The 110,739-nt window shown below is 66.7% G+C and carries 110 protein-coding genes, 1 tRNA gene, 1 other RNA gene and 1 riboswitch (1 of these 113 only partly in view); of the genes, 53 read left to right on the forward strand and 59 right to left on the reverse strand.

What is annotated here, in order from left to right:
* Positions 1–125: 125 nt before the first annotated feature.
* The 4 genes from BCEP18194_RS19055 to BCEP18194_RS19065 form a co-directional block, all read right to left on the reverse strand.
* Positions 126–794 (reverse strand): ParA family protein, encoded by a 669-nt coding sequence (locus BCEP18194_RS19055; protein ID WP_011352893.1) that lies wholly within the window; start codon positions 792–794, stop codon positions 126–128.
* Positions 795–930: 136 nt separating this feature from the next.
* A complete protein-coding gene (locus tag BCEP18194_RS19060) occupies positions 931–1,344 on the reverse strand; it encodes a DoxX family protein (RefSeq protein WP_011352894.1) in 414 nt (137 codons plus the stop codon).
* A 149-nt stretch (positions 1,345–1,493) separates the two neighbouring features.
* Positions 1,494–1,634, reverse strand: a complete 141-nt coding sequence (locus tag BCEP18194_RS41690; protein ID WP_167316019.1) for a hypothetical protein — start codon at positions 1,632–1,634, stop codon at positions 1,494–1,496.
* Positions 1,635–1,715: 81 nt separating this feature from the next.
* Positions 1,716–3,218: a cobyric acid synthase gene (locus BCEP18194_RS19065; protein ID WP_041492926.1), complete on the reverse strand. Its 1,503-nt coding sequence runs from the start codon at positions 3,216–3,218 to the stop codon at positions 1,716–1,718.
* A 74-nt stretch (positions 3,219–3,292) separates the two neighbouring features.
* Here BCEP18194_RS19065 and cobU point away from each other — a divergent pair, with 74 nt between their 5' ends.
* Genes cobU through BCEP18194_RS19085 form a run of 4 tightly spaced genes read left to right on the forward strand, consistent with a single transcriptional unit; the run spans position 3,293 to position 6,708 of the window.
* On the forward strand, positions 3,293–3,847 hold the full coding sequence (gene cobU / locus BCEP18194_RS19070; protein ID WP_011352896.1) for a bifunctional adenosylcobinamide kinase/adenosylcobinamide-phosphate guanylyltransferase: 555 nt from the start codon (positions 3,293–3,295) through the stop codon (positions 3,845–3,847).
* Positions 3,841–4,785, forward strand: coding sequence for an adenosylcobinamide-phosphate synthase CbiB (gene cbiB / locus BCEP18194_RS19075; RefSeq protein ID WP_011352897.1), 945 nt, complete (start codon positions 3,841–3,843; stop codon positions 4,783–4,785). Before cobU ends, cbiB begins: the two co-directional genes overlap by 7 nt.
* Complete coding sequence (gene cobD / locus BCEP18194_RS19080) at positions 4,778–5,797, forward strand: threonine-phosphate decarboxylase CobD (RefSeq protein ID WP_011352898.1); 1,020 nt, start codon at positions 4,778–4,780, stop codon at positions 5,795–5,797. Before cbiB ends, cobD begins: the two co-directional genes overlap by 8 nt.
* Positions 5,794–6,708: a cobalamin-binding protein gene (locus tag BCEP18194_RS19085; RefSeq protein ID WP_011352899.1), complete on the forward strand. Its 915-nt coding sequence runs from the start codon at positions 5,794–5,796 to the stop codon at positions 6,706–6,708. The genes cobD and BCEP18194_RS19085 overlap by 4 nt, the downstream gene beginning before the upstream one ends.
* 89 nt (positions 6,709–6,797) lie before the next feature.
* On the opposite strand, the gene cobC is transcribed toward BCEP18194_RS19085, so the two are convergent.
* Genes cobC through BCEP18194_RS19110 form a run of 5 tightly spaced genes read right to left on the reverse strand, consistent with a single transcriptional unit; the run spans position 6,798 to position 11,168 of the window.
* Complete coding sequence (gene cobC / locus BCEP18194_RS19090; RefSeq protein ID WP_011352900.1) at positions 6,798–7,382, reverse strand: alpha-ribazole phosphatase; 585 nt, start codon at positions 7,380–7,382, stop codon at positions 6,798–6,800.
* Positions 7,367–8,143: an adenosylcobinamide-GDP ribazoletransferase gene (locus BCEP18194_RS19095; RefSeq protein ID WP_041492927.1), complete on the reverse strand. Its 777-nt coding sequence runs from the start codon at positions 8,141–8,143 to the stop codon at positions 7,367–7,369. The genes cobC and BCEP18194_RS19095 overlap by 16 nt, the downstream gene beginning before the upstream one ends.
* Positions 8,133–9,188: a nicotinate-nucleotide--dimethylbenzimidazole phosphoribosyltransferase gene (gene cobT, locus BCEP18194_RS19100; protein WP_011352902.1), complete on the reverse strand. Its 1,056-nt coding sequence runs from the start codon at positions 9,186–9,188 to the stop codon at positions 8,133–8,135. Before cobT ends, BCEP18194_RS19095 begins: the two co-directional genes overlap by 11 nt.
* A 52-nt stretch (positions 9,189–9,240) precedes the next feature.
* Entirely contained in the window at positions 9,241–10,056 is an 816-nt protein-coding gene (locus BCEP18194_RS19105; protein WP_011352903.1) for an ABC transporter ATP-binding protein, read from the reverse strand.
* A complete protein-coding gene (locus BCEP18194_RS19110) occupies positions 10,053–11,168 on the reverse strand; it encodes a FecCD family ABC transporter permease (protein ID WP_041492928.1) in 1,116 nt (371 codons plus the stop codon). Before BCEP18194_RS19110 ends, BCEP18194_RS19105 begins: the two co-directional genes overlap by 4 nt.
* Positions 11,169–11,210: 42 nt before the next feature.
* A riboswitch (cobalamin riboswitch) is annotated at positions 11,211–11,461 on the reverse strand.
* A gap of 154 nt (positions 11,462–11,615) precedes the next feature.
* Between BCEP18194_RS19110 and BCEP18194_RS19115 the strand changes: the two genes are divergently transcribed.
* The 5 genes from BCEP18194_RS19115 to BCEP18194_RS19130 all read left to right on the forward strand — a co-directional run bounded on the left by BCEP18194_RS19115 (position 11,616) and on the right by BCEP18194_RS19130 (position 13,995).
* Positions 11,616–11,966: an ATPase gene (locus tag BCEP18194_RS19115; RefSeq protein WP_011352905.1), complete on the forward strand. Its 351-nt coding sequence runs from the start codon at positions 11,616–11,618 to the stop codon at positions 11,964–11,966.
* Complete coding sequence (locus BCEP18194_RS19120; RefSeq protein WP_011352906.1) at positions 11,963–12,277, forward strand: cell division protein ZapA; 315 nt, start codon at positions 11,963–11,965, stop codon at positions 12,275–12,277. Before BCEP18194_RS19115 ends, BCEP18194_RS19120 begins: the two co-directional genes overlap by 4 nt.
* Positions 12,278–12,358: 81 nt before the next feature.
* A non-coding RNA gene (gene ssrS / locus BCEP18194_RS38960) (6S RNA) lies at positions 12,359–12,540 on the forward strand.
* A 71-nt stretch (positions 12,541–12,611) separates the two neighbouring features.
* Complete coding sequence (locus BCEP18194_RS19125; protein ID WP_011352907.1) at positions 12,612–13,073, forward strand: EVE domain-containing protein; 462 nt, start codon at positions 12,612–12,614, stop codon at positions 13,071–13,073.
* Positions 13,074–13,254: 181 nt separating this feature from the next.
* Entirely contained in the window at positions 13,255–13,995 is a 741-nt protein-coding gene (locus tag BCEP18194_RS19130) for an SIMPL domain-containing protein (RefSeq protein WP_011352908.1), read from the forward strand.
* A 111-nt stretch (positions 13,996–14,106) separates the two neighbouring features.
* Here BCEP18194_RS19130 and lgt read toward each other — a convergent pair whose 3' ends face one another.
* Both lgt and BCEP18194_RS19140 read right to left on the reverse strand, forming a co-directional pair.
* Positions 14,107–14,997 (reverse strand): prolipoprotein diacylglyceryl transferase, encoded by an 891-nt coding sequence (lgt, locus tag BCEP18194_RS19135; protein WP_011352909.1) that lies wholly within the window; start codon positions 14,995–14,997, stop codon positions 14,107–14,109.
* Between the two features lie 89 nt (positions 14,998–15,086).
* Complete coding sequence (locus tag BCEP18194_RS19140; RefSeq protein ID WP_011352910.1) at positions 15,087–16,001, reverse strand: LysR substrate-binding domain-containing protein; 915 nt, start codon at positions 15,999–16,001, stop codon at positions 15,087–15,089.
* Between the two features lie 135 nt (positions 16,002–16,136).
* Here BCEP18194_RS19140 and ilvD point away from each other — a divergent pair, with 135 nt between their 5' ends.
* Together ilvD and BCEP18194_RS19150 are read left to right on the forward strand one after the other, a co-directional pair.
* The gene (gene ilvD / locus BCEP18194_RS19145) at positions 16,137–17,810 is read left to right on the forward strand and encodes a dihydroxy-acid dehydratase (protein ID WP_011352911.1); all 1,674 of its coding nucleotides are present in this window, start codon (positions 16,137–16,139) and stop codon (positions 17,808–17,810) included.
* Positions 17,811–17,937: 127 nt separating this feature from the next.
* The gene (locus BCEP18194_RS19150) at positions 17,938–18,264 is read left to right on the forward strand and encodes a c-type cytochrome (protein WP_011352912.1); all 327 of its coding nucleotides are present in this window, start codon (positions 17,938–17,940) and stop codon (positions 18,262–18,264) included.
* A 140-nt stretch (positions 18,265–18,404) separates the two neighbouring features.
* On the opposite strand, the gene BCEP18194_RS19155 is transcribed toward BCEP18194_RS19150, so the two are convergent.
* From BCEP18194_RS19155 to BCEP18194_RS19165, 3 genes are read right to left on the reverse strand one after another with little or no spacing between them, the layout of a single operon-like run.
* Positions 18,405–19,166, reverse strand: a complete 762-nt coding sequence (locus BCEP18194_RS19155; protein WP_011352913.1) for a DUF2486 family protein — start codon at positions 19,164–19,166, stop codon at positions 18,405–18,407.
* A gap of 25 nt (positions 19,167–19,191) precedes the next feature.
* Positions 19,192–19,608 carry a DNA polymerase III subunit chi gene (locus tag BCEP18194_RS19160; protein WP_011352914.1) on the reverse strand — a complete coding sequence of 139 codons (417 nt, stop codon included), beginning with the start codon at positions 19,606–19,608 and terminating at the stop codon, positions 19,192–19,194.
* Positions 19,609–19,642: 34 nt separating this feature from the next.
* Positions 19,643–21,154, reverse strand: a complete 1,512-nt coding sequence (locus BCEP18194_RS19165) for a leucyl aminopeptidase (protein ID WP_011352915.1) — start codon at positions 21,152–21,154, stop codon at positions 19,643–19,645.
* 122 nt (positions 21,155–21,276) lie between these two features.
* Here BCEP18194_RS19165 and lptF point away from each other — a divergent pair, with 122 nt between their 5' ends.
* From lptF to BCEP18194_RS19180, 3 genes are read left to right on the forward strand one after another with little or no spacing between them, the layout of a single operon-like run.
* The gene (gene lptF, locus BCEP18194_RS19170; protein ID WP_011352916.1) at positions 21,277–22,368 is read left to right on the forward strand and encodes an LPS export ABC transporter permease LptF; all 1,092 of its coding nucleotides are present in this window, start codon (positions 21,277–21,279) and stop codon (positions 22,366–22,368) included.
* A gap of 3 nt (positions 22,369–22,371) precedes the next feature.
* Positions 22,372–23,520 (forward strand): LPS export ABC transporter permease LptG, encoded by a 1,149-nt coding sequence (lptG, locus tag BCEP18194_RS19175; RefSeq protein ID WP_011352917.1) that lies wholly within the window; start codon positions 22,372–22,374, stop codon positions 23,518–23,520.
* Positions 23,521–23,547: 27 nt separating this feature from the next.
* On the forward strand, positions 23,548–23,931 hold the full coding sequence (locus tag BCEP18194_RS19180; protein WP_011352918.1) for a sirohydrochlorin chelatase: 384 nt from the start codon (positions 23,548–23,550) through the stop codon (positions 23,929–23,931).
* An 82-nt stretch (positions 23,932–24,013) separates the two neighbouring features.
* Here the strand turns inward: BCEP18194_RS19180 and cobA are convergent, their stop codons facing one another.
* The 6 genes from cobA to BCEP18194_RS19210 form a co-directional block, all read right to left on the reverse strand.
* Positions 24,014–24,763 (reverse strand): uroporphyrinogen-III C-methyltransferase, encoded by a 750-nt coding sequence (gene cobA, locus BCEP18194_RS19185; protein ID WP_011352919.1) that lies wholly within the window; start codon positions 24,761–24,763, stop codon positions 24,014–24,016.
* Positions 24,764–24,833: 70 nt separating this feature from the next.
* The gene (locus BCEP18194_RS19190; RefSeq protein ID WP_011352920.1) at positions 24,834–26,150 is read right to left on the reverse strand and encodes a sulfate adenylyltransferase subunit 1; all 1,317 of its coding nucleotides are present in this window, start codon (positions 26,148–26,150) and stop codon (positions 24,834–24,836) included.
* Positions 26,151–26,172: 22 nt separating this feature from the next.
* A complete protein-coding gene (gene cysD / locus BCEP18194_RS19195) occupies positions 26,173–27,135 on the reverse strand; it encodes a sulfate adenylyltransferase subunit CysD (protein ID WP_011352921.1) in 963 nt (320 codons plus the stop codon).
* A 76-nt stretch (positions 27,136–27,211) separates the two neighbouring features.
* Positions 27,212–27,964: a phosphoadenylyl-sulfate reductase gene (locus BCEP18194_RS19200; protein WP_011352922.1), complete on the reverse strand. Its 753-nt coding sequence runs from the start codon at positions 27,962–27,964 to the stop codon at positions 27,212–27,214.
* Positions 27,961–28,503 (reverse strand): DUF934 domain-containing protein, encoded by a 543-nt coding sequence (locus BCEP18194_RS19205; protein WP_011352923.1) that lies wholly within the window; start codon positions 28,501–28,503, stop codon positions 27,961–27,963. The genes BCEP18194_RS19200 and BCEP18194_RS19205 overlap by 4 nt, the downstream gene beginning before the upstream one ends.
* 25 nt (positions 28,504–28,528) lie before the next feature.
* A complete protein-coding gene (locus tag BCEP18194_RS19210; protein WP_011352924.1) occupies positions 28,529–30,208 on the reverse strand; it encodes a nitrite/sulfite reductase in 1,680 nt (559 codons plus the stop codon).
* Positions 30,209–30,422: 214 nt separating this feature from the next.
* Between BCEP18194_RS19210 and BCEP18194_RS19215 the strand changes: the two genes are divergently transcribed.
* The 3 genes from BCEP18194_RS19215 (at position 30,423) to BCEP18194_RS19225 (ending at position 32,767) form a co-directional block, all read left to right on the forward strand.
* Complete coding sequence (locus BCEP18194_RS19215) at positions 30,423–31,364, forward strand: CysB family HTH-type transcriptional regulator (RefSeq protein ID WP_011352925.1); 942 nt, start codon at positions 30,423–30,425, stop codon at positions 31,362–31,364.
* 64 nt (positions 31,365–31,428) lie between these two features.
* Positions 31,429–32,586, forward strand: a complete 1,158-nt coding sequence (locus BCEP18194_RS19220) for an ABC transporter substrate-binding protein (protein ID WP_011352926.1) — start codon at positions 31,429–31,431, stop codon at positions 32,584–32,586.
* A 96-nt stretch (positions 32,587–32,682) separates the two neighbouring features.
* A tRNA-Leu gene (locus tag BCEP18194_RS19225) sits at positions 32,683–32,767 on the forward strand.
* A 155-nt stretch (positions 32,768–32,922) separates the two neighbouring features.
* On the opposite strand, the gene BCEP18194_RS19230 is transcribed toward BCEP18194_RS19225, so the two are convergent.
* On the reverse strand, positions 32,923–33,171 hold the full coding sequence (locus BCEP18194_RS19230; RefSeq protein WP_041492929.1) for a hypothetical protein: 249 nt from the start codon (positions 33,169–33,171) through the stop codon (positions 32,923–32,925).
* Between the two features lie 532 nt (positions 33,172–33,703).
* Between BCEP18194_RS19230 and BCEP18194_RS39915 the strand changes: the two genes are divergently transcribed.
* Together BCEP18194_RS39915 and BCEP18194_RS41695 are read left to right on the forward strand one after the other, a co-directional pair.
* Entirely contained in the window at positions 33,704–35,344 is a 1,641-nt protein-coding gene (locus BCEP18194_RS39915; RefSeq protein ID WP_011352927.1) for a tetratricopeptide repeat protein, read from the forward strand.
* Between the two features lie 348 nt (positions 35,345–35,692).
* Positions 35,693–35,860 carry a hypothetical protein gene (locus BCEP18194_RS41695; protein WP_167316020.1) on the forward strand — a complete coding sequence of 56 codons (168 nt, stop codon included), beginning with the start codon at positions 35,693–35,695 and terminating at the stop codon, positions 35,858–35,860.
* A gap of 43 nt (positions 35,861–35,903) precedes the next feature.
* Here BCEP18194_RS41695 and BCEP18194_RS19235 read toward each other — a convergent pair whose 3' ends face one another.
* A complete protein-coding gene (locus BCEP18194_RS19235; protein ID WP_011352928.1) occupies positions 35,904–36,806 on the reverse strand; it encodes a LysR family transcriptional regulator in 903 nt (300 codons plus the stop codon).
* Between the two features lie 117 nt (positions 36,807–36,923).
* Here BCEP18194_RS19235 and BCEP18194_RS19240 point away from each other — a divergent pair, with 117 nt between their 5' ends.
* Both BCEP18194_RS19240 and BCEP18194_RS19245 read left to right on the forward strand, forming a co-directional pair.
* Positions 36,924–37,661, forward strand: coding sequence for an SDR family oxidoreductase (locus tag BCEP18194_RS19240; RefSeq protein ID WP_011352929.1), 738 nt, complete (start codon positions 36,924–36,926; stop codon positions 37,659–37,661).
* A gap of 40 nt (positions 37,662–37,701) precedes the next feature.
* Positions 37,702–38,601 carry an SDR family oxidoreductase gene (locus tag BCEP18194_RS19245; RefSeq protein ID WP_011352930.1) on the forward strand — a complete coding sequence of 300 codons (900 nt, stop codon included), beginning with the start codon at positions 37,702–37,704 and terminating at the stop codon, positions 38,599–38,601.
* Positions 38,602–38,637: 36 nt separating this feature from the next.
* Here BCEP18194_RS19245 and BCEP18194_RS19250 read toward each other — a convergent pair whose 3' ends face one another.
* Positions 38,638–39,522: an alpha/beta fold hydrolase gene (locus BCEP18194_RS19250; RefSeq protein WP_011352931.1), complete on the reverse strand. Its 885-nt coding sequence runs from the start codon at positions 39,520–39,522 to the stop codon at positions 38,638–38,640.
* Positions 39,523–39,628: 106 nt separating this feature from the next.
* Here BCEP18194_RS19250 and BCEP18194_RS19255 point away from each other — a divergent pair, with 106 nt between their 5' ends.
* Positions 39,629–40,525 carry a LysR family transcriptional regulator gene (locus tag BCEP18194_RS19255; RefSeq protein WP_011352932.1) on the forward strand — a complete coding sequence of 299 codons (897 nt, stop codon included), beginning with the start codon at positions 39,629–39,631 and terminating at the stop codon, positions 40,523–40,525.
* Between the two features lie 40 nt (positions 40,526–40,565).
* Here BCEP18194_RS19255 and BCEP18194_RS19260 read toward each other — a convergent pair whose 3' ends face one another.
* From BCEP18194_RS19260 to copC, 4 genes are all read right to left on the reverse strand, one after another.
* On the reverse strand, positions 40,566–41,501 hold the full coding sequence (locus BCEP18194_RS19260) for a LysR family transcriptional regulator (protein ID WP_011352933.1): 936 nt from the start codon (positions 41,499–41,501) through the stop codon (positions 40,566–40,568).
* Between the two features lie 167 nt (positions 41,502–41,668).
* Positions 41,669–42,442 carry an SDR family oxidoreductase gene (locus BCEP18194_RS19265; protein ID WP_011352934.1) on the reverse strand — a complete coding sequence of 258 codons (774 nt, stop codon included), beginning with the start codon at positions 42,440–42,442 and terminating at the stop codon, positions 41,669–41,671.
* A gap of 183 nt (positions 42,443–42,625) precedes the next feature.
* On the reverse strand, positions 42,626–43,126 hold the full coding sequence (locus BCEP18194_RS19270; protein ID WP_011352935.1) for a DinB family protein: 501 nt from the start codon (positions 43,124–43,126) through the stop codon (positions 42,626–42,628).
* Between the two features lie 65 nt (positions 43,127–43,191).
* Positions 43,192–43,566 carry a copper homeostasis periplasmic binding protein CopC gene (gene copC / locus BCEP18194_RS19275; protein WP_011352936.1) on the reverse strand — a complete coding sequence of 125 codons (375 nt, stop codon included), beginning with the start codon at positions 43,564–43,566 and terminating at the stop codon, positions 43,192–43,194.
* Positions 43,567–43,680: 114 nt separating this feature from the next.
* On the opposite strand from copC, the gene BCEP18194_RS19280 reads away from it, so the two are divergent.
* Together BCEP18194_RS19280 and BCEP18194_RS19285 are read left to right on the forward strand one after the other, a co-directional pair.
* On the forward strand, positions 43,681–44,397 hold the full coding sequence (locus BCEP18194_RS19280) for a pseudouridine synthase (protein ID WP_011352937.1): 717 nt from the start codon (positions 43,681–43,683) through the stop codon (positions 44,395–44,397).
* Positions 44,398–44,505: 108 nt separating this feature from the next.
* Complete coding sequence (locus tag BCEP18194_RS19285) at positions 44,506–44,691, forward strand: hypothetical protein (RefSeq protein ID WP_011352938.1); 186 nt, start codon at positions 44,506–44,508, stop codon at positions 44,689–44,691.
* Here the strand turns inward: BCEP18194_RS19285 and BCEP18194_RS19290 are convergent.
* Positions 44,674–45,711, reverse strand: coding sequence for an NAD-dependent epimerase/dehydratase family protein (locus BCEP18194_RS19290; RefSeq protein WP_011352939.1), 1,038 nt, complete (start codon positions 45,709–45,711; stop codon positions 44,674–44,676). The genes BCEP18194_RS19285 and BCEP18194_RS19290 overlap by 18 nt on opposite strands.
* Positions 45,712–45,818: 107 nt before the next feature.
* Between BCEP18194_RS19290 and BCEP18194_RS19295 the strand changes: the two genes are divergently transcribed.
* From BCEP18194_RS19295 to BCEP18194_RS19305, 3 genes are all read left to right on the forward strand, one after another.
* On the forward strand, positions 45,819–46,850 hold the full coding sequence (locus BCEP18194_RS19295) for a CDP-6-deoxy-delta-3,4-glucoseen reductase (RefSeq protein WP_011352940.1): 1,032 nt from the start codon (positions 45,819–45,821) through the stop codon (positions 46,848–46,850).
* Between the two features lie 293 nt (positions 46,851–47,143).
* A complete protein-coding gene (locus BCEP18194_RS19300; RefSeq protein ID WP_011352941.1) occupies positions 47,144–48,328 on the forward strand; it encodes an acetylornithine transaminase in 1,185 nt (394 codons plus the stop codon).
* A 13-nt stretch (positions 48,329–48,341) separates the two neighbouring features.
* Positions 48,342–48,797 carry a GNAT family acetyltransferase gene (locus BCEP18194_RS19305; protein ID WP_011352942.1) on the forward strand — a complete coding sequence of 152 codons (456 nt, stop codon included), beginning with the start codon at positions 48,342–48,344 and terminating at the stop codon, positions 48,795–48,797.
* A 24-nt stretch (positions 48,798–48,821) separates the two neighbouring features.
* On the opposite strand, the gene BCEP18194_RS19310 is transcribed toward BCEP18194_RS19305, so the two are convergent.
* The 9 genes from BCEP18194_RS19310 to BCEP18194_RS42270 all read right to left on the reverse strand — a co-directional run bounded on the left by BCEP18194_RS19310 (position 48,822) and on the right by BCEP18194_RS42270 (position 56,178).
* Positions 48,822–49,493 carry a DUF2278 family protein gene (locus BCEP18194_RS19310; protein ID WP_011352943.1) on the reverse strand — a complete coding sequence of 224 codons (672 nt, stop codon included), beginning with the start codon at positions 49,491–49,493 and terminating at the stop codon, positions 48,822–48,824.
* Positions 49,494–49,788: 295 nt separating this feature from the next.
* Positions 49,789–50,505, reverse strand: coding sequence for an ABC transporter ATP-binding protein (locus BCEP18194_RS19315; protein WP_011352944.1), 717 nt, complete (start codon positions 50,503–50,505; stop codon positions 49,789–49,791).
* Positions 50,505–51,281, reverse strand: a complete 777-nt coding sequence (locus BCEP18194_RS19320; RefSeq protein ID WP_011352945.1) for an ABC transporter ATP-binding protein — start codon at positions 51,279–51,281, stop codon at positions 50,505–50,507. Before BCEP18194_RS19320 ends, BCEP18194_RS19315 begins: the two co-directional genes overlap by 1 nt.
* A 24-nt stretch (positions 51,282–51,305) precedes the next feature.
* Positions 51,306–52,475 (reverse strand): ABC transporter permease subunit, encoded by a 1,170-nt coding sequence (locus BCEP18194_RS19325; RefSeq protein WP_011352946.1) that lies wholly within the window; start codon positions 52,473–52,475, stop codon positions 51,306–51,308.
* An 18-nt stretch (positions 52,476–52,493) separates the two neighbouring features.
* Positions 52,494–53,444 (reverse strand): branched-chain amino acid ABC transporter permease, encoded by a 951-nt coding sequence (locus BCEP18194_RS19330; RefSeq protein WP_011352947.1) that lies wholly within the window; start codon positions 53,442–53,444, stop codon positions 52,494–52,496.
* Between the two features lie 211 nt (positions 53,445–53,655).
* Positions 53,656–54,399 carry an amino acid-binding protein gene (locus BCEP18194_RS19335; protein ID WP_011352948.1) on the reverse strand — a complete coding sequence of 248 codons (744 nt, stop codon included), beginning with the start codon at positions 54,397–54,399 and terminating at the stop codon, positions 53,656–53,658.
* 203 nt (positions 54,400–54,602) lie between these two features.
* Entirely contained in the window at positions 54,603–55,583 is a 981-nt protein-coding gene (gene ispH, locus BCEP18194_RS19340; protein WP_011352949.1) for a 4-hydroxy-3-methylbut-2-enyl diphosphate reductase, read from the reverse strand.
* A 2-nt stretch (positions 55,584–55,585) separates the two neighbouring features.
* Entirely contained in the window at positions 55,586–56,041 is a 456-nt protein-coding gene (locus BCEP18194_RS19345; RefSeq protein ID WP_011352950.1) for an FKBP-type peptidyl-prolyl cis-trans isomerase, read from the reverse strand.
* Positions 56,042–56,052: 11 nt separating this feature from the next.
* Complete coding sequence (locus BCEP18194_RS42270) at positions 56,053–56,178, reverse strand: hypothetical protein (protein WP_256989988.1); 126 nt, start codon at positions 56,176–56,178, stop codon at positions 56,053–56,055.
* Here BCEP18194_RS42270 and radC point away from each other — a divergent pair.
* From radC to nadB, 4 genes are all read left to right on the forward strand, one after another.
* Entirely contained in the window at positions 56,177–56,950 is a 774-nt protein-coding gene (radC, locus tag BCEP18194_RS19350; protein ID WP_011352951.1) for a RadC family protein, read from the forward strand. The genes BCEP18194_RS42270 and radC overlap by 2 nt on opposite strands.
* A 239-nt stretch (positions 56,951–57,189) precedes the next feature.
* Entirely contained in the window at positions 57,190–57,423 is a 234-nt protein-coding gene (rpmB, locus tag BCEP18194_RS19355; RefSeq protein WP_004186391.1) for a 50S ribosomal protein L28, read from the forward strand.
* Positions 57,424–57,440: 17 nt separating this feature from the next.
* Positions 57,441–57,608: a 50S ribosomal protein L33 gene (gene rpmG / locus BCEP18194_RS19360; RefSeq protein WP_006478046.1), complete on the forward strand. Its 168-nt coding sequence runs from the start codon at positions 57,441–57,443 to the stop codon at positions 57,606–57,608.
* Between the two features lie 160 nt (positions 57,609–57,768).
* Positions 57,769–59,355, forward strand: coding sequence for an L-aspartate oxidase (gene nadB / locus BCEP18194_RS19365; protein WP_011352952.1), 1,587 nt, complete (start codon positions 57,769–57,771; stop codon positions 59,353–59,355).
* Between the two features lie 91 nt (positions 59,356–59,446).
* Here nadB and nadC read toward each other — a convergent pair whose 3' ends face one another.
* From nadC to purN, 6 genes are all read right to left on the reverse strand, one after another.
* On the reverse strand, positions 59,447–60,331 hold the full coding sequence (gene nadC, locus BCEP18194_RS19370; RefSeq protein ID WP_011352953.1) for a carboxylating nicotinate-nucleotide diphosphorylase: 885 nt from the start codon (positions 60,329–60,331) through the stop codon (positions 59,447–59,449).
* A complete protein-coding gene (gene nadA, locus BCEP18194_RS19375; RefSeq protein WP_011352954.1) occupies positions 60,328–61,464 on the reverse strand; it encodes a quinolinate synthase NadA in 1,137 nt (378 codons plus the stop codon). The genes nadC and nadA overlap by 4 nt, the downstream gene beginning before the upstream one ends.
* A 255-nt stretch (positions 61,465–61,719) precedes the next feature.
* On the reverse strand, positions 61,720–62,913 hold the full coding sequence (locus BCEP18194_RS19380; protein WP_011352955.1) for a DesA family fatty acid desaturase: 1,194 nt from the start codon (positions 62,911–62,913) through the stop codon (positions 61,720–61,722).
* 221 nt (positions 62,914–63,134) lie between these two features.
* Positions 63,135–64,499: a mechanosensitive ion channel family protein gene (locus BCEP18194_RS19385; protein ID WP_011352956.1), complete on the reverse strand. Its 1,365-nt coding sequence runs from the start codon at positions 64,497–64,499 to the stop codon at positions 63,135–63,137.
* 18 nt (positions 64,500–64,517) lie between these two features.
* Positions 64,518–65,783 carry an RsmB/NOP family class I SAM-dependent RNA methyltransferase gene (locus BCEP18194_RS19390; protein WP_011352957.1) on the reverse strand — a complete coding sequence of 422 codons (1,266 nt, stop codon included), beginning with the start codon at positions 65,781–65,783 and terminating at the stop codon, positions 64,518–64,520.
* Positions 65,780–66,442, reverse strand: coding sequence for a phosphoribosylglycinamide formyltransferase (purN, locus tag BCEP18194_RS19395; RefSeq protein ID WP_011352958.1), 663 nt, complete (start codon positions 66,440–66,442; stop codon positions 65,780–65,782). The genes BCEP18194_RS19390 and purN overlap by 4 nt, the downstream gene beginning before the upstream one ends.
* A gap of 122 nt (positions 66,443–66,564) precedes the next feature.
* On the opposite strand from purN, the gene BCEP18194_RS19400 reads away from it, so the two are divergent.
* From BCEP18194_RS19400 to dut, 5 genes are all read left to right on the forward strand, one after another.
* Entirely contained in the window at positions 66,565–67,557 is a 993-nt protein-coding gene (locus tag BCEP18194_RS19400) for a bifunctional riboflavin kinase/FAD synthetase (RefSeq protein ID WP_011352959.1), read from the forward strand.
* A gap of 104 nt (positions 67,558–67,661) precedes the next feature.
* Positions 67,662–70,499, forward strand: coding sequence for an isoleucine--tRNA ligase (gene ileS, locus BCEP18194_RS19405; RefSeq protein ID WP_011352960.1), 2,838 nt, complete (start codon positions 67,662–67,664; stop codon positions 70,497–70,499).
* 2 nt (positions 70,500–70,501) lie between these two features.
* Entirely contained in the window at positions 70,502–71,002 is a 501-nt protein-coding gene (gene lspA, locus BCEP18194_RS19410; protein ID WP_011352961.1) for a signal peptidase II, read from the forward strand.
* 67 nt (positions 71,003–71,069) lie between these two features.
* Positions 71,070–72,281 carry a bifunctional phosphopantothenoylcysteine decarboxylase/phosphopantothenate--cysteine ligase CoaBC gene (gene coaBC, locus BCEP18194_RS19415; RefSeq protein WP_011352962.1) on the forward strand — a complete coding sequence of 404 codons (1,212 nt, stop codon included), beginning with the start codon at positions 71,070–71,072 and terminating at the stop codon, positions 72,279–72,281.
* 54 nt (positions 72,282–72,335) lie between these two features.
* Complete coding sequence (dut, locus tag BCEP18194_RS19420) at positions 72,336–72,782, forward strand: dUTP diphosphatase (protein WP_011352963.1); 447 nt, start codon at positions 72,336–72,338, stop codon at positions 72,780–72,782.
* Positions 72,783–72,833: 51 nt separating this feature from the next.
* On the opposite strand, the gene BCEP18194_RS19425 is transcribed toward dut, so the two are convergent.
* The 4 genes from BCEP18194_RS19425 to clpS all read right to left on the reverse strand — a co-directional run bounded on the left by BCEP18194_RS19425 (position 72,834) and on the right by clpS (position 77,839).
* The gene (locus BCEP18194_RS19425; RefSeq protein WP_011352964.1) at positions 72,834–73,604 is read right to left on the reverse strand and encodes a COG4705 family protein; all 771 of its coding nucleotides are present in this window, start codon (positions 73,602–73,604) and stop codon (positions 72,834–72,836) included.
* Positions 73,605–73,744: 140 nt separating this feature from the next.
* Entirely contained in the window at positions 73,745–75,124 is a 1,380-nt protein-coding gene (locus BCEP18194_RS19430; RefSeq protein WP_041493120.1) for an amino acid permease, read from the reverse strand.
* 103 nt (positions 75,125–75,227) lie between these two features.
* Entirely contained in the window at positions 75,228–77,528 is a 2,301-nt protein-coding gene (gene clpA / locus BCEP18194_RS19435) for an ATP-dependent Clp protease ATP-binding subunit ClpA (protein ID WP_011352966.1), read from the reverse strand.
* The gene (gene clpS, locus BCEP18194_RS19440) at positions 77,525–77,839 is read right to left on the reverse strand and encodes an ATP-dependent Clp protease adapter ClpS (RefSeq protein ID WP_006398529.1); all 315 of its coding nucleotides are present in this window, start codon (positions 77,837–77,839) and stop codon (positions 77,525–77,527) included. The genes clpA and clpS overlap by 4 nt, the downstream gene beginning before the upstream one ends.
* Before the next feature lie 545 nt (positions 77,840–78,384).
* On the opposite strand from clpS, the gene BCEP18194_RS19445 reads away from it, so the two are divergent.
* The gene (locus BCEP18194_RS19445) at positions 78,385–78,588 is read left to right on the forward strand and encodes a cold-shock protein (protein WP_006478030.1); all 204 of its coding nucleotides are present in this window, start codon (positions 78,385–78,387) and stop codon (positions 78,586–78,588) included.
* A gap of 184 nt (positions 78,589–78,772) precedes the next feature.
* Here the strand turns inward: BCEP18194_RS19445 and BCEP18194_RS19450 are convergent, their stop codons facing one another.
* The gene (locus BCEP18194_RS19450; protein WP_011352967.1) at positions 78,773–80,380 is read right to left on the reverse strand and encodes a multicopper oxidase family protein; all 1,608 of its coding nucleotides are present in this window, start codon (positions 80,378–80,380) and stop codon (positions 78,773–78,775) included.
* A 670-nt stretch (positions 80,381–81,050) separates the two neighbouring features.
* Between BCEP18194_RS19450 and BCEP18194_RS19455 the strand changes: the two genes are divergently transcribed.
* Positions 81,051–81,275, forward strand: a complete 225-nt coding sequence (locus BCEP18194_RS19455) for a hypothetical protein (protein ID WP_006490888.1) — start codon at positions 81,051–81,053, stop codon at positions 81,273–81,275.
* A 123-nt stretch (positions 81,276–81,398) separates the two neighbouring features.
* Here the strand turns inward: BCEP18194_RS19455 and BCEP18194_RS19460 are convergent, their stop codons facing one another.
* On the reverse strand, positions 81,399–83,627 hold the full coding sequence (locus tag BCEP18194_RS19460; protein ID WP_011352968.1) for an NADP-dependent isocitrate dehydrogenase: 2,229 nt from the start codon (positions 83,625–83,627) through the stop codon (positions 81,399–81,401).
* Positions 83,628–83,906: 279 nt separating this feature from the next.
* Complete coding sequence (gene icd / locus BCEP18194_RS19465) at positions 83,907–85,163, reverse strand: NADP-dependent isocitrate dehydrogenase (protein ID WP_006478026.1); 1,257 nt, start codon at positions 85,161–85,163, stop codon at positions 83,907–83,909.
* Between the two features lie 277 nt (positions 85,164–85,440).
* Here icd and BCEP18194_RS19475 point away from each other — a divergent pair, with 277 nt between their 5' ends.
* The 5 genes from BCEP18194_RS19475 to BCEP18194_RS19490 all read left to right on the forward strand — a co-directional run bounded on the left by BCEP18194_RS19475 (position 85,441) and on the right by BCEP18194_RS19490 (position 90,674).
* Positions 85,441–86,019, forward strand: a complete 579-nt coding sequence (locus BCEP18194_RS19475) for a pseudouridine synthase (RefSeq protein WP_011352969.1) — start codon at positions 85,441–85,443, stop codon at positions 86,017–86,019.
* Between the two features lie 281 nt (positions 86,020–86,300).
* Positions 86,301–86,516, forward strand: a complete 216-nt coding sequence (locus tag BCEP18194_RS39925; RefSeq protein ID WP_011352970.1) for a hypothetical protein — start codon at positions 86,301–86,303, stop codon at positions 86,514–86,516.
* A gap of 160 nt (positions 86,517–86,676) precedes the next feature.
* Positions 86,677–87,177, forward strand: coding sequence for a DUF192 domain-containing protein (locus BCEP18194_RS19480; RefSeq protein ID WP_011352971.1), 501 nt, complete (start codon positions 86,677–86,679; stop codon positions 87,175–87,177).
* 217 nt (positions 87,178–87,394) lie between these two features.
* Positions 87,395–89,500, forward strand: a complete 2,106-nt coding sequence (gene fusA / locus BCEP18194_RS19485) for an elongation factor G (protein ID WP_011352972.1) — start codon at positions 87,395–87,397, stop codon at positions 89,498–89,500.
* A 163-nt stretch (positions 89,501–89,663) separates the two neighbouring features.
* Positions 89,664–90,674, forward strand: a complete 1,011-nt coding sequence (locus BCEP18194_RS19490; RefSeq protein WP_041493121.1) for a HoxN/HupN/NixA family nickel/cobalt transporter — start codon at positions 89,664–89,666, stop codon at positions 90,672–90,674.
* Between the two features lie 1,117 nt (positions 90,675–91,791).
* On the opposite strand, the gene BCEP18194_RS42455 is transcribed toward BCEP18194_RS19490, so the two are convergent.
* The gene (locus tag BCEP18194_RS42455) at positions 91,792–92,622 is read right to left on the reverse strand and encodes a hypothetical protein (protein ID WP_157687195.1); all 831 of its coding nucleotides are present in this window, start codon (positions 92,620–92,622) and stop codon (positions 91,792–91,794) included.
* Positions 92,623–92,682: 60 nt separating this feature from the next.
* On the reverse strand, positions 92,683–93,528 hold the full coding sequence (locus tag BCEP18194_RS19500) for an aldo/keto reductase (protein ID WP_011352975.1): 846 nt from the start codon (positions 93,526–93,528) through the stop codon (positions 92,683–92,685).
* 166 nt (positions 93,529–93,694) lie between these two features.
* Between BCEP18194_RS19500 and BCEP18194_RS19505 the strand changes: the two genes are divergently transcribed.
* Positions 93,695–94,441, forward strand: a complete 747-nt coding sequence (locus tag BCEP18194_RS19505) for a GntR family transcriptional regulator (RefSeq protein WP_011352976.1) — start codon at positions 93,695–93,697, stop codon at positions 94,439–94,441.
* Between the two features lie 21 nt (positions 94,442–94,462).
* Here BCEP18194_RS19505 and BCEP18194_RS19510 read toward each other — a convergent pair whose 3' ends face one another.
* Both BCEP18194_RS19510 and BCEP18194_RS19515 read right to left on the reverse strand, forming a co-directional pair.
* Positions 94,463–95,854, reverse strand: a complete 1,392-nt coding sequence (locus BCEP18194_RS19510) for a CoA transferase (protein WP_011352977.1) — start codon at positions 95,852–95,854, stop codon at positions 94,463–94,465.
* A gap of 449 nt (positions 95,855–96,303) precedes the next feature.
* On the reverse strand, positions 96,304–96,627 hold the full coding sequence (locus tag BCEP18194_RS19515) for a DUF2917 domain-containing protein (RefSeq protein WP_011352978.1): 324 nt from the start codon (positions 96,625–96,627) through the stop codon (positions 96,304–96,306).
* A gap of 218 nt (positions 96,628–96,845) precedes the next feature.
* On the opposite strand from BCEP18194_RS19515, the gene mdtD reads away from it, so the two are divergent.
* Together mdtD and BCEP18194_RS19525 are read left to right on the forward strand one after the other, a co-directional pair.
* Entirely contained in the window at positions 96,846–98,282 is a 1,437-nt protein-coding gene (mdtD, locus tag BCEP18194_RS19520; RefSeq protein ID WP_041492932.1) for a multidrug transporter subunit MdtD, read from the forward strand.
* A 189-nt stretch (positions 98,283–98,471) separates the two neighbouring features.
* Positions 98,472–99,746 carry an EAL domain-containing protein gene (locus BCEP18194_RS19525; RefSeq protein WP_011352980.1) on the forward strand — a complete coding sequence of 425 codons (1,275 nt, stop codon included), beginning with the start codon at positions 98,472–98,474 and terminating at the stop codon, positions 99,744–99,746.
* Between the two features lie 22 nt (positions 99,747–99,768).
* On the opposite strand, the gene BCEP18194_RS19530 is transcribed toward BCEP18194_RS19525, so the two are convergent.
* The 3 genes from BCEP18194_RS19530 to BCEP18194_RS19540 all read right to left on the reverse strand — a co-directional run bounded on the left by BCEP18194_RS19530 (position 99,769) and on the right by BCEP18194_RS19540 (position 102,027).
* Complete coding sequence (locus BCEP18194_RS19530; protein WP_011352981.1) at positions 99,769–100,371, reverse strand: class I SAM-dependent methyltransferase; 603 nt, start codon at positions 100,369–100,371, stop codon at positions 99,769–99,771.
* Positions 100,372–100,463: 92 nt separating this feature from the next.
* Positions 100,464–101,510 carry a 2-dehydropantoate 2-reductase gene (locus tag BCEP18194_RS19535; RefSeq protein ID WP_011352982.1) on the reverse strand — a complete coding sequence of 349 codons (1,047 nt, stop codon included), beginning with the start codon at positions 101,508–101,510 and terminating at the stop codon, positions 100,464–100,466.
* Positions 101,503–102,027, reverse strand: coding sequence for a DUF962 domain-containing protein (locus BCEP18194_RS19540; RefSeq protein ID WP_011352983.1), 525 nt, complete (start codon positions 102,025–102,027; stop codon positions 101,503–101,505). Before BCEP18194_RS19540 ends, BCEP18194_RS19535 begins: the two co-directional genes overlap by 8 nt.
* Positions 102,028–102,108: 81 nt before the next feature.
* Here BCEP18194_RS19540 and BCEP18194_RS19545 point away from each other — a divergent pair, with 81 nt between their 5' ends.
* Both BCEP18194_RS19545 and chrA read left to right on the forward strand, forming a co-directional pair.
* Complete coding sequence (locus BCEP18194_RS19545) at positions 102,109–102,816, forward strand: Crp/Fnr family transcriptional regulator (RefSeq protein ID WP_011352984.1); 708 nt, start codon at positions 102,109–102,111, stop codon at positions 102,814–102,816.
* A gap of 86 nt (positions 102,817–102,902) precedes the next feature.
* Entirely contained in the window at positions 102,903–104,114 is a 1,212-nt protein-coding gene (chrA, locus tag BCEP18194_RS19550) for a chromate efflux transporter (protein WP_011352985.1), read from the forward strand.
* Between the two features lie 108 nt (positions 104,115–104,222).
* On the opposite strand, the gene sodB is transcribed toward chrA, so the two are convergent.
* Positions 104,223–104,801 (reverse strand): superoxide dismutase [Fe], encoded by a 579-nt coding sequence (gene sodB, locus BCEP18194_RS19555; RefSeq protein ID WP_011352986.1) that lies wholly within the window; start codon positions 104,799–104,801, stop codon positions 104,223–104,225.
* 227 nt (positions 104,802–105,028) lie between these two features.
* The gene (xseA, locus tag BCEP18194_RS19560; protein ID WP_011352987.1) at positions 105,029–106,411 is read right to left on the reverse strand and encodes an exodeoxyribonuclease VII large subunit; all 1,383 of its coding nucleotides are present in this window, start codon (positions 106,409–106,411) and stop codon (positions 105,029–105,031) included.
* A 450-nt stretch (positions 106,412–106,861) separates the two neighbouring features.
* Between xseA and lpxK the strand changes: the two genes are divergently transcribed.
* The 5 genes from lpxK to BCEP18194_RS19585 form a co-directional block, all read left to right on the forward strand.
* A complete protein-coding gene (gene lpxK, locus BCEP18194_RS19565; protein WP_011352988.1) occupies positions 106,862–107,890 on the forward strand; it encodes a tetraacyldisaccharide 4'-kinase in 1,029 nt (342 codons plus the stop codon).
* Entirely contained in the window at positions 107,871–108,065 is a 195-nt protein-coding gene (locus tag BCEP18194_RS19570) for a Trm112 family protein (protein ID WP_010090898.1), read from the forward strand. The genes lpxK and BCEP18194_RS19570 overlap by 20 nt, the downstream gene beginning before the upstream one ends.
* Before the next feature lie 111 nt (positions 108,066–108,176).
* Complete coding sequence (kdsB, locus tag BCEP18194_RS19575; protein ID WP_011352989.1) at positions 108,177–108,962, forward strand: 3-deoxy-manno-octulosonate cytidylyltransferase; 786 nt, start codon at positions 108,177–108,179, stop codon at positions 108,960–108,962.
* Between the two features lie 208 nt (positions 108,963–109,170).
* Positions 109,171–109,833 carry an adenylate kinase gene (adk, locus tag BCEP18194_RS19580; RefSeq protein WP_011352990.1) on the forward strand — a complete coding sequence of 221 codons (663 nt, stop codon included), beginning with the start codon at positions 109,171–109,173 and terminating at the stop codon, positions 109,831–109,833.
* Between the two features lie 345 nt (positions 109,834–110,178).
* Positions 110,179–110,739, forward strand: partial view of an SDR family NAD(P)-dependent oxidoreductase gene (locus tag BCEP18194_RS19585; protein ID WP_011352991.1) — the 5' portion only. It continues 198 nt past the right edge of the window; only the first 561 of its 759 coding nucleotides appear in the window; it begins with the start codon at positions 110,179–110,181; its stop codon lies off the right edge, out of view.

Genomic DNA, 110,739 nt, shown 5'->3' on the forward strand with positions numbered 1-110,739 from the left:
CAGCGATCCGCGTGCCCTGGCGCGCGGGAGTAGCCGCGCCGCTCGTAGTCAAAGGGCCGGATTCCGCACTCGACGGAATCCGGCCCTTTCTCATTTCATCGTGCGCCGGCCCGGCGGCCGCGCGATCAGGACGCCTTGGCGGCCTTCTCCGTCTTCTCTGCCTTCGGCGCCCGACGTTCGGCCCATTCGACGATCGGCCGCCACTGCTCGAGATCCTTCTCGACGCGGCTTTTCGCGACGTCCCACAGCGTGAGGCCGTGCGCGGCGATCTGCACGTAGTTCTGCGTGTCGCGCACGTAGCCGAGCACCGGCAGGCCGAGCCCTTCCACGAACCGGTGCAGCTGGTCGGACGAGCGCGTGCGCGCATCGACCCGCATCCCGACGATCCCGACCTCGACATTGCCCTTGCGCACGGCCTTCTCGCCGGCGAGGCGCTCCAGAAACTGCTGCGTGGCCAGAATATCGAACATCGACGGCTGCAGCGGCACGATCACCTTGTCGGCCAGTTGCAGCGCGACGTTGAGCCGGTTGCCGTGCAGGCCGGCCGGCGTATCGATCACGGCGTACTCGAGGCCGCGCGGCGGCTTCGTCGGCGCGTCCGGATCGAGCTCCCATGCCTCGATCGCCGGCAATCCGGCCGGCCGCAGGTCGAGCCACGCGTGCGCGGACTGCTGCCGGTCCAGGTCCGCGAGCGCGACCCACGCGCCCTGCGCCGCGAAATAGCCGGCAAGATTGGTGGACAGCGTGCTCTTCCCAACGCCGCCCTTCGGATTCGCCACCACGATCACCGTCATGAATTCCCCCGAAAAAGCCGCGCGGCGCCCACCGCATGGCAGGCGCCGCTCGAATGCGGATACAGGGAGCGATGATATCGGCAAACGGGGTGTCACCGGAACGGGTTGCGCCGCTCCGGGTGCGCTTACTTACCCGTTACGCACGCTGAACCGCGGCCTCCCGTGCGCCGAGCGCGAACGCGCCGCCGCCCAGCAGCGCTTGCACGGCAAGCGTGACCGCCCAGAACGCCGGATATTCCCAACCGCCGTTCGGTGACGCGAAGCTCCAGCCGTTCGGCAGATGCGCGGCGGTCGCGCCGAGCATGAACGGCAGCAGCACGAGCGCGGCGATGCGCACGCGCAAACCTGCGAGCAGCGCCAGGCCGCCGGCCAGTTCGACGAACGTCGTCAGGTACGCGAGCCAGCCCGGCAGACCGATCGACGCAAAGAACTGCGCGGTGCCCGGCAGCGTGAAGACGAACACCTTCTGCGCGACGTGCGCGAGGTACAGCACGCCGAGCGCAACGCGTAGCAGGGTCGCGGCGAAATCGTTGAGGCGATTGGGGTTCATGGCGAATTCCTTCGTGAGTGGTGTGAATGGATTGCACTCTATTCGAATCAATTCGACCGATAAACGCACCAATTCGCTTTAACTGATTCCCACGTGGAGTTAATCGGGACGTAAAAAGGGGCATGACCGATCATGCCCCGCAACCTGCTTCAGTAACCGCTCTTGCCTTGTGTGGCGTCGCCGGAACCGGACTGGCTGCCGCCCGGTGCGTACGAATCGCACGCGTGCGCAACCGCCGACGCGCCCAGCAGCGCCGCGAGCAGCACGCTCCACCACCATCGAGCCTTCATCGTCGCACTCCTCCAGGCGGACATCCGCCCTCCTGTGTTGTACGCGATCCGGCGGAAAAAGCGAGCACGGCCCAACCCGCGTCAACGAAACTCGGCGTACAGCGCGTCGAGGTCGAGATGGTCGGCGAAGGTGTCGGCCAGCCGCTCGAGCGATGCCTCGCGCAGCGCCGGATAGTCGATTCGTTCCGCGCCGTCGAGCCCGGCCCACGCGAGCAGCGCCGCGCAGGCGTCGGGCGAGTCGAACAGCCCGTGCACGTAGGTCGCGAGGATCTGGCCATCGTCGGACACCGCGCCGTCGGGGCGCGTGCCGTCCTGCGCGGCGTCGGCTGCCAACGCGAGCGCGGGAGAAGCAAGCGCAGGCCCGTGCGTATCGCCCATGTGGATCTCGTAGCCGTGTACCGCGGCCCCGCCCGGCAGCGCGAGATGTCCCGTCACGTTCTTCAGTGTCTTGTCGGGCTGCAGCGTCGTGCCGAAATCGAGCAGCCCGAGCCCCGGCACGCTACCGGGCGCGCCTTCGAGGCCGAGCGGATCGTCGAGCGTGCGGCCAAGCATCTGCATCCCGCCGCAGATCCCGATCACCTTGCCGCCGTAGCGCAGGTGGCGACGGATCAGCGTGTCCCAGCCTGCGTCGCGCAGCCATGCGAGGTCGCGCTGCACGCTCTTCGACCCGGGCAGGATCAGCAGGTCGGCGTCCGGCACGGGGCCGCTCTTCCAGTACGTGAATTCGACCTGCGGATGCGCGCGCAGCGGATCGAAATCGGTGTGGTTGCTGATGCGCGGCAGCGCCGGCACGACGACGCGCAGCACGCCGGCGTCGCCGCGTGCGGCGGCGCTGCGCGCCTGTGCGGGCAGCATGTCCTCGGCGTCGAGCAGCAGGCCGTGCAGGTACGGCAGCACGCCGAACACGGGCTTGCCCGTCTGCGCGCGCAGCCAGTCGAGCCCCGGTTCGAGCAGCTTGAAATCGCCGCGGAAGCGGTTAATCACGAAGCCGCGCACGCGCGCGCGCTCGCTGTCCGACAGGCACGCGAGCGTGCCGACCAGGTGTGCGAACACGCCGCCGCGGTCGATGTCGGCGACCAGCACGACCGGGCAGTCGACGCGTTCGGCAAATCCCATGTTCGCGATGTCGCCCTCGCGCAGGTTGATCTCCGCCGGGCTGCCCGCGCCTTCGACGATCACCGTGTCGTAGTCGGCGCGCAGGCGCGCGTACGACTCGAGCACCGCGTCGAACGCGACCGGCTTGTAGTCGTGATACGCACGCGCATTGAGGTTCATGCGCGCCTTGCCGTGAATGATCACCTGCGCGCCGCGGTCGCTCGTCGGCTTCAGCAGCACGGGGTTGAAATCCGTGTGCGGCGCGACGCCCGCGGCCAGTGCCTGCAGCGCCTGCGCGCGGCCGATCTCGCCGCCGTCGGCCGTCACCGCGCTGTTGAGCGCCATGTTCTGCGGCTTGAACGGCGCAACGCGCGCGCCGGCGCGGCGGGCCAGCCGGCACAGGCCCGCAACCAGCGTGCTCTTGCCCGCGTCGGACGTGGTGCCCTGGATCATCAGCGTGCCGCGCGGCCGCGGCTCGGGTGCATTCATCGTGTAAAGGTCGTCGCGAAGCAAAGGCCGCATTATCCCCCGCGTCGGTATGCCCGCGCCGTTACAATCACGCGATGATTCCGCACGACCTCACCTTCGTCCTCGGCGGCGCGCGTTCGGGCAAGAGCGCGCATGCCGAGCGGCTCGCCGCCGACAGCGGCCTCCCCGTCACCTACATCGCGACCGCAACCGCCGCCGATGACGAATTCGCGCAGCGCATCGCGCACCATCGCGCGCGCCGGCCGGCCGACTGGGGTTTCGCCGATGCGCCCGTCGATCTCGCCGGCACGCTCGCGCGGCTCGACGATCCGCACGCGTGCCTGCTCGTCGATTGCCTGACGCTGTGGCTCACGAACCTGCTGTGCCCGGCCGACGGCGAACCGCTCGACGATGCGCAGTACGCGGCACAGGTCGACCGGCTCGAGCATGCGTTGCGCGGCGCGCGCGCGAAGGTCATCGTCGTCAGCAACGAGATCGGGCTCGGCGTCGTGCCGCTCGGGTCAGTCACGCGGCGCTACGTCGACGAACTCGGGCGCCTGAACCAGCGCGTCGCCGCACTCGCGACGCGCGTGACGCTGCTCGTCGCCGGACTGCCGCTCGACCTCAAGACCGGAGCGCCGTCATGCTGATGCTGTCGCTGCCCGTCGTCGCGATGTTCGCGGTCGCGGCTGCGATCATCGACCGCGCGATCGGCGAGCCGGCCGGCTGGCACCCGCTCGTCGCGTTCGGCCGCCTCGCCGCGCGCATCGAAGGCGCGCTGAACACCGGCCGGCGCGGCCGCGTGGTTGGCGTCGCCGCGTGGATCGCGGCGGTCGTGCCGCCGGTCGCCATCGCGGCATGGCTCGCAGCCGTGCTGCCGTGGCCGCTCGCGGCCGCGCTGCACATCGCGCTGCTGTGGTTCGCACTCGGCGCGAAAAGCCTCACCGACCACGTCGCGCCGATCGCGGCGGCCTTGCTGCGGCATGACCTCGGCGCCGCCCGCGCGCTGACCGCGCGCATCGTGTCGCGCGACACGAGCGATGCGGACGAAGGCGCGCTGTCGCGCGCGGCCGTCGAATCGGCACTCGAGAACGGCAACGACGCGATCTTCGGTGCGCTGTTCTGGTTCGTCGTCGCGGGCGGCCCCGGCGCGCTGCTGTTCCGGCTCGCGAACACGCTCGACGCGATGTGGGGCTACCGCACGCCGCGCTTCCTGACTTTCGGCTGGGCCGCCGCGCGCCTCGACGACGCACTGAACTGGGTGCCCGCGCGCCTCACGGCCGCGAGCTACGCGCTGCTCGGCGACACGGCCGCCGCATGGCGCTGCTGGCGCACGCAGGCGCACCACTGGGACAGCCCGAACGCGGGCCCGGTGATGGCTGCCGGCGCCGGCAGTTTGAACGTGCAGCTCGGCGGCCCGGCCGTCTATCACGGCGAGATCGAGGACCGTCCCGCGCTCGGCACCGGCGCCGCGGCGACCGCCGTCCACATCGTCGCCGCGCTGTCGCTCGTCACGCGCACGCTTGCCCTGTGGCTCGCGCTGCTGGTCGCAAGCGGCGCACTCGCCATGGCCACTCATCATGTCTGACACACACATCGCGCACGGCGGCAACCTGCATGAAGCCGCACGCCGCCACGGCATTCCGTACGACGCGTGGCTTGACCTGTCGACCGGCATCAATCCGGTCGGCTATCCGGTCCCGCCCGTCCCGACCGACGCATGGCGCCGGCTGCCTGACGACGGCGACGGCCTCGCGGCCTGCGCCGCGCAGTACTACCACGCCCCCGATTCCGCACACGTGCTGCCGGTTGCCGGCAGCCAGGCCGCGATCCGTGCGTTGCCCGCGTTGCTGCCGCCCGGCGACGCCGGTGTCGCGGCGCTCGCGTATGGCGAATACGCGCCGGCCTTCGCGCGCCACGGCCATCGCGTCGTCGCGCTCGACATCGACGCGGATACGCTGCCTGCGACGCTGCGTCACGTCATCGTCGGGAATCCGAATAATCCGACTGCCGAGTTCGTGCCGGCCGAGCGCCTGCTCGATTGGCACGCGCAGCTGGCGGCGCGCGGCGGCACGCTGATCGTCGACGAGGCATTCGCCGATACGGGCGCGACGCGGTCGCTCGCGCCGCACGTCGATCGCCCGGGCCTCGTCGTGCTGCGTTCGGTCGGCAAGTTCTTCGGGCTTGCCGGCATCCGCGCAGGCTTCGTGCTCGCGTGCCCTGACCGGATCGTCGCGCTGCGCGACATGCTCGGTGCATGGACGGTGAGCGGCCCCGCGCGCCATGCGGTCGCCGAGGCGTTCGCCGACCGCGCATGGCAGGCCGCCGCCCGCGAACGGCTCGCGGCCGACGGCGAGCGGCTGGCCGCCTTGCTGCGCGCGCACGGCTTCGCGGTTCGCGCGACACCGCTCTTCAGCTGGACCGACGATCCGCGCGCCGCGGCGCTGCATGCGACACTCGCGGCACGCGGAATCTGGACGCGGCACTTCCCGACACCATCGAGCGTACGCGTCGGTCTGCCGGGCAGCGAAGCCGAATGGCAGCGCCTCGGCGACGCGCTCGCGCACTGCGTGCCGACGCTGCAACAGGAATCCGCATGAATCCGCTCATGGTTCGCCGGCTCGCGCCAGTCGCGTTACTGGCCGCACTCGCGTACGCACCACTCGTCCGCGCCGATGTCACAACGCGCGACGACGCCGGCAATACGGTCACACTGCCGGCGCCCGCGCAGCGCGTGATCAGCCTCGCGCCGCACGCGACCGAGCTGGTCTACGCGGCCGGCGGCGGAGCAAAGCTGGTCGGCACCGTCACGTACAGCGACTATCCGCCCGCCGTGCAGGCCGTACCGCGCGTCGGCGACAACAAGGCGCTCGATCTCGAGCGGATCGCCGCACTGAAGCCCGACCTGATCGTCGTCTGGCGCCACGGCAATGCCGAGCGGCAAACGGACGCGCTGCGTGCGTTGCACATCCCGCTGTTCCTCAGCGAACCGAAACATCTCGACGACGTATCGTCGTCACTGCGCCGGCTCGGCACGCTGCTCGGCACGCAACCGGCTGCCGATACGGCCGCGGCCGCCTACACGCGCGACATCGCGGCGCTGCGCACGCGTTACGCGGCGCGAGCGCCGGTCACGATGTTCTTCCAGGTCTGGGATCGGCCGCTGATGACGCTCAACGGTGCGCACCTGATCAACGACGTGATCGAGCTGTGCGGCGGGCGCAACGTGTTCGCCTCGCTCAAGCCGCTCGTGCCGACCGTCACCGACGAGGCCGTGCTCGCGGCGAATCCGGAGGCGATCGTGACGACCAGCGCGGGTACGACGCGCTCCGACGAACCGCTGCCGAGCCTGGCGCGCTGGCGCGCGTGGCCCGCCCTGACGGCCGTGGCCCGCAACAACCTGTTCGCGATCGATGGCGATCTGCTGACACGGCCATCGCCGCGGATCGCGCAGGGTGCGGCTGCGCTTTGCGAGGATCTCGATGCCGCGCGTGCGCGGCGGCCGCGCTGATTTCCGGCGGCTTACGCGTTCATCGCGTGTTGGATGCCTGAGACGAATCGACCGCGCGCTGCATTGTTCACACGTCGTGGCCAGCGCGCCTATTCGTCCCAGTGCACCACTTCCCAAGTTTGCGTAGCGGCATCGGCGCGCAGCCAGACGACACCGCCTGTCGGTACGGGTCGAGACAGCACCGTATCGAGCGGCACGCGCAGTACATGCGATGCGAATGCGCGGATCACGCCCGCATGCGTCACCGCCCACTGCGGGCCATCGAACTGCGCTACCGCATCGGCCCGCCGGGCCACGCGCGCAGCAAACCGCGCAACGCTTTCGCCGCCATGCGCACACGCGTGCATCAGATCGGCCGCCCACGCATCGAGCGCCGCGCGATCGATATCGTCCCAGCGCTGCATTTCCCACGCGCCGAAATCCATCTCCTGCCAGTCCGCGTCGCGCCGCAGCGGCACGTCGCATGCGTGTGCGAGCCGTTCGGCAACCGATACGCAGCGCGTCAGCGGGCTCGTCCAGACCTGTTCGGGAAGCGGTGCGCAGAGTGCCGACAGATGCGCGCGCACGGCCTGCGCACCGGTGTCGGCCGATGCAGCGAGCGGCACGTCGCTGCGTCCGTAGCAGATGCCCGGCTCGACGCCGACAGCCGGATGACGGATCAGGACGACGTCCATCCGAGCACCACGAGATAGATCACCAGTTCGCACAGTTGCTGCGTGAAGCCGAGACAGTCGCCCGTATAGCCACCGATCCGCTTCACGAAATAGCGGGCGGCCCACGCGCGCACGAGCACGACCGCAATGCATGTGGCGACGCCCATGCGCCAGTCGGGCCAGAACAGCCAGGGCAATCCGAATAGCGCCGCGACGCACGCCGCGCGTGCGCCCATCCGTTGCGCGACCGGTTTCGCCTTGCCTTCGGGCCGCACGTAGTCGAGCGTCATCAGCAAGCTCACGGCCACCGCGCGGCTCGCCGCGTGCGCGCCGATCATCGTCCACGCGGCACGCAACGGCAGCATGGACGCCAGCGCCTGCCATTTCACGCCGAGCGAGATCACGAGCGCGACCGCGCCGAACGTGCCGATCCGCGAGTCGTGCATGATGCGCAGCACGTCGTCGCGCGTATAGCCGCCGCCGAACGCATCGCAGCTGTCGGCCAGGCCATCCTCGTGAAAGGCGCCCGTTGCGAGCAGCGTCGCGGCCATCGACAACCCGACCGCGATCGACGGCGGCAACACGCGCAGCGCGGCGAGATAGACAAGCGCGCCCCACGCGCCGACACATGCGCCGACGAGCGGGAAATATCGCGCGGCCTGGTCGAGATCGCCGGCTGCGTAGCCGATCGAGCGCGGCACGGGCACGCGTGTGAAATAGCCGAGCGCGACAAAGAAGTAGCGCAGTTCGGCCTGCACGCCGCGCGCGCGATCAGGCGTCACGATTGTCGACGCCGGCGGATTCGAAGCTCGCCATCTCCGTGAGGAACGCAGCCGCCGCACGCACGAGCGGCAGCGCAAGCGCGGCGCCCGTGCCTTCGCCGAGCCGCAGGTCGAGCGCGAGCAGCGTCTTCGCGCCGAAATGCTCGAGCATGCGCCGGTGTCCGGCCTCGTGCGACGTATGTGAGAACACGCAGTAGTCGCGCACGCCGGGCGCGATGCGCTCGGCAACCAGCAGCGCGGCCGTCGCGATGAAGCCGTCGACGAGGATCGTCATCCGCTCGCTCGCGGCCGCGAGATACGCGCCCGTCATCATCGCGATCTCGAAGCCGCCGAACGTCGCGAGCACATCGAGCGGTGCAATGGCGTGCGAGTGCTTGACGAGCGCACGGCCGAGCACCGCACGCTTGTGCGCGAGGCCCTGGTCGTCGAGGCCGGTGCCGCGCCCGACGCACGCGTCGATCGGCACGCTGAGCAGGCGGCTCATCAGGCACGCGGCCGACGACGTGTTCGCGATCCCCATCTCGCCGAAGCCGATCACGTTCGTGCCGAGCGACGCGTGCAGGCGCACGCGCGCCGCGCCGGCCGCGAGTGCCGTCATCGCCTCGTCGCGCGTCATCGCCGGCTCCGCCGCGAAGTTGCGCGTCCCGCGCGCGACCGGCAGCGACACCAGCCGGTCGGACAGCGGCAGCGGCGACGCAACACCCGCATCGACGATCTCGAGCGTGCTCTGCGCGACGCCCGAGAACGCGTTGATTGCCGCTCCGCCGGCGAGGAAGTTCGCGACCATCTGCGCGGTCACCGCTTGCGGATAAGGACTCACGCCCTCGACGGCAATCCCGTGATCACCGGCAAACACGATCATCACCGGACGCTGCACGACCGGCCGCTCGGTGTGCTGGATCAGGCCGATCTGCAGCGCGATCGCCTCGAGCTGGCCAAGGCTGCCGGGCGGCTTGGTCTTGTGGTCGATCACGTGCTGCAGGCGCTTGCGCAGCACATCGTCGAGCGGCGCGATCGCGGGCGGGAAGTGGGTCGAGGTCGTCATCGAAAAGCCGTGTCGTTGGCGCGGTGTGCGCCGCGCATCGGAAAAGAAAGGGTCATTGTCGCTCGGGCCACGCCGGCAGCAGCGCATCGCGGCCATTCTCGCGGATCAGCACGAGCGGATAACCGAACGCATCGCTCGCGCGCTCGGGCGTCAGCACGTCGTGCACGGGGCCGGCCCACGCGTGGCCGCGGCCGTCGAGCAACAGCGCATGCGTCGCGAAACGCCGCGCGAGATTCAGATCATGGCACGAGAACAGCACCGTGCGCGGGCCCGCGTCGAGCCATGCGGCCAGCGCGGTCAGGCAATCGATCTGGTGATGCAGGTCGAGATGCGCGAGCGGCTCGTCGAGCAGCATCAGCGGCGCATCCTGACACAGCGTCGCGGCCAGCGCGACGCGCTGGCGCTCGCCGCCCGACAGCGACAGCACGTCGCGCGACGCCAGAGCCGTGAGATCGAACGTCGCCAGCGCGTCGCGCGCGGCCGCGCGATCGCCGTCACGCTCCCAGCCCCAACCCCCGAGATACGGAAAGCGGTTGAGCAACACCGTGTCGAATACGGTCGCGCTGAATGCGTCGTGCAGTTGCTGCGGCATCAGCGCACGGCGCTGCGCGAGTTGCTCGGGCGGCCATGCGGCAAGCGGCCGGCCGTCGATCTCGACGTGTCCGCCGGCCGGCGGCTGCAGCCCCGCGAGTGTCGCGAGCAGCGTCGTCTTGCCCGCGCCGTTCGGCCCGGCGACGCACCAGATTTCGCCGGGACGAAACACCTGGGTGAAGCCGTCGAGCAGCGTGCGCGCGCCGGCCTTCAGCGTCAGGCCGACGGCCGCGTAGTTCATGTCACCGGCCGTGGCGTGCAGTGCGGCCCCCGTCATCGCATCGGCCTCCTCAACAACATCCACAGGAACACCGGCACGCCGATCAATGCGGTCATCACGCCGACCGGCAGTTGCGCGGGCGCGATCGCAGTGCGTGCGAGCAGGTCGGCCGCCATCACGCCGCCGCCGCCCGCGAGCATCGCGGCCGGCAGCAGCATCCGCTGGTCGTTGCCGAAAGCGAGCCGCAGCGCATGCGGCACGACGAGGCCGACGAAACCGATCGTGCCGGCCGTCGTCACCGCGGCCGCGGCGGCCAGCGATGCGACGAGATAGATCCGCACGCGCAGGCGCGCAACGGGCACGCCGAGCGCGAGCGCGGTCGCATCGCCGCGCAGCAGCACGTTCAGTTGCGGCGCGGCCGGCAACGCGACGCATGCGGCCAGCAACAGCGCACCGCACGCGAACCACGGCGTGGTCACGCCGTTCAGGTCGCCGGTCAGCCAGAAGATGATCCCGCGCAATCGTGCATCGGGCGCGAGCGACAGCAGCAGCGTGACGAGCGCGCCCCACCCCGCCGCGATCACGACGCCCGTGAGCAGCAGCCGCGGCGAAGCATCGCGCGATTCGCCGCGCCACAGCTCGCGGCGCGCAAGACCGAGCACGAGCGCGACCGACACGAGCGAGCCGGCAAACGCCGACGCATCGACGAGCCACCACGCGCCGCCCGCGATCATCGCGACGAGCGCAAAGCCGGCTGCGCCACCCGACACGCCGAGCACGTACGGCTCCGCGAGCGGATTGCGCAGCAGCACCTGCAGCAGTGCACCGGCCAGCGCGAGCAGCGCGCCGCATGCGAAGCCCGCGAGCGCGCGCGGCAGGCGCAGCGTGCGGACGATATCGGCGAACAGCGCGTCGCCGCCATGCGGCACGAGCGACGCGAGCGCCTGCCATGGCGACATCGGCACGCTGCCGATCGACAGTGACGCGACGAACAGCAACGCGACCGCTGCAGCCAGCAGGGCCCAGATCGCGGTGGCGCGCGCGGCGCTCATGCCGCGTACGGCGCCGCACACGACGTGCGGCGCACCCGCTTGCGGGTGCCGGCCGGTCGTGACTTGAGCGCCGCGCGGACGATTGGGGTCAGCATCGAAGAAGATTCCGTGAAGCATTGCGCGCCCCGCCTCCCCGCAGGCCGCGCGTCACGAAGCCCGTGCGGGCTCCCCGTCTCGGCCGGTATCCGGGCTGGCGGCGGTCCGGCTCGCCTTCCCGCGCGATGACGCGCAGTGGCCCGCGTCCGCATGCAGAACCTGCACGTGAAACGCGCCCGAGCCGGCCTGCGTCATCGGACGCGGCCGCTTACCGTTGCGGGGGCAGCGCAGGTTGGCGGGCTTCCGGCGCCCGCGCCCTGCTTCCCGTTTAACCGCGCGTTCCACGCGCGAGCACCGAGGCGGCGCCAGTTTAGGAGCGGGTCGCGCGAGCGTCAAGGAAGCGTCCGGACACGCACAGGAAGCGCTGATTCGCCGCAAGAAGCAGGGGTGTTACGACTGGAAACGTTACAGATGTCGGATTGCGCGTTATTCCGCGCTAAAATGCTGGGTCTTTAGAGGACGCAGCAAATGCTCAACGAACTCGAAACCCTATCTCAAAATATTGGCCGTCTGATTTCGCTGAACAAGCGCTATCACTCGGAACGGCTCGCGCTCGAGGAGCAGGTCGCGCAATTGCGCGCGGATGCGGACGCTGTCCGCGCGGAACTCGCGCAACTGCGCGACGAACGCAATGCACTTGCGGCCGAGCGTGACACGCTGTCGGCAAAGATCGACGACGCCCAGGTGAAACTGAACGCGATTCTCGAAAAGCTGCCGCGCTCGAAAAGTGCGGAGCAAGCCGACAACCAGCTCGACCTGCTGGATGGGCAGGCGCGTGCGGATGGCGATGACGCGGCCAGCCACGGAGAACATGCATGAGCACCAAGCAGATCGAAGTCTCGATTCTCGGTCAGGCCTATCGGCTCGCCTGCTCGGCCGAGACCGAAGCGGCACTGCTCGAAGCGGTCGCGCGTGTCGACGCCGAAATGTCGAAAATCCGCTCGAACAGCTCGGTACGCGGCACCGATCGCATCGCCGTGATGGCGGCGCTGTCGCTCGCGTCCGAATTGCTGCGGCTGCAAACGAGCGTGCGGCACGGTGAAGCATTTCCCGCGGAGGAAATCCGTCGTACAATGCACCAGATGAACGAACAGCTCGGCGCGGTGCTCGCACAGCACGAGACGCAGTAACGTTTTAATCGATGCGTCGATTCCGCTTGATCTCGGCGATCAACGGTGGTCAAATTGGCGCATCGAATCACAGTTCAGTCAGCTTCCCTGCCTGGTTCGCCAAGGTCATATATTCCTTGAACCAATGCCATGTGCACGGTTGCGGAAATTTGTAGCACGGGCGCGCGCGTCACTCTGTCTGATGTACCCGAAGTGCTGCTAACTGCGACCAATTCTGAACCTCAGGTTCAGGATGCCGGCCTAGCGGCCAAGGCGGGGGCCTATCCAACGGCATCGGGCGAAGCCCGGTGCCGTTTTCTTTTGTAGCAGCCTCTTTCTGCGTCGATCACGATCCATGCAATACTGGCTGATGAAGTCCGAACCGGACGAAGCAAGCATCGACGATCTCGCCAACGCACCGCAGCGCTCGCTGCCGTGGACCGGCGTGCGCAACTATCAGGCGCGCAATTTCATGCGCGACACGATGAAGATCGGCGACGGCGTGCTGTTCTATCACTCGAGCTGCCCCGAGCCGGGCATCGCGGGCCTCGCCGAAGTGTCGTCGACGCCCTACCCCGACCCCACGCAGTTCGATCCGAAAAGCCCCTATTACGACCCGAAGTCGACTCAGGAAGCACCGCGCTGGCTGCTCGTCGACGTGTGCTACGTGAAAAAATCGCCACTCGTGCCGCTTGCGGCGCTGCGCGAACACGACGAACTCGCCGACATGCGCGTGCTCGCACGCGGCAACCGGCTGTCGATCACGCCGGTCACGCGCGCCGAATGGCGCTTCATCACCGAAAAGCTGATGAAGTAGGCGCACGCCAAAGGTCAAATCTGGTCAGTACGCACCGCCGCCACGGAACTCGCGGCACTTTCGCGCGGCCTAAGCAACCGCTGTCGGCCGATCAGGCCGGCTGTCGTTTTTTTCGTCGCGCGGTACGCCCGCGTCGTGCACGCGCGATCCGCGTGTACGCCCTCGCACAAGGAGTCCAACAATGACCAAGAAATCCGCACTCGCGCTGTCGCTCGCCCTTGCCGCCGCCGTTCCCGTCGCGCTGACGCTCGCGTCGACCACCGCGCACGCGCAAACCGCGAACCCGCACTTTCCGGAGCCGGCAGGCGTGCTGTCGCTGTCGTCGCAGGCCAGCGCCGACGTGCCGCAGGACATCATCCACATCACGCTGTTCTACGAGCAGCAAGCCAAGGATCCGGGCAGCCTCACCGCTCAGTTGAACCAGCGCGCCGACGCAGCGCTGTCGCAGGCGAAGGGTGTATCGGGCGTCACCGCACACACGGGCGCATTCTCCGTGTACCCGAGCACCGATCGCGACGGCAAGATCTCCGCATGGCGCGGCCGCACCGAGGTCGCGCTCGAATCGCGCGATTTCGCGGCGGCGTCGAAGCTTGCCGGCCAGTTGTCGAACCTGATGCAGGTCGCGAACGTCGAGTTCTCGCTGTCGCCCGAAGCACAGCGTGCCGCCGAGCAGAAGCTCACGACCGAAGCGATCAAGTCGTTCCGCGCCCGCGCGGACGAAGCCGCGAAGGCATTCGGCTACGGCAGCTACACGATCCGCGACGTGAACGTCGGCGGCGGCCGCAACGTGCAGCCGTACCCGCGCATGATGGCGATGGCCGCGGCGCCGATGGACAGCGCGAAGATGAGCGCACCGATCGCAGTCGAAGGCGGCAAGGCCACCGTGTCGGTCACCGTCAACGGCTCCGTGCAGATGAAGTAACGCACAGCGCACGGCAGTCCGAAATGAAAAACGCCGGCCCTCGGGCCGGCGTTTTTCATTGACCTGCATGTTGCCGATGCACACGCCGATCGCGCGTGCATCGGCGCCGCATCACGCAGCGGCATTCGCCGCGCGGCGGCGATACGCCCAGACCATCAGCGCGACGCCCGCGAGGATCATCGGCAGCGACAGCCACTGCCCCATCGACAGGCCGAGCGCGAGCAGGCCGAGGAAGTCGTCGGGCTCGCGCGCGAACTCGACCGTGAAGCGTGCGAGACCATAGCCGATCAGGAACAGCGCGGACACGGCGCCCATCGGCCGCGACTTGCGCGCGAAGAGGAACAGCGCGAAGAACAGCACGATGCCTTCGAGCGCGATTTCATAGAGCTGTGACGGATGGCGCGGCAGCATCTGGTATTGCATGAACACGTCGGCGAGATGCCACTTCTCGACGAGTTCCGGATGCTTCGGCAACCATGCCGCATCGTCGCGCATCGCGCCCGGGAACAGCATCGCCCACGGTGCGGACGGGTCGGTCACGCGGCCCCACAGTTCACCGTTGATGAAGTTGCCGAGCCGCCCGGCCGCGAGCCCCGTCGGCACCATCGGCGCGACGAAATCGGTGACCTGCAGCCAGTGGCGCTTGCGCTGCCACGCGAACAGCATCATCGCGAGCGTCACGCCGAGGAAGCCGCCATGAAACGACATGCCGCCTTCCCACACCTTGAACACGTCGAGCGGATGCGAGAAATAGAAGTCGGCCTTGTAGAACAGCACATAGCCGAGCCGGCCGCCGAGCACGGTGCCGAGCACGCCGTAGAACATCATGTCGTCGATGTCCTTCGCGGTCCAGCCCTGCGCCGCGACGTGCGGCAACTTCAGGCGGATCCGGCCGACGACGATCGCCGCGATGAAGCCGACGAGATACATGAGCCCGTACCAGCGCACGGCCAGCGGCCCGAGATGGATCGCAACGGGGTCGAAATTCGGGTGAATGATCATGGGTTAGCGAAGAAGTTTTCGAATGCGGTACGGCCGTCGCAAACGCGCAGCACCGCGCGTTGGACGGCACCGGTGCGTCATCGTTCACGTCACGTGGCGAGGCCCTGCGCGCGCACGACGTCGATGAAGCCGGCCAGCACGGGGCTCACGTCGCCGGTGCGCCACACGAGGCCTGTCTCGACGACCGGCGCGTGATCGGCAAGCGGCCGGTAGACCACGCCGGTGCGCCGCAGGTTACGCAGCGATTGCGGCACCAGTGCGACGCCCATGCCGGCCGACACGAGGCTGACGATCGTCTGCATCTGGATCGCCTCCTGGCCGATGTGCGGAGTTTCCCCCGCCGCGCCGTAGCAGCCCGTAATGATGTCATAAAAGCCGGGCGCCAAACGACGCGGAAAGATCACGAGCGGTAACGCGGCAACCTCGGCGAGATGCACGGGCTCGTCTTCAGGCGCGTCGCTCGCCGCCGCCGGCATCGCGACCACCAGCGGCTCGCGCACGACGGGCAGGTACGACAGCCCGGCCGCGTGGCGCGGCGGCACGGGCGGAATGACGAGCCCCGCGTCGATGCGGCCCGCGACGAGTTCGTCGATCTGCACGTCGCTCGTCGCCTCCGCGAGTTGCAGCCGCACCTGCGGATAGCGCGTGCCGAACGCACGCAGCAGCGCAGGCAGCAGCCCGTAATCGGCGGTCGACACGAACGCGAGCGACAGCGAGCCGGCCTCGCCGCGCGCAAGCCGTCGCGCGAGCGGCGGCAGCGCATCGGCCGATGCAAGCAGCCGGCGCACGTCGGGCAGCAGCGCCGCGCCGACCGCAGTCAGCGCGACCGAGCGCTTGGTGCGCGCGAACAGCGCGACGCCAAGCGCATCCTCCAGCGCACGGATCGCCTGTGACAGCGGCGGCTGTGTCATCGACAGGCGTTCGGCCGCGCGGCCGAAATGTCGCTCGTCGGCGACGGTCACGAAATAGCGCCACTGGCGCAGGTCGGGAGTCGGATCGGCCATGCCTTTTTCATTCAGTAAACGACTTAATACGCGACAAATAATATATTGGACATCCCAATCCGGAAACTCCATTCTTGATTGATCCGAACCTGCACGCCGTTCACCGGCGTTGCCCAGACAACGATGGAGTCCCCCATGGCTTACAACCGTCGCTCGAAGCACATCACGCAAGGTGTGGCCCGCTCGCCGAACCGCTCGATGTATTACGCACTCGGCTACCAGAAGGACGATTTCGACAAGCCGATGGTCGGCATCGCGAACGGCCATTCGACGATCACGCCGTGCAATTCCGGCCTGCAGCGCCTGTCGGACGCGGCCGTCGCGGCCGTGAAGGCGGCCGATGCGAACCCGCAGATCTTCGGCACGCCGACGATTTCGGACGGCATGTCGATGGGCACCGAAGGCATGAAGTACTCGCTCGTGTCGCGCGAGGTGATCGCCGACTGCATCGAAACCTGCGTGCAGGGGCAATGGATGGACGGCGTGGTCGTCGTTGGCGGCTGCGACAAGAACATGCCGGGCGGGATGATCGCGCTCGCACGCCTGAACGTGCCGGGCATCTACGTGTACGGCGGCACGATCCGCCCCGGCAACTGGAAAGGCCGGGACCTGACGATCGTGTCGTCGTTCGAGGCCGTCGGCGAATTCACGGCGGGCCGGATGTCGCAGGAGGATTTCGAAGGCGTCGAGCGGAACGCATGCCCGACGTCGGGCTCCTGCGGCGGGATGTACACCGCGAACACGATGAGCTCGTCGTTCGAGGCGCTCGGGATGTCGCTGCTGTACTCGTCGACGATGGCGAACCCCGACCAGGAGAAGGTCGATTCGGCCGCCGAATCGGCACGCGTGCTCGTCGAGGCCGTGAAGCGCGACCTGAAGCCGCGCGACATCATCACGAAGGAGTCGATCGAGAACGCGGTGTCGGTGATCATGGCGACGGGCGGCTCGACCAATGCGGTGCTGCACTACCTCGCGATCGCGCACGCGGCCGAGGTCGACTGGACGATCGAGGACTTCGAGCGCATCCGCAAGCGCGTGCCCGTGATCTGCGACCTGAAGCCGTCGGGGAAGTACGTCGCCACCGACCTGCACCGGGCCGGCGGGATCCCGCAGGTGTTGAAGATCCTGCTCGACGCGGGGCTGCTGCACGGCGACTGCATGACGATCACCGGCCGCACGATTGCCGACGAACTGAAGGACGTGCCGAGCGTGCCGCGCGCCGACCAGGACGTGATCTTCCCGATCGACCGCGCGCTGTACAAGGAAGGCCACCTTGCCATCCTGAAAGGCAATCTCGCGGAAGACGGCGCGGTCGCGAAGATCACCGGCCTGAAGAACCCGGTGATCACGGGCCCGGCACGCGTGTTCGACGACGAGCAGAGTGCGATGGATGCGATTCTCGGCGACCGGATCCGCGCAGGCGACATCCTCGTGCTGCGCTACCTCGGCCCGAAGGGCGGCCCCGGCATGCCGGAAATGCTCGCGCCGACGTCCGCGATCATCGGCAAGGGGCTCGGCGAATCGGTCGGCTTCATCACCGACGGCCGCTTCTCGGGCGGGACCTGGGGGATGGTGGTCGGCCACGTCGCGCCCGAGGCGTTCGTCGGCGGCACGATCGCGCTCGTGCAGGAAGGCGACTCGATCACGATCGACGCGCACCGGCTGCTGCTGCAGCTGAACGTCGACGATGCGGAACTCGCGCGCCGCCGCGCCGCATGGCAACAGCCGGCGCCACGCTACACCCGCGGCGTGCTCGCGAAATTCGCCGCGCTCGCCCGCCCGGCGAACCAGGGCGCCGTCACGGGTTGATACGCGCCCGTCAAAAAATGCGACCCCAATAAACATGGCCGCCGGGGGAACGCGCAAAACGCGCTTTCCCTTTGCTTTTATAATGCGCGGACCATGTAGCCGGCCGTCCCCGCCGGCGGAGAACCGCATGAAACACTCGATATTGCGCGTCCTGCTCGCCACGCTGCTGATCGGCAGTGCGGCGGCGGCGCGCGCCGACCAGGCCGACGGGCTCGCGCTTGCCCAGCGCAAGAACTGCATGGCCTGCCACGCGATCAGCAAGCCGCTGATGGGCCCGTCGTTTCGCGACATCGCCGGCAAGTATGCGGCGCGCAGCGACGCCGTCGATTACCTCGCTCAGTCGATCGTGAAAGGCAGCGTCGGCGTATGGGGCAGCGTGCCGATGCCCGCCAATACGCAACTGACGAGCAGCGAAGCCCATACGCTCGCGCAATGGGTGCTGTCGGTGCGCTGAACCGGACCGGAGGAATAGCCACCCTGCCGGATTCCGCCGACTGGCAGACATGCCCCGGCTGACCCGTGCCGTGCCTCGCCGGCAGCTTCGCCGGCTTCTACTCGAATCGCACCCCGTTTTTCACCGGGACGTCCGCGCGCTTAGCCGGAATGACCGGCGCGGCGGCGTGCGATCTCTTCGTCGACCGCGTCGCGGACCCAGCCCATCACCTCGGTTTCCAGCGCGAGGGCCACTTCACGCGTGATCTGGCCGACCAGCCAGGCCGAATGCTCATGCAGCGCGTCGCGACAGCGGGCTTCGATCGCGTCGCGCCCTTCCCCCGTCAGATAGTTCGTCAGGCGATTGCGCAGGCGCTCGGCGATGTGCTGGGCATCTTCCGGCGTCAGTCCGGCTGCAGCCTGCGCATCCGGCTGCGGCGCGGCGGCCGGCACGACGGCTTCCGGCAGGTGCGCTTCATGCACGTGCCCCACCGCCTCGTGTGCCACCGCGGCGAACGCGGGTTGCGGCACGTCGTCGTCGGTCAGCGACGACGGCAGCGGCGCACTCATTGCCGCCGAATCTTCGGCGACCACATGCTCCGTGGCGCCGGGTTCGGCCGGCGCGTCGGTCTCGCCCATCGCCGCCGCAGCGGCCGTCGCCACGTCGCCCGGCAGTTCGACCGCCGGCACGTGCGGCGTCGGCACGGGTTCGACCACGACGGAATCGGGGTCAAGTGCACTTTGTGCGGAATCGACCGGTGCCGCACCTGCGGCGTGCGGCGCGACCACGTCGGTGAGCACCGGAATCGCCGCGCTGACAGGCGGCTGCGGTGCATCGGGCGCGGGCGTGCGCGCCGGCACCGGCTTGCCCGGCACCAGCACGTCGGTCAGTGTCGGGATCGAGGATGAATCGGCTTCTGTCACGGGAACACTCCGTTGACGGTTGCGGCTAGCTGCCCTGCTTGTAGTTGTTCAGCGCGTAGCCGCGGTCGCGGTAGAACCGGTAGCGGTCGCGGCCCGCGGCCAGCTCGTCCGGCGCGTTTCCGACCACTTCGAGCAGGCGCTCGAAGCGGGCGAACTGCGCGGGTACGGCTGCGCCGAGGTTCAGCAGCACGTGATGATGCGGTGTGCGGTCGAGATCCGCGGCCAGCACGATCGGCGTGCCGGCTGCGTGCTCGCTGTCGACACCGCAATGCGGGATGAAATCGAGCGGCGAGAACGTCCAGAGCCGCTCGTCGAGCGCGCGCAGTCGCGCGGGCTCGGCGAGCACGACGACCGGCTGCCCGGCCAGGTAGGCCTTGCGCAGCAGCCGGCACGCGTACGCGAGCGAATCGCCGACGTTCGAGTGGAAATCGATTCGCGTCATTGCCCGCGTACCCGCAGCGTCGTCAACACCGCCATCACTGGCCGGCGCGGTCGATCAGGAACTGCGCGAGCAGCGGCACCGGACGGCCCGTCGCACCCTTCGCCGCCCCACCCTTCCAGGCGGTGCCCGCGATGTCGAGGTGGGCCCACGGATAGCTCTCGGTGAAGCGCGACAGGAAGCACGCGGCCGTCACGGCGCCGGCCGGGCGCCCGCCGATGTTCGCGAGATCCGCGAAATTCGACTTCAGCTGATCCTGGTACTCGTCGTCGAGCGGCATGCGCCATGCCGGGTCGTTCGCTTCGCGCGACGCGTCGAGCAGTTCGCCCGCGAGCGCGTCGTCCGTCGAGAACAGGCCGCTGTTGTGGCCGCCCAGCGCGATCACGCACGCGCCCGTCAGCGTGGCCACGTCGATCACGGCGGCCGGCTTGAAGCGTTCGGCATACGTGAGCGCGTCGCACAGGATCAGACGGCCTTCGGCGTCGGTGTTCAGCACCTCGATCGTCAGGCCCTTCATGCTGGTGACGATGTCGCCCGGCTTCGTCGCGTTGCCGCCCGGCATGTTCTCGCAGGTCGGCACGATCGCGACGACGTTGATCTTCAGGCCCATCTCGGCGACCGCACGCATCGTGCCGAGCACGGAACCCGCGCCGCACATGTCGTACTTCATCTCGTCCATGCCCTCGCCCGGCTTCAGCGAGATGCCGCCCGTGTCGAACGTGATGCCCTTGCCGACCAGCACGACCGGCGCGGCCTTCGCGGCGGCGCCCTGGTAGTGCAGCACGATGAACTGCGGCGGCTCGACCGACGCGCGCGCGACCGACAGGAACGAGCCCATCTTCAGCGCCTGGATCTGCTTGAGGCCGAGCACTTCCGCCTTCAGGCCCCAATCCTTCGCGATCTTCTTCGCGGTGTTGCCGAGGTAGGTCGGCGTGCAGACGTTGCCCGGCAGGTTGCCGAGGTCGCGGGTGAGATCCATCCCGTTCGCGAGCGCGACGGCCTGCTTGACCGCGACCTTCGCGGCCTTTTCGTCGGACGGATCGACGCTGAACACGACGCGCTTGAGCGTGTGCGACGCCGGTTCCGGCTTGCTCTTCATCTGCGTGAAGCGGTACGTCTCGTTGCGCAGCGCGAGAATCGCGGCGCGCACGCCCCAGTCGGAGCTGCGCTCGTCGACCGGCAGTTGCGCGAGCGTGAACGTGACCTGGACGACCTTGGTCGCCAGCAGCGCGCGCCATGCGGCCGTCACGGCATCGTTATAGGCTTTCTGATTGAAAGCATCCTGCTTGCCGAGGCCGACGAGCAGCACGCGCGACGCGCCGATGCCCGACACTTCGTGCAGGAACAGCGTCTTGCCGCGCTTGCCGTCCATGTCGCCGGCCTTGATCACGCGCGAAATCAGCCCCTTGGTGGCCGTGTCGATGTCGAGCGCCGCGCCCGACAGGGTCTGCGCCTCGAAGATGCCGAGCACGATGCAGTCGGACTTCCCGGTCAGGAACCCCTTCGCCTCGCCTTTGCTCCAATCACAGCCTTTTATGCTAAAGTCCATCGCGCTTGTCCTCGGATAAAATCTGGGCTAAGGATGAAAGCCGCAATTATCCGCTATTTTTCCCGTGGCGGCGCGAGCGCTCCACCACGCGTGCGCAGCCTCCCGCCCTCTTCTCATCAAGAATGATCTTCGAACGCTCCCTCCAGCGCGAGCTTGCGTATACGGCTGGCGCCGTGTTCATGGTGCTGCTCACGATCATGCTCACGACGATGATGATCCGCATCGTCGGCTACGCCGCGTCCGGTGAAATCGATCCGCGGGACGTCCTCGTGCTGATCGGCCTCACCGTGATCGGCTACCTCGCCGTGATGCTCGTCGTCACGCTGTTCGTGTCGATCCTGTTCGTGCTGACCCGGTGGTACCGGGACTCCGAAATGGTCGTGTGGCTCGCGTCGGGCGTGAGCCTCACGCGCCTCATCAAGCCGATCGGCGTGTTTGCCACGCCGATCATCCTGCTGATCGCCTTCTTCGCATTCGTCGGCTGGCCGTGGTCGAACCAGCAAAGCAAGATGATCAAGGCACGCTTCCAGCAGCGCGACGAGATCTCGCTGCTCGCGCCGGGCCAGTTCCGCGAGTCGGCCACGAACCACCGCGTGTTCTTCATCGAGAAGATGACGCCCGACCAGAGCAAGGTGCAGAACGTGTTCGTGACCTCGACCGAGAACGGCAAGGTCAACGTGGTCGTGTCGCAGACAGGCCATACGGAAACGCGCGACGGCAGCCGCTTCGTCGTCCTGGAGGACGGCCGCCGCTACGACGGCACGCCCGGCCAGCCGAACTTCAAGATCATGGAGTTCGAGCGCTACGGCGTGAAGATCACGAGCACCCCGGTCACCAACGTGCCGACCACCAACAGCACGCCGACGCCGGACCTGCTGCGCAACCCGACGAACGACAACCTCGCGGAATTCGCGTGGCGCGCGGGACTGCCGCTGATCGCGATCAACCTGATGGTGCTCGGCATTCCGCTGTCGTACCAGAACCCGCGCCGCAGCCGCACGATCAACCTCGTGATGGCCGTGCTGATCTACCTCACGTACTCGAACCTGCTGAACGTGGTGCAGTCGCAGATCGAACAGGGCAAGATGTCGTTCGGTGTCGGGCTCGTTGGCCTGCATCTGGTCGTCGCGGTGATCGTCGCGTTCATCTTCTGGTTGCGCGTGCGCAATCGTCCGCTGTTTACACGCGCGCTGTTCGGCCGCTCGGGAGCATGATCGATGCGGCTCTATGAAAAGTACTTCGCGCGGCAGATCTACGTCACGTTCGTCTTCATCCTGTTCGCGTTCTCGGGCCTGTTCTTCTTCTTCGACCTGATCAGCGAACTGAACTCGGTCGGGCACGGCAACTACAAGTTCGGCTACGCGGTATTGCGCGTCGCGCTGCAGACCCCGTCGCGCTTCTACGAAATCATCCCGGTCGCCGCGCTGATCAGTGCGATCTATGTGTTCGCGCAGATGGCCGCGAACTCGGAATTCACGATCTTCCGCGTGTCGGGCCTCGCGACCAACCAGGCGCTGCGCTCGCTCCTGAAGATCGGCGTGCCGCTCGTGATCATCACCTACCTGATCGGTGAATTCGTCGGCCCGTATGCCGACCAGCTGTCCGAACGCGTGCGGCTGCAGGCGCTCGGCGCGTCGGTGTCGTCGAACTTCCAGTCGGGCGTGTGGGTGAAGGACACGCTCGCGGCCCGTGAAAACGGCGAGCAGGTCACGCGCTTCGTCAACGTCGGCAGCCTGTCGCCCGACTCGACGATCAGCAACGTGCGCATCTACGAATTCGATTCGAAATTCCAGCTGCGCAACGTGCGAATCGCGCAGACGGGCCGCTACGAGCCGCCCGGCCACTGGCTGCTGAAGGGCGTCACCGAAACCGAGCTGACGCCGATCAAGCCGATCAGCGGCCAGCCGGCCGACGCGCTGAACCCCGTGTACCGGTCGCAACAGGTATCGCTGCCCGAATACCGGCTGCGCTCGGACCTGACGCCGCAGATCCTGTCGGTGCTGCTCGTGTCGCCGGAGCGCATGTCGATCATCAACCTGTTCCGCTACATCCAGCACTTGCGCGAAAATCAGCAGGACACGCAGCGCTACGACATCGCGCTGTGGCGCAAGCTGCTGTATCCGTTCGCCGTGTTCGTGATGCTCGTGCTGTCGCTGCCGTTCGCGTACCTGCACACGCGTGCGGGCGTGGTCGGCGTGAAGGTGTTCGGCGGCATCATGCTCGGCATGAGCTTCCAGCTCCTCAATACGCTGTTCTCGCACATCGGCACGCTGAACACGTGGCCCGCGCCGCTCACCGCGGCCACGCCGGGCCTGATCTATCTCGCGCTCGGCCTGTTCGCGCTCAAGTGGGTCGACCGGCACTGAGCGCCGCGTCACGACGGAGGCTTCGACATGAGTTCGCACGGCATCGTCCTGTTCGGCCACGGCGCCCGCGACCCGCGCTGGGCTGAGCCGTTCGAGCGGCTCGCCGCACGGCTGCGCGGCGCCCCCTCCCCCGCTGCACACGTGTCGCTCGCGTTCCTCGAGCTGATGACGCCGTCGCTCGGTGATGCGATCGCCGCGCAGGTCGCGGCCGGCTGCTCGCACATCACCGTGGTGCCCGTGTTCTTCGGCCAGGGCGGCCATGTCCGCCGCGACCTGCCGCAGCTCGTCGACGCATGCCGCGCCGCGCATCCCGGTGTCGAGATCCGCTGCGCGACGGCCGTTGGCGAAGACGACGGCGTGCTCGACGCGATCGCGCTCTACTGCATCGACCAGATCGGCGACGGCGCGTAACTCACGCCGTCACGGCCCACAAAGAAAAAGCGCTGGCTTCCGCCAGCGCTTTTTTTCGTTCGGGACTCCAGCCGGATTCCGCTCAGGCCGCATTTCGCAGCGCATCACCCGCCTTTGCCTGCCCGGCGCGCTCGGCGAACGCATCGCCGATCATCAGCAGGCTCGGTTCCGCAGGATCGAGCCACGCCTGCGCGTCGCCCGCCGCCATCTGCGCGAGCGTCAGCGTCAACGTGCGTTCGCGCGCGGTGCTGCACGCCTCGACGATCGCCACGGGCGTCGCCGGCGCACGGCCCGCGTCGATCAGTTCCTGCGCGATGCCGGGTGCGCTGTCGCGGCCCATGTAATAGACCATCGAATCGGCGCGCGCGGCTTCGCGAATCTCGTCGCTGCCCGGCGCACGGCTGTGCGTCGCGAACGCGACGCTGCGCGACACGCCGCGCAACGTCAGCGAACGCTTCAGCGTCGCGGCCCCGGCCAGCGCCGCGGTGATGCCCGGCACGACCTCGTAGTCGATGCCGGCTGCTTCCAGCGCGCGCATCTCCTCTTCGGCACGACCGAACAGCATCGGGTCGCCGCCCTTCAGCCGCACGACATGCGCATGCTCGCGTGCCGCATCGACGATCTGCTTGTTGATGAAGTGCTGCGCGGTCGAGCGCTGCCCGCAGCGCTTGCCGACCGCGATCCGGCGCGCATTCGGCGCGTAATCGAGCATCGCGGGCTCGACGAGCGCGTCGTGCAGCACGACGTCCGCCTGTGCGAGCAGCCGCGCGCCGCGCACCGTGATGAGGTCGGCCGCGCCCGGCCCTGCTCCGATCAGATACACCTTGCCCATGTTTGTCGCTTCGCCTTCCAGCGGGCGTCGGCTCCGGTCCGCGCCGCTGCAAAGCGGCGCGGCTTCCCGGTTACGCCGAGAACGCCCGGATCATCCCTGCGGCGACCGTGTGGTGCGTCGCCTCGTCGATCAGCACGAACGCACCGGTACCCGGATGCGCGTCGTACGTGTCGCAGACGATCGGCTTCTGCAGCGTCAGCGCGACGCGGCCGATGTCGTTCATCTTCAGATCGTGACGGTCGGTCGCGTGCGACAGCGTGTGCACGTCGAGCACCTGCTTGACGCCACCGATCTTCGCGAACACCGTGCTGGTGGTCTGCTTCAGCAGGTACTTGCGCTGCGGCGACAGCGGCGTCTCGTCGAACCAGCACAGATCCGCTTCAAGCTTCTTCGCCGGCTCGACCGGCTCGCCGGACGTGACGAACATGTCGCCGCGCGAAACGTCGACGTCTTCCGCGAGGCGGATCGTCACGGCCTGGCCCGCGAACGCATGCGGGACGGACGCAGTGCCGCCCGGCACCGGCGCGACGATCTCGGCGATCGTTGCCGTGCGGTTCGACGGCAGCACGACGATCTCGTCGCCGACCTTCACTTCACCCGACTCGATACGGCCCATGTAGCCGCGGAAATCGTCGGCCGAGCTGCCGTCCTGGCGCGCGACCCACTGCACCGGGAAGCGCAGCGCGTCATGCGCCTGCGTCTCGACCGGCAGCGACTCGAGCACGTCGAGGAGCGGCTCGCCCGCGTACCACGGCATGCGCTCGCTCGCGCCGACGATGTTGTCGCCCTTCAGCGCCGACACCGGCACGAAGCGCACGTCGGTGAGGCCGAGCTGCTTCGCGAGCGTGACGTACGCATCGCGGATCTCGTTGAAGCGCGCTTCGCTGTAGTCGACGAGGTCCATCTTGTTGATCGCGACGATCACGTGCTGCAGCGCGAGCAGCTTGACGATCGCGCTGTGGCGCTTGGTCTGCGGCAGCAGGTCGGCCACGCCGTTCTCGATCGTCACGCGCGTCGCGTCGATCAGGATGATCGCCGCGTGCGCGGTCGATGCGCCCGTCACCATGTTGCGCGTGTACTGCTCATGGCCCGGCGTATCGGCGATGATGAACTTGCGCTTCGCGGTCGCGAAGTAGCGGTACGCGACGTCGATCGTGATGCCCTGCTCGCGCTCGGCTTCGAGGCCGTCGGTCAGCAGCGCGAGGTCGAGCTCGTCGCCGACCGTGCGCTTGTTCTTCGCACGCGACAGCGCGGACAGCTGGTCGGACAGCACGGCCTTGCTGTCGTACAGCAGGCGGCCGATCAGCGTGCTCTTGCCGTCGTCGACGCTGCCTGCGGTAATGAAGCGCAGCACGCCGAGGTCTTCGGTGTTCTCGATGATGCTCATGATGTGAATGTCCTCGTGTGCTTCAGAAATAACCTTGCTTCTTGCGCTGTTCCATCGCGGCTTCGGAGGCCTGGTCGTCCATCCGGGTCGCGCCGCGCTCGGTGATCTCGGTCACCGTCGTCTCGGCGATGATCTTCTCGACGTCGTCCGCGTCGCTCTCGACCGGGCACGTGCAGGAAATGTCGCCGACCGTGCGGAACCGCACCTGCGCGAGCTCGCTCGTCTCGCCGTCACGCATCGGCGTGAGCGGCGTGACGGGCACGAGCAGCCCGTTGCGGCGCACGATCTCGCGCTCGTGCGCGTAATAGATCGACGGCAGTTCGAGGTTCTCGCGCGCGATGTACTGCCACACGTCGAGCTCGGTCCAGTTCGAGATCGGGAACACACGCAGGTGCTCGCCCTTGTGCAGGCGGGCGTTGTACAGGCTCCACAGTTCTGGGCGCTGCGCCTTCGGATCCCATTGGCCGAATTCGTCGCGGAACGAGAAGATGCGTTCCTTCGCACGCGCCTTCTCTTCGTCGCGGCGCGCGCCGCCGATCAGCGCCGTGTAGCCGTGCTGCTCGATCGTCTCGAGCAGCGTGACGGCCTGCGCGGCATTGCGCGAATCGGTTTCGCGGCGCAGCACGACCGTGCCACGCTTGATCGAATCCTCGACGTGGCCGACGACCAGCTCGGCGCCGAGCTCTTGCGCGCGGCGATCGCGGAAGTCGATCACTTCTTCGTAGTTGTGGCCCGTATCGATATGTACGAGCGGGAACGGCAGCGTCGTCTTGCGGTTCGCGCCGAGGCCGAATGCTTTCAGTGCCAGATGCAGCACGACGACCGAATCCTTGCCGCCCGAGAACAACAGCGCCGGCTTGCTGCATTCGGCGACCAGTTCGCGCAGGATGTGGATCGACTCGGCTTCGAGCCAGTCGAGGTGGCCCATGCGGCTGTCGGCACCGGCGGGCGGGGCAAAGGCGGATTGCTCGAGCGTCGTGCTCATGATTTCAGTCCTTCTCTTCTGGGTTCGTGCCGCCCGCTGTCGCAGGCGGCGCAATATTCAGTTTCTTGTCAGGCTTTCAGTGCGTGGCGCCGGCAACGGCATCCGCGGGAATCGGCGTGATCGTCGTGATGTGCAGCCCGCATTCCTTCGTATCGCGCGACTCCCACCACCAGCGGCCCGCGCGGCTGTCCTCGCCGGGACGGATCGCCCGCGTACACGGCTCGCAGCCGATGCTCGGGTAGCCGCGCGCATGCAGCGGGTTCACCGGCACGTCAAACGCATTAAGGTACGCCCACACGTCGCTTTCCGTCCAGTCGGCGAGCGGATTGTACTTCGCGATCCCGCGCGCTTCGTCCTGTTCTTCCTCGTGCAACTCGGCACGCGTGACCGACTGCTCGCGGCGCTGGCCCGTGACCCATGCGCCGACGTCCGCGAGCGCGCGATTCAGCGGCTCGACCTTGCGGATGTGACAGCACGACTTGCGCAGCTCGACGCTCTCGTAGAACGCGTTCAGGCCGTGCTCGGCGACGTACTGGTCGACCGCGTCCTGCAGCGGATGGAACTGCTCGATCTCGTAGCCGTAACGCTCGCACACACGGTCGATCATGCCGAGCGTTTCCGCGTGCAGGCGGCCGGTGTTCAGCGAGAAGATGCCGATTCGCGCGCCCTTCGACAGGATTGCATGCGTCAGCAGCATGTCTTCCGCCGCAAGGCTGCTCGCGAACTTCACCTTCTCGTGACGGGCGCCGATCTGCGCGAGCAGCGCGTCGAGGCGCTCGACCTTCGCGGCGAGCTCCGGCGTCAGCGCAGTGGCGGTCGCGGTGCTCATGCGTTCACCTTGGCGTCGGGCGCCGCGGCGCGGCGACGGAACAGCGGTTCGGGCTGGTCGAACGCGCCCTGGTAACGCTGCGTGAATTCCGTGAACGCATTCAGCGCGTCGTGGATGTCCTTGTCGGCGCGCACCGCGTATGCGTCGAAACCGCAACGCGACATGTACAGCAACTGGTCGCGCAGCACGTCGCCGATCGCGCGCAGTTCGCCCGTCCAGCCGTGACGCTCGCGCAGCAGGCGCCCGATGCTGTAGCCGCGGCCGTCCGCGAAGCGCGGGAACTCGACGCCGATCAGCGAAATCGCGCCGAAGTCGGCCACGAGATCGGTCGGCTCGCTGTCCGGTGCGAGCCACACGCCGAGCTCGTCCTTCGTCTTCGCGGCGACGAGCGCCGCGCGCTCGGCCTGCCACAACGCGAACGGCACCAGCACCTTGCCGGCCGGCAACGCGTCGACCGCGGGCAGTGCACCGTCTTCTGCCGCGCGCACGACCTGCCATGCATCGTCGATCACTGCGCGGTTCTTGATAATCGAAGCCATCTGCTAATTCCTTCTACCCGGTTGGTTACGCGTTCACTGCCTGGCGCGCCGCATACACGCGCTCCTTGAACGGCGCGATGCCGATGCGATCGTACGTTTCGACGAAGCGCTCGCCGTCGACGCGCGACTCGACGAACGTGTCGATCAGCTTCGCGATCACGTCGGGCACTTCTTCCGCCGAGAACGACGGCCCGATCACGCGGCCGAGGCGCGCGCCGTTCTGGCCCGTGCCCTGCTCGCCGCCGAGCGACACCTGGTACCACTCGGCGCCGTCCTTGTCGACGCCGAGGATGCCGATGTTGCCGACGTGGTGGTGACCGCACGAGTTCATGCAACCGGAAATGTTCAGCGACAGGTCGCCGAGGTCGTACACATAGTCGAGATCGTCGAAACGCTGCTGGATTGCCAGCGCGATCGGGATCGACTTCGCGTTCGCGAGCGAGCAGAAGTCGCCGCCCGGGCACGCGATGATGTCGGTCAGCAGGCCGATGTTCGGCGTCGCGAAACCGGCTGCCTTCGCCTTTTCCCACACCGCGAACAGGTCGCGCTTCTTCACGTTCGCGAGAATCAGGTTCTGCTCGTGCGACACGCGCAGCTCGCCGAACGAGTACGCGTCGGCCCAGTCGGCCACCAGCTCCATCTGCTGGTCGGTCGCATCGCCCGGCGCGACCCGGTGATCCTTCAGCGACAGCGTGACGGCTGCATAGCCGGCCACCTTGTGCGGTGCAACGTTACGCTCGACCCAGCGCGCGAACGCCTTGTTCTCGAGCAGGTGCTGTTCGAACGATGCGTCGGTGTCGGCCAGCTTCTCGTAGACGGGCGGCTGGAAGTATTGCGACACGCGATCGACTTCCGCCTGCGTGAGCGTCGACGGGCCGTCCTTCAGGTGCTGCCACTCTTCCTCGACCTGCTGCGCGAACTTCGCGGGCGACAGCGCCTTCACGAGGATCTTGATACGCGCCTTGTACAGGTTGTCGCGGCGGCCGTAACGGTTGTACACGCGCAGCACGGCTTCGCAGTAGGTGAGCAGGTGCTGCCACGGCAGGTCTTCCTTGATCACCGCGCCGATGATCGGCGTACGGCCGAGGCCGCCGCCCGCGAGGATGCTCGCGACCACTTCGCCCTGCGCGTTCTTCTTCAGGTACACGCCGAGGTCGTGGATCTGCACGGCCGCGCGGTCGTCCTTCGAGCCCGACACCGCGATCTTGAACTTGCGCGGCAGCCATGCGAATTCGGGATGGAACGTCGACCACTGACGCAGGATTTCCGACCACGGACGCGGATCGATCTCTTCGTCCTGCGCGACACCGGCGAACTGGTCGGCCGTGATGTTGCGGATGCAGTTGCCCGACGTCTGGATGCCGTGCATCTGCACCGACGCGAGCTTCGCGAGGATCTCGGGCGTATCTTCCAGCTCGATCCAGTTGAACTGGATGTTCGAGCGGGTCGAGAAGTGACCGTAGCCGCGGTCGTGTTCGCGGGCGATGCGCGCCAGCATCCGGAGCTGGTCGCTCCGCAGGTTGCCGTAAGGAATCGCGATGCGGTGCATGTACGCGTGGCGCTGCATGTACAGGCCGTTCTGCAGGCGCAGCGGACGGAACTCTTCTTCGCTCAACTCGCCCGACAGCCGGCGGCGCACCTGATCGCGGTACTGCGCGACACGCTCATCGACGATCGTCTGGTCGTATTGGTCGTACTGATACATTCGGGGACCCCAGGGTTTTCGTGGTGACCGCGCGACGTCCTAGCCACGTCGCGCCCGAATCTCCGTTCCGCCGTCACCGCCCCCATCCGCTGCCGGGTGGATTGCTAATGACGAAAACAGATATCCATATTTGAAAAACTCCGGTGAATCGTAATAAACTCGCCTTATATTTCAAACGACTAAAAAATTCTGTTGATATGCGGAAGGGTTATAAATGAACCTGCACCAATTTCGCTTCGTGCGCGAGGCCGTCCGGCAGAATTTCAACCTCACCGAGGCCGCCAAGGCGCTCTACACGTCGCAACCGGGGGTATCGAAGGCGATCATCGAGCTCGAGGACGAGCTCGGCGTGGAGATCTTCACGCGGCACGGCAAGCGCGTGCGCTCGCTCACCGAGCCGGGCCGGATCATCCTCGCGTCGGTCGAGCGGATTCTCCAGGAGGTTGAAAGCCTTAAAAGGGTCGGGAAAGATTATGCAGCGCAGGATCAGGGCAACCTGACCATCGCCGCGACCCACACGCAGGCCCGCTACTCGCTGCCGGCCGCGATCGCAGAGTTCAAGAAGCGCTTCCCGAAGGTCCACCTGTCGATCCTGCAGGGCAGCCCGACGCAGGTGGCCGAGATGGTGATCCACGACCAGGCCGATCTCGCGATCGCGACCGAGGCGATCTCCGACTACAAGGAGCTCGTGTCGCTGCCCTGCTTCCAGTGGCACCACGCGGCCGTCGTGCCGGCCGACCATCCGCTGCTCGAACGCAAGCCGGTCACGCTCGACGATCTCGCGCAGTACCCGCTGATCACGTACGAAGGCGCGTTCGCAGGCCGCAAGAAGATCAACCATGCATTCGCGCTGCGCGGGCTGTCGCCGGACATCGTGCTCGAGGCGATCGACGCCGACGTGATCAAGACCTACGTTGAACTCGGCCTCGGCGTCGGCATCATGGCCGACATCGCGTTCAATCCCGAGCGCGACCGCGGCCTGCGGCTGATCCCGGTCGGCCACCTGTTCGGCAGCAACGTGACACGTGTCGCGCTCAAGCAGGGCGCCTACCTGCGCAGCTATGTGTATACGCTCGTCGAACTGCTGTCGCCGACACTGAACCGCAAGCTGATCGAGCAGGCGCTCAAGGGCGAATCCGAATCGTACGAACTCTGAGCGGCGTGTATAAACACGGGGGCGCACATCGCGCCCCTTTTTGCTGTCCGACGGAGAATTCCGCATGACGCTTCCCGCCCTGTTGCGCCGCGCCGCCGCCGGCGCCCTCGTACTGGCCTGCGCCACCGCGCATGCCGACCTGAAGGTCGGCGTCGACCTGTCGTCGACCGGCCCGGCCGCCGCGATCGGCATCACGAGCAAGAACGCGATCCTGATGTGGCCGAAGACGATCGCCGGGCAGCCCGTCCAGGTGACGGTGCTCGACGACGCATCCGACCCGGGCACCGCGGTGCGCAACATCCGCAAGCTGGTGGACGAGGATCACGTCGACGTCGTGGTCGGGCCGAACATCACGCCGGCCGCGCTCGCGGCGCTCGATGCGGTGGCCGCCGGGCAGACGCCGATGATCACGCTGGTCGGCTCCGGCGCGATCGTCGAGCCGCAGGAAGGCGCGCGGACCTGGGCGTTCAAGATGGCGCAGAGCGACAGCGCGATGGCCGACGTGATGACGCGCTATGTGGCGAACCACGGCGTGAAGACGGTCGGCTTCATCGGCTTCGCGGACAGCTACGGCGACAGCTGGCTGAACGAGTTCACGCGCTTCGCGGACCTGCGCAAGATCCGCGTGGTCGCGACCGAGCGCTTCAACCGCACCGATGCGAGCGTCACGGGCCAGGCGCTGAAGCTGATCGCGGCGAAGCCCGACGCGATCCTGATCGCGGGCTCCGGCACGCCGGCCGTACTGCCGCAACGCACGCTGATCGAACGCGGCTACAAGGGCTCGATCTACCAGACGCACGGGATCGCGACGCCGGAATTCATCAAGCTCGGTGGCAAGGACGTCGACGGGACGCTGTTCCCGACCCAGCCGGTGGTCGTCGCGCGCACGCTGCCGGCCGATCACCCGGCCCGCAAGGCCGCGCTCGCGTTCGTCGACGCGTACGAAGCGAAGTACGGCGCCGGCACGGTCACGCAGTTCGCGGGCGACGCGGCCGGTGTCTACCCGCGCCTCGCCGACGCGGTCGGCCGCGCGCTGAAGGCCGCGCAGCCCGGCACGCCCGCGTTCCGCGCGGCGCTGCGGCGCGAGCTGGAACGCGCGCACGAGCTCGTCGTGCCGAACGGCGTCGTCAACACCAGCGACAAGGATCACGTGGGACTCGACCAGCGTGCGAGCGTGATGGGGATCGTCAAACAGGGCCGGTTCGTCTACCTGAGCCAGTGACGCGCGCGGGCGGCAACCGGGCAGCTTGCCCGGCGCCGGGATTTCGGACATAATCCGCGTTTCGCCGCGCACAATCGCATGCGCGGCCAGGATCAAGCCCAGGTGGTGAAATTGGTAGACGCAGGGGACTCAAAATCCCCCGCCGCAAGGCGTGCCGGTTCGATTCCGGCCCTGGGCACCAGCATGAAAGACGTAAGCAGATCAAAGACTTGCGTTCGGTCTTCATCAAAAAGACCACAAATGACTGAAGCAGTAGACACCTTGATGTGCCAAAAGGTGTGCCAAACAAGAGCCCCGTGTCAGCAATGACCGGGGCTTTTTCTTTGACCCTTCGCGTCAGATCGACTCGCAGTACACGCGCAGTTCGAGAACAAGGTTCCGGAGGTCCTCCTCGAACGGGCCTGCCCCCGTCTTGGCCACAGCCACGTCCAAGAACTTCACCATCGAAGCCAGCCCCGCGCGGAACGCCTGTCCCAAGCCTTCGTCCGAGGGGTTGAAGATGAGCTGGTGCACAACTCCGCCGTCTTTGGCTTGTACGTGCCGATTCAACGACTCCAGCGTTGCATGAGCGGCGTCCCCTGACATGACCCGATGGGCGGCTTCATGAATGGTACCGACGCCGACCTCATACGCCAGTGCCGACCACTTAATGTACCGAGGCTTTTCGCCATACTCGGCCGTGACTTCGGCTACTGTTTGCCCGAAGCGGAATGGGTCCGCGCCGGTTGCTCATCTTAAAGAGCGTGGGGAGCTTCGAGACGAGAAAGGTTACTTCCTTTGGACGCTCAAAAGCGCTATCCCGCGCTGACCGATATGGCGTGCTGTCGCCGCGCACGTTCTGACGGGCTGGTTCGCGACTCACAGGCGGCGGAACGATAGTCAGTAGTTCATGCCCTTCTGGCCCGCTTCGGCAAGCCATGGTACAAGGACTGGAAAAGTCGATCATATGCTAACGGTAGTGGCCCACAACCTGACGGGCCCGAGAACATTGGAGGTGTTGCGTTCCGATAATGTCTGATGAGGTCGCAAATCGCTGATAAGAAACACCTATTCATCTAAAAATTCGCTGCCGAATAAAAATCACGCACATCACAATTGCTGTTGCGAATCGCGAGAGATGAAATTGCGTCCGACCACTTGGCAACCCAACGCATTGAAACCCATGCACCCACCTCACCCAGACACCCTCGAACTAGCCACACTCTTATATCACGAGCAAAAATTCTCCGACGCCTATCACATCGCCAGGAATTTACTAAAATCAGAACCGCACAATGCTTTTGTCTTGAATTTTGCCGGCGCGTGCTGTTATGCCACCGACAACGTCAAAGATGCCGAAAGATATTGGAAAACGGCCATCGATATTCAACCCACCTGGATCGACTCTCACAACAACTTAGGAACGCTGTACTGGAAGAAGATGCGTCAACCAGATAGCGCCGAAAAATTTTTCAGAACAGCGCTGTCGATCGACAACCATCGAAAAGATGTTCAAGATAATTTGATCGAATGCTTTATAGACTTTGGAAAATTCCCGGATGCCATAGAATTATGTAGATCCGCAATGATCGATCGACCTACAGACTCCGGACTTGCTCACAATCTTGGCATGGCGCTACATCAACTTGATCGATTGGAGGAGGCGGAATATTTTTACAAACTTGCAATAGAGAACAATCCGCGCCATCACTTTGCAAGCTCCAATCTCGGAGTCATCTTTAGAGAATTACGTCGCTACGATGAAGCTGAGCAAGCTTATCGCAATGCCATCGCAATATGCCCTGATGAACCGCTTCATCACATCAATCTTGGCGCACTACTAATTGAAACCGGTCGATGGAAGGAGGGCTGGGAGTGCGTAGAATGGCGGCATCGTCGAATCTCCGACGAATTTATACACAACCTCATTTCGACAAAAATTAAAAGGTGGCATGGGGAGGCATTGCAACACAAATCATTGTTGATTATTCCAGAACAAGGATTTGGCGATCAAATTCAAATGGTTAGATATATCGCAGCCGTGAAAAAACTCGGTGCAGCGCATATCACTCTGGCTTGCAGCCCCGAGTTACGCACGCTCTTTAGATCAGTTTCCGGCGCCGACGACGTAACCACACCGACGAAGGCCATCAAGCGAAGGCATTATGATTTCTGGATTTCCATTTTCAGCCTTCCACATTTGATCAGTGCGACATCCGACGCCGTACCGAATACGATTCCCTATATCTTCGCTCCAAAAAAATCAATCGGCAAATGGAAGAAAATAGTCCCAAGGGACACCATGCAGATTGGTTTGGTTTGGAGGGGTTCTCCACATCACGAATCCGACGCTTTTCGATCCTTGCCGAGCCTCTCAACACTGGCACCTTTATGGGAGATCAAAGGAATTAGCTATATCAGCCTCCAAAGAGGGACTGCCAGAGAAGAAATAACACGCCTCCGTGAAAAACAGCCTTTACGTGATCTCGGAGAAGAAATAGAGGATTTTGGCGATACCGCAGCAATTGTAACGCAACTTGATTTGGTAATTACGGTTGACACGTCGATGGCGCACCTCTGCGGCGCACTTGGCGTGCCGTGCTGGATGTTGCTTTCAGCTATCCGAACAGACTGGAGATGGACCGGATTTTCAGAGACATCAATCTGGTATCCACATAAGCTAAAGATATATAGACAAATTCAACGCGGCGATTGGCGAGCAGTCGTCAATAATGTCACACGGGATTTGGAAATATTAAAAAAGTCCCGCGACACATAACCCGATTTTTGAACCAATCTTTTTAGACACAAAAGTATTTTCCGATCAATGCCAACCGCATTATTCACATGTACTGGATGCGTTCGAGCAACCGACTAGCCGTAGGGGTACAGACAGGAGTATCAGCGTTACCGGCACATCACGAACTCCCTAATTATCAAGGAATTAGCAAGGTTATTTCGTTCGGGCCCTGACTCCAGCATTCTCGCAGCGTGATGCACTGCGCCTCCCGAAACCCGCGCAAGCTCGCTGCTTCGCAGATTTTTTGTTTTTGCCGAACCCACGCGCAACGCATGCCCCCGCGCAACAGTCCAAGCATCATGAGGATGCGCGGCACGGAGGCATGCCATGTCAATGCGCACGATTCGATCTCCGCTCTGCCGCCGCGTGCTCGCCGCGGTGCTGTCGCTCATGGTGGCCGGATGCGACGTACTGACCGCGCCGCCGGTGCCGGACTGGCCGGGCCCGCACGCGCCCTACCCGTTCCCGGACAATATTCCGCATCGCACCGAATGAACGCGCGGGAAAGCCGTCGTCGGCACGTCAACTCAGCTCAGGCTCAGGCCATCAACGCCCGAACGAAGTCGAGAAACACGCGTACCTTCGCCGAAACGAGATTGGACGCGTGGTGATACGCGTAAAGCGGAAACTTCTCGTCCGCCCACTCCGGCAGCAGCAGCATCAGCCGCCCGTCGGCGAGGATGTCGCGCGCATAGAGCTCCAGCAACTGCGCGATCCCCGCGCCACCCAGGCACGCGCCGAGCAGCATGCCCGTGTCGTTGACCATCAGCCGGCCGGCGGCATCGAACGGCACCACCTCCTTGCCGCGATGGAATTCCCATTCGAACGGCCGCCCCGTCACTGGATCGCGGATCAGCACGCAACGATGCCCGTCCGCAAGATCCCGCGGGTGCCGCGGTTCGCCGTGACGCGCGACATAGGCCGCCGACGCGCAAGTGAGCACGCGCGTTTCCAGCAGCAGCCGCGCACGGTATGACGACGGCTCCGGAATACCGAACCGCACCGCCACGTCGAACCCGTCGGCGACGAGATCGCCCATCCGGTCGCGCACGCTGATTTCGACCGACAGGTCGGGAAAGCGGTCGAGAAACTCCGCCATCTTCGGCGCCAGCACGTAGTGGCCGAAGGTCGCGTCGACGTTGACGCGCAGCCGCCCCCTGACACGCGCCTTCGACTGGCCGGCGTCGATCGCCGCATCTTCGATGCCGGCCAGCAGCGGCGCGACCGCTTCATAGAAGCGCCGCCCTTCGTCGGTCAGCGTGATCGCGCGCGCCGTGCGGTTGAAGATCCGGATGCCGACGCGCTCTTCCAGCCGGGCGACGGCACGGCTCACCGCCGGCTGCGTCAGCCCCATCGCCTCACCGGCGCGCGCGAAGGTGCCGGCCTCGATCACCGCCGAGAGCACGCCGATGCCGCTCAAAAGCCTGCTGTCGAATGCCATGAGACATACTTTTAGTCATTCTTGATCTGATCATTATTCATTATTTTTATTGACTGAGGAAGCCTACATTAGTCCTGTCGCCGGATCACACGGCACTCACGAATCAAGGAGCAGGACATGAGCACATCGGAACAGGTCGCCCTCGTGACGGGCTCGTCGCGCGGCATCGGCGCGGAAATCGCCCGCCGTCTCGCCCGTGACGGTTTCAGGGTCGTCGTGAACTATGCCGGCGGCGCCGGCCCGGCCCGGGAAGTGGTCGACGCGATCGTCACCGACGGCGGCACGGCCGTCGCGGTGCAGGCGGACGTCGCCGACCCGGTGGCGGTGGCCGCGCTGTTCGACGCGGCCGAGCAGGCATTCGGCCGGATCGACGTCGTCGTCAACAGTGCGGGCGTGATGAAGCTCGCGCCCCTCGCCGAGTTCGACGACGCAGCGTTCGACCAGACCGTCGCAATCAACCTGAAGGGCGCGTTCAACGTCAGCCGCGAGGCAGCGAAGCGCGTGCGCGACGGCGGCCGCATCGTCAACCTGACCTCGAGCGTGATCGGCATGCGCCTGCCGACCTACGGCGTGTACATCGCGACCAAGGCCGCTGTCGAGGGCATGACGCAGGTGCTCGCGCAGGAGATGCGCGGTCGCGGCATCAGCGTGAACGCCGTCGCACCGGGCCCGGTGGCGACCGAGCTGTTCCTGCAAGGCAAGAGCGCCGAACTCGTCGACCGGATGGCGAAGATGAACCCGCTGGAGCGGCTCGGCCAGCCGGCCGACATCGCCAGCGTCGTCGCGTTCCTCGCCGGCCCCGACGGCGCGTGGGTCAACGGTCAGATCCTGCGCGCCAACGGCGGCATGTGCTGACCGGCCGCCCGTCACGCCCCCCTCTTACCGGAGATCGATCATGAAGGAAGTCATTCTCGTCACGGGCGCGTCCAGCGGCTTCGGCCTGCTGTCGGCCCAGGCGCTCGCCCGCGCCGGCCATACCGTCTACGCGTCGATGCGCGAAAGCGCCGGCCGCAACGCGCCGCGCGTCGCCGCCATCGCCGCCTACGCGCAGGAACACGGCGTCGACCTGCGCACCGTCGAACTCGACGTCGGCGACGACGCGTCCGTCGGCGCCGCCATCGATCGCGTGATCGCGGACAACGGCCGCCTCGACGTCATCGTCCACAACGCCGGCCACATGGTGTTCGGCCCGGCCGAAGCGTTCACGGCCGAGCAGATCGCCCAGCTCTACGACATCAACGTCGTGTCGACCCAGCGCGTGAACCGCGCGGCGCTGCCGCACCTGCGCCGCCAGGGCCGCGGCCTGCTCGTGTGGGTGTCGTCGTCGTCCGCGCGCGGCGGTACGCCGCCGTTCCTCGCCCCCTACTTCGCCGCGAAGGCCGCGATGGATTCGCTCGCGGTGTCCTATGCGGCCGAACTCGCCCGCTGGGGGATCGAGACGTCGATCGTCGTGCCGGGCGCCTTCACCCAGGGCACGAATCACTTTGCCCACGCAGGCAAGCCGGCCGACGCGGCCGTTCAGGCTGCCTACGTCGACGGCCCCTATGCGGGCGTCGCCGAGCAGGCGCTTCAAGGCCTCGCCGCGCTCGAACCGGCGGACGCCGATGCCGGCACCGTCGCGACCGCGATCGCCGACATCGTCGCCGCCCCCGCCGGCAAGCGCCCGTACCGCGTGTTCGTCGATCCGTCGCAGGACGGCGCGGAGGAAGTGTTCCGCGTCGGCGATCGCATCCGCCGCGAGATGTTCAGGAACATCGGCCTCGCCGACCTGCTCGCGGCCCGCGTCGGCGGCTGATCCACCGTGCGCCGGCCACGCCGGCGCGCATCAGCCTTACGCGCAGAATCCGAGGATCGCGTCGGCGACCGCCGCGGGCGCCTCGCGCTGCGGAAAGTGGCCGACGCCGTCCAGCACCTGCCGCGCGTAGCGCCCCGCAAAGAACCGCTCGCGCCCGGCCGAACTGTCCGGATGATTGCAGGTGTCCGCGCCGCCGTGCAGCACCAGCGTCGGCAGCGCCAGCACCGGCGCGGGATTCAGCCGCGCATCGTCGTCGGCACCGGCCGGCGTGCCCGGGGTGAATCCCCACCGATGCCGGTACGAATGCAGTACGACGTCGGTCCAGTCCGGCCCGTCGAACGCGGTGGCGGCCGCCTCGAAATCGCTGTCGCGATACCAACCCGGCGGCGACCACGTGTCCCACATCAAGCGGGCAAACGCGCGGCGATCGTCGCGCAACGCCTGCTCGCCGCGCGGCGTCGCCATGAACCAGTGATACCAATAATTGCGCGCCTGCAGCAGCGACAGCGGCTGCCCTGGATCGTTGGTGCCGTACCCCACCGACAGCATCACGAGATGCGATGCGACGCCGTCGCGCAGCCCGCACGCGTTCGCGACCGCCCGGGCGCCCCAGTCGTGCCCGACCAGCACGGGCCGCTCGATGCCAAGCGCATCGACGAAGTCGAGCAGGTCGCGCCCGAGCGCCGCAAGCTGGCCGCTACGCGGCACGGACGCGTCGCGAAAGCGGGTCGGCGCAAAGCCGCGCAGCGCGGGCGCGAGCACGCGGTAGCCGCGCGCGGCGAGCGCGGCCGCCACGGCGTCCCAGCCAACCGGGCTATCCGGCCAACCGTGCAGCAGCACGGCCACGCGCTCACCGCGCGGGTTCCATTCGAGATAGGCAATGTCGAGCGACGCGGTCGTCGCATGCGCATAGGTCGTCATCGTGCACTCCGTTGGGTCGATCCGAGTGCACGATGGTAGGCCGGCCTTTCATCACGATTCACGGAGTATCATTGTTCATTCTTCGAGTATTGCGTTGAATTGATCCATGGACCCGCTGACCGATCCCGCATCGACCTCGCTCGACATCACGCTGCTGCGCACCTTCCTCGAAGTCGTCGACAGCCGCGGGTTCGCGCCGGCCGCGGAACGGCTCGCGCTGACGCCGTCCGCCGTCAGCGGCCACATCAAGCGGCTCGAACAGGCGGCCGGCACGGTGCTGCTCGCGCGCACGACCCGCCGCATCGCGCTTACGCCAGCCGGCGACACGCTGTACGCGTACGCGCGCAACATCGTCGACATGGAGCGCGAAGTGCGCGCGAGGCTGCGCGGCGCGCCGGCGCACGGGCCGCTACGGGTCGGCGCGTCGGAGGATTTCGCGGGCGCGTGGCTGCCGCAGGTGCTGCGCACGTTTCGCGACCGTCACCCGCGCACGTCGATCGAGCTGAAGGTCGGCATCACCGCGTCGCTGCTGCGCGAGCAGACGCTCGGCCGGCTCGACGTCGTGTTCGGCAAGCAGTGCCGGCAGGTCGACACCCCGGGCGAACTGCTGTGGGAAGAACCGCTCGTGTGGGCGTTCGCGTCGGATCGCGCGCTCGACGCCGGCGACGACGTGCCGCTCGCGCTGTTTCCGCAGCCATGCGTCTATCGGGAAGCCGCCGTCGCGGCACTTGCCGCTGCACTGCGGTCGTTCCGCGTGCTGTTCGAGAGCAGCAGCATGGCCGGCTGCGTGTCGGCCGCGCTCGCGGGCTTCGCGGTCACCGCGTTGGCGCGCAGCCAGCTGCGCGACGGCCTGCGCGAATGCGGGCCGCAGGACGGTCTGCCGGCGCTGCCGGCCGCGCGCTTTTACGCATTCGCCGCGAAACCGGACGGCGCCGGCGCGGCATTGATCGATGCGGTGCGGGAAACCGGGCGCAGCCGGCAGTTCGCGGCGCTGCCCGACTGAAACACGCACGACGGCGCGTGACGGCAACCGGCCGTGCCGGTCAGTCGCCCTCCGCGCCCGCGCCCTCCCCGCCGCTCGTCAGCGCGTTCGCCATCAGTTCCCCGAACCATTCGATGAACGCATTGAGCCGGCGCGAACGATGGCGCCGATGCGGATAGACGGCCGACACGTCCATCGGTGCGGCACGGTGGTCGGGCATCACGTCGACCAGTGCGCCGCTGTCGAGCAGATGTTGGACGTCGAAGCGCGGAATCTGGATCAGCCCCATTCCGGCGATGCAGCTGGCGATATAGGTTTCGGCGTTGTTGACGATCACGCGGCTCGGCAGCCCGAGTGTGTGCCGCTCCCCGTCCGCACAATATTCCCAGTCGAGTTCGCGCCCGGTCGTCGGCGACACATAGCCGATCGCCCAGTGTCCGTGCGCAAGCGCATCCGGATGCTCGGGCACGCCGCATTCGCGCAGGTAGTCGGGGCTCGCGCAGTTGATCAGCGTGAACTGCCCGAGCGGCCGCACGACGAGGCTGCTTTCCGCGAGCCGCCCCACGCGAATCGCGCAGTCGACGCCCTCCTGTACCAGGTCGATCGAACGATCGGTCGAGCCGAGCGACAGTTGCAGCTTCGGGTAACGGTGAAACAGCGACGGCAGCGCGGGCGCCACCATGCGGCGCGCGATCCGGCTCGGCACATCGACGGTCAGCCGGCCGATCACGTCGCGGTCGCGGCCGCGGAACAGGCGGTCGAGTTCGTCGGCCTCCGACAGCAGGCGCCGGCCGCGTTCGAGCAGCAGCGTGCCATCGGCGGTCAGCTGCACCTGGCGTGTCGTGCGGTGCAGGAGGCGTGTGCCGAGCCCCGTCTCGAGCTGCTGCACGGCCGCCGACACGGTCGCGCGCGGCACGTCGAGCGCATGGGCGGCCTTGATGAAGCTGCCCATCTCGGCAACCTGCAGGAAGATTCTGACCTGATCCAGCTTGTCCATCGGCAGAGAACCCAGGTTCGGACGAACGCCGCCGCCAGCCGTCACGCATCGCGGCGAGGTCCGGCGGCACAGAGAAAACGGGCACGCAGCCGCGAGGCCACGCGCCCGTCCATTGTCCACGCAAACGCGCCATTGCGGTGCGCCCGCGCGGCCCGTTGCCGGGTCGGTTACTTGGTCGTATAGCCGCCGTTGATCAGGATCGTCTGGCCCGTGATCCACCAGCCGTCGGTGACGAGATGGCGGATGAACGGCACGACGTCCTCGATGTCGGTCAGGCCCGTCTTGCTGAACGGCGACAGCGCGGCCGCCGTCTTGTGATAAGCGACCGCATCGGCGCCTTCGGCCGGGTAGAAGAACGGCGTGTCCATCGGGCCCGGACCGACGGCCGTCACCGAGATCCCGCGCGCGCCGTATTCCTTCGACGCCGCGCGCGTGAAATGCTCGACCGGCGCCTTCGACCCTTCGTACGCCGCATAGAACGGCGTGAACGCGCCGAGCAGCGACGTCACGAGCGTGACGAGCTTGCCGTGATCCTCGAGGTGCCGCCCCGCTTCCTTGATGAAGAAGAACGCCGACTTGCTGTTCACCGCGAACATCTCGTCGTACTCGGCCTCGCTGATCTCGGTGAACGGCTTCTTCAGCACCTTGCCGACCGTGTTGATCGCGATATCGATCTTACCGAAGTGCTGCTTCGCGTCGTCGAACAGCTTCTCGACCGCGGCGGCCGTCGTCAGGTCGCCCTGGAACGTTGCCGCTTCCGCGCCGGCGGCACGCACCGCGGCAGCCGTTTCCTCGGCCTGCGCCTGCGATGCGGCACTGTTGTAATGAATCGCCACGGCCTTCGCGCCGTGGCTCGCCAGATCCCGCGCGATCAGGCCGCCGAGATTCTTTGCGCCGCCTGCGATCAGGACGACCTTGTCTGCGAGCGTATGAGTTGCCACGGTTGACTCCTTTTCTCGTTGAACGAAGCTTGGAGTGTAGGCACGCGCGACGCACCGGTCAGCCAGTCGCGGCTGGATGGATTATCCAGAAAAACGATCCAATCGAAGCGCGGCAGTGCAGCCTGCCGTACCGACAACCGCGCCGGAATCTGCGCTCGATTGATTGCGCGAATGCCGGCCGGCTCAGTGCGCGTACAGCGTCGCGTCGATCTTGCCGAGCAGCCACTGCATGCCGGCCAGATGCTGCTGGTCGTGGCTGCACAGGTAGTGAACGAGCCCGCGCACGGTCAGCGAACCGTAGCCGTCGAACGCCCCGGTGCGCGCGAACTGTTCGGGCGTGAGGCGCGACACGAGGTCGAGCGTCTCGCGCCGCGCTTCGCGGATCGCCGCGAGCACGTCGGACGCATACGCATCGTTGTAGCGACGCTCGATCGCGAGCGCGTCGCCATCGATCGACACGAGCAGCGGCCGGTCTTCGTCGAGCATCCGCCGCAGCCGCACGTGATAACCGTCGATCTCGATGTCGCGCACGTGGCAGAGCTGCCCGAGCGGCGAGAAATGCTCGCTCGGGATCCCGGCCCAGTCGTCGGGCGTCCAGCGCGCGTAGCCATCGGGTACGGCCGCGAAATGCGCTTCGAGCTGACGGGGGAAATCGGCGAGTGCGTCGAGCGTCGTCGGGTTCATGCGGGAAACTCCCTGTCGGATGAGGGCGACGGCAACCCTGGCACGGGCCTGCCGCCGCCGTTGCGTCACTTCACGCTGAAGCCGTACGCGCCCTGCGTGCGGTGCCCGTCGGTCGCGACGGCCACCCATTTCACCGTATAGGCACCAGTGCCGACCGCCGTGAGCGGCACCGTCATCTGCTTGCGGTTCGACGCGTCGATGCGCGCACGGCCGTCCGACACCGTCTTGCCGTCGCCGTCGACGACGACGATCGAGCTGAACGCCGGCTCCAGCGGCTCGGTGAAGTCGATCGTGACGGCGGCCGGTGCGGCAGCCACCGCCGCGCCCGCCGCCGGATCGCTCTTCGCAAGGTGCGCGTGCGCGAACGCGGCCGACGAGACGGTGGCGGCCACGACGACGGCAGCGGCCTTGCGGCCGAACGGGAACGAAGCAAAAGACATGGGCTTTCCGTGAAGAATGAACGGGCGCCGCGCCCCGCGCGGCGTACCGGCAGCTTACCAGCGCATGCACGTTCATGCCGGTCGCGCGCCATCGCTTGATAGAATGCGCGCGCTATGGATCTCGAAAGCATTCTCTACACCCAGGGCTTCGGCTCGCGCCGCCAGTGCCGCGGCCTGATCGAAGCAGGCCGCGTCACCGTGGCGGGCGCCAGCGCGACCGACCCCGACGCCACGTTCGATACCGACGGCCTCGTGTTCTCGGTCGACGATACGGCGTGGCCGTTCCACGCGCATGCATATCTCGCGCTCAACAAGCCGGCCGGCTACGAGTGTTCGCGCGATCCGCAACACCACGCGAGCGTGTTCAGCCTGCTGCCCGCACCGCTCGTCGCGCGCGGCGTGCAGTGCGTCGGACGTCTCGACCAGGACACGACGGGCTTGCTGCTGCTGTCCGACGACGGCCAGTTCGTGCACGCGTACACGTCGCCGAAGCGCAAGGTACCGAAGACCTACGTGGCGACCGTGCGCCACCCGCTCGACGACACGCAGTTGAACACGCTGCGCACCGGCGTGCAGCTCCACGGCGAGCCGAAGCCGATCGCGGCGGTCGCCGCCGACGCGCGCGACACGCACGCGCTCGCGCTGACCGTCCTCGAAGGCAAGTATCACCAGGTCAAGCGCATGGTCGCGGCGGCGAGCAATCGCGTCGAAGCGCTGCATCGCGAAAGCATCGGCGGCTTCACACTGCCGGGCGATCTCGCACCGGGTGCGTGGCGCTGGCTCGATGACGCCGACCTTTCAGCACTGCGCAATCCCGTCGAAACCCTGTAAGGGAAAATCCGCACGACCGTTCGACGTCCAGCCGCATCTCGGCCGCATGTTCCCCCGCTATACTGAAATCACAAGCTGTAAGAGAACAGCGACGTAGGGGGAGGCATCATGAACAACCATACTTTTGAACTGTCGTACGTAATGATCGCGTTCGCGGTCATCGGTGTCATCGTGATCGGCGGGCTGCTGGCCGCGATGCACATGAAGCACAAATATCATCCGAACCTGATTGGCGCGCTGATCGGCGCGCTGCTGTGCTTCCTGCTGATCGAGGCGCTACCGGCGCTCACCTGATGCGCTGCCCGGCGCGAGCGTTTGAAGGAAATCATCTACGGTCGGATAGCGCAACGTCACGCACAATTCGGCCTTGAGCCGTGCGTTGGACAGGCGCCGCGACTCGCGCATGAACGACAGCAGTGTCGGTTCGAGCTGACGCTCGGCGTCCGCGCGGCTGACGCGTGGCGGCCTCGGCAGGCCGAGCACCTGCGCGACCCGGTCGAAATACTCCCCCATCCGCAGTTCGCTGTCGTCCGACGCGTGCACGGCGCGCGCCGGCTTGCCGCGCTCGGCCGTGCGGCGCAGGATCACGGCGAGATCGTCCGCGTGGATGTGGTTCGTGTAGACGTCGTCGGCCGGTTCGAGCGCCGGCGTGCCGCGCTCGAGCCGTGCGATCGGCAGGCGGTTCGCCGCGTAGATGCCCGGAATGCGCACGATGCGCGCGGACAGCACGCCGCGCACCGTCGCCGCACGCAGCTGCCGCTCGGCCGACACGCGCCGGAACGCGCGTGGATTCGCGGGACGCAGCGGGTGCGTTTCGTCGATGCGCGCACCGCCGCAGTCGCCGTAAACGCCCGTCGTACTGGCGTAGACGAGCCTCGGCGCACGAAGGCCGTCGGGTACAATACGCGCTGCCCGAATGGGCGCGCCGGCCTGTCGGATCGCGGTGCGCAGCGTTCGGAGCCGGCCGACCGCCGGTGCCGGCGGCACCGGTGGACGTCGTGCAGGCACGGTCGTTGCGGCGATGAGCGCACGCGTGCGCCGGTCGTCGCGGCCATCGGACTGCGGCGGCGCGAGATGCAGGATCGTGCGGGCCAGGCCCGCGAGGCGGCCGAGCGTCGCCCGGCGATCGAGGTCGCCGACGATCGGCGTCGCGCCTGCGGCGCGCAGTTCGTCGCGGCGGGCCGGATGGCTCGTCAGCGCGAAGATCCGCAGGTTGCGGCGCGTGTCGCGCCATTGCGCGACGCAGCGCATGCCGACGTCGCCGCAGCCGACGATCAGTGCGCGCGGCCGGCGCAGGATTCGAGTCGCGATCATGTTGGTTGCGAAATCAGTAGCCACCGCTGCGCGACGCGCAACGGGTTTGCATTGTAGCTGCCGTGCTCGACATGCACGGTCCCCACATTTTGTTCTAGTTTGGTTCTATGGCATTCAACGTCACTCTCAAGCAAAGCGGCCGGCAATTCCAGGTCGAGTCGGACGAAACCGTGCTGGCGGCTGCGCTGCGCCAGAACGTCCATCTGCCGTACGGCTGCAAGAACGGCGCGTGCGGCTCCTGCAAGGGCCAGATCGTGTCGGGCCAGATCGAACAGGGCCCGCACGCCGCGTCGGCACTGTCCAACGACGAACGCACGCGCGGCCTCGCGCTGCTGTGCTGCTCGAAGGCGCAGTGCGATCTCGAAATCGACGTGCGTGAAATCGCCGGCGTCGACGGCGTGCAGGTCAAGAAGCTGCCGTGCCGGATCGCCGCACTCGAGCGCAAGGCCGACGACGTGATGGTCGTGAAGCTCCAGTTGCCCGCCAACGAACGCCTGCAGTATCTCGCGGGCCAGTACGTCGAGTTCATCCTGAAGGACGGCTCGCGCCGCAGCTACTCGATGGCGAACGCGCCGCACGAGGAAGGCCCGGTTGAGCTGCACATCCGCCACATGCCGGGCGGCAAGTTCACCGACCACGTGTTCGGTGCGATGAAGGAGCGCGACATCCTGCGCTTCGAAGGCCCGCTCGGCACATTCTTCCTGCGTGAAGATTCCGACAAGCCGATCGTGCTGCTCGCATCGGGCACGGGCTTCGCGCCGATCAAGGCGATCATCGAGCACGTGAAGCACACGGGCATCACGCGCCCGATGACGCTCTACTGGGGCGCGCGCCGCAAGAAGGACATCTATCTCGGCGAGCTCGCCGAACAATGGGCGCGCGAGATCCCGAACTTCAAGTACGTGCCGGTGCTCTCCGAGCCGGACGCCGGCGACCAGTGGACGGGCCGCACCGGTTTCGTCCATCGTGCGGTGATCGAGGACCTGCCCGATCTGTCGGGCCACCAGGTGTATGCATGCGGCGCGCCGGTGATGGTCGAATCCGCACAGCGCGACTTCACGCAGCACCACGCACTGCCCGCCGACGAGTTCTACGCGGACTCGTTCACGAGCGCCGCCGATCTCGCGCATCCGGTCTAACGCCTGCGCACCCGCGTACCGCACTGCGCCCCGCGATGTCACATCCGTGGCATCGCGGCGGTTTACAGTGAGGCGCGGGATGCCTTATGCTTGCGCACATGAACTGCTTCCTGTCCGCCCTTCGACGTCGCCGCTCGCCGCTCCGCCCGGATGCCGCAGGCTCGTCACGGACTCGCGCGTAACCCCCACACTGCTTCACCGGTTACGCACAAGCTGTTCGACCCACCAGCCACGGCCTTCCGTGGCTTTTTTATTGCCTGTTTCCCTTTCAACGTCCGCTGGAGTCTGCTGCCATGCCCCTGAACGATTACCCGATCGACTCGCTGATGTACATCACGAACCGCCCCGACATCGTGTTTACGCACGGCAAGGGTTCGTGGCTCTACGATCACACGGGCAAGCGCTATCTGGACTTCATCCAGGGCTGGGCCGTCAACAGCCTCGGCCATTGCAACGAAGGCATCGTCGAAGCGCTGAAGACGCAGGCGGAAAAGCTGCTGAACCCGTCGCCCGCGTTCTACAACGAACCGATGGCGAAGCTTGCCGGCCTGCTCACGCAGCACAGCGTGTTCGACAAGGTGTTCTTCACGAACAGCGGCGCGGAAGCGAACGAAGGCGCGATCAAGCTCGCGCGCAAGTGGGGCCGCAAGTTCAAGAACGGCGCGTACGAGATCATCACGTTCGACCACAGCTTCCACGGCCGCACGCTCGCGACGATGTCGGCCAGCGGCAAGCCGGGCTGGGACACGATCTACGCGCCGCAGGTGCCGGGCTTCCCGAAGGCCGAGCTGAACGACATCAACTCCGTCGAGAAGCTGATCACCGACAAGACCGTCGCGGTGATGCTCGAGCCGATCCAGGGTGAAGGCGGCGTGATTCCGGCCACGCGTGAATTCATGCAGGCGCTGCGCGCGCTGACGAAGCAGCACAACCTGCTGCTGATCGTCGACGAAGTGCAAAGCGGCTGCGGCCGTGCGGGCACGCTGTTCGCGTACGAGCTGTCCGGCATCGAGCCGGACGTCATGACGCTCGCGAAAGGCATCGGCGGCGGCGCCCCGCTCGGCGCGCTGCTGTCGAAGGCCGAGTTCGCGGTGTTCGAGGCCGGCGACCAGGGCGGCACGTACAACGGCAACCCGCTGATGACCGCGGTCGGCTATTCGGTGATCTCGCAGCTTGTCGCGCCGGGCTTCCTCGAAGGCGTGCGTGCGCGCAGCGAATACCTGAAGCGCAAGCTGCTCGAGCTGTCGGAAGAGCGCGGCTTCGAAGGCGAACGCGGCGAAGGCCTGCTGCGCGCGCTGCTGCTGGGCAAGGACATCGGCCCGCAGATCGTCGAGAAGGCGCGCGACATGCAACCCGATGGCCTGCTGCTGAACGCCGCGCGGCCGAACCTGCTGCGCTTCATGCCCGCACTGAACGTGACGACCGAAGAAATCGACCAGATGATGGCGATGCTGCGGTCGATTCTCGACACGCTCTAAGGAGACCGCCGCGATGGATGCCGCCGCCGATGCTGTTGCAATCCGCCCGTTCGAACGCGCCGACACCGATGCCGTGCTCACGGTATGGCGCGACGCGTTCCCGCAGTACGACGACTCGGACGCGCCGCCGCACCGCAATCCGCTGCGATCGATCGAACTGAAGCTCGCGACGCAGCCGGAACTGTTCTTCGTCGCGACCAGCGGCGCACGCGTGGTCGGCACGCTGATGGCGGGTTTCGACGGACATCGCGGCTGGCTCTACTCGTTCGGCGTATCGAACGACGCGCGGCGGCTCGGCATCGGCCGCGCATTGATCGCGCATGCGGAACGCGCGCTCGCCGCGCGCGGCTGCCTGAAGATCAACCTGCAGGTGCTGCCCGGCAACGACGATGCGTGCCGCTTCTACGCGGCGCTCGGCTATCGCGTCGAGGAACGCATCTCGTTCGGCAAGACGCTGCCGGCCGCATGACGCGAAGGCCGGCAGCCCGCGATCTCAACGCGTGATCGGCCCCGCGCCCGGCAGCGGATTGCCGAGCGCGTCGGTCGGCACGGCCTGCTGCTCGAACGCGGCGAAATACGCGGCCCACTGCGTGTCGCTCACGCGCACGATCAGCGCACCGTCCTGCCAGATGTCGTTGTGGTCGTTGTGGTCGTCGCCGGCGCGATGCAGGTAGTTCGAGCCGGTCGACCCCTGGTTCATGTGCGTGTCGTGGATGCCGTTGCCTTCGGTATACGAGCGGCCGAACACGACGACGTCGAGCCCCTGCGACTGCGCGGCGTTCACCAGCCGCAGCAGCGACGGGATCGGCTCCTGATTCTCCGTGCCGTCCATCACGGCGCTCGGGCGCCATGTGCCCGTGTCGTTCAGGATGTCGCTGCGCATGTAGTCTAGCGCGGGCAGCGCGGCCTGCCCCGTCAGGTCCGTATAGCCTTCGGCCGCGGCTGCAAGCGTCTGCGTGATCGGGTGGTGGAAATCGTAGACGAGCTTGTAGTTCAGCAGGTCGTCCGCGTCGTTGGTGCCGACGTTGATCGCGACGTCCCAGTCGCCTCCGGGCAACGCCAGCGTCAGGTGAATGTGATACTGGATCTCGCTGCCGTGCGGCGAGCCCTTCAGCTTCGCCACCGATGTCACCTTCGCCTTCACGAAACCGTAGTCCAGACTCATGCGTGTTCTCCGTGTGCCGATGGGCCGCCGATGCTACAGGGCCCGTGTGTCGGTTTGCGGGCGACCAGCTGCGGGCGACCGGCAACCAGCAACCAGCAACCGCCCTCCTCGTTCCCGCGCCGCATGCGCGGCGCAACAGTCGAATGGAGTCGCGCCCGCCCGCACAAGTTCGACCGGAATCGCATCACACGAAAAAAAAGGCTGTCACGGCATCCCGTGACAGCCTTTCGAAAGCCCGTGTGCGACGCGCCCGGCATCTGCCGTCGCGCGCCGCCGGGCCCGCTCATTCACTCACTCATTCACCCAGGTACGCGGCACGCACCTTCGGATCGTCGAGCATCTGCTTCGCATCGCCTTCCATCGTGACCGTGCCCGAATCCATCACGTAGCCGCGGTCGGCCGCCTGCAGCGCGAGGCGCGCGTTCTGCTCGACGAGCAGCACCGTGATGCCCTCCTTCGAGATTTCACGCACCACTTCGAAGATCTTCTCGACCATGATCGGCGACAGGCCCATCGACGGCTCGTCGAGCAGCAGCAGCTTCGGCTTCGAGAGGATCGCGCGCGACATCGCCAGCATCTGCTGCTCGCCGCCCGACAGCGTGCCCGCGAGTTGCGTCGCCCGCTCCTTCAGGCGCGGGAAGAAGCCGAACATGCGGTCGACGTCCTTCTTGATCTGCTCGGTGTCGTTGCGCAGGTACGCGCCCATCTGCATGTTCTCGATGATCGACATCCGCGCGAAGATCCCGCGGCCTTCCGGCACCATCGCGAGGCCGCGCTTGAGCAGCTCGTGTGTCGGCATGCCCTTGATCGACTTGCCGTCGTACTCGATGTCGCCTGCCGAATACGCCTTGAGACCCGTGATCGCCTTCATCGTCGTGGTCTTGCCTGCGCCGTTCGCGCCGATCAGCGTCACGAGCTCGCCCTGACGAACTTCCATGTCAACGCCCTTGACGGCCTGGATGCCGCCATAGTTGACCTGCAAGCCCTTGATTTTCAACATTGCCGCTGCCATCAGTGCACCCCTGCGCCGAGATATGCCTCAATCACCTTCGGATTCTTCTGCACGTCCTGCGGCAGACCCTCGGCGATCACCTTGCCGTAATCGAGCACCGTCATCCGGTTGCACAGCCCCATCACGAGCTTCACGTCGTGCTCGATCAGGAGAATCGTGCGGCCGTCCGAGCGGATCTTGTCGAGCAGGCGCGTGAGTTCGACCTTCTCGGTCGCGTTCATCCCGGCCGCCGGCTCGTCGAGCGCGAGCAGCTTCGGGTCGGTGGCCAGTGCGCGCGCGATCTCGAGACGGCGCTGGTGGCCGTACGACAGGTTGCGCGACGTGTAGTCCGCGTACTGCAGCACGCCAACGTATTCGAGCAGCTCGATCGCGCGTTCCTTGATCTCGCGCTCTTCCTGGCGTTCGGCCGGCGTCTGGAACACCGCGCCGAGCAGCCCGTGCTTGGTGCGCACGTGGCGGCCCACCATCACGTTCTCGAGGGCCGTCATCCCGCCGAACAGGCGGATGTTCTGGAACGTGCGCGCGATACCCGTCTTCGCGACCTGATGCACCGCGGTCGGCTTGTATTCCGTGCCGTCGAGCTTGAATTCGCCGGAGTCCGGCGTGTACAGGCCCGTGATCACGTTGAAGAACGTCGTCTTGCCGGCTCCGTTCGGGCCGATCAGGCCGTAGATCTCGCCTTCCTTGATCTCGAGGCCGACGTCGGACAGCGCCTGCAGGCCACCGAAGCGCTTGTTCACGCCTTTGACGGACAGTCGGATTTGTTTGTCGCTCATGTGTATATCCCCTGTGTCCGTCGATTAAGCACGAACCGGCTTCTTGCTGTTGCGCTTCGCCAGTTTCGCGATCTTGTCCTCATGCTTCGGTGCGGGCCACAGGCCTTCCGAGCGGTACAGCATGATGACCACCATCGCGAGGCCGTACAGCGCCTGACGGATCACTTCGGTATCGACGACGTCATGGCCGAAGATCGCGTGCTGCAGCGGGCTCATCGTCGAGCGCAGGAATTCCGGGAAGATCGCGAGCAGCACCGCACCCAGGATCACGCCCGGGATGTGGCCCATGCCGCCGAGCACCACGCAGGCGAGCACGACGATCGACTCCCAGAACGTGAACGATTCCGGCGACACGAAGCCCTGGAACGAACCGAACATCGCACCCGACAGGCCGCCGAACGACGCGCCCATCGCGAATGCGAGCAGCTTCACGTTACGGGTGTTGATGCCCATCGCCTTCGCCGCGATTTCGTCTTCGCGGATCGCCGCCCATGCGCGGCCGATACGCGAGTGCTGCAGGCGCGTACACACCCAAATCACCAGCAGCGAGCACAGCACGAACAGGTAGTAATACATGTAGACCGACGGCAGCTGGATCCCGAACAGCGAATGGGTCTGCGCGAGGCTGAAGTCGCCGATGTGCACCGGATCGATGCCCGTGATCCCCTTCGGGCCGTTGGTGATGTTCACCGGACGGTCGAGGTTGTTCATGAAGATCCGGACGATTTCACCGAAGCCGAGCGTCACGATCGCCAGGTAGTCGCCGCGCAGGCGCAACGTCGGCGCGCCGAGCAGGATCCCGAAGGTCGCCGCCAGTGCCATCGCGATCGGCACGATGACGAAGAACGGAAAATGCAATCCGTTCGGCGCCAGCGCCGCGATCCACTCGAATTGCGAGCTCAGGTGCGGCGAGCTCAACAACGCCGCCGTGTACGCGCCCACCGCGTAGAACGCGATGTAGCCCAGGTCGAGCAGGCCGGCGAAGCCGACCACCACGTTAAGACCCAGCGCGAGCATCACGTACAGCATCGCGAAGTCGAGCACACGGACCCAGTAGTTGCCGCCGGCCGAGCCGATGATGATCGGCGCCGCGATCACGAAGACCGCGGTCAGGACACCGATGATGATGGTCTTGGTGGTGTTGCGCTCTTCGACGAGCGACGTCGAGGATTCGATCGGTTGAATGGATGTCATGTTGTTTGCTCCCTTCCGTTACGCGCGATCCGCGACACGTTCGCCCAGCAGGCCGGACGGACGGAACACCAGCACGATGATCAGCACGATGAAGGCGAACACGTCCTGGTAGTTACTGCCGAATACGCCGCCCGTGAGGTTGCCGATGTAGCCGGCCCCGAGCTGTTCGATCAGGCCGAGCAGCACGCCGCCGACCATCGCACCGCCGAGGTTGCCGATCCCGCCCAGCACCGCGGCCGTGAATGCCTTCATGCCGGGGATGAAGCCCATGTAGAAGTGCACGTTGCCGTATTCGGATGCGATCATCACGCCGGCCAGCGCGGCGAGCGCGGAGCCGATCATGAACGTCGCGGAGATCACGAAGTTCGGGTTCACGCCCATCAGGCTCGCGGTGTTCGGGCTTTCGGCGATCGCGCGCATCGCACGGCCGAGCTTGGTCTTGTGCACGAGCAGCAGCAGGCCGGCCATCACGATGAACGCCACCGCGATGATCACGATTTCAGTCACCGAGATCACGGCGCCGGGCGTCGTGTCGGTTGCCTTGATCACGTTGATCGGATCGGTCGGCAGCAATTGCGGGAACGGCAGCGGGTTGCGCGACCAGATGATCATCGCGGCGGTCTGCAGCAGGATCGACACGCCGATCGCGGTGATCAGCGGGGCGAGGCGCGGTGCGCGACGCAGCGGCCGGTATGCGACCCGTTCGATCGTGAATCCGACGAACGCACAGACGACCGCGGCGATGCCCAGGCCGATCGTCAGCGTCGCGACGTTGCCGAGTCCGGGGAAATGGTTCTGCAGCACGGTGATGGCCGACAGGGCGACCATCGCGCCGATCATCAGCACGTCGCCATGCGCGAAGTTGATGATGCCGAGAATGCCGTACACCATCGTGTAGCCCAACGCGATGATGGCGTAGACACTGCCGAGCACCAGCCCGTTGAGAACCTGCTGGACGAAAATATCCATTTAAAGCTCCTTGGCCCGTGCTGCCGGAGGACGTTGCGCCCCGCGGGTAAGCGAGGAATCGCGCCTTCTCGGCGACACTGCGGGTACTAGTCGATACCGGTAAGGGTGGATCGTCCCGGCGCGCGCCGCCCGGCCTGTACGGCCGGACCTGCCGCCGGAGCGGATACAAAAACGGCACCGCACTGTTCCGGTGCCGTCATGAGTCCCGTCGCTAAATCGTCACGACATCGAGGACGGTGTTCGTGGCCTCCTTGAAGTCGTAGGGCAGCATGCCGAGACGGCCATCGTCCGGTTGCCCGGCATCCGTGCCTTTTCCTGTCCGGCGCGAGGCAAGCCCCGCACCCGGGCAGATCGGATTCCGTGCCGCGCGACCTCGCAAGGCATCGCGAACGCCGCGCCCGACATTCGTCAGGACTGCGTCGGAATCCATCGTACGAACCAGGCCGCGCGCCGCGACACCATTGCTCGCGGCAACGCGCTGTTTCGTCGAATCGAATTGAAAGGGGACTGGCGACATCGGCACGCTGCCCGCATCGCCGGGCACCCTGGCCGGCCTGCGTCGATCGGCGCGCACGGTCGCTGTCACGCCACGACCGGCGGCTTGCGGTGCTGCAACCTGCGTGCCCGCTGCCTGGCCGTTCGCCAGGCCAAGCGCGTTGATTTCCTCGATCGCCAAACGTGCCCCGTTTTCCTTGTCCTTGCCCAATTGCGCGATGCGGCACGCGAACGATGCCGCACGACCGGTTCCGGCGACGCGCACGCCGCTGGCCGGCGGTGCCGCGAACACCGCAGCCTCCCTCCCCGCCCCGTCGTCGCTCTTTTTGCTGCAGCCGGCAAGCATTGCAACCGGTGCGGCGACGGACACGGCGTAAGCCAACTTCACGTGCATTGAGTGGTCTCCCGCGCCTTGCCAAAATCCGATTTCAAAGCCATTCAGGCCTGAAAACGGGCGCATTGTAACTCCATTTATAGGACGCCAATAATCCTGATTCGATGGGGTTTTCCTGCATTGCAACCAATTTTGAGAGACGCTTGGAAGCGTTCAGAGCAACCCGGTTGCACCATTAATCCGAATAATGGTTGCGATTGCAATTTCGACAGGCAAAAAAAAGCGCGCCGTAAGGCGCGCTTCGGTGTTCCGCAGGTGCGATGCGTCAATCAGGCAGCGGGCGGCAGGTTCAACCCGCGCGGCAGCGGAAACGACACGTTTTCCTCGATGCCGTCGAGCGCGCGCACATTGCGCACGCCGAGCTCGCGCAGTCGCGCGATCACGGCCTGGGCGAGCACCTCGGGCGCCGACGCGCCGGCTGTCACGCCGATGCGACGCTTGCCTGCGACCCATGCCGGATCGATCTGGTCGGGCGCATCGACCATGTACGCGTCGACGCCGCGCTTCTCGGCCACTTCGCGCAGGCGGCTCGAATTCGAGCTGTTCGGGCTGCCGACGACGATCACGACATCGCACTGCGGCGCCATGAACTTCACCGCGTCCTGGCGGTTCTGCGTCGCGTAGCAGATGTCCTGCTTCTTCGGCTCGCGGATCTTCGGGTACTTGGCCTTCAACGCGCCGATGATCTCGGCTGCGTCGTCGACGGACAGCGTGGTCTGCGTGACGAGCGCGATGCGCTCGGGATCGGCGAGCTCGAGCTTCTGCACGTCCTCGACGCTCTCGACGAGATGCATGCCGCGCTCGACCTGCCCCATCGTGCCTTCGACTTCCGGATGGCCCTTGTGCCCGATCATGACGATGTCGACGCCGTCCTGGCGCATCTTCGCCACTTCGACGTGCACCTTCGTGACGAGCGGGCAGGTTGCGTCGTAAATGCGCAACCCGCGCACGTCGGCCTCGTCGCGCACGGCCTTCGACACGCCGTGCGCACTGAAGATCACGGTATTGCCGGCCGGCACTTCCTCGAGTTCCTCGACGAAGATCGCGCCTTTCTTCTTCAGATCCTCGACCACGTACTTGTTGTGGACGATCTCGTGACGAACGTAGATCGGCGCACCGTGCATCGCGATGGCGCGCTCGACGATCTCGATCGCGCGGTCGACGCCCGCGCAGAAACCGCGCGGCTGGGCCAGCAGGATTTCGGCATCGGCGGCGACGGTCTGCCCGGACAGCGTATCGGTGGTGCTCATGATTACAGGATTCCGATGATTTTCACTTCGAACGTGAGCGCTTGGCCCGCGAGCGGATGATTGAAGTCGAACAGTGCCGAGGTTTCGCTGACTTCCTTCAGCACCCCCGCATATCGGCCACCGTCCGGCGCGTTGAACTCGATCAGTTCGCCCGGCGTGAAATCGTCGCCGACCATCCCGTTCTCGCGCAGCGTCGACAGCGTCACGCGCTGGAGCATGTCGGGATTACGGGGGCCGAACGCCTGTTCGGGCGTTAGCTGAAAAGTCGAATGGTCGCCGACCCTGAGGCCGATCAGAATCTGTTCCAGCGACGGCGCCAGTTGCCCCGCGCCGAGCAGCAGCGTGGCCGGCTTGTCGGTGAAGGTGTTGACGATATCGGCGCCGTCGGCCAATGCCAGCCGGTAATGCAACGTGACGTGGGAACCGGGCTTCACTTCGGATAGATCGATGAGGCTCATGAATTACTCGTTCAGTCGGCGCCCGATACGGCCGAAAGGCCCGGCGCAAAGCCAATATTGTAAGTCACCTGAGCGCGCAAGGCGGAAAGTGCGACGACGTCGCGCACACCGCCCGCCGCCAATGGAGTTTCGAGCATGCTGTCACCCTGCCCAGCCTTGCCGCCCGCCGAATGCCGCGACAGCACCGATCTGCCGGCCGATCCGCCCGGTCGCGTCCTCCCGCTCCACCGGCTCAAGCGCCGCCCGCGCGGCTGGCGGCCCGAGCGGCCGCGCGAGCGATTGCTGGAGCGCGGGCCGGCCGCGCTGACCGACGACGAACTGATCGCCCTGCTGCTCGGCACGGGCAAGCCCGGGCACGACGTGTTCGCCACCGCCCGCGTGCTGGTCACGCAGTTCAAGTCGTTGCACGGGCTGCTCGAGGCGACCGCCGACGATTTCGAGGCGCACCCCGGCATCGGCCCCGCGCGCTCCGCACGGCTGGTTGCGGTCACCGAGATCGCGCGTCGCATGCTGAAGGAGAAAGCGCACGAGAAGCAGCCGATCGATTCGCCCGGCGCGGTCGAGGACTATCTGCGGCTGAAGATCGGCGCACGCCCGTACGAGGTGTTCGCCGCGGTCTACCTCGACGCGCGCCACCGCCTGATCGACATGGAGGAAATCACGCGCGGCTCGCTGACGCGCATGGCCGTCTACCCGCGCGAGATCGTGCGCCGCGCGATGGTGCACAACGCCGCGGCACTGATCGTCGCGCACAACCATCCGTCGGGCGCGGTGCAGCCGAGCGCGGAAGATCGCCGCCTGACCCGCGTGCTGCACGACGCGCTCGCGCTCGTCGACGTACGACTGCTCGATCACGTCGTAATCGGCATCAGCGATACTTTTTCGTTCGCACGGGCCGGCTGGCTGTAGACTGTGCGGTTGCGGCCCGCCCAAGGGCGCCGCAACGGCGATGCGAAATTAGGTTTGATTTTCCTGAGCTTTTTCTGCTAGAATCGCCGTCTGTATTTTTTCCAACCACAGTTCTAGCCATCGAAGGGCCTTGTCTGTAAGGGCTTCGGCGTTCTGAGTGCAGCCATGGATCACGTGGCGGTGCGATGGAACCTTCACCGGCGATCGAACCCCGAATTTAGCGTATTAGGAGTGCTCTCATGGCACGCGTATGCCAAGTAACTGGGAAAGCGCCGATGAGCGGCAACAACGTTTCCCACGCCAACAACAAGACGAAGCGCCGCTTCCTGCCGAACCTGCAAAACCGCCGGTTCTGGGTGGAGAGCGAAAACCGCTGGGTGCGCCTGCGCGTCTCGAACGCCGGCCTGCGCCTGATCGACAAGAACGGCATCGATTCCGTGCTCGCTGACCTGCGCGCACGCGGCGAAGCCTAAGCCCAAGGAGCACAATCATGGCAAAAGGCGCACGCGACAAGATCAAGCTTGAGTCGACCGCTGGTACGGGTCATTTCTACACGACCACGAAGAACAAGCGCAACATGCCGGAAAAGATGGCGATCAAGAAGTTCGATCCCGTCGTCCGCAAGCATGTGGAATACAAAGAAACCAAGATCAAGTAATCTCCGGTTTCTGCTAGCCTGACGGCGACCGAAAAGCCCCGCACATGCGGGGCTTTTTGTTTTGCGCGCACGCTCCGGCGCGACGCGGTATGCTCTCCCCTTTCCGCGGCCACGGCCGCCGGAACGCACAAGATCAAAAGCGTAACGATGGAGATGCAGCATGAAATTCGACGTGGCGATCGTCGGCAGCGGCCTGGCAGGGCTGTCGGTCGCACTCAACCTGGCCAGCACGCGACGTGTCGCGCTGATCGCGAAACGGTCGATGATGGAGGGCGCGAGCGATAACGCGCAAGGCGGCATCGCGGCTGTCCTCGATTCGGCGGACAGCATCGAGAACCACGTCGACGACACGCTGGTCGCCGGTGGCGGCTTGTGCGACGAAGGCGCGACGCGCTATATCGTCGAGCACGGCCGCGAAGCGATCGAATGGCTGATCTCGCAGGGCGTGCCGTTCACGAAGGACGACGCGGCCGAACTCGGCTTCCACCTCACGCGCGAAGGCGGCCACAGCCACCGCCGGATCATCCATGCGGCCGATGCGACCGGCCATGCGGTGCTCGCCACGCTGTCGGCGCGTGCGCGCCAGCATCCGAACATCACGTTCTTCGAAAACCACCACGCGATCGACCTGATCACGTCGGACCGGCTCGGCCTGCCCGGCCGCCGCTGTCACGGCCTGTACGCGCTCGACGTCGACAACGATCGCACGATCACGATCGAGGCGCCGCATACGGTGCTCGCAACGGGCGGCGCCGGCAAGGTGTACCTGTACACGACGAACCCCGACACCGCGACCGGCGACGGCATCGCGATGGCGTGGCGTGCGGGCTGCCGCGTGTCGAACATGGAGTTCATCCAGTTCCACCCGACCTGCCTGTTCCATCCGTATGCGAAGTCGTTCCTGATTTCCGAAGCCGTACGCGGCGAAGGCGGCCTGTTGAAGCTGCCCGACGGCACGCGCTTCATGCCCGCGCACGATCCGCGAGCCGAACTCGCGCCGCGCGACATCGTCGCGCGCGCGATCGACTTCGAGATCAAGAAGCGCGGGATCGACTGCGTGTATCTCGACATCAGCCACCAGCCGGAAGCGTTCCTGCGCGAACACTTCCCGACGATCCACGCGCGCTGCCTCGAATTCGGCATCGACATCGCGAAAGAGCCGATTCCCGTCGTGCCGGCCGCGCACTACACGTGCGGCGGCGTCGTCACCGACCTCGCCGGGCGCACCGATCTCGCGGGCCTGTATGCGGTCGGCGAAACGTCGTACACGGGGCTCCACGGCGCGAACCGGCTCGCGAGCAACTCGCTGCTCGAATGTCTGGTGATCGGCCGCGCGGCGGCCGAGGCGATCGAGGCATCCGGCTTCGATGCCGAAACGCCGGCCACGCTGCCCGCGTGGGACGAAAGCCGCGTGTCGGATGCGGACGAGGAAGTCGTCGTCGCGCACAACTGGGACGAGCTGCGCCGCCTGATGTGGAACTACGTCGGCATCGTGCGCACCGACAAGCGCCTCGAACGCGCGAAGCACCGGCTGTCGCTGCTGCGCGACGAGATCCACGAGTACTACGCGAACTTCCGCGTGACGCGCGACCTGCTCGAGCTGCGCAACCTCGTCGACGTGGCAACGCTGATCGTGAAGAGCGCACACTCGCGCCGCGAAAGCCGCGGGCTGCACTACAGCCGCGACTGGCCGAACTCGCTGCCGAAAGCGCTGCCGAGCGTGCTCACGCCGCGCGCGCGCCGCTGACCGGCACGCCCTTCCTGGCTGCGGCCGCACAAGAAAAAAGCCGTTGGCGTTTGCGCGCCAACGGCTTTTTTGTCTGATCGACGGCGTTCGGTCAGTCGACGATCCGCATCGAATAGTCCGTCGCGCGCACGTCCTTCGTCAGCGCGCCGATCGAGATGCGGTCGACACCCGTCTCCGCGAACGCACGCACCGTATCGAAATTGACGCCGCCCGACACTTCGAGCACGGCCTTGTCCGCAGCCACACGCACCGCTTCACGCATCATGTCGAGCGTGAAGTTGTCGAGCAGCACCGACTGCGCGCGGTGCGCGAGCGCCGTATCGAGTTGCGCAAGCGTCTCGACTTCGACCTGCACGGGCACGCCCGACTCCAGCGCGAACGCCGCGTCGAGTGCCTCGCCGACACCGCCTGCCGCCGCGATGTGGTTTTCCTTGATCAGGATGCCGTCATACAGCGCGAGACGCTGGTTCTCGCCGCCGCCGACGCGCACCGCGTACTTCTGCGCGAGCCGCAGGCCCGGCAGCGTCTTGCGCGTATCGAGGATCTTCGCGCGCGTGCCTTCGACACGATCGACGTAACGACGCGTCGCGGTCGCGACGCCCGACAGCAGCTGCAGGAAGTTCAGCCCGTTGCGCTCGGCCGTCAGCAGCGCGCGCGCCGGCCCTTCGAGTTCGCAAACGGTCGAATCGGGCGTCATCCGGTCGCCTTCGCGATAGTGCCATTGCACGACGATCTCCGGATCGATCCGTGCAATCACGGCCTCGAACCACGGCACGCCACACAACACGGCTTCCTCGCGCACGATGATGCGAGCACGGCGACGCCCGCCGGCCGGTACGAGCCGCCCGGTCTGGTCGCCGGCACCGACGTCTTCCGCGATTGCATCGGCCACGTTGCGTGCGATCGCATCGTCGAATGCCGCGCCGTATTGCTCGCGGACGCTGCTGAACAGCGGGGATACTGCGGAGTTCGTCATGCAGCCCCCACGTTCGCAAACAATTGCTGATCGCGTTGCAGATCACCGCTCGCCTGCACGCGCTTCTTGTGCGCGGCTGCGAAATCGAGCATCCGGTCGATCGGCAGGCGTGCGCGCTCGCCGATCGCGGGATCGACGAAGATCTCGTTGTGACCGCGTTCGAGCACGTCAGCGAGGTTCGCGAGGCCGTTCATCGCCATCCACGGGCAGTGCGCGCAGCTCTTGCAGGTGGCGCTGTTGCCGGCCGTCGGCGCGGCAATGAAGGTCTTGCCCGGTGCCGCAAGCTGCATCTTGTGCAGGATGCCGAGATCGGTCGCGACGATGAAGTGCGTCGCGTTGAACTTGACCGCCGCGTCGATCAGTTGCGTGGTCGAGCCGACCACATCGGCCTGCGCGACGACGTTTTCCGGCGATTCGGGGTGGACGAGCACCTTCGCGTCCGGATACTCGGCGCGCAGCAGGTCGAGCTCGATGCCCTTGAATTCGTCGTGGACGAGACACGAGCCTTGCCACAGCAGCATGTCCGCGCCGGTTTTCTTCTGGATGTAGCTACCGAGATGGCGATCCGGTGCCCAGATGATCTTCTCGCCGCGCGCATGCAGGTCGGCCACGATCTCGAGGCCGATCGACGACGTGACCATCCAGTCCGCACGCGCCTTCACGGCAGCGCTGGTATTCGCGTAGACGACGACGGTGCGGTCCGGATGCGCATCGCAGAACGCCGAGAATTCGTCGACCGGGCAGCCGAGGTCGAGCGAGCAGGTCGCGTCGAGATCGGGCATCAGGATTCGTTTGTTCGGGCTCAGGATCTTCGCGGTTTCGCCCATGAAGCGCACGCCGGCGACGATCAGCGTCTGCGCGTCGTGGTCACGGCCGAAGCGGGCCATTTCGAGCGAATCGGCGACACAGCCGCCGGTTTCGTCGGCGAGTTCCTGCAATTCGGCATCGACGTAGTAGTGTGCGACCAGTACGGCCTTTTCACGCACGAGCAATGCCTTGATGCGCTCCTTCAGCGCGGCCCGCTCTTCGGCGGACGGTGCATCGGGCACCTTGGCCCAGGCCTGCCCCACGCCGCACACGGTCCCTGCTGCAACGGGCCGGTCGTACTCGACGGGTTTGATCGTCGATTGCATCTCCATATCTCCTGTCGGCGGGAGTGAGTGCTTTAGCACTTACTCCCACCCCATGCTTCGCGGTCGATCAGCGCCAGCGCTTTAGCGCCAACCCCGATCCCATCACCTGATCTCGCCTCGGAACAACACTTCCACGCTGCCCCAAGCCTCATACGAATCCAGCCCTGCCGATCACCCTTCGAAAACCGGCGAACCAAATAAAAAACCCCGCCAACGCGGGGTTTTTGACGTCCTTAGATTCTAATCGATTTCGAATCAGGCGTAGCGGCGCAGGCGCGTCGCGAATTCCTGCAGCGCCTTGATGCCGCTTTGTTCTGCGCGATGGCACCAATCCTGCAATTGCGCGAGAAGCTGTTCGCGCGATGCGGTCGAACGATCCCAGATCGCGGCGAGATCCTGGCGCAACTGGAAGTAGGTTTGCAGCTTCTGGCTGTTCGCGAAGATTTCCGGCAACAGCTTCTTCTGCGGCTCGTCGAGGCCGTCGGCATCCTTGTGGAACCACTTGCGTGCGCCGCGCATCATCTGGTACTTCTCGCCGCCGATTTCCTTCAGGTGCGCGAGCTCCTGGCGGTACGCACGCTTCACGGCCTTGCCGTAGCGCGCCATCACTTCGTAGCGGTTCGACAGCACGGCCTGCAGCGTTTCCTGGTCGAGCACCGTCTTCGGCTTGTTCAGGCGCGGCGTCGGCGCGACCTTCTTCACCTTCGCGAGACCGAATGCCGACATGATGCGGATGTACATCCAGCCGATGTCGAACTCGTACCACTTGTTCGACAGCTTCGCCGACGTCGCGAACGTGTGGTGGTTGTTGTGCAGCTCTTCGCCGCCGATCACGATGCCCCACGGGAACAGGTTCGTGCTCGCGTCGGTCGAGTTGAAGTTGCGATAGCCCCAGAAGTGACCGAAGCCGTTGACGACGCCAGCCGCCCAGAACGGAATCCAGACCATCTGCACGGCCCACACGGTCAGGCCGATCACGCCGAACAGCGCGACGTCGATCACCATCATCAGGCTGATGCCGAGAATCGGGTACTTCGAATAGACATTGCGTTCGACCCAGTCGCTCGGCGTGCCATGGCCGAACTTGCGCATCGTCTCTTCGTTCTTCGCTTCCGCGCGATACAGCTCGGCGCCTTCGAGGAACACCTTCCAGATGCCGCGCGTCTGCGGGCTGTGCGGATCTTCCTCGGTCTCGCACTTCGCGTGGTGCTTGCGGTGAATCGCGGCCCACTGGCCGGTCAGCATGCCGGTCGTCATCCACAGCCAGAGGCGGAAGAAGTGGCTCGCGATCGGATGCAGCTCAAGCGCGCGGTGCGCCTGGCAGCGGTGCAGGTAGACCGTCACGCCGATGATCGTGACGTGCGTGACGGCGAGCGCGAACAGCGCGACCTGCCACCACGAAAAATGCAGGAGCCCGTGGGAAAGAAAATCGAGCAGGGAATTCAACAAGGCAGTTACCTGTGATGAGAGCGACGCCGGCCCGCGCCAAGCGTCAGAAAAATGAAAGCATACCGCGTGTAGACCAGAATTTTACTTCAACCGTTCCAAGTCTTTGTAAAAAATGAATATTTTCTTGCCCTGACGCAACAAACCCAGTCCATGGGCGGACTTGGAAAGGCCCGCGATCCGGTTCCGACCGCGGGGTCGATACGATTGGCGACCGGCGCGCGTCATGCAGCCGGTACGTGCCCGTCCACGGCGCCGTTGCCGGCCGCCGCGCCCGCTGCGGGGAAGCCGTCGGGCAACCCGACGACGCGCACTTCGCGCTGCGGGAACGGAATCGAAATCCCGTGCTCGCTGAACAGGCGCCAGATGTTGCGGTTCACGGTCGAACGCACGCCGGACGTGCCTTTCGCGGAATCCTCGATCCAGAAACCGAGCTCCAGGTCGATCCCGTCGGCCCCGAAACTCACCAGATACGGGGTCGGAGCGGGCTCCGCCAGCACACGCGGGACGCCCTTGGCCGCATCGGCGAGCAGCGTGAGCGCGTACTCGACATCGCTCGTGTACGCGACCTGCACCGCGACCTTCGCGTAGCCGCGTGTCAGGTACGACGACTGGTTCTGCACGACGTCGGTGATCAGCTTTTCGTTCGGGATCAGCGTCTCGTTGCCGTCGAGGCCGCGCACGACCGTGTAGCGCGTGCGGATCTGCGTGACGACGCCCTGCAGCCCGCCGACGCTGATCGCGTCGCCGAGCCGCAGCGAGCGGTCGAGAAGGATGATGAAGCCCGACACGTAGTTGCTGGCGATCTTCTGCAGCCCGAAACCGAGGCCGACACCCACCGCGCCGCCGAACACGCCGAGCACCGTCACGTCGATGCCGACCAGCGACAGCCCGATCAGGATCGCCGCGAACACGAGCAGCGCTCGGCCGACCCGCGACAGCACGACCTTCAGGTTCGCGTCGAGCGTGGTCGCGCGCGTGAGGCGATCCTCGAGCACCGAGCCGAGCCACATCGCGACCATCAGCGTCACGCAGACCCACAACGCGCCGGAAATCACCGACAGCAGCGTGAGGTGCGCATTGGCGACACGGAACTGCACGCTGTCGAGCCAGCCGAGCACGTCACGCTGGATGCCGAGCACGGTCAGCACCATCGCGGCCCACACGACAGTCGACACGATCTTCTCGACGATCGACAGCCACGCATGCGTGTGGCCATCGCGCGCAAACACGCGTCGCGCAAAGAAGAACAGCACGTAGATCAGCCCGATGCCGAACAGCGGCACGAGCGCGAGCGACAGCAGCGACGTCGACATGAACGGGTCGAACGCGAGCTGCGCGCCGCCCACGAACACGCTGCCGAACAGCGGGAACAACGCGCGCTTCAGGCTTTGCGCACCCGCGCCGGGCGCACGTCCGGCCGCCCGGCGGCGCGCGTCGATCCGGCCGTGCACGAAGCGCGCGGCCACCCAGGCGAAGCACAGCGCACCGATGAGGATCGCCGCCTGCCAGATCATCACCGGCTGGTGGAAATCGCGGATGACCGACGCCAGCCGGTGCGACAGCAGACGACTCTGCAGATTCTCCATCGTCCGTCCGGCCCGCCGTTACTGCGCAGCGCGCCGTTCGAGCACCGCGGCGAAGAAGCCGTCGGTCGCGTGGCGGTGCGGCCATAGCGACAGGTAGTCGCCCGTCTCGAGCTCGATGCGCTGGTCGTCCAGCACCTTCTGCGCCGGCACCAGCACGAACTCGGGATGGTCAGCCAGGAACTGTTCGACGATGCGTTCGTTCTCGGCGTCGAGCACGCTGCAGGTCGCGTAGACGAGCCGGCCGCCCTTCTTCACCAGGCGCGCGGCGCTCGCGAGAATCGACGCCTGCTTCGGCGTCAGCTCGTCGATCGCCGTGCGCGTCTGGCGCCACTTCAGGTCCGGGTTGCGGCGCAGCGTGCCGAGGCCGCTGCACGGCGCATCGACCAGCACGCGGTCGATCTTGCCGGCGAGCCGCTTGATCTTCGCGTCGTGCTCGCTGTCGATCAGCACGGGGTTCACGTTCGACAGCCCGCTGCGCGCAAGGCGCGGCTTCAGCTTCGCCAGGCGCTTCTCCGACACGTCGAACGCGTAGAGTCGCCCGGTCGAGCGCATCATCGCGCCCAGCGCGAGCGTCTTGCCGCCCGCGCCCGCGCAGAAATCGACGACCATCTCGCCGCGGCGCGGCGCGACCAGCGAGCACAGCAGCTGGCTGCCTTCGTCCTGCACCTCGATCGCGCCTTCCTCGAACAGCCTCAGGCGCGTCAGCGCCGGCTTGCCGACCACGCGCACGCCGAACGGCGAAAACGGCGTCGCGCCCGCATCGATGCCTTCCGCGCGCAACCCGTCGATGACCTGATCACGGCTGGCCTTCTGCACATTGGCACGCAGGTCGAGCGGCGCCGGGTAGTTCAGCGCGGCCGCGAGTTGCGCGAGCTCGTCGGCGTCGAAACGGGCCGACAATGCCTGGTGGATCCAGTCGGGCAGGTTCGTACGGATGCGCACCGGCAGGCTCGCCGGGTCGATCTTCGACACGTGCTCGAGCCATGCGGACTCGGTGTCGGACAGGAACGGCTTCAGCGCATTACGGCCAGCCGTCTGCATCAGGCCGAGCAGCGTGAGGCGCCGCGCAGGCGTGCCCGTGCCGCTCTCGGCGAGGTGCGAAAACTCCATTTTCCGGCGCAGCACCGCGAACACCGCCTCGGCGATCACGCCGCGCTCGGCATGCCCGAGCTTCGGGTGCGCGCGGAAGAACCGGCTCGTCGTCGCATCGGCAGGGCCGGCGAACTTCAGCACCTCGGCCAACAAAGTCTCGGTCTGGCCGATCAGGAATCCGTGCAGTTTCATACGCCCTCACTCGTTTCGGTATGCGGTTGATCCGCGAAAATCCAGCGCGCCTCTTCCGGCGCCACCACTGCACGGCCGTTCTCGAGGCGCAGACGCCCCTCGATGAACCAGCGCACCGCGCGCGGATACAGCACATGCTCGACCGTCAGCACACGCTGCGCGAGCGCGGCCGCGTCGTCGCCCGCGCGCACGGGCACTGCGCCCTGCGCGACGATCGCGCCGCTGTCGAGCTCGGGAATCACGAAATGCACGCTTGCGCCATGCAGCGCGACACCCGCGTCGAGCGCCTGCTGGTGCGTATGAATGCCCTTGAAGCTCGGCAGCAGCGACGGATGGATGTTCAGCAGCCGGCCTTCGTATCGTCTGACGAATGCGGGCGTGAGAATGCGCATGAAGCCGGCGAGGACCACGAGATCGGGCGCGAACCGGTCGATCTCGGCGGCGAGTGCCGCGTCGAAGCTGTCGCGGCCATCGAACGACCGGTGGTCGACCACCGCCGTCGCCACCCCGTGCGACGCGGCAAATGCCAACCCGGCCGCATCGGGCCGGTTGGCGATCACGGCGGCAATCTCGGCCGGCCAGCGTTCCTGCGCGCACGCGCGGACGATGGCCTCCATGTTGCTGCCGCGACCGGAAATCAGGATCACGAGTTTTTTCATCCGCGAATTTTACCATTCGCCCCCGCGTTTCCCCCCTTCTCGGCCGCCGGCCCGCCCGAACGTTTATAATCTTCTGCTTTGCGGCACCCCACCGCCCATTCCCCGACGCTGCATCCGCTATCGTGAAAGTCTTCCGCGGCCTGCCCAACGCCGAGAGCCGCGCCCCGTGCGCGCTGACGATCGGCAACTTCGACGGTGTCCATCGCGGCCACCAGGCCCTGCTCGCGCGCGTGCGCGCAGCAGCGGACGCGCGCGGCCTGCCCGTGTGCGTGATGACGTTCGAGCCGCACCCGCGCGAATTCTTCAACCCGGCCGGCGCGCCGCCGCGCATCGCGATGCTGCGCGACAAGCTCGAGGCGCTGCGCGATCACGGTGTCGACCGCGTGGTCGTCGAGCACTTCAACCACACGTTCGCGAGCCAGTCGCCGCAGGCGTTCGTCGAACGCACGCTGGTGAACGGGCTGCACACGCGCTGGATGATGGTCGGCGACGATTTCTGCTACGGCGCGAAACGCGCAGGCACCTTCGACACGCTGCAGGCGGCCGGCGCGCAGTACGGCTTCGAGGTCGAGCAGATGGGGACGGTGGCCGGCAGCGACGGCACGCGCATCTCGAGCTCGGGCGTGCGCGCCGCGCTCGCGGCGGGCGATCTCGATGCGGCCGCGCAGGCGCTCGGCCATGGCTATGCGATCAGCGGCCACGTCGCGCACGGGCTGAAGCTCGGCCGCGACCTCGGCTTCCCGACGCTGAACCTGCCGATCGCCCACAAGCGGCCGGCGCTCGCGGGCATCTTCGTCGTGCAGGTGCACGGCCTCGGCCCCGCCCCGTTGCCGGGCGTCGCGAGCCTCGGCCTGCGCCCGACCGTCGACGATTCGGGCCGCGTGCTGCTCGAAGTCCACCTGCTCGACTGGCACGGCGACGCATACGGCAAGCTCATCCGCGTCGAATTCCTGAAAAAGCTGCGCGACGAGGCGAAATTCGACGATCTCGAGGCACTGTCGCGCGCGATCGCGCTGGACGTCGCGAATGCGCGTGCGTACTTCATCGAGCGCGACCGTGCGCCGGGCAGCCGCGCCACGGGTTTCTCGACGTCGGCCACCGACCGAATTAGCTGATCCGGACGGCGGCGCCCCGCGCCGCACCCTCGCGCCGCCCAGTCGCGCGCATTCCCGATTCACGACGCTCGCGCGTCCCCCGAGATTTAGATAGCGATCCCATCATGAGCAACAAGAAAGCCGATTCGAAACCGCAGGCCAAGTATCCGGTCAACCTGCTCGACACGCCGTTCCCGATGCGCGGCGACCTGCCCAAGCGCGAGCCGCAGTGGGTCAAGGAATGGGAAGAGCGCGGCATCTACGAGAAGATCCGCGCGGCCAGCGCCGGCCGTCCGAAGTTCATCCTGCACGACGGCCCGCCGTATGCGAACGGTGACATCCACCTCGGCCACGCCGTCAACAAGATCCTGAAGGACATCGTCGTCAAGTCGCGCAACATGGCCGGCTTCGACGCACCGTACGTGCCGGGCTGGGATTGCCACGGGATGCCGATCGAAATCCAGATCGAGAAGCAGTTCGGCAAGTCGCTGCCGGCGGCCGAAGTGATGAGCAAGGCGCGCGCGTACGCGACCGAGCAGATCGAAAAGCAGAAGGTCGGCTTCAAGCGCCTGGGCGTGCTCGGCGACTGGGCCAACCCGTACAAGACGATGAACTTCGTCAACGAGGCGGAAGAGCTCCGCGCGCTCGGCAAGATCATCGAGAAGGGCTACGTGTATCGCGGGCTGAAGCCGGTGAACTGGTGCTTCGACTGCGGCTCGGCGCTCGCGGAAGCGGAAGTCGAGTACAAGGACCGCACCGACCCGACGATCGACGTGATGTTCGCATTCGCGGAACCGGAAAAGACCGCGCAGGCGTTCGGCCTGCCGGCCCTGCCGCGCGCCGAAGGCGGCATCGTGATCTGGACCACCACGCCGTGGACGATCCCCGCGAACCAGGCGCTGAACCTCCATCCGGAAATCGTCTACGCGCTGGTCGACACCGAGCGCGGACTGCTGATCATCGCGGAAGAGCGCGTCGAAGCCTGCATGACCGACTTCAAGCTGACCGGCCGCGTCGTCGCAACCGCGCCGGGCGTGAAGCTCGCGGGCCTGCGCTTCCACCACCCGCTCGCGTCGGCTCACCCCGGCTACAAGCGCACCGCGCCCGTCTACCTCGGCGACTACGTGACGACCGACACGGGTACCGGCGTCGTGCACTCGTCGCCCGCGTACGGTATCGAGGACTTCGTGTCCTGCAAGGCGCACGGGATGACCGACTCGGACTTCATCAACCCGGTGATGGGCGACGGCCGCTATATCGAATCGCTGCCGCTGTTCGGCGGCCTGTCGATCTGGGACGCGAACCCGAAGATCGTCGAGGCGCTGAACGCGGCCGGCTCGCTGCTGCGCAGCGAGAAGTACACGCACAGCTACATGCACTGCTGGCGCCACAAGACCCCGATCATCTACCGCGCGACGTCGCAGTGGTTCGCGGGCATGGACGTCACGCCGCGCGACGGCGGCAAGACGCTGCGCGAAACGGCGCTCGAAGGCGTCGACGCGACCGCGTTCTACCCGTCGTGGGGCAAGCAGCGCCTGTTCAGCATGATCGCGAACCGTCCTGACTGGACGCTGTCGCGCCAACGCCAGTGGGGCGTGCCGATGGCGTTCTTCGTGCACAAGGAAACCGGCGAGCTGCATCCGCGCACGCTCGAGCTGCTCGAGGAAGTCGCGAAGCGCGTCGAGCAGTCGGGCATCGAGGCGTGGCAGACGCTCGACCCGCGCGAGCTGATCGGCGACGACGCGAACCTGTACGAAAAGAACCGCGACACGCTCGACGTGTGGTTCGATTCGGGCACGACGCACTGGCACGTGCTGCGCGGCTCGCACAAGGATCAGCTGCAGTTCCCGGCCGACCTCTACCTCGAAGGCTCGGACCAGCACCGCGGCTGGTTCCACTCGTCTCTGCTCACGGCGTCGATGATCGACGGCCGCGCGCCGTACAAGGGCCTGCTCACGCACGGCTTCACGGTCGACGGCGAAGGCCGCAAGATGAGCAAGTCGCTCGGCAACGGCATCGACCCGCATGAAGTCGCGAACCGCCTCGGCGCGGAAATCATCCGCCTGTGGATCGCGTCGACCGACTATTCGGGCGAGCTCGCGATCTCCGAGGAAATCCTGAAGCGCGTGACCGAAGGCTATCGCCGCATCCGCAACACGCTGCGCTTCCTGCTCGCGAACCTGTCGGACTTCGATTTCGCGCAACACGCGGTGCCGGTCGACGAATGGCTCGAGATCGACCGCTATGCGGTCGCGTTCTCGCAGCAACTGCAGACGGAACTGCTCGGCCACTACGAGAAGTACGAATTCCACCCGGTCGTCGCGAAGCTGCAGACGTACTGCTCGGAAGATCTCGGCGGCTTCTACCTCGACGTGCTGAAGGATCGCCTGTACACGAGCGCGGCCGATTCGCGCGCCCGCCGCTCCGCACAGACGGCGCTGTACCACCTGACGCACGGCCTGCTGCGCGTGCTCGCGCCGTTCCTGTCGTTCACGGCGGAAGAAGCGTGGAAGGTGTTCCAGCCGGCCAGCGACACGATCTACACGGAAACCTACTACGCGTATCCGGAAGTCGCCGGCTCCGCCGCGCTGATCGAGAAGTGGGCGCTGCTGCGCGATGTGCGCGGCAACGTGACGAAGGCGCTCGAGGAAGCACGCACCGCGAACCGCATCGGTTCGTCGCTGCAGGCCGAAGTCGCGGTGCACGCAAGCGGCGCACGCTACGACGCGCTCACGAGCCTCGGCGACGATCTCAAGTTCGTGCTGATTACGTCGGCTGCGACGGTCGTCAAGGTCGACGACGAAGCGCAGGAAAGCGTCGACGTGGCCGCGTCGAAGTACCAGAAGTGCGAGCGCTGCTGGCACTACCGTGAAGATGTCGGCGCGCACGCTGATCATCCGACGCTGTGCGGCCGCTGCTTCTCCAACCTGTTCGAAAACGGCGAAATCCGGAGCGCTGCTTAACTATGGCGAAAACCCTGTCGAAACCGGCCAGCGGCGCGCTTGCGCCCTGGCTCGGCATTTCGCTGATCGTGATCCTGTTCGACCAGCTGTCGAAGATCGCGATCCTGAAAACGTTCGTGTATGGCGCGCAGCACGAGCTGACGTCGTTCTTCAACCTCGTGCTGGTGTACAACCGCGGCGCCGCGTTCGGCTTCCTGTCGACCGCAGGCGGCTGGCAGCGCTGGGCGTTCACCGCGCTCGGCATCGCCGCGACGCTCGTGATCTGCTTCCTGCTGAAGCGTCACGGCCAGCAGCGGCTGTTCAGCCTGTCGCTCGCCATGATCCTCGGCGGCGCACTCGGCAACGTGATCGACCGGCTCGTCTACGGCCACGTGATCGACTTCCTCGATTTCCATCTCGGCGCCTGGCACTTCCCGGCGTTCAACCTCGCCGATTCCGCGATCACGGTCGGCGCGGTGCTGCTGATCTACGACGAACTGCGTCGCGTGCGCGGCTCGCGCTAAGCGCGCATACTCGGCGTCGACGGCCGGCTTCGCGCCGGCCGTTCCGTTTGACCCTTGGAGGCCTGAGTTGGCACACGCAGAACTCGCAGGAAAACACCTCGTTCTCGGCCTGACGGGCGGCATCGCCTGCTACAAGATCGCCGAGCTCACCCGGCTGCTCACGAAGGCCGGCGCGACCGTACAGGTCGCGATGACCGAAGCCGCTACCCAGTTCATCACGCCCGTCACGATGCAGGCGCTGTCGGGCCGGCCCGTCTACACGAGCCAGTGGGACGCGCGCGTCGACAACAACATGGCACACATCGACCTGTCGCGCGAAGCCGATGCAATCGTGATCGCGCCTGCGTCGACGGACTTCCTCGCGAAGCTCGCGCACGGATTCGCGGACGACCTGCTGTCGACGCTGTGCGTCGCGCGCGATTGCCCGCTGCTCGTCGTTCCCGCCATGAACCGCCAGATGTGGCAGAACCCGGCCACGCAGCGCAACGCAGCGCAACTGCGCGCGGACGGCGTGTCGGTGCTCGGCCCGGATTCGGGCGCGCAGGCCTGCGGCGAAGTCGGCGACGGCCGCATGCTCGAACCCGAGGCGATCTACGAAGCGATCGTCGCGCACTTCGCGCCGAAGGTGCTCGCGCACCGGCGCGTGCTGATCACGGCCGGGCCGACGTTCGAACCGCTCGACCCGGTGCGCGGCCTCACGAACCGCTCGAGCGGCAAGATGGGCTTCGCGCTCGCGCGTGCCGCACAGCAAGCCGGCGCCGACGTGCATCTCGTCGCGGGGCCGGTGGCGCTCGACACGCCGTGGGGCGTCTACCGGCAGGACGTGCAGACGGCCCAGCAGATGTACGACGCGGTCATGCATGCTGTCGCCGATGCCGATATCTTCATTGCGGTCGCTGCGGTCGCCGACTGGCGCGCCGCCCAGCCGGCCGAGCACAAGATGAAGAAGACGGCCGACCACAAGGTGCCCGCGCTCGCGTTCGTCGAGAATCCCGACATCCTCGCGTCGGTCGCGGCGCTGCCCGATCCGCCGTTCTGCGTCGGGTTCGCGGCCGAAAGCGGCGACCTCGACGTGCACGGCGACGAGAAGCGCAAGCGCAAGAACGTACCGTTGCTCGTCGGCAACCTCGGCCCGCTGACGTTCGGCCGCGACGACAACGAAGTCGTGCTGTTCGAAGCCGCCGGCCTCACGCGCCTGCCGCGTGCGCCGAAGGACGAACTCGCGCACACGCTCGTCGCGGAAATCGCGAAGCGCCTGCCCGACAACCGCCTGATCTGATCTCCCGCGCGGCAGCGTTGCTGCCGCGCCCTTCCCGCCCCATCCGACGACCGCATGAAACTCGACCTGAAGATTCTCGACGCGCGCATGCGCGACTACCTGCCCGCCTATGCAACCACCGGCAGCGCGGGCCTCGACCTGCGTGCGTGCCTCGATGCACCGGTCACGCTGCAGCCGGGCGAAACGACGCTCGTGCCGACCGGCCTCGCGATCCACCTCGCTGACCCCGGCTACGCGGCGCTGATCCTGCCGCGCTCGGGCCTCGGCCACAAGCACGGCATCGTGCTCGGCAACCTCGTCGGCCTGATCGATTCCGACTACCAGGGCCAGTTGATGATCTCGACGTGGAACCGCGGCCAGACCGAGTTCGTGCTGAATCCGTTCGAGCGGCTCGCCCAGCTCGTGATCGTGCCGGTCGTCCAGGCGCAGTTCAACATCGTCGACGACTTCGCGGAAAGCGATCGTGGCGACGGCGGCTTCGGCAGCACCGGCCGTCACTGAACGGCGCAACAAAAAAGGGGCCTCGCGGCCCCTTTTTCTTTTCCTGCGCCGTCATTCCTCGACGGCTTGCGCGATCCGCACGGGTGTCAGGTCGCGCTGCCGCGATTGAGCCACGATCGCGTAGATCACCATCGCGACCAGCACGCCGAGCAGCACGGCCGACGAACCGATCGTGCCGAGCGCGAGGCCGCCCTTCGCAACCGGCTTCGTCAGCAGATCGCCGACCGTCGCGCCGAACGGGCGCGTGAGCACGAAAGCGGCCCAGAACAGCAGCACACCCGAGATCCGCGTGAAATAGTGCGCCAGCACGATCACCGCGAGCAGCCCGCCGATCAGCAACGCGCCGCCGCCGAAGCCGAGCCCGGAGCTGTCCGCGAGGAAGTCGCCGAGCGCGGTACCGAGCGTGTTGGAAAACAGGATCGCGATCCAGTACAGCAGCTCGACCTTGCGTGTGCGGATCAGGTCGACCGACAGCGATTCGCCGCTGAGGCGCCACACGGCGAAGATCGCCAGCAGGATCGCGACGAGGATCGACGAGCCGGTCGCATAGCCGAGGCCGAGCGTGCGGTCCATGAAGTCGGACATCGTCGTGCCGGCCGTGCTCGTCGCGACGATCACGGCCCAGTAGATCGCCGGGCGATAGCGTGTCGTCCTGAGCTGCGCGCCCAGCGTCACGAGAAAGAAGCCGAACAGCAGGATGGAGCTCACCGCGTAGCCGACATTCAGCGTCATCGACAGCAGGTCGCCGCCGGTTTCGCCGAGCGTCGTCGCGCAGATCTTCATGATCCAGAACGCGAGCGTGATTTCGGGAAGTTTGTTCATTCGAACCCCTTTTGCAGGAAAGCGGCAGGCCGGCGCGGGCCGGCCTGCCTTGCAGACAGGATCGAATGTAGTCGCCGCGGGCTTAACGGAACCTTAGCGACGGGGAAGCGGCGTAGGCGGGGCAGGCCGCGCCGTGGCCATCAACGCGCGTGCTGGTGCCGGTAATGCAGCGCGTACGCGAGCGTGAGCAGCACGGCGAACACGACGCCGACCACCATCGTCATCCGGAATTCCCGCGTGAACGCGGTCGTGAACAGGATCGCCGCGACGAGTCCCGCACCGAGCAGGCTGCCGAACGGGTGTCCCCACATCCGGAACGCGAGCGCGGGGCCGCGATACCGCGAACGGAAGCGCAGGTGCGTGACGAAGATCATCAGCCACGTGAACAGTGCACCGAACATCGCGATCGCCATCATCACGGTGAACGCGGTGTCGGGCGCGAGCGCGACCAGCACGGCCGCCACCGCGACACCGCTCGTCGAGATCCACAGCGCCGCGCGCGGCACGCCGTTCGTGCCGAGCCGGCCGAACACCGCGGGCGCGAGCCGTGCGCGCGACAGGCTGAACATCATCCGCGTCGTCACGTAAAGCTGGCTGTTCATCGCCGACAGCGCCGCGATCAGCAACACGAAGTTGATCACGCCTGCCGCGTAAGGCACGTGGGTCGCGGCCATGACCTTCACGAACGGGCTTTCGTCGGTACCGGCCTGCGTCCACGGCACGATCGCGAGCATCAGCGACAGCGTCAGCAGGTAGAACAGCACGAGCCGGAACACGGTCGAGCGGAACGCGCGCGTGACCGCGTGCTGCGGATCGCGCGCCTCGCCGGCCGCGATCGCGACGGCTTCGATGCTCATGTAACTGAAGATCGCGACGATCACCGCGACCCAGGTGCCCCACGGCCCCTTCGGCATGAAGCCGCCGTGCGCGGTGTAGTTCGCGAAACCGACGCCCGATGCGGCCGGCGCCGACCACACGAGGTATGCGCCGAGCACGATGAACACGACGATCGCCGCAATCTTCAGCAGCGAGAACGCGTATTCGACTGTGCCGTACAGCGTGACGCTCGCGAGATTCACGGCGATCAGCAGCGCGGAGAAGCCGATCACCCAGTACCAGCCGGGCACGGCCGGGAACCAGTACTTCATGAACACGGCGATCGCGCTGATCTCGGTGCCGATCGCGAACACGACCGCGAACCAGTACGCATAGCGCACCAGGAAGCCCGCCAGCGGGCCGACATAGTGCTCGGCATACGCGCCGAACGAGCCGGCCGTCGGATGCGCGACCGTCATTTCCGCCAGCGCGCCCATCAGCAGCAGCGCGATCAACGCGCCGATCGCGTAAGAAACCAGCACGCTCGGGCCGGCGAGCCCGATCGCGAACCCGCTGCCGAGGAACAGCCCCGTGCCGATCGCGCCGCCGATCGCGATCATCGCCATCTGCCCAGACGTCAGCGCATGGCGCAAACCCTGTTCGCGCGCGACGATGTCGTCGAACGACCGTTGTTGTTGTGTCACTGCGTTGCCACTCCCCTGCACCACCATCGCGCCGCCGGCGCCAGATAAAACGAAACGGCGCGGAGAACTTCCCGCGCCGTTCGCATGAACAACGAATTATCGCTTATTCGACTTCGACCGCCTCTTCGTTCGGCTTGTGCGGCGGATTCGCCAGCTTGTCGAACGACAACTGCACCTTGTCGTTTTCGTCGACATCGACCGTCACGTGGCCGCCGTTGACGAGCTTGCCGAACAGCAGCTCGTCGGCCAGCGCGCGCCGGATCGTGTCCTGGATCAGTCGCTGCATCGGCCGCGCGCCCATCAGCGGGTCGAAGCCGTGCTTCGCGAGATGCTTGCGCAACGCGTCGGTGAAGAGCGCGTCGACCTTCTTCTCGTGCAGCTGTTCCTCGAGCTGGATCAGGAACTTGTCGACCACGCGCATGATGATTTCCTCATCGAGCGAGCGGAAGCTGATGATCGAATCCAGGCGGTTGCGGAACTCCGGCGTGAACAGACGCTTGATGTCGGTCATCTCGTCGCCCGTCTCGCGGCGCGTCGTGAAGCCGATCGTCGCCTTCTGCATCGACTCGGCGCCCGCGTTCGTCGTCATGATGATGATGACGTTGCGGAAATCCGCCTTGCGGCCGTTGTTGTCCGTCAGCGTGCCGTGGTCCATCACCTGCAGCAGCACGTTGAAGATGTCCGGATGCGCCTTCTCGATTTCGTCGAGCAGCAGCACGCAGTGCGGCTTCTTCGTGACGGCTTCGGTCAGCAGGCCACCCTGGTCGAACCCGACGTAGCCCGGCGGCGCGCCGATCAGGCGGCTCACCGCGTGACGCTCCATGTATTCCGACATGTCGAAGCGGATCAGCTCGATGCCGAGCGTGAACGCGAGCTGGCGCGCCACTTCGGTCTTGCCGACGCCCGTCGGGCCGGAGAACAGGAACGCACCGATCGGCTTGTCCATCTTGCCGAGGCCCGCGCGCGCCATCTTGATCGAGGCGGCCAGTGCGTCGATCGCCGGATCCTGGCCGAACACGACGCTCTTCAAGTCGCGATCGAGCGTCTGCAGCTTGCTGCGGTCGTCCTGCGACACGCTCTGCGGCGGCACACGCGCGATCTTCGAGATGATTTCCTCGATCTCGCTCTTGCCGATCGTCTTCTTCTGCTTCGACTTCGGCAGGATGCGCTGGGCGGCACCCGCTTCGTCGATCACGTCGATCGCCTTGTCGGGCAAGTGGCGGTCGGTGATGAAGCGCGCCGACAGTTCGGCCGCGGCCGACAGCGCACCCGACGAATACTTGACGCCGTGATGCTCCTCGAAGCGCGACTTCAGCCCACGCAGGATCGCGACCGTCTGCTCGACGGTCGGCTCCGTCACGTCGACCTTCTGGAAGCGCCGCGACAGCGCCGCATCCTTCTCGAAGATGCCGCGATATTCGGTGAACGTGGTCGCGCCGATGCACTTCAGCACGCCCGACGACAGCGCCGGCTTCAGCAGGTTCGACGCATCGAGCGTGCCGCCCGACGCGGCGCCCGCGCCGATCAGCGTATGGATTTCGTCGATGAACAGGATCGCGTGCGGACGCTCCTTCAGCTCCTTCAGCACCGTCTTCAGACGTTGCTCGAAATCGCCGCGATACTTGGTGCCCGCGAGCAGCGCGCCCATGTCGAGCGAGTAGACCTGCGCGTTCGCGAGGATGTCCGGCACTTCGCCGCGCGTAATGCGATAGGCGAGCCCTTCCGCGATCGCGGTCTTGCCGACACCGGCCTCGCCGACGAGCAGCGGATTGTTCTTGCGGCGACGGCACAGCACCTGGACCACGCGCTCGACCTCGGGCTCGCGACCGATCAGCGGATCGATGCGGCCGTCCTTCGCCATCTGGTTCAGGTTCTGCGTGAATTGCGCGAGCGGCGTTTCCTTCTGCGCATTCGCGTCTTCGCTTTCCGCATTCGCATCGGCCGACTTCGCGGCTTCGCCGTTGTTCGTCTTCGCGATGCCGTGCGAAATGAAGTTCACGACATCGAGGCGCGTGACGCCCTGCTGCTGCAGGTAGTACACGGCGTGCGAATCCTTCTCGCCGAAGATCGCGACCAGCACATTCGCGCCGGTCACTTCCTTCTTGCCGTTCGACGTCGACTGGACGTGCATGATCGCGCGCTGGATCACGCGCTGGAAACCCAGCGTCGGCTGGGTATCGACATCGTCGGTGCCCGGGACGGTAGGTGTGTTGTCGTGGATGAAATTGCGCAGGTTCTGACGCAAGTCCTCGATGTTTGCCGCGCACGCGCGCAACACCTCGGCTGCCGTCGGATTATCCAGCAGGGCCAGCAGCAAATGCTCGACCGTAATGAACTCATGGCGCGCCTGGCGTGCTTCCATGAACGCCATGTGCAGGCTGACTTCCAATTCCTGGGCAATCATGCTTCCTCCATCACGCACTGCAGCGGATGCCCGGCCTGCCGCGCATGGGTAACGACTTGCTCAACCTTGGTCGACGCGATGTCCCGCGTATAGACCCCACAAACCCCTCGCCCTTCGCGATGGACCTTCAGCATGATCTGCGTGGCCGTCTCGCGATCCTTCTTGAAATACTCCTGGACCACCATCACGACGAACTCCATCGGCGTGAAGTCGTCGTTCAGCAGCACCACCTTGTACATCGAAGGCGGCTTGAGCTTCTGCTGCTTGCGTTCCAGGACGGTGCTGTCCTGCTTGTCCGGGATAATCGCCATACACCCATTCTAAACAACTCGGACAGGCCCGCAATCCTGCCATTACCCGACCGACCGGCCGGCGCCCTCCCCGGAATCCCGGAACACGCGATCTTCTTCGTGCCATACGAAAGCCGGCTGCGGTGCCGGCTTTCACGCGTGGCGCGGAACACGAACCGTCAGGGGGAACGGCACCGAACGTCGTGTCCGCATCCAGTATCCCACAAGCCGGGACGACTCGAACGCGTGTCACTCGAGCCTGGTATATGAGCCGATTATGCGGCTTTTCAAGACCTCGCGCTTGGCCACGTGCTGCTAAGCAAAGCCGGAAAAACCCTGAAAATGGGTTCTTTACAACGTCCCTCTAAACGTCTAAAAATTCCACTTGACACTCCAATAAAGAGCGCCAACAATCAAGCTGGCACTTTTTTCAATTTGCCAGTTGGCGAAATGAAAGAGGCCGAGGTGAGCTTGTGAGGGGGGAACGGCTGCGTTTTCAGGTCGTTTAGCTTTTCGAGCGTGCTCGTGGTAAGTAGCAGCGACTGTGTGACAGGGGAAGTAGGAAAATGGCAACTGGTATCGTTAAGTGGTTCAACGACGCGAAGGGCTTCGGTTTCATCACTCCCGACGAGGGCGGTGAGGATCTGTTTGCGCACTTCTCGGCTATCACCATGAATGGCTTCAAGACGCTGAAGGAAGGCCAGAAGGTGAGCTTTGACGTCGTTCAAGGACCGAAGGGCAAGCAAGCGTCGAACATCCAGGCCGCATAAGGCACCGGATATCAGACGAAGAAACCCGGCGCATGGTTTGCGCCGGGTTTCTTTATTTGAGGCCGGCCAATCGATTATCGATTGGCCGGCCTTTTCGTTCAATCCCGATAATTGAACACGTATTGTCTTGTCACGCGCGCAGATCAAATACTCATCCGGCGCGTGAAACATAATCGCCACTTCGTTACACGACCTTCAGCGTGCCCATCATGCCGAGATCCTCGTGTTCGAGAATGTGGCAATGAAACATGCGCTCACCCGGCATGTCTTGCGTGACGAGAATCGTCACGGTTTCACCGCTGCGCACGTTCACCGTATCGCGCCATGCGCGGAACGGTTCGCTCGTGCGCGAAGCGCCCGACGCGCGCTCGGTCACCTGGAACTGCGTGCCGTGCAGGTGGAACGGGTGATCCATGTCGGTGCCGTTGCGGATCGTCCAGCGCTCGACGTCGCCCCGGCGGCTCGTCAGCGTCGCGCGATGCGGCGCGTAGGTGTCGCCGTTGATCGTGAAGCGCATGCCCGCCGGACGGCCGTGCGCCGCGCCTTTCATCATCGCCTCCATGTCCATCTCTTCGCCGAACGCGACTTCCTTATGCGCGACCGGTTCGCCCAGTGGCGGCACCGCGCGCAGGGTCGCCGGCAGCGCGCGGGCAGCGGCGGGCACGAATGCGACGTCAGCCAGGGCCAGCGCCGGATCGGGCGGCAGGCTGCCGTGTCCGTCATCGTGCGACATCGACATCTTTCGGCGGTCGTATTCGGCCGCCTGCAGCACGGCGCGCGACGCGCGATCGCCGGCACGCACCAGCAGCTCCGCCCGTTCGCCCGGCGCAATCAGCAGCGACGTGACGCGGCGCGGCGCGTCGAACAGCCCGCCGTCGGTGCCCGCGTGCTCGAACGCGCGGCCGTCGTCGAACGCGATGCGCAGGTAGCGCGCGCTGCATGCGTTCCACACGCGCCAGCGCTCGTCGCCCGCGACGTCGATCCGCGGCCGGCGTGCGCCGTTGACCAGCACGAACTGGCCCTCGCGGCCATTCATCCAGTCCATCATGTCGTTCGGTGCAATCGTGCCGTCGCGTGCAAGCTTCAGGTCCGACACGAACAGGTTGCGCTCGGGCCAGCCTGCCAGCGGATCGTCCGCGGCGCGCACGACGAACGGGCCGGCGAGCCCGCGGAAGACTTGCTCGGCCGTCATCATGTGCGGATGCGGGTGGTACCAGTAGGTACCGGCACTCCCCTTCGGCAACGTGAAGCGGTACACGCGCGACGCGCCGGGCGCGACGGGATCGGAAGGATTGCCGTCCTGGTCAGGCGGCACGGGCAGGCCGTGCCAGTGGATCGTCGACGGCTGCGGCAACTTGTTCACGAACTTGATCTCGACCGTGTCGCCCTCGCGCACGTCGATCAGCGGACCGACGACGGGGCCCTGCGTGCCCGCGCCGAACTGCCAGAACGTGGTCGGCCGTGCGCCGTGCAGCATCGGGCGCGCCACGGGCTGTGCCACCAGCGTGGCCCGGAACGTACCGGGCTCGCGGCTTTCGTTCGCGAGCGTGCGCAGCGCCGCAAGCGGCGCGCCGGCCGGCAGCGCGTCGGCGGCCGCGAGCGCGGCCGGTGCGGACTTGCCGTGCTGCCCATGACCCGCCATCCCTGACATGCCCGACATGCCGGGCATGTCGTCCATCGCGTCCATGCCGGCCATGCCAGCGTGACCCGCATGCTGCGCCCACGCGGCGCGCGCGAACAGCGACGCGGCCGCGACACCGATGGCGCGCGACAGGAAGGTTCTCCGTATCATCAATCGTTCCTCGTTATCCATGCTGGGTCGCGCGGCCGCCGCGATGCCCGCGCCGGCCGGCTGAAGCGCCGATGCGCGACGCAAATCCTGATGCCCGCGTCATCATAACCGCAGGCCCAAATCGAGAAGCGCCGTGGCCGGCCGGGCGGCGATACGCCGCAGGGCTCGACAACGCCCCCCCGATTCGGCATGCATCGACCCGCATCGTCGATCGATGATGCACGGCCCTTCGCGCGCGGCCGAAGCGCCACCCAACCCTGCGCCGAACGGCTCCCCCGCGGTCGCCCTGTGCCTGCCGTTCGACCCCGCCACGACGCCGGTCGCTTCACCGATCCACAAACCCACCAATACTTCACGATGTGGAACAAGTCTCTGCGTTGTAAAAATTCGTGGTGCAGGGCACAAATTTCCCGTTTCGCGATGCCAAAAAACGTTCCGCAATACAAAACGCAAACAATACTTATTTGTTTTTAAAAGAGAATTTTTGTTTAGTGAAGCCGTTCTACATGCACCATCCGGCCGGGTCGCGGACGTAGACTTTGTCCCATGCACTGACGCTTCGCCACGACGTTCGATACGGAACCCGGCGCAAGCAGCCAGTCGGGCCACAGCCGGCCGAACCGGCAGGCGGCACAACAGAATCGCTTGTGATCAGAAAGGGAGAACGGAAATGAAGGGATTTCGCTTTGGTTCAGCGCTCGGGTCGTTCTACATCCTGCCGGGTAACGGCGGCTGGGAAGCGACGTTCGGCAACGCCCTGCTCGGCGCATTCTCGTGCCCCGAAGTGGCAGCCGACCACATCTCCCGCGGCGACTGCGAGCAACTGTCCGAACTGGACACGGCAACGCTCGAAGTGCCGCACGAAATCGCCGAATGGGAAATCGTTCACGTCTGAATGGCAAGCCAGCAACGAAAAACGCCCCGGGCGTCCGGGGCGTTTTTCTTTTGTAGCCGGCGGCAGGCAGCAATGCCCGCCGCACTGGCACACGCATCGGCCCGCGCGATCGCGCGGCCTGCGTCAGGCGACCGCGTCGACGATGCCGTTCAGCGTCGCGCTCGGGCGCATGGCCTGGCTCGTCAGGTCAACGTTCGGACGGTAGTAGCCGCCGATCGCCTGCGCCTTGCCCTGCGCGGCCGCCAGTTCTTCCAGGATGCGCGCTTCGCTGTCGGACAGCGCCTTCGCCACACCTTCGAACTGCGCCTTCAGCGCTGCGTCCTCGGTCTGCTCGGCCAGCGCCTGCGCCCAGTACAGGCACAGGTAGAAGTGGCTGCCGCGGTTGTCGAGGCCGCCGACCTTGCGCGCCGGCGACTTGTTCTCGTCCAGGAACTTGCCGGTCGCCTGGTCGAGCGTCTTCGCGAGCACGACCGCCTTCGGGTTCTGGTAGGCATTGCCAAGGTGTTCGAGCGACGCGGCCAGCGCGAGGAATTCGCCGAGCGAATCCCAGCGCAGGAAGCCTTCCTCGACGAACTGCTGCACGTGCTTCGGCGCCGAACCGCCCGCACCCGTTTCGAACATCCCGCCGCCGGCCATCAGCGGCACGATCGACAGCATCTTCGCGCTGGTGCCGAGTTCCATGATCGGGAACAGGTCGGTCAGGTAGTCGCGCAGGACGTTGCCGGTGACCGAGATCGTGTCCTTGCCCGCACGGATGCGCTCGAGCGAGAAACGCGTCGCGTCGACCGGCGTCATCACGCGGATGTCGAGGCCGTTCGTGTCGTGATCCTTCAGGTAACGCTCGACCTTCGCGATGATCTGCGCGTCGTGCGCGCGCGCCGGATCGAGCCAGAACACGGCCGGTGCGCCGGTCGCGCGTGCGCGGTTGACCGCGAGCTTGACCCAGTCCTGCACCGGTGCGTCCTTCGTCTGGCACATGCGCCAGATGTCGCCCGCTTCCACTGCATGCTCGAGCAGCACGTTGCCCGCTTCGTCGGTGACGCGCACGACGCCGTCTGCCGGGATCTGGAACGTCTTGTCGTGCGAACCGTATTCTTCAGCCGCCTGCGCCATCAGGCCGACGTTCGGCACGCTGCCCATCGTGACCGGATCGAACGCGCCATGCTGCTTGCAGTCCTCGATCACGGCCTGGTAGACACCTGCGTAGCAACGGTCCGGAATCACGGCCTTCGCGTCGTACAGCTGGCCGTCCGGGCCCCACATGCCGCCCGAGTCGCGGATCATCGCCGGCATCGATGCGTCGACGATCACGTCGCTCGGCACGTGCAGGTTCGTGATGCCCTTGTCCGAGTTGACCATCGCCAGGCGCGGACGCACGGCGTATTCCGCCTTGACGTCGGCTTCGATCGCTTCGCGCGTATCGGCCGGCAGGTCCTTCAGGCGTGCGTACAGGTCGCCGATCCCGTTGTTCGGGTTGAAGCCGACCTGCGCCAGCACGTCAGCGTGCTTCGCGAGCACATCGCGGTAGAACACCGACACGAAGTGGCCGAACAGGATCGGGTCCGAGACCTTCATCATGGTCGCCTTCAGGTGCACCGAGAACAGCACGTCCTGGGCCTTCGCATCCGCGATCTGCGCGTCGATGAAGCTGCGCAGCGCATTGCGGCTCATCACCGATGCGTCGATCACTTCACCGGCCTTCACGGCCGTCTTTTCCTTCAGTACCTTCTTCGCGCCGTCGGCCGTCGTGAGTTCGATCTTCACGCTGCCGGCATCGGCGATCAGCACCGACTTCTCGCTGCCGTAGAAGTCGCCTTCGCTCATGTGCGCAACGTGCGCCTTCGACGTGGCCTTCCACGCGCCCATCTTGTGCGGATGCTTGCGTGCGTAATTCTTGACCGACAGCGGCGCGCGGCGGTCGGAGTTGCCTTCGCGCAGCACCGGGTTCACCGCGCTGCCCTTGATCTTGTCGTAGCGGGCCTTGACCGCCTTCTCTTCGTCCGTCGACGGATCTTCCGGATAGGCCGGCAGCTGGAAGCCCTGCGCCTGCAGTTCGGCGATCGCGGCCTTCAGCTGCGGCACCGATGCGCTGATGTTCGGCAGCTTGATGATGTTCGCTTCCGGCTTCAGCGTGAGCTGGCCCAGTTCGGCCAGATCGTCGGAACCCTTCTGCTCGGGCTGCAGGACGTCTGCGAATGCCGCGATGATGCGGCCGGCGAGCGAGATGTCGCGCGTTTCGACGGCGACGCCGGACGAGCGCGTGAAGGCCTTGACGATCGGCAGCAGCGAATAGGTCGCGAGCGCGGGCGCTTCGTCAGTGAGGGTGTAGATGATCTTGGGCGAAGTGGACATGGTCGATGCGTTGCTACGTGAAAATTTGGACTGAGAACGCCGGCGGGTAACCGGCGGGGAGCGACCGGGTCGGTCGCGAAAGGGGCACGCCGGCTCAGCCGGGCGATGGTGTTGCGAGGGCCGTCATGTTCTACCTTGCAGGGCTCCGGGCCGCATCGCGACGCCGCGGCCCGCATGCCGGACCGCCCTGCCAACAAACCTGCCATCCACGAAACGCTCCGGCGCCGGCAGTAGGCGCCGGGGCGGCCGGACATGCGCCGGCCCACCCCGGAAGGGGACTTACATGTTCTCGATCAGCACTTCACCGAAGCCCGAGCACGACACCTGCGTCGCACCTTCCATCAAGCGCGCGAAATCGTACGTGACGCGCTTCTGCAGGATCGACTTCTCCATCGCGGCGATGATCGTGTCGGCCGCTTCCGTCCAGCCGAGGTGGCGCAGCATCATTTCCGCCGACAGGATCTCGGAACCGGGGTTCACGTAATCCTTGCCTGCGTACTTCGGTGCGGTGCCGTGCGTCGCTTCGAACATCGCGACCGAATCCGACAGGTTCGCGCCCGGCGCGATCCCGATGCCGCCGACCTGCGCGGCCAGCGCGTCGGAGATGTAGTCGCCGTTCAGGTTCAGCGTGGCGATCACGTCGTATTCGGCCGGGCGCAGCAGGATCTGCTGCAGGAACGCATCGGCGATCGAATCCTTGATCACGATCTCGTTGCCCGTCTTCGGGTTCTTCACGCGCATCCACGGGCCGCCGTCGATCAGCTCGCCGCCGAATTCCTTCTGTGCAAGCGCGTAGCCGGCGTCACGGAACAGGCCTTCCGTGAACTTCATGATGTTGCCCTTGTGCACCAGCGTGACCGACTTGCGATCGTTGTCGATCGCGTACTGGATCGCCTTGCGCACGAGACGCTCGGTGCCTTCGGTCGACACGGGCTTGACGCCGATCCCCGAGGTTTCCGGGAAGCGGATCTTCTTCACGCCCATCTCGTCCTGCAGGAACTTGATCACCTTCTTCGCCTGCTCGGAGCCCGCGGCCCATTCGATGCCCGCGTAGATGTCTTCCGAGTTCTCGCGGAAGATCACCATGTCGATCTTTTGCGGCTCGCGCACCGGCGACGGCACGCCCTTGAAGTACTGGACCGGGCGCAGGCACACGTACAGGTCGAGTTCCTGGCGCAGCGCGACGTTCAGCGAACGGATGCCGCCGCCGACCGGGGTCGTGAGCGGCCCCTTGATCGACACCACGTATTCCTTCAGCACCTGCAGCGTTTCGTCCGGGAGCCACACGTCCGGACCGTACACCTTCGTCGCCTTCTCGCCCGCGAAAATCTCCATCCAGTGGATCTTGCGCTTGCCCTTGTAGGCATGCGCGACCGCCGCGTCGACGACCTTGATCATGACCGGCGTGATATCGAAGCCCGTACCGTCGCCTTCGATATAGGGAATGATCGGCTGATCGGAAACGTTGAGCGAGAAGTCCTTGTTGACGGTGATCTTGTCACCGCCTTCCGGAACCTTGATGTGCTGATACGGCATGATCGACTCCAGTGACGTGGCTGAGCAGGTGATGCTGGTCGAAGCTGCGCGCGCGGCGGGGGCGCGGCATGGCCACCCCGTGACGGCAACAGCGAGCCGCTATTCTAGCGCCCCAACCGGGCACTTCGGCATGAAGCGCGGCACTGCGTATCAAGACCCCACTTATGTCTTATATAAGACAGAGGACTTGCCGTTCCGTATTATGCATTAAGATTCCGCCATTTGCCATAGACCGCCCGCCCCCGCTTCCCGCGGCGCGCCGGGCGGACGCCCCGCCATGAACCTGATCGCCCTCAACAAACCGTTCGGCACGATTTGCCAGTTTTCCGCGCACGAGACGCGCCCGTCGCTCGGCGACTGGGTAAAAACGCCCGGCGTCTACGCGGCCGGCCGGCTGGACGCGGACAGCGAGGGGCTGCTGCTGCTCACCGACGACGGCGCGCTGCAGGCGCGCATCGCCGAGCCGCGCCACAAGCTCGTCAAGCGCTACTGGGCACAGGTCGAGGGCGCGCCCGGCCCCACCGACCTGAAGGCGCTCGCGCGCGGCGTCGACCTCGGCGACTACGTGACGCGTCCGTGCCGCGCCGAATTCATCGAACCGCCCGACACGCTGTGGCCGCGCAATCCGCCGATCCGCTACCGCGCCGCGATCCCGACGACGTGGATCGAGCTTGCGATCACCGAGGGCAAGAACCGGCAGGTGCGCCGGATGACGGCGGCCGTCGGCTTCCCGACGTTGCGCCTGGTGCGTGTCGGCGTCGGCGCACTGGATATATTCGCACTCGGCATTGCACCGGGAGAAACAATCGCGCTGCCGCCGCGCGCGCCGTGGGATGGTTTCGCGCCCGCCGGATGACGAATTCGGGACGGGCGAATTTTTCGTCATCTTTTTCGTCAACCGCCTGCGAAGATCGCGCGTTAAACCACGCAGATGCCAACCTTAGCTATCCGGCATTGGCAGCCGAACCCGTGTTTGCGTCACGAAAGCGACGTTTTTATCGAATACGATTCGGCGCCCGCAGCGCAATGAGAAATTTCTCGAAGCGTCTGTCAACCGAAAGGTGGATGGCACCGTTAGACGACATGACTCCTATTGCCGGGTCATTTGGTTAATTAACTAAAGCTGAGGAACACAACATGAACAAACTGATCGCCGCTCTGGTCGCTGGCCTCTTCGCAACGGCTGCTTTCGCACAAGCATCGGCTCCGGAAGCTGCTCCGGCTGCTGCTGAAGCTGCTTCGGCACCGGCTAAGCACGCTGCTAAGAAGCACCACGCAGCTAAGAAGCACCACAAGGCATCGAAGAAGGCTGCAGCAAGCGACGCAGCAGCACCGGCAGCTGCTTCGAACTAAGTAAGCTTGCTGTAATAACGCAGTCAAGAACACGCAGTCTTGCCGTTCTTACGGCGTTGAAAGGCAGATCACCGCAAGGCGATCTGCCTTTTTCTTTTTTGTGCCCGTGAGCACGCATCGCGTACCATGCGGGTCTTGTTTTCCAGATAGGAGCCTTGCTGTGCAATTCTCCCTGCGCTCGTCGCTCGGCCGCCTTGCGCGCGCCGCCGTGTTTCCCGCCGCGCTCGCCGTCATGGCGTTCGGCATGCAGGCCGCCAGCGCGCAAGTGCCGCCCGGCGCCAAGCAGCCGAGCGAATTCCCGCGCGTGAAGCTGCGCGCCGGCATGTACGTGATCGACGCGGCCGTCGCCGCGAACGACCCCGACCGCGAACAGGGGCTGATGTACCGTTCGCAGCTCGCGCCGAACGAAGGCATGCTGTTCGTGTTCAACGAGAACGCGGTGCACTGCTTCTGGATGAAGAACACGCTGATCCCGCTGTCGATCGCGTTCATTCGCGCGGACGGCACGATCACCGACATCGACGAGATGAAGGCCGAGACGACCGACAACCACTGCCCGCGCAACAACGGCGTCTATGCGCTCGAAATGAGCAAGGGCTGGTTCGCGGCGAAGGGCATCAAGCCCGGCATGAAGCTCGAAGGCCTGCCGCAGGCCCAGTAACGGCCATCGCCGCGGCGTCGCGCCGCGTACCGACCGAAGCCGGCCGCCCGTTGCGCGCCGGCTTTTTTTTCGCCCGCCGGCGGTGACACCCGGCTTGATTCCGCCGGCGCCGGCCGCATCTGCAAAAGCCACGCGCAAGCGCTATGCTTTAAGTCTCGCTTGTCCAGACCGGGCCGGCACCGCCAGCCCGCTTACATCCGAACCCAAGGAGGTTCACGTGCCCCGCAAAACCCCCATCGAGCGCTATCGCAATATCGGGATCAGCGCTCACATCGATGCCGGCAAAACCACGACGACCGAGCGCATCCTGTTTTACACCGGCGTGAGCCACAAGATCGGTGAAGTGCACGACGGCGCGGCCACGATGGACTGGATGGAGCAGGAGCAGGAACGCGGCATCACGATCACGTCGGCTGCGACTACGGCCTTCTGGAAGGGCATGGCCGGTAACTATCCGGAGCACCGGATCAACATCATCGACACGCCCGGGCACGTCGACTTCACGATCGAAGTCGAGCGCTCGATGCGCGTGCTCGACGGCGCGTGCATGGTCTACGACTCGGTCGGCGGCGTGCAGCCGCAGTCCGAAACCGTCTGGCGCCAGGCCAACAAGTACAAGGTGCCGCGCATCGCGTTCGTCAACAAGATGGACCGCATCGGCGCCGATTTCTTCCGCGTGCAGAAGCAGATCGGCGAGCGCCTGAAGGGTGTCGCCGTGCCGATCCAGATTCCGATCGGTGCGGAAGATCATTTCCAGGGCGTCGTCGATCTCGTGAAGATGAAGGCGATCGTGTGGGACGACGAAAGCCAGGGCGTGAAGTTCACGTACGAGGACATCCCGGCGAACCTCGCCGAGCTCGCACACGAATGGCGCGAGAAGATGGTCGAGGCCGCGGCGGAAGCGAGCGAGGAACTGCTCGAGAAGTACCTGCACGACCATGAATCGCTCACCGAGGACGAGATCAAGGCCGCGCTGCGCAAGCGCACGATCGCGAACGAGATCGTGCCGATGCTGTGCGGCAGCGCGTTCAAGAACAAGGGCGTGCAGGCGATGCTCGACGCGGTGATCGACTACCTGCCGTCGCCTGCCGACGTGCCCGCGATTCTCGGCCATGACCTGCACGACAAGGAAGCGGAACGTCATCCGAACGACGAGGATCCGTTCTCGTCGCTCGCGTTCAAGATCATGACCGACCCGTTCGTCGGCCAGCTGATCTTCTTCCGCGTGTATTCGGGTGTGGTCGAATCCGGCGACACGGTGCTGAACGCAACGAAGGACAAGAAGGAGCGGCTCGGCCGGATCCTGCAGATGCACGCGAACGAGCGCAAGGAAATCAAGGAAGTGCGCGCGGGCGACATCGCGGCGGCCGTCGGCCTGAAGGAAGCGACCACCGGCGACACGCTGTGCGATCCGGCGCACCCGATCGTGCTCGAACGCATGATTTTCCCGGAGCCGGTGATTTCGCAGGCCGTCGAGCCGAAGACGAAGGCCGACCAGGAAAAGATGGGCCTGGCGCTCAACCGTCTGGCACAGGAAGATCCGTCGTTCCGCGTGCAGACCGACGAAGAATCCGGGCAGACGATCATTTCGGGGATGGGCGAGCTTCACCTCGAAATTCTGGTCGACCGGATGAAGCGTGAATTCGGCGTGGAAGCGACGGTCGGGAAGCCGCAGGTCGCTTATCGCGAGACGGTGCGCACGCCGGCGAAGGACGTCGAAGGCAAGTTCGTCAAGCAGTCGGGCGGCCGCGGCCAGTACGGGCATGCGGTGATTACGCTCGAACCGAACCCCGGCAAGGGCTACGAGTTCGTCGACGCGATCAAGGGCGGCGTGATTCCGCGCGAATACATTCCGTCGGTCGACAAGGGCATCCAGGAAACGCTGAAGAGCGGCGTGCTGGCGGGCTATCCGGTCGTCGACGTGAAGGTCACGCTGACGTTCGGTTCGTACCACGACGTCGACTCGAACGAAAATGCGTTCCGGATGGCCGGTTCGATGGCGTTCAAGGAAGCGATGCGCCGCGCGAAGCCCGTGCTGCTCGAACCGATGATGGCCGTCGAGGTGGAAACGCCCGAAGACTTCATGGGCAACGTGATGGGCGACCTGTCGAGCCGGCGCGGCATCGTGCAGGGGATGGAAGACATCGCGGGCGGCGGCGGCAAGCTCGTACGCGCCGAAGTACCGCTCGCGGAGATGTTCGGCTATTCGACGTCGCTGCGTTCGGCGACGCAGGGCCGCGCGACCTACACGATGGAGTTCAAGCAGTACGCGGAAACGCCGGCCAACGTATCGGAAGGCGTGATCAGCGCGAAAGTGAAGTAAGCGCGGCGCGCTCGCGCGCTGCCGCTTGCAGGCAAGGCCCGTCCGGTTCCGGACGGGCTTTTTTCATTCGGCGCGCGCGGCGTTCGCGGCTTTTTGATCGGCACGCCAGGCATTTTTTTCGCGTGCCACAATGGATCGCGATTCGTCAGATGGAATGATCCCGATGCCGCCCACCCCTGCCCTGCGCCGCCTGCTGATCCTCTATGGCGGCCTGATCGCCGCGAACGCCGCCGTCTTGCTGTGGGCGCTCGCCGTGTTGCGCGATCATCCGTTGCTGCTCGGCACCGCGGCGATCGCGTATGGGCTCGGGCTGCGTCACGCAGTCGACGCCGATCACATCGCCGCGATCGACGTTGCGACGCGCAAGCTGATGCAGGAAGGGCAGCGTCCGGTGAGCGTCGGGCTGTTCTTCTCGCTCGGCCATTCGACGATCGTGATCGCCGCGACGCTCGGCGTCGCGCTGACCGCGTTCGCGCTACGCGACCGGTTCGATGCATTCCGCGAGATCGGCGGCACGATCGGCACGGCGGTGTCGGCCACCTTCCTGCTCGTGCTCGCGTGCGTGAACCTGGTGATCCTGCGCGACGTGTGGCGGCGCTATCGCGGCACGCACGGGCACGCACACGATGCCGCGCATGTGCACCGTCCTGCCGGGCTCGTGTCCCGGCTGCTGCGTCCGTTGTTCCGGTTCGTGTCGAAGAGCTGGCACATGTATCCGGTCGGCGTGCTGTTCGGGCTAGGTTTCGATACTGCAACCGAAATCGGCCTGCTCGCGATTGCCGCCGCGCAGGCGAGCCAGGGGTTGCCGGTCTATACGGTCATGCTGTTTCCCGCGCTTTTCACCGCCGGCATGACGCTGATCGACTCGACCGACAACGTGCTGATGATTCACGCGTACGGCTGGGCGATGGACGATCCGCAGCGCAAGCTGCTCTACAACGCGAGCATCACGTTCGTGTCGGCGGCCGTCGCGCTGGCGATCGGCGGGATCGAGGCAGCCGGCCTGCTGGCCGACAAGCTGTCGCTGACGGGCCCCGTGCGCGACGCGCTCGATGCGCTCGGCGAACGCTTCGGCTCGATCGGCTACGGCATCGTCGCCCTGTTCCTCGTCTGCTGGATCGCGTCGATCCTGTTCCACCGCTGGCAGCGCGCGGCCGATGCGCCTGCGCGCTGAACTTAGCTCAGACGTTTCATTCCGGAAACAAAACTCCCCCGAAGACGTTGCATGCGCCGTCGCACGCTTGCGTGCGCCTTGCGCGACGGGCGCAAGCGGCCGGTGGCACGGATCTCGCAGATAGGGATTCGCACGGCGGGCCCACATGCCGTTTCGCACTCTCGGCTGGCGTCCAGCGCCCGCCCGAACGTGATCGGCTGCCGACAGGACTACGAACCTTTACCGGCCCCCTGCACTACAGGTAGATAGCCGCGCGGCGACGAGGCATCGCGCGCATGGGGAGGCCATGATGCTCAAGACGAAACAACCGTTCCGTACGCCGGGACGGCGCTATCGCGCAACCTTGTTCGCCGCAGCCGCGTTCGCGTGCTGCTGCTCATATGCCGTCGCACAGGATGCGACGCCGGACGCCGCGGCCGATGCAGTTGCCCACGCGGACGCCATCATGACGCTGGTCGACGACGCTTCGCCTTGCGCAGCCAATCCGGCTGCGTGCGCGGTGCATGTCTTCGCCGGCGGACGTGTTGGCGGTAATGGCGTAGGCCCGGGCAGCAATGGCAGCGGCGGCAGCCCCGGTAGCGGAAATGGCAACGGCAGCGGTAGCGGCAACAACGGGAACGGTACCGTCGGGCCCGCTGGCGTCGGCGGAACGACAAGCGGAACATCCGGCGGCACGAGTGGTTCGGGTGGCTCGGGCCGCGGAGGCAATGCGTCTGGCAGCGGGGGTTCGGGTGGTGGTTCTTCCGGGGGTGGCACTTCGGGTGGTGGTACTTCAGGCGGCGGCACTTCCGGTGGCGGTACTTCCGGTGGCGGTACTTCCGGTGGCGGTACTTCCGGTGGTGGTACTTCAGGTGGCGGCACTTCAGGTGGCGGTACTTCGGGTGGCGGTACTTCGGGTGGCGGCACTTCGGGAGGCGGCACTTCAGGTGGCGGTACCTCGGGTGGCGGTACTTCGGGTGGCGGCACTTCAGGTGGCGGTACTTCGGGTGGCGGCACTTCAGGTGGCGGTACTTCGGGTGGCGGTACGTCGGGAGGCGGTACTTCTGGAGGCGGTACTTCTGGAGGCGGTACTTCTGGAGGCGGTACGTCGGGTGGCGGCACTTCGGGAGGCGGTACTTCAGGCACTGGAGGTCATGGCGGACATGGTGGCCATGGCGGTGGCGACGGTGACGGCGGTGGTCACGGCAACGGCGGCCATGGCGACGGTGACGGTGACGGCGGCGGTCACGGCCACGGTGGTGGTCATGGCGACGGTGACGGCGGTGGTCATGGCCACGGTGGTGGTCATGGCGACGGCGATGGCGGTGGTCATGGCAACGGCGGCCACGGCAATGGTGACGGCGGCGGTCACGGCAACGGTGGTGGCCATGGCGACGGCGATGGCGGCGGTCATGGCAACGGCGGCCACGGCAATGGTGACGGCGGCGGTCACGGCAACGGTGGTGGTCATGGCGACGGCGATGGCGGCGGTCATGGCAACGGTGGCCACGGCAATGGCGACGGCGGCGGTCACGGCAACGGCGGTGGCCACGGCGACGGCGATGGCGGCGGTCACGGCAACGGTGGCCACGGCAATGGCGACGGCGGCGGTCACGGCAACGGCGGTGGCCATGGCGACGGCGATGGCGGCGGTCATGGCAACGGCGGCCACGGCAATGGTGACGGCAGCGGTCACGGCAACGGCGGTGGCCACGGCGAGGGCGATGGCGGCGGTCACGGCAACGGTGGCCACGGCAATGGCGACGGCGGCGGTCACGGCAACGGCGGCCATGGCCATGGCCATGGCCATGGCAATGGCGACGGTGGCTCGAGTAACGGCGGCGGCAACGGCGGCCACGGCAATGGCGGTGGCAACGGCAATGGAAATGGCAGTGGCGGCGCCGGCAATGGCGGGGCCAACGGTGTCGGCAACGGCCATGGCACCGGGAACGGCAATGGCGGCGGTCACGGCAACGGCGGATCGTCCGGAGCCAACCACTGACCCGCTGCGTTGCCCGGCCGGGTGTCGTCAGAGCATCTCGAGCGCGCGCTTGCTGCGTGGCGGACGGAAGTACGCGTCAAGCTGCGCGCGCTCGTCATCGCTGAACACGAAATCGAGCGCGGCGCGGTTGTCGCGCACGTGTTCGAGCCGCGACGCCTTCGGGATCGCGAAAACCCCCGGCTGCGCGAGCACCCACGCGAGCGCGACGCGCATCACCGACACCCCGCGCTGCCGCGCGATCTCGTCGAGCGGCGAGCGCTTCGGCAGCCGCCCGTGATCGACCGGGCTGTACGCCATCGCCGGCATCCGGTGCTCGGCAAGCCACGGCAGCAGGTCGAACTCCGGGCCGCGCCGCGCGATGTTGTAGAGGACCTGGTTGGTCGCGCACGCGCCGCCACCGGCTTCATCGACGAGCTCGGCCATGTCGGCCGTATCGAAGTTGCTGACGCCCCAGCGACGAATCTTGCCCGCGCGCTGCAGCGCTTCGAAGCCTTCGATCGTCTCCTCGAGCGGCACCGAGCCACGCCAGTGCAGCAAGTACAGGTCGAGGCGATCGGTCCGCAAGCGCTTGAGGCTCGCATCGCATGCGGCGACGACGCCGCGCCGGCTCGCGTGGTGCGGATAGACCTTGCTGACGAGGAACACGTCGTCGCGCAGGCCCGCGAGCGCCTCGCCGACCAGCTCCTCGGTCGCGCCGTCGCCGTACATCTCGGCCGTATCGACCAGCGTCATCCCGAGCGCGATGCCTTCGCGCAGCGCGGCGATCTCGTCTGCGCGCCGGGCCGGCCGTTCGCCCATTTCCCACGTGCCCAGGCCAAGCTTCGGAATCGTCTCGCCGTCCGGCAGGACGACCGTGGCGATCGTGTCTGTCATGCGTTCCTCGTTGCGGATTCGTGGCCGCGCATCGCGGCCCAGCCATGAAATACGACGCATCAGTGTAGTCAATCGGCGCGCAATTCACCTATTGCACGGCAAAAACCGGCTATAACGGCGCCACGTGATGACTTAGAATGGCCGCAATCAGATCGATACCCACTCCATGAAGGCATCCACGGACGACCGCTGGCAGGACCTGCGCCCCGACCCCGACAACGACACGCCGCTCTACCTGCAGCTCGCCCGCAAGCTCGGCGACGCGATCCACGACAATCGCTGGACAGCCGGCGAGGCATTGCCCTCCGAGCGCGTGCTGTCCGATGCGCTCGGCGTATCGCGCATCACCGCACGCAAGGCGATCGCGCTGCTCGTCGAACAAGGCCTGATTCGCCGCACACAGGGCGCCGGCAATTTCATCCAGCCGCGCTACGAAGATCCGCTGTCGCGACTGTCGAGCTTCAGCGAAATGCTCGAACGGCGCGGCTTCAAGCCGAGCTCGCAATGGCTCGCGCGCGAGATCCAGCCGGCGAACCGTGACGAAGTGATCCAGCTCGGGCTGTCGCCCGCCGCATCGGTCACGCGCCTGAAGCGTCTGCGCCTCGCCGACGGGATCGTGATGGCCGTCGAGAATTCGACGTTTCCCGCGACGCTGATCCCCGATCCGCAGGCGATCGGCGGTTCGCTGTACAGCTATCTCGAAGCACGCGGCACGCCGATCGTGCGCGCGCTGCAGCATTTCCGCGCGGTCAACGCGACCGACGAAATCGCCGAGCAGATGGGCATCGCACCGCACGACGCGCTGCTGCTGATCACACGAATCGGCTATACGTCGGACCAGCGCGCGATCGAACTGACCGATACCTACTGCCGCAACGACTACTACGACTTCGTCGTCGAACTGCGCAAGTAACGCCAGACGCGCCGCCGGCGCTCACAGCCAGCGCGCATCGTCGGTGCCGAGCGGCACGGGCGGGCGCGCAAGCGACGGCGGTGTCGCCGACAACCGCTCGGCCGGCCGCACCGCATCGAGCGTGCCGAACGGCGACGCGATGCGTTCGATCCGGTCGCGCACGTCGGTGCGCGCGAAATCGGGGGCCTGCAGGCCGTCCGGCACGATGCCGAACGACTGCAGCCAGCGTCCCGTCTGCGCGAGCGACAGCCGCACGTGCCAGCTTCCCCCTTCGCGCGCCCGGCGTGCGAGCGCGATCATCGCGCCGAATGCCGCGAGATAACCCGTTGCATGATCGAGCGCCTGGCACGGCAGGTGGCGCGGCCCGTCTGCGTGCGCGGCCTGCTGCTCCTGCCACGCGATCCCGCTCGCCGACTGTACGAGGCTGTCGAAGCCGCGCCGCTGCGCCCACGGCCCCACGTGCCCGTACGCGGATATCGACACGCACACGATGCCGGGCCGCCGCGCCGCCAGCGCTTGCGGCGCGAAACCGCGCGCCGCGAGCGCACCGGGCCGGTACGACTGCAGGAACACATCCGCATCGCGTGCGAGCGCATGCAGCGCATCGCCCCCCGCCGCGTCGCGCAGGTCGATCCACGTCGAACGCTTGCCACGCCCGTTGTCGATCACGAGCGGCGCGATGTTCGGCAGGTGCGGGCCGTTGACGAGCAGCGTCTGCGCGCCGTGCGATGCCAGCGTGCGGCCCGCGACCGGCCCCGCGATGATGCGCGTGAGATCGAGCACGCGCACACCCGTGAGCGGCTGGCCGGCTTCGCCTCGGCCGATCGGCTCGACCGGTGCATCGCCGATCCGCTCGATCTCGAACAGCGGCAGCGACGCGATCGCGCGCGCCTGCTCGAGCGACGCCCACTCGTCAGGTGTTCTGATCAATGCGGCGCACAGCCCGGCGTCGGCCAGCTCAGTATCGAGTGCCGCGCCGTCCCACGCGCGGATCGCCGTGGCGACATCGCCCCGCTGCGCACCGCAGCCGAGTACGTCGAGAATGCCGTTCAGGTGATGCGGGAAGTTCGCGTGCAACTGGATCCAGCGTCCGTCGCCCGTCTCGAAGAAGCCCGTCACCGGATGACGCAACTCCGGCGGCGGGCCATCGTCCACGCGCAGATAGCGTTCACTGCGGAACGCGACGAGCGCATCGCGCACCGACACGTCGACGGATTGCGTGACACCCGTGCGAAGCCGATGGCATTCCGCCGCCGCGAGCCCGGCGGCCGCGATCGTCGCCGCGGCCAGCGTGCCGACCCGGAAGGTCGACGGCAGCGTCGGGTCCTGCCCGGTCACGGTCGCGCGGGCCAGCGCGTCGGGGTCGCCGTGTGCGAGCCGCCACAGATGCGTCAACGCGTGTTCGGGTGTCATGGCGGGACCGGCGGTGGGGAAGACAAGATCGAGTCTAGGATTCACGACAGCCGCGAGCAATCCTGATCGCACGAATCAGCGCATCGCGCGCGGTCGTCTCCCCGGTGCCCCGGCAGAAGCGGCCGACATCACCTCCTCCAGCGCGCAGGAAGCCTGCCGGCATCCTCGATACCGACGTGACCCCGCTGCACATGTGAGCCGCGAACTGCTGCGCTCACTACCGGGTCGCGCAACCAGGCACCGCTGCCATCACGCGGAAAAAGTGCGGCGGCTTGCACGCTGCCGTGCGGACGCGAAACGCTCGCACGGCGGCGCCGAACGTTCGCACGACCGGAACGTAATGAAGCCGGACTCTCAGATCGCAGATCACCGCACGACCGCACTGCCGGCTGCATCACGCCTGCGCTCGAACAGTGCGCGGACGGAGAACTGATCCGGCCCCGGGCGTGCTACGTCGGCAGCGATACGGGCGCATGACGCCGGCCGTCGCGCCACGCGACGAGCGGCTTCCACCACGCCTGCGCGGCGCGCCTCGCCGGCACCTCGAGCGGGCCGAACGCGAACGTCGCACTGTGCGACCCCGCGCTGACCCAGACGCGCATGCCCGGCGTCAGCATCAGCGAATCCCCGACGCCGAGCCAGTGATCGTCGTGCCGCCCCTCGATCGTCACCCAGACTTCACCGTCGGCCACCTCCAGCGAGGTGCGATCGACGATCCGCCACCGACCGGCCGGCTCATCGCCATCGATCACATAAAGTCGCAGTTCGCGCATGGCAGCCTCCTGGTCGCACGGGTCCGATGGCATCAGTATTTCGGACAGTGGCAGCACACGGACAGATACGGATGCAGACACTTTTGGCTGAACTGTACTGGTCGTTCGACGGAGACGGGCACCCGTCGGCCCGACTGCGCACCGCCCTTGCGCCGAACCTGCACGGCGCAATGGCTTTCCCTACAATGTCGGCTGTCCCGCGCCACCATCCCGCCCCCATGTTCCAGCGCCCGCCCGCCGCCGCTCCCGGCGAAAAGAACCTCACCGTGATGCTCTGGCTCGTCGCAACGGGCTTCTTCATGCAGACGCTCGATTCGACGATCGTGAACACGGCGCTGCCGTCGATGGCCGCGAGCCTCGGCGAATCGCCGCTGCGCATGCAGTCGGTCGTGATCGCGTACTCGCTGACGATGGCGGTGATGATCCCCGTATCGGGCTGGCTCGCCGATACCTTCGGCACGCGGCGCGTGTTCTTCAGCGCGATCCTGGTGTTCTCGCTCGGCTCGCTGCTGTGCGCCAACGCGCATACGCTGACGCAGCTCGTCGCGTTCCGCGTCGTGCAGGGCGTCGGCGGCGCGATGCTGCTGCCGGTCGGGCGGCTCGCGGTGCTGCGCACCTTCCCGGCCGAACGCTACCTGCCCGCGCTGTCGTTCGTCGCGATTCCCGGCCTGATCGGCCCGCTGATCGGGCCGACGCTCGGCGGCTGGCTCGTGAAGATCGCGTCGTGGCACTGGATCTTCCTGATCAACGTGCCGGTCGGCGTCGCGGGCTGCATCGCGACCTTCTATTCGATGCCCGATTCGCGCAACCCGGCCGTCGGCCGTTTCGACCTGAAGGGCTATCTGCTGCTGACGATCGGCATGGTCGCGATCTCGCTGTCGCTCGACGGGCTCGCCGATCTCGGGATGCAGCACGCGGCCGTGCTCGTGCTGCTGATCCTGAGCCTTGCATGCTTCGTCGCGTACGGGCTGTATGCGGTGCGCGCGCCGCAACCGATCTTCTCGCTCGAACTGTTCCGGATCCACACGTTCAGCGTCGGGCTGCTCGGCAACCTGTTCGCGCGGATCGGCAGCGGCGCGATGCCGTACCTGATCCCGCTGCTGCTGCAGGTGAGCCTCGGCTACTCGGCGTTCGAGGCCGGGCTGATGATGCTGCCGGTGGCCGCCGCCGGGATGTTCTCGAAGCGGATCATCACGCGCCTGATCACGCGGCACGGCTACCGCAAGGTGCTGCTCGCGAACACGATCATGGTCGGCGTGATGATGGCGAGCTTCGCGCTGATGCGCGACACGGTGCCCGTCTGGGTGAAGGTCGTACATCTCGCGCTGTTCGGCGGCTTCAACTCGATGCAGTTCACCGCGATGAACACGCTGACGCTGAAGGATCTCGGCACGGGCGGCGCGAGCAGCGGCAACAGCCTGTTCTCGCTCGTGCAGATGCTGTCGATGAGCCTCGGCGTCACGGTGGCGGGCGCGCTGCTCGCGACGTTCACGGGCATGCTGCGCACCGTGACGCCGAGCAACACGCTGCCGGCGTTCCATGCGACCTTCATCTGCGTCGGGATCATCACGGCGGCTTCCGCGTGGATCTTCGCGCAGCTCGCGCCCGAGATCCGCAGCACCGCGCGCAAGACCGACCCGTCCGAGCGCGCATGACGCGCGGCGCGCGCCGAACCGGGTCGGCGCGCACCATTGCGGTGCGGCTGGGCCCCGCGATGCGCATCTGAAACACCCGCAATGCCCGCGGCTCGGCCGCGACGCGCCGCCGCACGGGGTACGATACCGTGCACGCTTCTTGCTCGCCTATTCTCTAGGTAAACTGGCAGTCTTCCTTCGGCCGACATCATGAGCATGATCGAAATCGATCCCCCCGGCTTTCAGCCGCCCCGCCCCGTCGCCGGCGACGACGGGAACCGGCGCACCGTGCTGTACGGCGGCTACACCGTGTTCAGCGTGTTCCAGCCCGTTTTCTCGGTGTCGCACCGCCGCGCGATCGGCTATCACGCGTCGCTGCGTGCGCACGACGAGGAAAGCCGCCAGGTGGCGTCGCACGAGGTGTTCACGCAGGCGGCGCGGCGCGGCGACCTGCTCGAACTCGGCCGGCTCGCCGAATCGCTGCATCTCGGCAACTTCCACGCGTTCGACAGCCATGACGAATGGCTCTTCCTGAGCCTGCATCCGGCCGCGCTGATGGATACCGTCTACAGCGACGCGATGCTCGCGAACCTGAAGGCGCTCGGGCTGCCGCCGCATCGCGTCGTGCTCGAAGTGCCCGAACAGGCGGGCGGCGAGACGCCGCGCTACGCGGCGATCGTCGACGGGCTGCGCAAGGCCGGCTTCCTGATCGCGCTCGTCGGGTTCGGCGCGAAGCATTCGAACATCGACCGCGTGTGGCACCTGCACCCCGACATCGTCACGCTCGACCCGGGCATCCTCGCGCAGGCGAGCGAGCACTCACATCTCGAACGCGTGCTGCCGGGGCTCGTGTCGCTGCTGCACGAATCCGGGCAGCTCGTGCTGATGGGCGGGCTCGCGACCGAGCGCGACGCGCTGATCGCGCTCGAGTGCGACGTCGATTTCGTGCAGGGCCAGTACTTCGCGGGGCCGAGCGTCGAACCGGTGCAGCCGCAGGCCGCCGCGGGCTGCATGGATACGCTGTCTGCCGCGTTGCGGCTGCGCGTCGCGGACCGCGAGCGCACCCAGGCGGAACGAGTCGCACCGTACGTCGCGGCGCTCGAGGAAGCCAGCCGCAAGCTCGGCGCGGGCGAGCCGCTCACCGACGCGGCGGCCGTCGTACTCGGGCTGCCCGAGACCGCGCGCTGCTTCCTGCTCGACGCATCGGGCCGCCAGATCGGCGACAACGTGCTCGCACGCGGCAGCGTCTCGCAGCGCGCCAAGCGCTTCCGGCCGCTGCTGCACTCCGAAGGCGCGAGCTGGGAACGCCGCCCGTACTTCATCGACGCGATGCGCGCGCCGGGCCGCGTGCACCTGACGCCGCCCTACCTGTCGATCAACGAGGCGCACCTGTGCGTGACCGCGTCGATCGCCGCGCCGGTCGCGACCGGCATGCAGGTGCTCTGCGTCGACATCAACTGGGAAGCGGCACTCAACCGCGAATGAGCGCGCCGCCGCGCCGCGCTACTTATGCGGCGGCGGCCTTGCGCACGATCAACCGGTGCACGCGCTTGCCGGACGAGGCGCTGACGACCTCGTGCTCGTCGATCACCTGCATGCCGGCGCCAAGCGCCGCCCGCATCCGCGCCGAATCAAGCGGCGTATAGAGGCGGCCGCGCTCGTCGCGCAACGTGCCGTTTCCGGCCACCCGCCAGCTCATGTACAACGTGCCGCCCGGCATCAGGAGTTCGGCCAGCCGCGTGGCGGCGGCCGCCGCGTCCGCCTGCTCGAGATGCATGACGACCGTTTCGCACAGCACGTTGCGAAACGCACCGGACGGCACGCCGGCCAGCGCCGGCAGCGTGGCCAGCTCGAAGGTGAGATCCGGATGGCGGCGCCGCGCCTCGTCGAGCAGCGCGGCGCTTGCGTCGTAGCCGCGCACGTCGAAGCCGCGCGACGCGAGCCAAGCCGTATCGCGCCCCGCGCCGCAGCCGACGTCCGCGGTCGGGCCGGGCGAGAAGTGCTGCTCCAGCAGCGCGTACATGTCGTCGGGCGCAGCCTGGTCGAGCCAGTCCTGCGCGTATTGCGCGGCATGGGCGTCGTAGGCATCGAGAGTCGGGCGATCCACCATGATGACGGCTCCGCATAGGCGTCGTATGACGCACCCCGCATCTTAGCCGTTGCGCACCGCGTGCGGCACCTCGCGCGACGGGCTGCCAGCCCCTACGCGGCCCGCACGTCGCCCGCGCGCGGCACCTGAGCGGTCAGCTCGGCCCACAGCGCCTCGCCGCGCCAGGCCGGGCGCGCCGCCGCGCGTTCCGCGTCGTGCACGAGCGCACACAGTCGCGCATTGACGGGCGCCTGCCCGCCAAAGCGTGCGGCCAGCCGCACGACCTCGCCGTTGATCCACTCGACTTCCGTCGCCCGCCCCGCCGCGAGATCGTCGGACATCGACGAACGCGCGAGCGGATCGATCGCGAGCATCCGGCCGCCGAGCACGCGGAACGCGGGATCGGGCAGGTCGAGCACGGCCGGGATCCACCCGGCCGGCAACGGCGTCAGCCGCGCAGGCCGGATCGCGGCCCGCGCCAGCCAATGCAGCGCTTCGCGCTGCGCAAGCGCAACACAGCGCCGGTACGCGCGTTGTGCGAGTTCGTCGCGCAGCGGCAGGTTCGCGAGCGCGTTGACCGCGTTGTTCAGGTTGAGCAGCAGCTTCGCCCACTGCACGGCCGGCATGTCGCGATGCAGCGCGAGCGGCAGCCCGGCGCGCGCGAATGCACCGGCGAACGGCTGCAGCGTGGGGGACGCTTCGGCCGCCAGCGCACCGGCCGAGCCCTGGTGAAACGCACCGGGCTCACGCTCGATCACGTTGAACGGCACCATGCCGGCCAGCACGGTCGCTTGCGGCAGCACTTCGCGCAGCACGTCGGCGTTGTGCAGGCCGTTCTGGAAGCTGATCACGACCGTGCCGGGCCGCAGCACGCCGGCAAGCTGCGCCGCGGCCTCACGTGTCGCCGCCGATTTCACCGCCACGAGCACAAGCCGCGCGGCTGCCGCAGCCGCCGGATCGGTCTCGAACACGACATCGGCCGGCGCGAGCGTCGCGCGATAGCCGCGCTGGTCGGTCAGCGTCAGCCCGTGCCGATGAATCGCGTCGCCGATCCGTGCGCGGCCGACGAGCGTCACATTCGCGCCCGCCGCCGCGAGCCGTCCGCCGAGATAGCAGCCGACGGCGCCCGCGCCGAACACGCAGACCGGTGCGTCAGACATGCGAATGCGCGCCGCCGTGCACGGGGCCGGCCCGCCGCTCGACTTCGCGGCGCACGTCGGCGCGCAGCCCCGCGAAGAACGCGACCTCGGCCACGACGAACAGCGGCCCGACCATCAGGCCGACCAGATCGTCGACGAACGCGGGCTTGCGCCCTTCGAACCAGTGCCCGACGAACTGCACGATCCAGCCGACGACGAACGCGCCGATGCCGATCGCGAGCCATTGGGCGGTCGGCAGCAACGCGAGCGCCTGCGCAGCCCACAGGCTCAGCGCGAACAGCACGGTCATCACGATCCCGAACCGCAGGTCGAGGCGCAGGTAGAACAGTGCGAACACGACGGCCAGCAGCAGCGCCGGCGACAGCGCGACGCCGGCCGTCATGCCGAGCGCCGGCCGCGACAGCAGCACCTCGACCGCGAATACGATCATCGGAATCCCGACCAGGTGCGTCGCGATGTTGCGCGCGTCGCGATGGTAGGCCGCATACTGGGCAAGATGGTCTTCGAGCGTCTTCATCGCGTCTCCTGGTCGGTGGTTGAGCGCTATGATGCGCGTCACGCCCGAGAACCTCTGTCAGCTACCCGACATCGCGTGCCCATGCCCTCTTCGCTCGCCCCGTACCTGCCGCAGATCGAAGCGAACCCGTGGTTCGCCGCGCTGCCGCCCGCGTTGCGCGCGGACCTGCTCGCCCGCGCGGCGTTGCGCCGGCTGCCGGCCGGCCACGCGCTGTTCCGGCGCGGCGACCCGCCGTGCGGGCTGTACGCGGTACTGGCCGGTTCACTCACGATAGGTGCGGTCGACCCGCAGGGCAAGGAAGCGCTGCTGACGGTCGCCGAGCCCGTCACCTGGTTCGGTGAAATCGCACTATTCGACGGTCAGCCGCGCACGCACGACGCGATCGCACTCGACGACGCGCTGCTGCTGCACGTCCCGCAGGCCGCGCTGCTCGCGATCCTCGACGCGACGCCGCAATACTGGCGGCAGTTCGCGCTGCTGATGGCGCAGAAGCTGCGCCTGAGCTTCCTGACCGTCGAATCGATGAGCGTGATGCCGGCTGCGCAGCGGCTTGCCGCCCGGCTGCTGATGATCGCCGACGGCTACGGCGGGATCAGCGCCGGCCGCACCCATATCCGGCTGTCGCAGGAAAAGCTCGCGGCGATGCTGTCGCTGACGCGGCAGACCACCAACCAGTTGCTGAAGGCGCTGCAGGCCGACGGCGTCGTGCGGCTGCACGTCGGCGAGATCGAGCTCGTCGACGTCGATGCGCTACGGCGCGCGAGCGGGTTGCCCGACAGCCTGCGCTGAGCCCCGGCACCGCCGTCGCGCGGCCTCCCCGCCGTCACCGCGTTGCGCTATCGTGGCGGCTCGTCCGTTCATCCGCCCGCACCGCCTTGAGCACGTCGACCGCCTCCGCTCCCTCCCGCCATCCGTGGCCGGTGTTCGTCGCGTTCCTGCGGCTCGGCCTCACGTCGTTCGGCGGCCCGGTCGCGCATCTCGGCTACTTCCGCACCGAATTCGTCACGCGGCGCGGCTGGCTCACCGAGCGCGCGTACGCGGATCTCGTCGGGCTGTGCCAGTTCCTGCCGGGGCCCGCGAGCAGCCAGGTCGGGATGGCAATCGGCCTCGCGCGCGCCGGCTACGCGGGCATGTTCGCCGCGTGGCTCGGCTTCACGCTGCCGTCCGCGTTGCTGATGATGCTGTTCGCGCTCGGCGTGCATGCGACGGGCGCGCCAATCGAAGCCGGTGCGCTGCACGGGCTGCGCATCGTGTCGGTCGCCGTGATCGCGCAAGCCGTGTGGGGCATGGCACGCACGCTGTGCCCGGATGCACGCCGCGCCACGCTGATGGCCGCGGCCGCCTGCGTCGCGCTGCTCGCGCCGGCCGCGTGGACCCAGGTTGCGGTGATCGTCGCGGCCGGGTTGGCCGGCCTCGTGCTGCTGCCGCAGCCGGCGCGCGGCGCGCACGATCCGTTGCCGCTGCACGTGTCGCCCCGCGCAGGCATGCTGTGGCTCGCGCTGTTCGCGGCGCTCCTCGTGGTGCTCCCGTTCGCGGCCCGCGCGCTGCGCTCCGATACGCTGGCCGTCGTCGATGCGTTCTTCCGCACGGGTGCGCTCGTATTCGGCGGCGGGCACGTCGTGCTGCCACTGCTGCAGGCGGCTGTCGTCGCGCCCGGCTGGGTCGGCGATGCGGCGTTCCTGGCCGGATATGGCGTCACGCAGGCCGTGCCGGGGCCGCTGTTCACGTTTTCGGCGTTCCTTGGCGCATCGCTGCGCAACGCGCCGAACGGCTGGCTCGGTGGCACGATCGCGCTGGTGTCGATCTTCGCGCCGTCGTTCCTGCTGGTGGCCGGCACCGCGCCGTTCTGGGAACGGCTGCGCCGCAGCACACGGATGCAGGCCGCGCTCGCGGGCGTGAACGCGGCCGTCGTCGGGCTGCTGGTCGCGGCGCTCTATCACCCGGTCTGGACCGACACGATCGTGGCGCCGCGCGATCTGGCCGCCGCGCTCGTCGCATTCGTCGCGCTGGTGTTCTGGCGCGTGCCGCCGTGGGCCGTCGTGATCGCGAGCGCCGCGCTCGGCTGGGGGCTCGGCGTCGCGGCCTGACCGGACACGCAGGGCACGTTCCACCTCGACAGAAAACAAAAAAGCCCTCGTTTCGAGGGCTCTTTTTGCGGGGTGCCGCGCGCCGTAGCGGCGCGCAGGCGCCGGACCTTACGCGAAGTTCTTCGCTGCGAAGTCCCAGTTCACGATGTTCCAGAACGCTTCGACGAACTTCGGACGTGCGTTGCGGTAGTCGATGTAGTACGCGTGTTCCCACACGTCGATCGTCAGCAGTGCCTTGTCGGCGGTCGTCAGCGGCGTGGCTGCGTTGCTCGTCGACACGATGTCGAGCGAACCGTCAGCCTTCTTCACGAGCCATGCCCAGCCCGAACCGAACGTGCCGACTGCGGCCTTCGTGAACGCTTCCTTGAATGCGTCGTACGAACCCCACTTCGCGTTGATCGCGTCGCCCAGCGCGCCCGTCGGTGCGCCGCCGCCGTTCGGCGACAGGCTGTTCCAGAAGAACGTGTGGTTCCAGATTTGCGCGGCGTTGTTGAAGATGCCGCCCGACGACTTCTTCACGATCTCTTCCAGCGACAGGTTTTCGAATTCCGTGCCCGGGATCAGATTGTTCAGGTTCGTCACATAAGCCTGATGGTGCTTGCCGTAGTGGTACTGGATCGTCTCGAGCGAGATGGTCGGCGCGAGTGCGTCTTCAGCGTACGGGAGCGGCGGGAGCGTATGAGCCATGGCAATTCCTTCGTTGAGTATGTAGGGAGGCTGTGTTGGATGCTGCCGAGCGTCCGATTGTAGGCGAGGACGAATAACCCCGCAAACTCACGGGCCATTTATCCGCGGTATGCGGAAAAGCGATGTTTGCGCAACGTCCGGCAGGACGAACCTGACGCTGCGCAGCATCCGTTCCCGCGCCCGAAGCGTCCGTTGCGGCAACCTTCGCTCCGCTTGCACCCGTTACGTCAGATCGTATCGCTCAGCCGCGGCTGCACGTCGGCGAGCGACACGTCGGCCGATCCTTCCGCGAGATGCACGGTCAGGCGGCGCTGCGGTTTCAGCGCGTTCGGCGTGCGCACCGCGCGGCCCGTCTGTGCATCGATCAGCGCCGCATAGCCGCGCTCGAGCGTACGTTGCGGGCTCAATACCTCGAGCCTTGCCGCACAGGCTGACACGCGAGCCGTGTCGCGTTCGTGACGGCGCTGCAAGGCCAGCGCAAGACGCTGCGACAGCCCCGCGAGCGCCTGGCGCGCCTGCGACGGATCAGGCCGTGCGCGCTGCCAGCGCAGCTGCGCGAGCGCGAACCGCGCGCGGGCGTCGCGCACCGGCCGCGACGCCGCCGACGCCAGCCGCACCGCGAGCTGCTCGACGTGCGTGCGCTGCCGCTGCAGCCGCTCGGCCGGGCTCACCAGCCGGCGCGCGAGCCAGTCGAGCTGCTGCGCGCGCTGTTCGAGCCGGCGTTCCATGCCGCGCGCGAGCGCACGCTGGCGCTCGCCGACCTCGCGCAGCAGCAGCGCGCGCTGCGGGCTCGCGAGCTCGGCCGCGCCGGTCGGCGTCGGCGCACGCAGGTCGGCCGCGAAGTCCGCAATCGTGAAATCGGTTTCGTGCCCGACGCCGCTGACGACCGGCAGTTCGCTCGCCGCGATCGCGCGCGCCAGCGCCTCGTCGTTGAACGACCACAGATCCTCGATCGAGCCGCCGCCGCGACAGACCAGCAGCACGTCGACCTCGCGGCGCGCGTTCGCGGTCTCGACGGCCGTGACGAGCTTGTCGGCGGAACCGGCGCCCTGCACGGGCGCCGGATAGACAATCACCGGAATGTGCGGCGCCCGGCGGGCGAGCGTGGTCAGCACATCGCGCAGCGCAGCCGCCTGCAGCGACGTGACGATGCCGATCGCGCGCGGGTGGGCCGGCAGCGGCCGCTTGCGCTCGGGCGCGAACAGTCCCTCGCTCTCGAGCTGCGCCTTCAGCCGCAGGAACGCCTCGTACAGGCGCCCCTGCCCGGTGCGCCGCACGGCCTCGACGTTGAGCTGCACTTCGCCGCGCGGCTCGTACATCGTGACGACCGCGCGCACCTCGATCCGGTCGCCTTCGCGCGGCGTGAATTCCGCATATTGCGCGCGGCCGCGGAACATCACGCAGCGCATCTGCGCCTGCTGGTCCTTGATCGAGAAATACCAGTGGCCGCTCGCGGCGCGCGTGAAATTCGACACTTCGCCCGAAATCCACAGCAGCGGAAACGAGCGCTCGAGCATCGTCGAAATCGCGCGATTGAGCGCCGAAACGGGAATCACTTCGTCGCCGCCGCGGGTCGCGCCCGGTGCGGCAAATGGGGAGTCGGAAGGCATGGACGGTCGGATGAATGCTGGCGGCGACACGATAGTCCGACACGCGCGCGACGTCCAGCGCCGGGCACATGCGCGATGACGTTCGGAAGGTGTCCACACTTTGGCAATCATCGGCCTAAAACGCGTGAAAACCGCTGAAAAATCCAGACAATTAGCTGTAACGCATTGATTTTTATATATTTTTAAATCTTTCGGAATGATTCTCATCCGATTCGAAGCCCACCCGGCGGGCGTTTGACGTCATCGAGCGAGGAGTTTTTCACAGAGTTATCCACAAGCCGCCGCGATCCGGCCCCACAGGCTGCGGCGGCCGGTCGCGCTTGCCGCGCCCGCCTGCGGCGCGCTAGAGTGCCGCCTTCCGAAGACCCTGCGGCATGTGCCGCCCAACGGAGAATCCGCCTTGACGAATCCGTCCCACGCCGCGGCGCACGAGATGCCGCGCCCGGCCCGATGAGCGCGCCCGACGGCCCGCTCGCCCGGCTCGAAGCCCGCCTGACGCGCGAATGGCAGCGCCGCGGCGCGCTCGCGTGGGCGCTCACGCCGTTCGCGTGCGTGTTCGGCCTGTGCGCGGCACTGCGGCGCACCGCGTACGCGCAGGGCTGGAAGAAACCGGTCGACGTCGGCGTGCCCGTCGTCGTGGTCGGCAACGTGACCGTCGGCGGCACCGGCAAGACGCCGACCGTAATCGCCCTCGTCGACGCGTTGCGAGCGGCCGGCTTCACGCCCGGCATCGTGTCGCGCGGCTACGGCGCGAACGTGAAGGCGCCGACCGCCGTCACGACCGCGTCGCGCGCCAGCGCGGGCGGCGACGAACCGCTCCTGATCGCACGCCGCACCGGCGCGCCGGTCTGGGTCTGCCCCGATCGCGTCGCGGCCGCGCAGGCGCTGCGCGCCGCGCATCCGGACGTCGACGTGATCGTCAGCGACGACGGCCTACAGCACTACCGCCTCGCGCGCACGGTCGAGCTCGTCGTGTTCGACCACCGGCTCGGCGGCAACGGCTTCCTGCTGCCGGCCGGGCCGTTGCGCGAGCCGCTGTCGCGGCACCGTGACGCCACGCTCGTCAACGATCCGTACAGCGGCGCGCTGCCGCCGTGGCCCGACACCTATTCGCTCGCGCTCACGCCGGGCGCCGCGTGGCACCTCGACCAGCCCGCGCTGCGACGCCCGCTGTCGCAATTCGCGAACGAGCGCGTGCTCGCCGCGGCCGGCATCGGCGCGCCGGAACGCTTTTTCGCGACGCTGCGCTCGGCCGGTCTCGCGCCCGCGACGCGCGCGCTGCCCGACCACTACGCGTTCGCCGACAATCCGTTCGTCGACGACGCCGTCGATGCGATCCTGATCACCGAGAAGGATGCAGTAAAATTGGGCGCTTCCTGGCGCGACGCCCGACTGTGGGTTGTCCCCGTCGAAGCCGCGCTCGACCCTCGCCTCATTGCCCTCGTTGTGGAGAAACTCCGTGGACGCTCGCCTGCTTGAAATCCTTGTGTGCCCTATCTGCAAAGGCCCGCTCCACTATGACCGTGCCGCGCAGGAGCTGATCTGCAACGCGGACAAGCTCGCCTACCCGATCCGCGACGGCATCCCCGTGATGCTGGTCGACGAGGCGCGCCAGACCGTCGAAGGCACGCCGGTCGACCCGGCCGGCCGCTAAGCCGCCCGACCCGGCCCTCGCCGCGGCCCGTCCGCCGCGAGGGCGCCGAACCCCGCCGGGCGGCCCGCACCAGACGCGCCGCCCGCTCCGCTCTTCTCACCGCCCTCCCCGATGACTCAACCCTTCATCGCCGTCATTCCCGCCCGGCTCGCGTCGACGCGACTCCCGAACAAGCCGCTCGCCGATCTCGGCGGCAAGCCGATGGTCGTGCGCGTCGCCGAACGCGCGCGCGAAGCGGGCGCGCAGCAGGTGCTGGTCGCGTCCGACGCGCAGAGCGTGCTCGATGCGGCCCGCGATCACGGCTTCGAAGCGGTGCTGACGCGCGCCGACCATCCGTCCGGCACCGACCGGCTCGCGGAAGTCGCGGCGACGCTCGGGTGGAGCGACGACACCGTCGTCGTCAACGTGCAGGGCGACGAGCCGCTGATCGACCCCGTGCTCGTACGCGACGTAGCGTCGCACCTCGCCGCCCACCCGGCCTGCGCGATTGCGACGGCCGCCCACCCGATCCACGACGCCGCCGACGTGTTCAACCCGAACGTGGTGAAGGTCGCGCTCGACGCGCAGAGCGTCGCGCTGTACTTCTCGCGTGCGCCGATTCCGTGGAGCCGGGACGCATACCAGCCGCACTGGCCCGACGTCGCGGCCATGCCTGCGCCCGCTTTCCCGGTCTACCGGCACATCGGCCTCTATGCGTATCGCGCGCGTTTCCTGCGCACGTATCCGACGCTCGCGCAGGCGCCGATCGAACAGGCCGAGCAGCTCGAACAGCTGCGCGCGCTGTGGCACGGCGAGCGCATCGCAGTGCTGATCACCGAGTCCGCGCCCGAAGCCGGAATCGACACGCCGGCCGATCTCGCACGCGTGCAGGCCCTTTTTCAGCCGTCATCAAAATAACCCGTGGCATAATCAGGCGATTGTGCGAGCCGTCCGCGACCAGCGCGTCCTCGCTTGACCCCGCCCGCGGCCCTGCCGGCAGCCGCGCGTCGCTCAACCCGACGCGCCGCATCAGACCGGTCCGCCACGCGCCAGGCAAGCCCCGCGCACACCGTCGCCGGCGCTTTTTGCGTCTCGCCACACGAATCTACATACTGGAGATATCACCATGCGTTTGATCCTGTTGGGCGCGCCCGGCGCGGGAAAGGGCACCCAGGCAAACTTCATCAAGGAAAAATTCGGCATCCCGCAAATCTCGACGGGCGACATGCTGCGCGCGGCCGTGAAGGCCGGCACGCCGCTCGGCGTCGAGGCGAAGGGCTACATGGACGCCGGCAAGCTGGTGCCGGACGCGCTGATCATCGGCCTCGTCAAGGAGCGCCTGAAGGAATCCGACTGCGCGAACGGCTATCTGTTCGACGGTTTCCCGCGCACGATCGCGCAGGCTGACGCCATGAAGGAAGCCGGCGTCGCGATCGACTACGTGCTCGAGATCGACGTGCCGTTCTCGGAAATCATCGAGCGCATGAGCGGCCGCCGCACGCACCCGGCATCGGGCCGCACGTACCACGTCAAGTTCAACCCGCCGAAGGTCGAAGGCCACGACGACGTGACGGGCGAGCCGCTGATCCAGCGCGACGACGACAAGGAAGAAACCGTCAAGAAGCGCCTCGAAGTGTACGAAGCGCAGACCAAGCCGCTGATCACGTACTACGGCGACTGGGCGCAGCGCGGCGAGGAAAACGGCCTGAAGGCTCCGCAGTATCGCAAGATCTCGGGCCTCGGCAGCGTCGAGGAAATCCGCGAGCGCGCGTTTGGCGCACTGAAGTAAGCAACGCATCGCGCACCCGCAAGCCGCCCTTTCCGGGCGGCTTTTTTTTGCCCGGGCGGAACGCGCACGGCCGTTCCGGTCTCGCCGTCGCGCGAAGGCGCCTCGTACAATCGGTCGAGTGCATGCCCCTCCATTGCCGGCGGACCGGCATTTCAGCCGATCGCGTGGCATCGGATTGGGCAAGCGTTTGTGTGGAAGCGCTACTTGAGCCGAAGCGACAATGGCGGTCGACCGCCTCGGCATGGGACCTCCCTAAGCGCTAAAGCGCCAAGGGCGGTCGACCGCCTTGGCATGGGACCGCCCTAAGCGCTGAAGCGCCAAGGGCGGTCGACAAAGGAGACAGTCATGGAAATTCGCGGCAACGTGTTTCTGATCACGGGCGGCGCATCGGGCCTCGGCGCCGGCACCGCGCGGATGCTCGCGCAGGCAGGCGGCACGGTCGTGCTCGCCGACCTGAACGACGCGGCGGGCACCGCGCTCGCAGCCGAGCTGGGCGGCATCTTCGTGCACTGCGACGTGTCGAGCGAGGCCGACGCGCAGGCGGCCGTCAACGCGGCGACGCGCGCCGGCACGCTGCGCGGCCTCGTGAACTGCGCGGGCATCGCGCCCGCCGCGAAGACCGTCGGCAAGGACGGCGCGCATCCGCTCGACGTGTTCGCGAAGACGATCAACGTGAACCTCGTCGGCACGTTCAACATGATCCGGCTCGCGGCCGCCGCGATGGCCGCCACCGCGCCGACCGCGGACGGCGAGCGCGGCGTGATCGTCAGCACCGCGTCGGTCGCCGCCTTCGACGGGCAGATCGGCCAGGCCGCGTATGCGGCGTCGAAAGCCGGCGTCGCGGGTATGACGCTGCCGATCGCGCGCGACCTGTCGCGCAGCGGCATCCGCGTGATGACGATCGCG

This window comes from Burkholderia lata, from assembly GCF_000012945.1.
GTDB classification, from domain to species: Bacteria; Pseudomonadota; Gammaproteobacteria; order Burkholderiales; family Burkholderiaceae; genus Burkholderia; species Burkholderia lata.

What these genes read in the sequence shown, in the direction of transcription:
- BCEP18194_RS19215 (WP_011352925.1), top strand. Translation starts at nt 30,423, where the DNA reads ATGAACCTGCACCAATTTCGCTTCGTGCGCGAGGCCGTCCGGCAGAAT.
- dut (WP_011352963.1), top strand. Translation starts at nt 72,336, where the DNA reads ATGAAACTCGACCTGAAGATTCTCGACGCGCGCATGCGCGACTACCTG.
- BCEP18194_RS19235 (WP_011352928.1), bottom strand. Translation starts at nt 36,806, where the DNA reads ATGGCATTCGACAGCAGGCTTTTGAGCGGCATCGGCGTGCTCTCGGCG.
- BCEP18194_RS19180 (WP_011352918.1), top strand. Translation starts at nt 23,548, where the DNA reads ATGAGTTCGCACGGCATCGTCCTGTTCGGCCACGGCGCCCGCGACCCG.
- BCEP18194_RS19475 (WP_011352969.1), top strand. Translation starts at nt 85,441, where the DNA reads ATGAACCTGATCGCCCTCAACAAACCGTTCGGCACGATTTGCCAGTTT.
- BCEP18194_RS19200 (WP_011352922.1), bottom strand. Translation starts at nt 27,964, where the DNA reads ATGAGCACCGCGACCGCCACTGCGCTGACGCCGGAGCTCGCCGCGAAG.
- cobA (WP_011352919.1), bottom strand. Translation starts at nt 24,763, where the DNA reads ATGGGCAAGGTGTATCTGATCGGAGCAGGGCCGGGCGCGGCCGACCTC.
- BCEP18194_RS19220 (WP_011352926.1), top strand. Translation starts at nt 31,429, where the DNA reads ATGACGCTTCCCGCCCTGTTGCGCCGCGCCGCCGCCGGCGCCCTCGTA.
- BCEP18194_RS19490 (WP_041493121.1), top strand. Translation starts at nt 89,664, where the DNA reads ATGCCGCCCACCCCTGCCCTGCGCCGCCTGCTGATCCTCTATGGCGGC.
- BCEP18194_RS19085 (WP_011352899.1), top strand. Translation starts at nt 5,794, where the DNA reads ATGAATCCGCTCATGGTTCGCCGGCTCGCGCCAGTCGCGTTACTGGCC.
- BCEP18194_RS19515 (WP_011352978.1), bottom strand. Translation starts at nt 96,627, where the DNA reads ATGCGCGAACTGCGACTTTATGTGATCGATGGCGATGAGCCGGCCGGT.
- BCEP18194_RS19285 (WP_011352938.1), top strand. Translation starts at nt 44,506, where the DNA reads ATGAACAACCATACTTTTGAACTGTCGTACGTAATGATCGCGTTCGCG.
- mdtD (WP_041492932.1), top strand. Translation starts at nt 96,846, where the DNA reads ATGTTCCAGCGCCCGCCCGCCGCCGCTCCCGGCGAAAAGAACCTCACC.
- BCEP18194_RS19270 (WP_011352935.1), bottom strand. Translation starts at nt 43,126, where the DNA reads ATGAACCCGACGACGCTCGACGCACTCGCCGATTTCCCCCGTCAGCTC.
- clpA (WP_011352966.1), bottom strand. Translation starts at nt 77,528, where the DNA reads ATGATTGCCCAGGAATTGGAAGTCAGCCTGCACATGGCGTTCATGGAA.
- BCEP18194_RS19335 (WP_011352948.1), bottom strand. Translation starts at nt 54,399, where the DNA reads ATGCGCCCGTTTTCAGGCCTGAATGGCTTTGAAATCGGATTTTGGCAA.
- BCEP18194_RS19210 (WP_011352924.1), bottom strand. Translation starts at nt 30,208, where the DNA reads ATGTATCAGTACGACCAATACGACCAGACGATCGTCGATGAGCGTGTC.
- BCEP18194_RS39915 (WP_011352927.1), top strand. Translation starts at nt 33,704, where the DNA reads ATGAAATTGCGTCCGACCACTTGGCAACCCAACGCATTGAAACCCATG.
- ispH (WP_011352949.1), bottom strand. Translation starts at nt 55,583, where the DNA reads ATGAGCACCACCGATACGCTGTCCGGGCAGACCGTCGCCGCCGATGCC.
- cobU (WP_011352896.1), top strand. Translation starts at nt 3,293, where the DNA reads ATGATTCCGCACGACCTCACCTTCGTCCTCGGCGGCGCGCGTTCGGGC.
- BCEP18194_RS19065 (WP_041492926.1), bottom strand. Translation starts at nt 3,218, where the DNA reads ATGAATGCACCCGAGCCGCGGCCGCGCGGCACGCTGATGATCCAGGGC.
- BCEP18194_RS19165 (WP_011352915.1), bottom strand. Translation starts at nt 21,154, where the DNA reads ATGGACTTTAGCATAAAAGGCTGTGATTGGAGCAAAGGCGAGGCGAAG.
- ilvD (WP_011352911.1), top strand. Translation starts at nt 16,137, where the DNA reads ATGGCTTACAACCGTCGCTCGAAGCACATCACGCAAGGTGTGGCCCGC.
- BCEP18194_RS19250 (WP_011352931.1), bottom strand. Translation starts at nt 39,522, where the DNA reads ATGACGACCTATGCGCATGCGACGACCGCGTCGCTCGACATTGCCTAT.
- radC (WP_011352951.1), top strand. Translation starts at nt 56,177, where the DNA reads ATGCTGTCACCCTGCCCAGCCTTGCCGCCCGCCGAATGCCGCGACAGC.
- BCEP18194_RS19510 (WP_011352977.1), bottom strand. Translation starts at nt 95,854, where the DNA reads ATGACACCCGAACACGCGTTGACGCATCTGTGGCGGCTCGCACACGGC.
- lspA (WP_011352961.1), top strand. Translation starts at nt 70,502, where the DNA reads ATGGCGAAAACCCTGTCGAAACCGGCCAGCGGCGCGCTTGCGCCCTGG.
- BCEP18194_RS19190 (WP_011352920.1), bottom strand. Translation starts at nt 26,150, where the DNA reads ATGAGCATCATCGAGAACACCGAAGACCTCGGCGTGCTGCGCTTCATT.
- BCEP18194_RS19310 (WP_011352943.1), bottom strand. Translation starts at nt 49,493, where the DNA reads ATGAGTCTGGACTACGGTTTCGTGAAGGCGAAGGTGACATCGGTGGCG.
- BCEP18194_RS19120 (WP_011352906.1), top strand. Translation starts at nt 11,963, where the DNA reads ATGAGCACCAAGCAGATCGAAGTCTCGATTCTCGGTCAGGCCTATCGG.
- BCEP18194_RS19500 (WP_011352975.1), bottom strand. Translation starts at nt 93,528, where the DNA reads ATGACAGACACGATCGCCACGGTCGTCCTGCCGGACGGCGAGACGATT.
- BCEP18194_RS19160 (WP_011352914.1), bottom strand. Translation starts at nt 19,608, where the DNA reads ATGACGCGAATCGATTTCCACTCGAACGTCGGCGATTCGCTCGCGTAC.
- BCEP18194_RS19290 (WP_011352939.1), bottom strand. Translation starts at nt 45,711, where the DNA reads ATGATCGCGACTCGAATCCTGCGCCGGCCGCGCGCACTGATCGTCGGC.
- rpmG (WP_006478046.1), top strand. Translation starts at nt 57,441, where the DNA reads ATGGCAAAAGGCGCACGCGACAAGATCAAGCTTGAGTCGACCGCTGGT.
- BCEP18194_RS19115 (WP_011352905.1), top strand. Translation starts at nt 11,616, where the DNA reads ATGCTCAACGAACTCGAAACCCTATCTCAAAATATTGGCCGTCTGATT.
- clpS (WP_006398529.1), bottom strand. Translation starts at nt 77,839, where the DNA reads ATGGCGATTATCCCGGACAAGCAGGACAGCACCGTCCTGGAACGCAAG.
- copC (WP_011352936.1), bottom strand. Translation starts at nt 43,566, where the DNA reads ATGTCTTTTGCTTCGTTCCCGTTCGGCCGCAAGGCCGCTGCCGTCGTC.
- BCEP18194_RS19455 (WP_006490888.1), top strand. Translation starts at nt 81,051, where the DNA reads ATGAAGGGATTTCGCTTTGGTTCAGCGCTCGGGTCGTTCTACATCCTG.
- BCEP18194_RS19255 (WP_011352932.1), top strand. Translation starts at nt 39,629, where the DNA reads ATGGACCCGCTGACCGATCCCGCATCGACCTCGCTCGACATCACGCTG.
- BCEP18194_RS19245 (WP_011352930.1), top strand. Translation starts at nt 37,702, where the DNA reads ATGAAGGAAGTCATTCTCGTCACGGGCGCGTCCAGCGGCTTCGGCCTG.
- nadC (WP_011352953.1), bottom strand. Translation starts at nt 60,331, where the DNA reads ATGACGAACTCCGCAGTATCCCCGCTGTTCAGCAGCGTCCGCGAGCAA.
- BCEP18194_RS41695 (WP_167316020.1), top strand. Translation starts at nt 35,693, where the DNA reads ATGTCAATGCGCACGATTCGATCTCCGCTCTGCCGCCGCGTGCTCGCC.
- BCEP18194_RS42270 (WP_256989988.1), bottom strand. Translation starts at nt 56,178, where the DNA reads ATGCTCGAAACTCCATTGGCGGCGGGCGGTGTGCGCGACGTCGTCGCA.
- sodB (WP_011352986.1), bottom strand. Translation starts at nt 104,801, where the DNA reads ATGGCTCATACGCTCCCGCCGCTCCCGTACGCTGAAGACGCACTCGCG.
- cobT (WP_011352902.1), bottom strand. Translation starts at nt 9,188, where the DNA reads ATGACGACCTCGACCCACTTCCCGCCCGCGATCGCGCCGCTCGACGAT.
- BCEP18194_RS19390 (WP_011352957.1), bottom strand. Translation starts at nt 65,783, where the DNA reads ATGAAACTGCACGGATTCCTGATCGGCCAGACCGAGACTTTGTTGGCC.
- lptG (WP_011352917.1), top strand. Translation starts at nt 22,372, where the DNA reads ATGCGGCTCTATGAAAAGTACTTCGCGCGGCAGATCTACGTCACGTTC.
- BCEP18194_RS19205 (WP_011352923.1), bottom strand. Translation starts at nt 28,503, where the DNA reads ATGGCTTCGATTATCAAGAACCGCGCAGTGATCGACGATGCATGGCAG.
- BCEP18194_RS19530 (WP_011352981.1), bottom strand. Translation starts at nt 100,371, where the DNA reads ATGGTGGATCGCCCGACTCTCGATGCCTACGACGCCCATGCCGCGCAA.
- cysD (WP_011352921.1), bottom strand. Translation starts at nt 27,135, where the DNA reads ATGAGCACGACGCTCGAGCAATCCGCCTTTGCCCCGCCCGCCGGTGCC.
- BCEP18194_RS19230 (WP_041492929.1), bottom strand. Translation starts at nt 33,171, where the DNA reads ATGTCAGGGGACGCCGCTCATGCAACGCTGGAGTCGTTGAATCGGCAC.
- BCEP18194_RS19140 (WP_011352910.1), bottom strand. Translation starts at nt 16,001, where the DNA reads ATGGCCGATCCGACTCCCGACCTGCGCCAGTGGCGCTATTTCGTGACC.
- BCEP18194_RS19260 (WP_011352933.1), bottom strand. Translation starts at nt 41,501, where the DNA reads ATGGACAAGCTGGATCAGGTCAGAATCTTCCTGCAGGTTGCCGAGATG.
- BCEP18194_RS19125 (WP_011352907.1), top strand. Translation starts at nt 12,612, where the DNA reads ATGCAATACTGGCTGATGAAGTCCGAACCGGACGAAGCAAGCATCGAC.
- cobC (WP_011352900.1), bottom strand. Translation starts at nt 7,382, where the DNA reads ATGGACGTCGTCCTGATCCGTCATCCGGCTGTCGGCGTCGAGCCGGGC.
- BCEP18194_RS19060 (WP_011352894.1), bottom strand. Translation starts at nt 1,344, where the DNA reads ATGAACCCCAATCGCCTCAACGATTTCGCCGCGACCCTGCTACGCGTT.
- BCEP18194_RS19445 (WP_006478030.1), top strand. Translation starts at nt 78,385, where the DNA reads ATGGCAACTGGTATCGTTAAGTGGTTCAACGACGCGAAGGGCTTCGGT.
- xseA (WP_011352987.1), bottom strand. Translation starts at nt 106,411, where the DNA reads ATGCCTTCCGACTCCCCATTTGCCGCACCGGGCGCGACCCGCGGCGGC.
- BCEP18194_RS19280 (WP_011352937.1), top strand. Translation starts at nt 43,681, where the DNA reads ATGGATCTCGAAAGCATTCTCTACACCCAGGGCTTCGGCTCGCGCCGC.
- BCEP18194_RS39925 (WP_011352970.1), top strand. Translation starts at nt 86,301, where the DNA reads ATGAACAAACTGATCGCCGCTCTGGTCGCTGGCCTCTTCGCAACGGCT.
- cbiB (WP_011352897.1), top strand. Translation starts at nt 3,841, where the DNA reads ATGCTGATGCTGTCGCTGCCCGTCGTCGCGATGTTCGCGGTCGCGGCT.
- BCEP18194_RS19535 (WP_011352982.1), bottom strand. Translation starts at nt 101,510, where the DNA reads ATGTCTGACGCACCGGTCTGCGTGTTCGGCGCGGGCGCCGTCGGCTGC.
- BCEP18194_RS19305 (WP_011352942.1), top strand. Translation starts at nt 48,342, where the DNA reads ATGGATGCCGCCGCCGATGCTGTTGCAATCCGCCCGTTCGAACGCGCC.
- BCEP18194_RS19505 (WP_011352976.1), top strand. Translation starts at nt 93,695, where the DNA reads ATGAAGGCATCCACGGACGACCGCTGGCAGGACCTGCGCCCCGACCCC.
- BCEP18194_RS19425 (WP_011352964.1), bottom strand. Translation starts at nt 73,604, where the DNA reads ATGAACAAACTTCCCGAAATCACGCTCGCGTTCTGGATCATGAAGATC.
- lptF (WP_011352916.1), top strand. Translation starts at nt 21,277, where the DNA reads ATGATCTTCGAACGCTCCCTCCAGCGCGAGCTTGCGTATACGGCTGGC.
- BCEP18194_RS19460 (WP_011352968.1), bottom strand. Translation starts at nt 83,627, where the DNA reads ATGTCCACTTCGCCCAAGATCATCTACACCCTCACTGACGAAGCGCCC.
- BCEP18194_RS19320 (WP_011352945.1), bottom strand. Translation starts at nt 51,281, where the DNA reads ATGAGCGACAAACAAATCCGACTGTCCGTCAAAGGCGTGAACAAGCGC.
- BCEP18194_RS19240 (WP_011352929.1), top strand. Translation starts at nt 36,924, where the DNA reads ATGAGCACATCGGAACAGGTCGCCCTCGTGACGGGCTCGTCGCGCGGC.
- BCEP18194_RS19315 (WP_011352944.1), bottom strand. Translation starts at nt 50,505, where the DNA reads ATGGCAGCGGCAATGTTGAAAATCAAGGGCTTGCAGGTCAACTATGGC.
- BCEP18194_RS19325 (WP_011352946.1), bottom strand. Translation starts at nt 52,475, where the DNA reads ATGACATCCATTCAACCGATCGAATCCTCGACGTCGCTCGTCGAAGAG.
- icd (WP_006478026.1), bottom strand. Translation starts at nt 85,163, where the DNA reads ATGCCGTATCAGCACATCAAGGTTCCGGAAGGCGGTGACAAGATCACC.
- BCEP18194_RS19150 (WP_011352912.1), top strand. Translation starts at nt 17,938, where the DNA reads ATGAAACACTCGATATTGCGCGTCCTGCTCGCCACGCTGCTGATCGGC.
- ileS (WP_011352960.1), top strand. Translation starts at nt 67,662, where the DNA reads ATGAGCAACAAGAAAGCCGATTCGAAACCGCAGGCCAAGTATCCGGTC.
- nadB (WP_011352952.1), top strand. Translation starts at nt 57,769, where the DNA reads ATGAAATTCGACGTGGCGATCGTCGGCAGCGGCCTGGCAGGGCTGTCG.
- BCEP18194_RS19055 (WP_011352893.1), bottom strand. Translation starts at nt 794, where the DNA reads ATGACGGTGATCGTGGTGGCGAATCCGAAGGGCGGCGTTGGGAAGAGC.
- BCEP18194_RS19545 (WP_011352984.1), top strand. Translation starts at nt 102,109, where the DNA reads ATGCCCTCTTCGCTCGCCCCGTACCTGCCGCAGATCGAAGCGAACCCG.
- lpxK (WP_011352988.1), top strand. Translation starts at nt 106,862, where the DNA reads ATGAGCGCGCCCGACGGCCCGCTCGCCCGGCTCGAAGCCCGCCTGACG.
- BCEP18194_RS19130 (WP_011352908.1), top strand. Translation starts at nt 13,255, where the DNA reads ATGACCAAGAAATCCGCACTCGCGCTGTCGCTCGCCCTTGCCGCCGCC.
- BCEP18194_RS19300 (WP_011352941.1), top strand. Translation starts at nt 47,144, where the DNA reads ATGCCCCTGAACGATTACCCGATCGACTCGCTGATGTACATCACGAAC.
- BCEP18194_RS41690 (WP_167316019.1), bottom strand. Translation starts at nt 1,634, where the DNA reads ATGAAGGCTCGATGGTGGTGGAGCGTGCTGCTCGCGGCGCTGCTGGGC.
- nadA (WP_011352954.1), bottom strand. Translation starts at nt 61,464, where the DNA reads ATGCAATCGACGATCAAACCCGTCGAGTACGACCGGCCCGTTGCAGCA.
- adk (WP_011352990.1), top strand. Translation starts at nt 109,171, where the DNA reads ATGCGTTTGATCCTGTTGGGCGCGCCCGGCGCGGGAAAGGGCACCCAG.
- BCEP18194_RS19540 (WP_011352983.1), bottom strand. Translation starts at nt 102,027, where the DNA reads ATGAAGACGCTCGAAGACCATCTTGCCCAGTATGCGGCCTACCATCGC.
- cobD (WP_011352898.1), top strand. Translation starts at nt 4,778, where the DNA reads ATGTCTGACACACACATCGCGCACGGCGGCAACCTGCATGAAGCCGCA.
- rpmB (WP_004186391.1), top strand. Translation starts at nt 57,190, where the DNA reads ATGGCACGCGTATGCCAAGTAACTGGGAAAGCGCCGATGAGCGGCAAC.
- BCEP18194_RS19345 (WP_011352950.1), bottom strand. Translation starts at nt 56,041, where the DNA reads ATGAGCCTCATCGATCTATCCGAAGTGAAGCCCGGTTCCCACGTCACG.
- purN (WP_011352958.1), bottom strand. Translation starts at nt 66,442, where the DNA reads ATGAAAAAACTCGTGATCCTGATTTCCGGTCGCGGCAGCAACATGGAG.
- BCEP18194_RS19330 (WP_011352947.1), bottom strand. Translation starts at nt 53,444, where the DNA reads ATGGATATTTTCGTCCAGCAGGTTCTCAACGGGCTGGTGCTCGGCAGT.
- BCEP18194_RS19110 (WP_041492928.1), bottom strand. Translation starts at nt 11,168, where the DNA reads ATGCTTCACGGAATCTTCTTCGATGCTGACCCCAATCGTCCGCGCGGC.
- BCEP18194_RS19450 (WP_011352967.1), bottom strand. Translation starts at nt 80,380, where the DNA reads ATGATACGGAGAACCTTCCTGTCGCGCGCCATCGGTGTCGCGGCCGCG.
- BCEP18194_RS19295 (WP_011352940.1), top strand. Translation starts at nt 45,819, where the DNA reads ATGGCATTCAACGTCACTCTCAAGCAAAGCGGCCGGCAATTCCAGGTC.
- BCEP18194_RS19385 (WP_011352956.1), bottom strand. Translation starts at nt 64,499, where the DNA reads ATGGAGAATCTGCAGAGTCGTCTGCTGTCGCACCGGCTGGCGTCGGTC.
- kdsB (WP_011352989.1), top strand. Translation starts at nt 108,177, where the DNA reads ATGACTCAACCCTTCATCGCCGTCATTCCCGCCCGGCTCGCGTCGACG.
- BCEP18194_RS19105 (WP_011352903.1), bottom strand. Translation starts at nt 10,056, where the DNA reads ATGACGGGGGCCGCACTGCACGCCACGGCCGGTGACATGAACTACGCG.
- BCEP18194_RS19525 (WP_011352980.1), top strand. Translation starts at nt 98,472, where the DNA reads ATGAGCATGATCGAAATCGATCCCCCCGGCTTTCAGCCGCCCCGCCCC.
- lgt (WP_011352909.1), bottom strand. Translation starts at nt 14,997, where the DNA reads ATGATCATTCACCCGAATTTCGACCCCGTTGCGATCCATCTCGGGCCG.